General features: G+C 61.5%; 100 protein-coding genes and 3 pseudogenes (1 of these 103 running past the window's edge). 56 read left to right on the plus strand and 47 right to left on the minus strand.

All coding sequences use genetic code 11. The features are described from left to right. Positions 1-99 precede the first annotated feature (99 nt). Positions 100-1530, plus strand: a complete 1431-nt coding sequence (locus NTD89_RS20895) for a lipase (protein WP_262209441.1) — start codon at positions 100-102, stop codon at positions 1528-1530. 16 nt (positions 1531-1546) lie between these two features. Here the strand turns inward: NTD89_RS20895 and NTD89_RS20900 are convergent, their stop codons facing one another. After that, a complete protein-coding gene (locus NTD89_RS20900) occupies positions 1547-1816 on the minus strand; it encodes a hypothetical protein (RefSeq protein ID WP_262209443.1) in 270 nt (89 codons plus the stop codon). A 190-nt stretch (positions 1817-2006) separates the two neighbouring features. Here NTD89_RS20900 and NTD89_RS20905 point away from each other — a divergent pair, with 190 nt between their 5' ends. Further along, the gene (locus NTD89_RS20905) at positions 2007-2171 is read left to right on the plus strand and encodes a hypothetical protein (RefSeq protein ID WP_164487936.1); all 165 of its coding nucleotides are present in this window, start codon (positions 2007-2009) and stop codon (positions 2169-2171) included. A gap of 40 nt (positions 2172-2211) precedes the next feature. On the opposite strand, the gene NTD89_RS20910 is transcribed toward NTD89_RS20905, so the two are convergent. Next, positions 2212-2436, minus strand: a complete 225-nt coding sequence (locus tag NTD89_RS20910; protein WP_145160571.1) for a YgdI/YgdR family lipoprotein — start codon at positions 2434-2436, stop codon at positions 2212-2214. A 188-nt stretch (positions 2437-2624) separates the two neighbouring features. On the opposite strand from NTD89_RS20910, the gene NTD89_RS20915 reads away from it, so the two are divergent. Together NTD89_RS20915 and NTD89_RS20920 are read left to right on the plus strand one after the other, a co-directional pair. Continuing rightward, on the plus strand, positions 2625-4271 hold the full coding sequence (locus NTD89_RS20915; RefSeq protein WP_262209444.1) for a VRR-NUC domain-containing protein: 1647 nt from the start codon (positions 2625-2627) through the stop codon (positions 4269-4271). Beyond that, the gene (locus tag NTD89_RS20920; protein ID WP_262209445.1) at positions 4268-6532 is read left to right on the plus strand and encodes an ATP-dependent DNA helicase; all 2265 of its coding nucleotides are present in this window, start codon (positions 4268-4270) and stop codon (positions 6530-6532) included. The genes NTD89_RS20915 and NTD89_RS20920 overlap by 4 nt, the downstream gene beginning before the upstream one ends. Before the next feature lie 18 nt (positions 6533-6550). Here the strand turns inward: NTD89_RS20920 and NTD89_RS20925 are convergent, their stop codons facing one another. Next, entirely contained in the window at positions 6551-7078 is a 528-nt protein-coding gene (locus tag NTD89_RS20925) for an SDR family NAD(P)-dependent oxidoreductase (protein ID WP_315975616.1), read from the minus strand. Positions 7079-7180: 102 nt separating this feature from the next. Here NTD89_RS20925 and NTD89_RS20930 point away from each other — a divergent pair, with 102 nt between their 5' ends. Together NTD89_RS20930 and NTD89_RS20935 are read left to right on the plus strand one after the other, a co-directional pair. Then, complete coding sequence (locus NTD89_RS20930) at positions 7181-8140, plus strand: AraC family transcriptional regulator (protein ID WP_262209447.1); 960 nt, start codon at positions 7181-7183, stop codon at positions 8138-8140. Next, complete coding sequence (locus tag NTD89_RS20935) at positions 8121-9062, plus strand: alpha/beta fold hydrolase (protein WP_262209449.1); 942 nt, start codon at positions 8121-8123, stop codon at positions 9060-9062. The genes NTD89_RS20930 and NTD89_RS20935 overlap by 20 nt, the downstream gene beginning before the upstream one ends. On the opposite strand, the gene NTD89_RS20940 is transcribed toward NTD89_RS20935, so the two are convergent. After that, on the minus strand, positions 9025-10491 hold the full coding sequence (locus tag NTD89_RS20940; RefSeq protein ID WP_262209450.1) for a sensor histidine kinase: 1467 nt from the start codon (positions 10489-10491) through the stop codon (positions 9025-9027). The two genes, NTD89_RS20935 and NTD89_RS20940, sit on opposite strands and share 38 nt — an antisense overlap. Next, positions 10488-11198 (minus strand): response regulator transcription factor, encoded by a 711-nt coding sequence (locus NTD89_RS20945; RefSeq protein ID WP_145160585.1) that lies wholly within the window; start codon positions 11196-11198, stop codon positions 10488-10490. The genes NTD89_RS20940 and NTD89_RS20945 overlap by 4 nt, the downstream gene beginning before the upstream one ends. 327 nt (positions 11199-11525) lie before the next feature. Here NTD89_RS20945 and msrB point away from each other — a divergent pair, with 327 nt between their 5' ends. From msrB to msrA, 3 genes are all read left to right on the plus strand, one after another. Continuing rightward, positions 11526-12026: a peptide-methionine (R)-S-oxide reductase MsrB gene (gene msrB / locus NTD89_RS20950; RefSeq protein ID WP_119740560.1), complete on the plus strand. Its 501-nt coding sequence runs from the start codon at positions 11526-11528 to the stop codon at positions 12024-12026. Positions 12027-12061: 35 nt separating this feature from the next. After that, entirely contained in the window at positions 12062-13822 is a 1761-nt protein-coding gene (locus tag NTD89_RS20955; RefSeq protein ID WP_262209453.1) for a cytochrome c biogenesis protein DipZ, read from the plus strand. Between the two features lie 85 nt (positions 13823-13907). Continuing rightward, positions 13908-14603 carry a peptide-methionine (S)-S-oxide reductase MsrA gene (msrA, locus tag NTD89_RS20960; protein WP_262209455.1) on the plus strand — a complete coding sequence of 232 codons (696 nt, stop codon included), beginning with the start codon at positions 13908-13910 and terminating at the stop codon, positions 14601-14603. Positions 14604-14710: 107 nt separating this feature from the next. Here msrA and NTD89_RS20965 read toward each other — a convergent pair whose 3' ends face one another. The 3 genes from NTD89_RS20965 to NTD89_RS20975 form a co-directional block, all read right to left on the minus strand. Beyond that, positions 14711-15139, minus strand: coding sequence for a nuclear transport factor 2 family protein (locus NTD89_RS20965; protein ID WP_262209457.1), 429 nt, complete (start codon positions 15137-15139; stop codon positions 14711-14713). Between the two features lie 104 nt (positions 15140-15243). Beyond that, complete coding sequence (locus NTD89_RS20970; RefSeq protein WP_145160593.1) at positions 15244-16194, minus strand: alpha-E domain-containing protein; 951 nt, start codon at positions 16192-16194, stop codon at positions 15244-15246. A gap of 2 nt (positions 16195-16196) precedes the next feature. Next, complete coding sequence (locus tag NTD89_RS20975; protein ID WP_242196845.1) at positions 16197-17606, minus strand: circularly permuted type 2 ATP-grasp protein; 1410 nt, start codon at positions 17604-17606, stop codon at positions 16197-16199. Between the two features lie 452 nt (positions 17607-18058). On the opposite strand from NTD89_RS20975, the gene NTD89_RS20980 reads away from it, so the two are divergent. The 3 genes from NTD89_RS20980 (at position 18059) to NTD89_RS20990 (ending at position 19056) form a co-directional block, all read left to right on the plus strand. Continuing rightward, positions 18059-18604, plus strand: a complete 546-nt coding sequence (locus tag NTD89_RS20980) for a hypothetical protein (RefSeq protein WP_145160597.1) — start codon at positions 18059-18061, stop codon at positions 18602-18604. A 93-nt stretch (positions 18605-18697) separates the two neighbouring features. Further along, entirely contained in the window at positions 18698-18910 is a 213-nt protein-coding gene (locus NTD89_RS20985) for a hypothetical protein (RefSeq protein ID WP_145160599.1), read from the plus strand. 11 nt (positions 18911-18921) lie between these two features. After that, entirely contained in the window at positions 18922-19056 is a 135-nt protein-coding gene (locus tag NTD89_RS20990; RefSeq protein WP_256676416.1) for a hypothetical protein, read from the plus strand. Here NTD89_RS20990 and NTD89_RS20995 read toward each other — a convergent pair. Beyond that, a complete protein-coding gene (locus tag NTD89_RS20995) occupies positions 19047-20414 on the minus strand; it encodes a cation:proton antiporter (RefSeq protein WP_262209460.1) in 1368 nt (455 codons plus the stop codon). The two genes, NTD89_RS20990 and NTD89_RS20995, sit on opposite strands and share 10 nt — an antisense overlap. Before the next feature lie 72 nt (positions 20415-20486). Continuing rightward, positions 20487-25511, minus strand: coding sequence for a glycosyltransferase family 32 protein (locus NTD89_RS21000; protein WP_262209462.1), 5025 nt, complete (start codon positions 25509-25511; stop codon positions 20487-20489). 179 nt (positions 25512-25690) lie between these two features. Between NTD89_RS21000 and NTD89_RS21005 the strand changes: the two are divergent. Beyond that, positions 25691-25921, plus strand: a pseudogene (locus NTD89_RS21005) (succinylglutamate desuccinylase); the annotation flags it as partial. Positions 25922-26120: 199 nt separating this feature from the next. Here NTD89_RS21005 and NTD89_RS21010 read toward each other — a convergent pair. The 4 genes and pseudogenes from NTD89_RS21010 to NTD89_RS21025 all read right to left on the minus strand — a co-directional run. Further along, positions 26121-26315 (minus strand): annotated as a pseudogene (locus NTD89_RS21010) (haloacid dehalogenase type II); the annotation flags it as partial. A gap of 202 nt (positions 26316-26517) precedes the next feature. Then, positions 26518-27771 carry an EAL domain-containing protein gene (locus tag NTD89_RS21015; protein ID WP_242196836.1) on the minus strand — a complete coding sequence of 418 codons (1254 nt, stop codon included), beginning with the start codon at positions 27769-27771 and terminating at the stop codon, positions 26518-26520. 9 nt (positions 27772-27780) lie between these two features. Further along, positions 27781-28164: a response regulator gene (locus tag NTD89_RS21020; protein WP_145160607.1), complete on the minus strand. Its 384-nt coding sequence runs from the start codon at positions 28162-28164 to the stop codon at positions 27781-27783. Beyond that, complete coding sequence (locus NTD89_RS21025) at positions 28149-29498, minus strand: sensor histidine kinase (protein ID WP_242196832.1); 1350 nt, start codon at positions 29496-29498, stop codon at positions 28149-28151. Before NTD89_RS21025 ends, NTD89_RS21020 begins: the two co-directional genes overlap by 16 nt. Positions 29499-30514: 1016 nt before the next feature. Here NTD89_RS21025 and NTD89_RS21030 point away from each other — a divergent pair. From NTD89_RS21030 to xylB, 5 genes are read left to right on the plus strand one after another with little or no spacing between them, the layout of a single operon-like run. After that, complete coding sequence (locus tag NTD89_RS21030) at positions 30515-32047, plus strand: sugar ABC transporter ATP-binding protein (protein WP_262209465.1); 1533 nt, start codon at positions 30515-30517, stop codon at positions 32045-32047. Then, positions 32040-33032, plus strand: coding sequence for an ABC transporter permease subunit (locus NTD89_RS21035; RefSeq protein WP_262209466.1), 993 nt, complete (start codon positions 32040-32042; stop codon positions 33030-33032). The genes NTD89_RS21030 and NTD89_RS21035 overlap by 8 nt, the downstream gene beginning before the upstream one ends. Positions 33033-33066: 34 nt before the next feature. After that, positions 33067-33999, plus strand: coding sequence for an ABC transporter substrate-binding protein (locus tag NTD89_RS21040; protein WP_145160615.1), 933 nt, complete (start codon positions 33067-33069; stop codon positions 33997-33999). 25 nt (positions 34000-34024) lie between these two features. Further along, on the plus strand, positions 34025-35017 hold the full coding sequence (locus NTD89_RS21045; protein WP_262209468.1) for a LacI family DNA-binding transcriptional regulator: 993 nt from the start codon (positions 34025-34027) through the stop codon (positions 35015-35017). Between the two features lie 16 nt (positions 35018-35033). Then, positions 35034-36494: a xylulokinase gene (gene xylB / locus NTD89_RS21050; RefSeq protein WP_262209470.1), complete on the plus strand. Its 1461-nt coding sequence runs from the start codon at positions 35034-35036 to the stop codon at positions 36492-36494. A gap of 231 nt (positions 36495-36725) precedes the next feature. Here the strand turns inward: xylB and NTD89_RS21055 are convergent, their stop codons facing one another. From NTD89_RS21055 to NTD89_RS21070, 4 genes are all read right to left on the minus strand, one after another. Then, positions 36726-37184 (minus strand): REP-associated tyrosine transposase, encoded by a 459-nt coding sequence (locus NTD89_RS21055; RefSeq protein ID WP_262209472.1) that lies wholly within the window; start codon positions 37182-37184, stop codon positions 36726-36728. A gap of 322 nt (positions 37185-37506) precedes the next feature. Continuing rightward, the gene (locus tag NTD89_RS21060; protein WP_262209474.1) at positions 37507-38304 is read right to left on the minus strand and encodes an aldo/keto reductase; all 798 of its coding nucleotides are present in this window, start codon (positions 38302-38304) and stop codon (positions 37507-37509) included. Then, the gene (locus NTD89_RS21065) at positions 38304-39173 is read right to left on the minus strand and encodes an NmrA family NAD(P)-binding protein (RefSeq protein ID WP_262209476.1); all 870 of its coding nucleotides are present in this window, start codon (positions 39171-39173) and stop codon (positions 38304-38306) included. The genes NTD89_RS21060 and NTD89_RS21065 overlap by 1 nt, the downstream gene beginning before the upstream one ends. 98 nt (positions 39174-39271) lie before the next feature. Then, the gene (locus NTD89_RS21070) at positions 39272-39715 is read right to left on the minus strand and encodes an Lrp/AsnC family transcriptional regulator (protein ID WP_145160627.1); all 444 of its coding nucleotides are present in this window, start codon (positions 39713-39715) and stop codon (positions 39272-39274) included. A gap of 108 nt (positions 39716-39823) precedes the next feature. Between NTD89_RS21070 and NTD89_RS21075 the strand changes: the two genes are divergently transcribed. After that, positions 39824-40729 carry a DMT family transporter gene (locus tag NTD89_RS21075; protein ID WP_262209479.1) on the plus strand — a complete coding sequence of 302 codons (906 nt, stop codon included), beginning with the start codon at positions 39824-39826 and terminating at the stop codon, positions 40727-40729. Here the strand turns inward: NTD89_RS21075 and NTD89_RS21080 are convergent. The 3 genes from NTD89_RS21080 to fabF all read right to left on the minus strand — a co-directional run bounded on the left by NTD89_RS21080 (position 40707) and on the right by fabF (position 44896). Further along, positions 40707-42686, minus strand: coding sequence for a peptidase U32 family protein (locus tag NTD89_RS21080; RefSeq protein ID WP_262209481.1), 1980 nt, complete (start codon positions 42684-42686; stop codon positions 40707-40709). The genes NTD89_RS21075 and NTD89_RS21080 overlap by 23 nt on opposite strands. Positions 42687-43175: 489 nt before the next feature. Continuing rightward, the gene (locus tag NTD89_RS21085) at positions 43176-43556 is read right to left on the minus strand and encodes a RidA family protein (RefSeq protein WP_262209483.1); all 381 of its coding nucleotides are present in this window, start codon (positions 43554-43556) and stop codon (positions 43176-43178) included. 71 nt (positions 43557-43627) lie between these two features. After that, positions 43628-44896 carry a beta-ketoacyl-ACP synthase II gene (fabF, locus tag NTD89_RS21090; protein ID WP_262209486.1) on the minus strand — a complete coding sequence of 423 codons (1269 nt, stop codon included), beginning with the start codon at positions 44894-44896 and terminating at the stop codon, positions 43628-43630. A gap of 107 nt (positions 44897-45003) precedes the next feature. On the opposite strand from fabF, the gene NTD89_RS21095 reads away from it, so the two are divergent. Next, the gene (locus tag NTD89_RS21095; RefSeq protein ID WP_262209488.1) at positions 45004-45495 is read left to right on the plus strand and encodes a winged helix-turn-helix transcriptional regulator; all 492 of its coding nucleotides are present in this window, start codon (positions 45004-45006) and stop codon (positions 45493-45495) included. On the opposite strand, the gene NTD89_RS21100 is transcribed toward NTD89_RS21095, so the two are convergent. After that, positions 45482-46804, minus strand: coding sequence for an OprD family porin (locus NTD89_RS21100; protein WP_145160640.1), 1323 nt, complete (start codon positions 46802-46804; stop codon positions 45482-45484). The genes NTD89_RS21095 and NTD89_RS21100 overlap by 14 nt on opposite strands. A 464-nt stretch (positions 46805-47268) precedes the next feature. On the opposite strand from NTD89_RS21100, the gene NTD89_RS21105 reads away from it, so the two are divergent. After that, positions 47269-49887, plus strand: a complete 2619-nt coding sequence (locus NTD89_RS21105; RefSeq protein ID WP_262209491.1) for a hypothetical protein — start codon at positions 47269-47271, stop codon at positions 49885-49887. A 45-nt stretch (positions 49888-49932) separates the two neighbouring features. Here NTD89_RS21105 and NTD89_RS21110 read toward each other — a convergent pair whose 3' ends face one another. Beyond that, on the minus strand, positions 49933-50802 hold the full coding sequence (locus NTD89_RS21110) for an oxaloacetate decarboxylase (RefSeq protein ID WP_262209493.1): 870 nt from the start codon (positions 50800-50802) through the stop codon (positions 49933-49935). A 279-nt stretch (positions 50803-51081) separates the two neighbouring features. Here NTD89_RS21110 and NTD89_RS21115 point away from each other — a divergent pair, with 279 nt between their 5' ends. Then, positions 51082-52023, plus strand: coding sequence for a cupin (locus NTD89_RS21115; RefSeq protein WP_262209495.1), 942 nt, complete (start codon positions 51082-51084; stop codon positions 52021-52023). Positions 52024-52052: 29 nt separating this feature from the next. Here NTD89_RS21115 and NTD89_RS21120 read toward each other — a convergent pair whose 3' ends face one another. The 4 genes from NTD89_RS21120 to NTD89_RS21135 all read right to left on the minus strand — a co-directional run bounded on the left by NTD89_RS21120 (position 52053) and on the right by NTD89_RS21135 (position 58900). Beyond that, positions 52053-52991, minus strand: a complete 939-nt coding sequence (locus NTD89_RS21120) for a LysR family transcriptional regulator (protein ID WP_262209497.1) — start codon at positions 52989-52991, stop codon at positions 52053-52055. Positions 52992-53013: 22 nt separating this feature from the next. Continuing rightward, complete coding sequence (locus tag NTD89_RS21125) at positions 53014-56079, minus strand: efflux RND transporter permease subunit (protein ID WP_262209499.1); 3066 nt, start codon at positions 56077-56079, stop codon at positions 53014-53016. A gap of 9 nt (positions 56080-56088) precedes the next feature. After that, a complete protein-coding gene (locus NTD89_RS21130; RefSeq protein WP_410017224.1) occupies positions 56089-57201 on the minus strand; it encodes an efflux RND transporter periplasmic adaptor subunit in 1113 nt (370 codons plus the stop codon). Between the two features lie 91 nt (positions 57202-57292). Continuing rightward, entirely contained in the window at positions 57293-58900 is a 1608-nt protein-coding gene (locus NTD89_RS21135) for an efflux transporter outer membrane subunit (RefSeq protein WP_262209502.1), read from the minus strand. A 317-nt stretch (positions 58901-59217) separates the two neighbouring features. Between NTD89_RS21135 and NTD89_RS21140 the strand changes: the two genes are divergently transcribed. The 7 genes from NTD89_RS21140 to NTD89_RS21170 all read left to right on the plus strand — a co-directional run bounded on the left by NTD89_RS21140 (position 59218) and on the right by NTD89_RS21170 (position 66833). After that, the gene (locus tag NTD89_RS21140) at positions 59218-60174 is read left to right on the plus strand and encodes an ABC transporter substrate-binding protein (RefSeq protein WP_262209503.1); all 957 of its coding nucleotides are present in this window, start codon (positions 59218-59220) and stop codon (positions 60172-60174) included. 23 nt (positions 60175-60197) lie between these two features. Then, positions 60198-61523 carry an LLM class flavin-dependent oxidoreductase gene (locus tag NTD89_RS21145; protein ID WP_145160657.1) on the plus strand — a complete coding sequence of 442 codons (1326 nt, stop codon included), beginning with the start codon at positions 60198-60200 and terminating at the stop codon, positions 61521-61523. A 308-nt stretch (positions 61524-61831) separates the two neighbouring features. Further along, positions 61832-62230: a cytidine deaminase gene (locus tag NTD89_RS21150; protein WP_256587063.1), complete on the plus strand. Its 399-nt coding sequence runs from the start codon at positions 61832-61834 to the stop codon at positions 62228-62230. Positions 62231-62284: 54 nt separating this feature from the next. Continuing rightward, positions 62285-63550: a NupC/NupG family nucleoside CNT transporter gene (locus NTD89_RS21155; protein ID WP_262209505.1), complete on the plus strand. Its 1266-nt coding sequence runs from the start codon at positions 62285-62287 to the stop codon at positions 63548-63550. 10 nt (positions 63551-63560) lie between these two features. Next, positions 63561-64868 (plus strand): thymidine phosphorylase, encoded by a 1308-nt coding sequence (gene deoA / locus NTD89_RS21160; RefSeq protein ID WP_262209506.1) that lies wholly within the window; start codon positions 63561-63563, stop codon positions 64866-64868. Further along, complete coding sequence (locus NTD89_RS21165; protein WP_262209507.1) at positions 64865-66097, plus strand: phosphopentomutase; 1233 nt, start codon at positions 64865-64867, stop codon at positions 66095-66097. Before deoA ends, NTD89_RS21165 begins: the two co-directional genes overlap by 4 nt. 118 nt (positions 66098-66215) lie before the next feature. Continuing rightward, a complete protein-coding gene (locus NTD89_RS21170; RefSeq protein ID WP_145160671.1) occupies positions 66216-66833 on the plus strand; it encodes a dTMP kinase in 618 nt (205 codons plus the stop codon). 10 nt (positions 66834-66843) lie between these two features. Here the strand turns inward: NTD89_RS21170 and phzG are convergent, their stop codons facing one another. The 7 genes from phzG to NTD89_RS21205 are packed head-to-tail and all read right to left on the minus strand — an operon-like array spanning position 66844 to position 73131. Then, positions 66844-67512 (minus strand): phenazine biosynthesis FMN-dependent oxidase PhzG, encoded by a 669-nt coding sequence (gene phzG / locus NTD89_RS21175; protein ID WP_262209508.1) that lies wholly within the window; start codon positions 67510-67512, stop codon positions 66844-66846. Further along, positions 67509-68345, minus strand: coding sequence for a PhzF family phenazine biosynthesis protein (locus NTD89_RS21180; RefSeq protein ID WP_262209509.1), 837 nt, complete (start codon positions 68343-68345; stop codon positions 67509-67511). The genes phzG and NTD89_RS21180 overlap by 4 nt, the downstream gene beginning before the upstream one ends. 2 nt (positions 68346-68347) lie before the next feature. Further along, the gene (locus NTD89_RS21185) at positions 68348-70237 is read right to left on the minus strand and encodes an anthranilate synthase family protein (protein WP_410017225.1); all 1890 of its coding nucleotides are present in this window, start codon (positions 70235-70237) and stop codon (positions 68348-68350) included. 20 nt (positions 70238-70257) lie between these two features. After that, the gene (locus NTD89_RS21190) at positions 70258-70881 is read right to left on the minus strand and encodes an isochorismatase family protein (RefSeq protein ID WP_242196738.1); all 624 of its coding nucleotides are present in this window, start codon (positions 70879-70881) and stop codon (positions 70258-70260) included. A gap of 15 nt (positions 70882-70896) precedes the next feature. Beyond that, positions 70897-72099, minus strand: coding sequence for a 3-deoxy-7-phosphoheptulonate synthase (locus NTD89_RS21195; protein ID WP_262209511.1), 1203 nt, complete (start codon positions 72097-72099; stop codon positions 70897-70899). Positions 72100-72122: 23 nt separating this feature from the next. After that, positions 72123-72614 (minus strand): PhzA/PhzB family protein, encoded by a 492-nt coding sequence (locus tag NTD89_RS21200; RefSeq protein ID WP_242196730.1) that lies wholly within the window; start codon positions 72612-72614, stop codon positions 72123-72125. Between the two features lie 25 nt (positions 72615-72639). After that, positions 72640-73131 (minus strand): phenazine biosynthesis protein, encoded by a 492-nt coding sequence (locus NTD89_RS21205; protein WP_262209512.1) that lies wholly within the window; start codon positions 73129-73131, stop codon positions 72640-72642. 490 nt (positions 73132-73621) lie between these two features. Between NTD89_RS21205 and NTD89_RS21210 the strand changes: the two genes are divergently transcribed. Next, on the plus strand, positions 73622-74287 hold the full coding sequence (locus NTD89_RS21210; RefSeq protein WP_262209513.1) for an autoinducer binding domain-containing protein: 666 nt from the start codon (positions 73622-73624) through the stop codon (positions 74285-74287). Positions 74288-74336: 49 nt separating this feature from the next. Here the strand turns inward: NTD89_RS21210 and NTD89_RS21215 are convergent, their stop codons facing one another. After that, positions 74337-74927 carry an acyl-homoserine-lactone synthase gene (locus tag NTD89_RS21215; RefSeq protein WP_262209514.1) on the minus strand — a complete coding sequence of 197 codons (591 nt, stop codon included), beginning with the start codon at positions 74925-74927 and terminating at the stop codon, positions 74337-74339. A gap of 296 nt (positions 74928-75223) precedes the next feature. Here NTD89_RS21215 and NTD89_RS21220 point away from each other — a divergent pair, with 296 nt between their 5' ends. The 5 genes and pseudogenes from NTD89_RS21220 to NTD89_RS21240 form a co-directional block, all read left to right on the plus strand. After that, a complete protein-coding gene (locus NTD89_RS21220; protein ID WP_262209515.1) occupies positions 75224-78055 on the plus strand; it encodes a xanthine dehydrogenase family protein molybdopterin-binding subunit in 2832 nt (943 codons plus the stop codon). Next, positions 78048-78587, plus strand: a complete 540-nt coding sequence (locus NTD89_RS21225; RefSeq protein ID WP_262209517.1) for a (2Fe-2S)-binding protein — start codon at positions 78048-78050, stop codon at positions 78585-78587. The genes NTD89_RS21220 and NTD89_RS21225 overlap by 8 nt, the downstream gene beginning before the upstream one ends. A 2-nt stretch (positions 78588-78589) precedes the next feature. Further along, complete coding sequence (locus tag NTD89_RS21230) at positions 78590-79825, plus strand: c-type cytochrome (protein WP_262209519.1); 1236 nt, start codon at positions 78590-78592, stop codon at positions 79823-79825. 1 nt (position 79826) lies between these two features. Continuing rightward, entirely contained in the window at positions 79827-80798 is a 972-nt protein-coding gene (locus tag NTD89_RS21235) for an XdhC family protein (protein WP_262209521.1), read from the plus strand. Continuing rightward, positions 80795-80917 (plus strand): annotated as a pseudogene (locus NTD89_RS21240) (SDR family NAD(P)-dependent oxidoreductase); the annotation flags it as partial. The gene NTD89_RS21235 and the pseudogene NTD89_RS21240, both read left to right, overlap by 4 nt. A gap of 3 nt (positions 80918-80920) precedes the next feature. On the opposite strand, the gene NTD89_RS21245 reads toward NTD89_RS21240, so the two are convergent. Then, positions 80921-81373: a PAS domain-containing protein gene (locus NTD89_RS21245; RefSeq protein WP_262209523.1), complete on the minus strand. Its 453-nt coding sequence runs from the start codon at positions 81371-81373 to the stop codon at positions 80921-80923. A 218-nt stretch (positions 81374-81591) separates the two neighbouring features. Here NTD89_RS21245 and NTD89_RS21250 point away from each other — a divergent pair, with 218 nt between their 5' ends. Together NTD89_RS21250 and NTD89_RS21255 are read left to right on the plus strand one after the other, a co-directional pair. Beyond that, positions 81592-81840 (plus strand): CsbD family protein, encoded by a 249-nt coding sequence (locus tag NTD89_RS21250; RefSeq protein ID WP_145160703.1) that lies wholly within the window; start codon positions 81592-81594, stop codon positions 81838-81840. Between the two features lie 357 nt (positions 81841-82197). Then, entirely contained in the window at positions 82198-82779 is a 582-nt protein-coding gene (locus NTD89_RS21255; RefSeq protein ID WP_262209525.1) for a DedA family protein, read from the plus strand. 307 nt (positions 82780-83086) lie between these two features. Here NTD89_RS21255 and uraH read toward each other — a convergent pair whose 3' ends face one another. Then, a complete protein-coding gene (gene uraH / locus NTD89_RS21260) occupies positions 83087-83497 on the minus strand; it encodes a hydroxyisourate hydrolase (protein ID WP_262209528.1) in 411 nt (136 codons plus the stop codon). 10 nt (positions 83498-83507) lie between these two features. After that, on the minus strand, positions 83508-84011 hold the full coding sequence (locus NTD89_RS21265) for a GlcG/HbpS family heme-binding protein (RefSeq protein ID WP_262209703.1): 504 nt from the start codon (positions 84009-84011) through the stop codon (positions 83508-83510). A 146-nt stretch (positions 84012-84157) separates the two neighbouring features. On the opposite strand from NTD89_RS21265, the gene NTD89_RS21270 reads away from it, so the two are divergent. Both NTD89_RS21270 and NTD89_RS21275 read left to right on the plus strand, forming a co-directional pair. Beyond that, positions 84158-84829, plus strand: coding sequence for a heavy metal response regulator transcription factor (locus tag NTD89_RS21270; protein WP_262209530.1), 672 nt, complete (start codon positions 84158-84160; stop codon positions 84827-84829). Beyond that, a complete protein-coding gene (locus NTD89_RS21275) occupies positions 84826-86196 on the plus strand; it encodes a heavy metal sensor histidine kinase (RefSeq protein WP_262209704.1) in 1371 nt (456 codons plus the stop codon). Before NTD89_RS21270 ends, NTD89_RS21275 begins: the two co-directional genes overlap by 4 nt. A 35-nt stretch (positions 86197-86231) precedes the next feature. Here NTD89_RS21275 and NTD89_RS21280 read toward each other — a convergent pair whose 3' ends face one another. Next, entirely contained in the window at positions 86232-87293 is a 1062-nt protein-coding gene (locus tag NTD89_RS21280; RefSeq protein ID WP_262209532.1) for an SDR family oxidoreductase, read from the minus strand. A gap of 199 nt (positions 87294-87492) precedes the next feature. Here NTD89_RS21280 and NTD89_RS21285 point away from each other — a divergent pair, with 199 nt between their 5' ends. Next, the gene (locus NTD89_RS21285) at positions 87493-88335 is read left to right on the plus strand and encodes an SDR family oxidoreductase (RefSeq protein WP_262209534.1); all 843 of its coding nucleotides are present in this window, start codon (positions 87493-87495) and stop codon (positions 88333-88335) included. 347 nt (positions 88336-88682) lie between these two features. Here NTD89_RS21285 and NTD89_RS21290 read toward each other — a convergent pair whose 3' ends face one another. Continuing rightward, the gene (locus tag NTD89_RS21290; protein WP_262209535.1) at positions 88683-89366 is read right to left on the minus strand and encodes a GntR family transcriptional regulator; all 684 of its coding nucleotides are present in this window, start codon (positions 89364-89366) and stop codon (positions 88683-88685) included. Between the two features lie 286 nt (positions 89367-89652). Here NTD89_RS21290 and NTD89_RS21295 point away from each other — a divergent pair, with 286 nt between their 5' ends. The 4 genes from NTD89_RS21295 (at position 89653) to NTD89_RS21310 (ending at position 94344) form a co-directional block, all read left to right on the plus strand. Then, positions 89653-90738 carry a phosphotransferase gene (locus NTD89_RS21295; RefSeq protein ID WP_145161226.1) on the plus strand — a complete coding sequence of 362 codons (1086 nt, stop codon included), beginning with the start codon at positions 89653-89655 and terminating at the stop codon, positions 90736-90738. Between the two features lie 25 nt (positions 90739-90763). Next, entirely contained in the window at positions 90764-92119 is a 1356-nt protein-coding gene (locus NTD89_RS21300; RefSeq protein ID WP_145160718.1) for an aspartate aminotransferase family protein, read from the plus strand. 190 nt (positions 92120-92309) lie between these two features. Continuing rightward, positions 92310-92978 carry a haloacid dehalogenase type II gene (locus NTD89_RS21305; protein WP_145160721.1) on the plus strand — a complete coding sequence of 223 codons (669 nt, stop codon included), beginning with the start codon at positions 92310-92312 and terminating at the stop codon, positions 92976-92978. Between the two features lie 40 nt (positions 92979-93018). Then, complete coding sequence (locus tag NTD89_RS21310) at positions 93019-94344, plus strand: NAD(P)/FAD-dependent oxidoreductase (RefSeq protein ID WP_145160723.1); 1326 nt, start codon at positions 93019-93021, stop codon at positions 94342-94344. A 167-nt stretch (positions 94345-94511) separates the two neighbouring features. Here NTD89_RS21310 and NTD89_RS21315 read toward each other — a convergent pair whose 3' ends face one another. The 5 genes from NTD89_RS21315 to NTD89_RS21335 all read right to left on the minus strand — a co-directional run bounded on the left by NTD89_RS21315 (position 94512) and on the right by NTD89_RS21335 (position 99919). Continuing rightward, the gene (locus NTD89_RS21315) at positions 94512-94904 is read right to left on the minus strand and encodes a helix-turn-helix domain-containing protein (protein ID WP_262209538.1); all 393 of its coding nucleotides are present in this window, start codon (positions 94902-94904) and stop codon (positions 94512-94514) included. Positions 94905-95174: 270 nt separating this feature from the next. After that, the gene (locus NTD89_RS21320) at positions 95175-96620 is read right to left on the minus strand and encodes an aldehyde dehydrogenase family protein (protein WP_262209540.1); all 1446 of its coding nucleotides are present in this window, start codon (positions 96618-96620) and stop codon (positions 95175-95177) included. 146 nt (positions 96621-96766) lie between these two features. Next, positions 96767-97612: a GNAT family N-acetyltransferase gene (locus NTD89_RS21325; RefSeq protein ID WP_145160727.1), complete on the minus strand. Its 846-nt coding sequence runs from the start codon at positions 97610-97612 to the stop codon at positions 96767-96769. Continuing rightward, a complete protein-coding gene (locus NTD89_RS21330) occupies positions 97609-98793 on the minus strand; it encodes an NAD(P)/FAD-dependent oxidoreductase (protein WP_262209543.1) in 1185 nt (394 codons plus the stop codon). Before NTD89_RS21330 ends, NTD89_RS21325 begins: the two co-directional genes overlap by 4 nt. Further along, positions 98783-99919, minus strand: coding sequence for a DSD1 family PLP-dependent enzyme (locus NTD89_RS21335; RefSeq protein WP_262209545.1), 1137 nt, complete (start codon positions 99917-99919; stop codon positions 98783-98785). The genes NTD89_RS21330 and NTD89_RS21335 overlap by 11 nt, the downstream gene beginning before the upstream one ends. Positions 99920-100014: 95 nt before the next feature. Here NTD89_RS21335 and NTD89_RS21340 point away from each other — a divergent pair, with 95 nt between their 5' ends. Continuing rightward, entirely contained in the window at positions 100015-100899 is an 885-nt protein-coding gene (locus NTD89_RS21340; protein WP_262209547.1) for a LysR family transcriptional regulator, read from the plus strand. 8 nt (positions 100900-100907) lie between these two features. On the opposite strand, the gene NTD89_RS21345 is transcribed toward NTD89_RS21340, so the two are convergent. Next, the gene (locus NTD89_RS21345) at positions 100908-101621 is read right to left on the minus strand and encodes a cupin domain-containing protein (protein ID WP_242196673.1); all 714 of its coding nucleotides are present in this window, start codon (positions 101619-101621) and stop codon (positions 100908-100910) included. A gap of 22 nt (positions 101622-101643) precedes the next feature. Then, on the minus strand, positions 101644-102495 hold the full coding sequence (locus NTD89_RS21350) for a GNAT family N-acetyltransferase (RefSeq protein ID WP_262209548.1): 852 nt from the start codon (positions 102493-102495) through the stop codon (positions 101644-101646). Between the two features lie 499 nt (positions 102496-102994). Here NTD89_RS21350 and NTD89_RS21355 point away from each other — a divergent pair, with 499 nt between their 5' ends. The 11 genes from NTD89_RS21355 to NTD89_RS21405 all read left to right on the plus strand — a co-directional run. Beyond that, on the plus strand, positions 102995-103663 hold the full coding sequence (locus NTD89_RS21355) for a haloacid dehalogenase type II (protein ID WP_242196667.1): 669 nt from the start codon (positions 102995-102997) through the stop codon (positions 103661-103663). A 21-nt stretch (positions 103664-103684) separates the two neighbouring features. Next, positions 103685-104959 (plus strand): NAD(P)/FAD-dependent oxidoreductase, encoded by a 1275-nt coding sequence (locus NTD89_RS21360; protein WP_262209550.1) that lies wholly within the window; start codon positions 103685-103687, stop codon positions 104957-104959. A 95-nt stretch (positions 104960-105054) separates the two neighbouring features. Beyond that, on the plus strand, positions 105055-106692 hold the full coding sequence (locus NTD89_RS21365; RefSeq protein ID WP_262209551.1) for an ABC transporter substrate-binding protein: 1638 nt from the start codon (positions 105055-105057) through the stop codon (positions 106690-106692). 13 nt (positions 106693-106705) lie between these two features. Continuing rightward, positions 106706-107662, plus strand: coding sequence for an ABC transporter permease (locus tag NTD89_RS21370; protein ID WP_242196658.1), 957 nt, complete (start codon positions 106706-106708; stop codon positions 107660-107662). Then, positions 107659-108534: an ABC transporter permease gene (locus NTD89_RS21375; RefSeq protein ID WP_145160744.1), complete on the plus strand. Its 876-nt coding sequence runs from the start codon at positions 107659-107661 to the stop codon at positions 108532-108534. Before NTD89_RS21370 ends, NTD89_RS21375 begins: the two co-directional genes overlap by 4 nt. 1 nt (position 108535) lies before the next feature. After that, positions 108536-110377: an ABC transporter ATP-binding protein gene (locus NTD89_RS21380; protein ID WP_262209554.1), complete on the plus strand. Its 1842-nt coding sequence runs from the start codon at positions 108536-108538 to the stop codon at positions 110375-110377. Further along, on the plus strand, positions 110374-110682 hold the full coding sequence (locus tag NTD89_RS21385) for a (2Fe-2S)-binding protein (protein WP_076014590.1): 309 nt from the start codon (positions 110374-110376) through the stop codon (positions 110680-110682). The genes NTD89_RS21380 and NTD89_RS21385 overlap by 4 nt, the downstream gene beginning before the upstream one ends. After that, a complete protein-coding gene (locus NTD89_RS21390) occupies positions 110664-112043 on the plus strand; it encodes an NAD(P)/FAD-dependent oxidoreductase (protein ID WP_017478863.1) in 1380 nt (459 codons plus the stop codon). Before NTD89_RS21385 ends, NTD89_RS21390 begins: the two co-directional genes overlap by 19 nt. After that, positions 112040-113194, plus strand: a complete 1155-nt coding sequence (locus NTD89_RS21395; protein WP_262209557.1) for an NAD(P)/FAD-dependent oxidoreductase — start codon at positions 112040-112042, stop codon at positions 113192-113194. Before NTD89_RS21390 ends, NTD89_RS21395 begins: the two co-directional genes overlap by 4 nt. Next, positions 113191-114348, plus strand: a complete 1158-nt coding sequence (argE, locus tag NTD89_RS21400) for an acetylornithine deacetylase (protein ID WP_262209559.1) — start codon at positions 113191-113193, stop codon at positions 114346-114348. Before NTD89_RS21395 ends, argE begins: the two co-directional genes overlap by 4 nt. Before the next feature lie 117 nt (positions 114349-114465). Continuing rightward, positions 114466-115343, plus strand: partial view of an NAD-dependent succinate-semialdehyde dehydrogenase gene (locus tag NTD89_RS21405; protein WP_262209561.1) — the 5' portion only. Its footprint extends 583 nt past the window's final position; 878 of the gene's 1461 nt are visible here — the first part of the coding sequence; its start codon is at positions 114466-114468; its stop codon lies off the right edge, out of view.

Here is a 115343-nt window from a genome sequence, read left to right on the forward strand (position 1 = left end):
GGGGGGGCGCCCCCCCCCCCCCCCCCCCCCCCCCCCCCCCCCCACCGCTGAAAAGTGTTTTCGCTTTCTCTACAAATCCAACAACAGAGAGGCACTACCATGGGTATCTTTGACTATAAAAACCTTGGCACCGAGGGTTCCAAAACGTTGTTCGCCGATGCCATGGCGATCACGTTGTATTCCTATCACAACCTGGATAACGGCTTTGCCGTGGGCTACCAGCACAACGGGTTAGGCTTGGGGCTACCGGCCACGCTGGTGGGTGCGCTGCTCGGCAGCACGGACTCCCAGGGCGTGATCCCTGGCATCCCGTGGAACCCGGATTCGGAAAAAGCCGCCCTTGAGGCGGTGCAGAAAGCCGGTTGGACACCGATCAGCGCCAGTGCCCTGGGCTACGCCGGCAAGGTCGATGCGCGTGGCACCTTCTTTGGGGAAAAAGCCGGCTACACCACGGCCCAGGTCGAGGTACTCGGCAAATACGATGACGCCGGCAAGCTGCTCGAAATCGGTATCGGTTTTCGTGGCACCTCGGGGCCACGGGAAACCCTGATCAGCGACTCGATCGGCGACTTGATCAGCGATCTGCTCGCGGCCCTGGGGCCCAAGGATTACGCGAAAAACTACGCCGGCGAAGCGTTCGGCGGCTTGCTCAAGAATGTTGCCGACTACGCCGGTGCCCATGGCCTGACCGGCAAGGACGTGGTGGTCAGCGGCCACAGCCTGGGCGGGCTGGCGGTCAACAGCATGGCGGACTTGAGCAACAACAAATGGGCGGGTTTCTACAAGGACGCCAACTATGTCGCCTATGCCTCGCCGACCCAGAGTGCCGGCGACAAGGTGCTCAATATCGGTTACGAAAACGACCCGGTGTTCCGCGCGCTGGACGGCTCGTCCTTCAACCTGTCGTCACTGGGCGTGCACGACAAACCCCACGAGTCCACCACCGATAACATTGTCAGCTTCAACGACCACTACGCCTCGACGCTGTGGAATGTGATGCCGTTTTCCATCGTCAACCTGCCCACCTGGGTCTCGCATTTGCCGACGGCGTACGGCGATGGCATGACGCGCATCCTCGAGTCCGGCTTCTACGACCAGATGACCCGTGACTCCACGGTGATTGTTGCCAACCTGTCCGACCCGGCGCGGGCCAATACCTGGGTGCAGGACCTCAACCGCAATGCCGAGCCGCACAAGGGCAACACGTTCATCATCGGCAGCGATGGCAACGACCTGATCCAGGGCGGCAAGGGGGCGGACTTTATCGAGGGTGGCAAAGGCAACGACACGATCCGCGACGACAGCGGGCATAACACCTTTTTGTTCAGCGGCCACTTTGGCAATGACCGCGTGATTGGCTACCAGCCCACCGACAAACTGGTGTTCAAGGACGTGGAAGGGAGCACCGACCTGCGTGACCACGCGAAAGTGGTCGGCGCCGATACGGTGCTCACGTTTGGTGCCGACTCGGTGACGCTGGTCGGCGTGGGGCATGGCGGGTTGTGGACGGATGGCGTAGTGATCGGCTGATTACTCGCGCAACCGATCAGTGCCAGTGCTGCCCCCGCCAGCCACCGCCCCAATAGGGCCGGTGGGGGTAGCCATAGCCATAGCCGTAATAGTGATGTGGGTAGTAGTAAGGGCGTGGCGCATAGCCCCAATGCCCGTAATAGACCGGTGGAGGTGGTTGCACCACGATCACCCGCGGTGGCTGGCGAATGATGATGGTGTCGGCAAACGCTGGCGCGCAGGCCAAGGCCGCCAGGGTCAGGGGAATCAGCAAAAGAGCGCGTACCGTGCGGGACATGAGTGCCATGGCCGTCGTTCCTCCGTTGTGCCGCGTTTGAAAATAAAAGCGGCTTATCGGTTAAACGCCCAGGCGGGGAAAATCCTTCGGTAAATAAATCTTCATTGATCAGCGGCGCAGCCTTGCGACGGATTACGCGCGCCTCACGCGTTTAATCAGCACCTGCGAGATGTTTCGCGCGTCATATGAGGAGCTGAGCATGTCCCGACTTCGATTGCTGCTATGCGCCTTGGTATTGCTGGGGTTGGGCGGGTGTGCGGTGTACCCGGCCTATCCGGGCCCATGCTGCTACCGGCCGTACTACCACTCGTACTATTACCATCCCTACTATCACCCGTATTACCACCCGTACTATCGGTACTGAACCTGCAACAAAAAGCCCCGCATCTGCGGGGCTTTTTTTATCAGTTTTCCTTGCGTACCGTCGCTACGTCATCGGCCTTGACGCGCACATGCTTGCCAGCGATGTCGGTGAACTCGTAGAAGCCGTCGGCCGTCTTGGTTTTAGGACTGTCCTTGGTCAAATACTGCGTACCATTTTGCAATGTCACCACGGTTTGCGTTGAGCAACCGGCCAATAGCAGAAAAGTGAGTGCAACCAGCGGCAGACCCAAATTCTTCATGTTCATAACCCTTACCTTTAACCCTGAAAAGTCCCGCAGCCTATGGGGGCGGGCCGTAAATGTTACGCCATCAACTGAGCTATCTGATCCTTTTTATTAGAAAAGTTGCGTGCGCCATTTATCTATTACCGATTGCAACAACGGGTTCGCGACGGCACTCTGTATGCATAACCAGTATTTGATCAGCGCTCGACATGGCCAACCCCCTCGAAAATCCCTTGTATTACCTGCATAACTTCCGCCAAGTCCTGCAGTGGCTGGTGCAGCGCTATGCGGATTTGCTTGATGCGGACGAACAGTATTTCATTCAGCAATTTGACAGGTTGCCGCAAGCGTCACAGGCGCTGTTGGTGCGCATGGTCATGCGCAAGGGCGTGCATTTTCGCGCAAGCAAGCTCAATTACCTCGAGATTGGTTGCACACGCTCGGCCGCCCTGGCGTTGATTGAGCAGGGTTGGGTCGATGATCAAGGCGCGCTGTGCGTTGAAGAGCTGTTCGCCGTGCTGCAAAAAGGCGAAGTCCTCGCTGCCTTCAAACCCTGGATTGATCAACCCAAAGCCAAGAAAACCGACTGGCTGGCGCCACTGACGCAGCATTTTACGCAGCAGCGCAGCTTTGCCCAGTGGTGCCCCGACCTGAGCGATGCACTGTACAGCCTCACCGTGATGGACCTGTGCGACCGCTTGCGTCTGATGTTCTTTGGCAATCTGCACCAGGACTGGTCAGAGTTCGTGCTGGCCGACCTTGGCATCTACACCTACGAAAAAGTCGAGTTCTGCGCCGAGTCCCGCGGCCTGCGCACCCGTGACGACGTCGTCGGCTTTCTATTTCTGCATCAATGCCAGCAGGCCTTTGAAGCGGGGGAGGCACTGGACGGCGTACTCGCGCAAATCGCTACGCTGTGCACCGACAACCCATGGCTGGAAAAGCGTCGCGCCAAGCTGTTGTTCCAGATCGGCCAGTATTGCGAACGCAGCGCCGAACTCGACCTGGCGCAACGCATTTACCGCCAATGCGCCTATCCCGGCGCCCGGTCACGCCTGATTCGCGTGCTGGAGCGCCAGGAGGATTACCCGCAAGCCATGGCCCTGGCGTGCGCCGCGCAACAGGCTCCGGAAAGCGCCGCCGAACAGCAACACCTGGTGCGCGTGCTGCCACGCCTGCGCCGCAAGCTGGGGGAGCCGGCGCTGCCCAAGGCCAAGCCGCGGCCCGTCACGCGTCTGGACCTGGCGCTGGAGGTGCCGCAGCCGCTGATGTCGGTGGAGTACTGCGTGCAGGCACACCTCAGCGAGCCCGATGCGCCGGTGCATTACGTCGAGAATGGGCTGATCAACTCCCTGTTCGGTCTGTTGTGCTGGGAGGCGATTTTTGCACCATTACCCGGCTCGTTTTTCCACCCGTTCCAGCGCGGGCCGGTGGACTTGCACAGTGAAGACTTCCATCAGCGCCGCGCGCCGTTGTTCGCGGCGTGTTTCGAGCAGCTTGGCGATGAGCGTTACAAGGCCACCATCCGCCAGCGTTACGTCGAAAAATGGGGCATCCAGTCGCCCTTCGTGTTCTGGAACCTGCTCAGTGAAGACCTGCTGCAGCAAGCACTGGACTGCTTGCCCGCCGAACACCTGCGCTACTGGTTTGAACGCTTGCTGCTGGACATCCGCGCCAACCGCGCCGGCATGCCGGACCTGATCCAGTTCTGGCCCGCCCAGAAGACTTACCGCATGATCGAGGTCAAGGGCCCCGGCGACCGGCTGCAGGATAACCAGCTGCGCTGGCTGGAGTTCTGTGGCGAGTATCAGATGCCGGTGACTGTCTGTTATGTGCGCTGGGCGCAGTCGGCTTGAGCTACAGCGTCGCGGTGCGCGCGCTGTGTGAGTTCACGGCCAAGGTCGGCGACCTCGACCTGCGCTTCACGCCGTCGCCCAGTGCCCAGGAAGGTATCGTCGGCCACCGCACCGTGGCGTCGCGGCGCAGCGCGCACTACCAGAACGAAGTCGCGCTGGAAGGCGAATACCAACAGCTCAAAGTACGGGGCAGGGCGGACGGCTATGACCCGGACAGCAATCGCCTGGAAGAAGTGAAAACCTATCGCGGCGACCTCGACGCCCAGCCCGCCAACCACCGCCAACTGCATTGGGCGCAGGTCAAGGTGTACGGCTGGTTGATGTGCCAGAAGCTTGGCCTTGGTGAAATCGACCTGGCACTGGTGTACTTCGATATCGTCGACGAGGGCGAAACCCTGCTCAACCAGCGCTTTGCAGCGGCCGACCTCGAACTGTTCTTCAACCAGCAGTGCGCGTTGTTCCTGGGCTGGGCCCAACAGGAAATGCAGCACCGCGACGCGCGCAACAGCGCCGCCCAGCGCCTGGCGTTCCCCCATGCTGACTTTCGCCCCGGCCAGCGCGCCCTGGCGGAATCGGTCTACAAAGCCGTGAGTACCGGGCGTTGCCTGATGGCGCAAGCGCCCACTGGCATCGGCAAAACCGTCGGCACGATCTTTCCGCTGCTCAAGGCCCTGGCGCCGCAGCAGCTGGACAAGGTGTTCTTCCTCACCGCCAAGACGCCGGGCCGCAAGCTGGCCCTGGACGCCGCCCAAGTCCTCTACGACAGCAGCCCCGATCTGCCGCTGCGCGTGCTCGAACTGGTGGCGCGGGACAAGGCCTGCGAACACCTGGACAAAGCCTGCCATGGCGATTCCTGCCCCTTGGCCAAAGGCTTTTACGATCGCCTGCCGGCCGCGCGCACGGCCGCGTCCAAGGTGCGCCTGCTGGACCAGCGCAACCTGCGCGACGTGGCGCTGGCTCATGATGTTTGCCCGTATTACCTGAGCCAGGAAATGGCGCGCTGGACCGACCTGGTGGTGGCTGACTACAGCTACTATTTCGACTTTGGCGCCATGCTGTTCGGCCTGGCCCAGTTGAACCAATGGCGCGCCGCCGTGCTGGTGGACGAAGCCCACAACCTGGTGGAGCGTGCGCGTTCGATGTACAGCGCCAGCCTCGACCAATACAGCCTCAAGACCCTGCGCGACAGTGCACCCGAGCCGCTGAAGAAACCCTTGCAACGCCTGAACCGCGAATGGAACGCCCTGCATAAGGACCAGCTCGCGCCATACCAGGCCTACGCCACCAAACCCGAAAAACTGCTGCAGGCCCTGAGCCTCTGCACCAGCGCCATGGGCGACTACTTCAACGATCACCCCGAGGCCCTCAGCGGCGAGCTGCAGGCGTTTTATTTCGAAGCGCTGCAATTTGCCAAAGTCGCCGAACTGTTCAACGAACACTTCATCTTTGATATCAGCAAACGTCAGTTCGGTGGCAAGCGCAGTGCTTCAACCCTGTGCCTGCGCAATGTGGTGCCGGCCGAATTCATTCGGCCCAGGCTGACCGCCGCGCGCAGCAGCGTATTGTTTTCCGCGACCCTGAGCCCACGCCACTATTACGCCGACTTGCTCGGCCTGCCGGCGGATACTGCGTGGATCGACGTGGAATCGCCGTTCAAGGCCGAGCAATTGCAGGTGCGTATCGTCGATGCGATTTCCACGCGGTTTGTGCACCGCCAAGCCTCGCTGGCACCGATCGTGGAGCTCATCGCCGGGCAATTCGCGCAACGGCCCGGCAACTACCTGGCGTTTTTCTCAAGCTTCGATTACCTGCAACAGGTGGCGCAGTTAATGGCCGAGCGCCACCCGCAGGTGGCGCTGTGGTTGCAGTCACGCGGCATGGCCGAGGCCGAACGGCAGGGTTTTCTCAACCAGTTTACCCAGCACAGCCAGGGCATCGGCTTTGCCGTGCTGGGCGGTGCGTTTGGCGAAGGCATTGATTTGCCCGGCGCACGCTTGATTGGCGCCTTCATCGCCACCTTGGGTTTGCCGCAACTGAACCCGATCAACGAACAGATGAAAGCGCGCATGGCGTCGATTTTCGGCTCCGGTTACGACTACACCTACCTGTACCCCGGCATTCAGAAAGTGGTGCAGGCGGCGGGGCGCGTGATTCGCAGCCAGCAGGATGAGGGCGTGGTGATGTTGATTGACGACCGCTTTGGCGAAGCGCGCGTTCGCCAATTATTGCCGCGCTGGTGGGCGCCCGTCACTCAAGCGTGATGCCACTCAGCTGTTCACTCAGCGTCCAGAGTTTTTCGGCTTGCTCCGGGTCGATCGCCCAGGCGTGAATGCCGCTGCGCTGGGTGTGATCTTCAGTGGGGGTGGCAACTTCACAGTCCTCGCAATACAGGTCGCCCATTCCTTCAAGTTGCGGGCTGAAGCCACACCACACCAGCGTGGCGGCGCCTTGTGCGGGGCTTTTGCAATGGCTGGCCGCGCGCGCAGCGCCGTGTTCATCCAGCGCGCCGACGAACGCCAAGTCCTTGTTGTCCAGATGCCGAACCAGGTCAGTAAGGATTCGCCGGGGTGCACCGATTCATCGCCTTGTATGCCGTGCAGATTGCGCTGCGCCTTTTGCGCGTCACGCGCAGTGACGATCACCCGTGCTCCGGCACTTGCAAGTGCGCGAGTGGTTTCCAGACCAATTCCGGAGTAACCGCCGGTGACGATGGCGGTCATACCGCGCAAGTCTTTAGCGGCCAACGCTTGCAGCGCGGTGGTACTGGCACCAAAACCACTGTTGATGGGGGCTTGTTTGCGCGTCATAGCCGTTCTCCATTTGGGGTAGGGCTATGTTCTTCTTCGGCGGTCGGACGCGGAATGCCCTAAAGTCGGTGTTTCTATCGCGATCGTCCGGAGATTTTTATTATGGATACTCTCTCCGAGGTATTGGCCCGCTTGAAAAGCCACCGCACGTTGTTCGCGGGCTTGAAGGCCGGCGGCACGTGGGCGGTGAATTTTCCGGCGCCGCAGGGCATCAAGTTCAATGCCGTGGTAGAAGGCAATTGTTGGCTGGAAGTGGAGGGCGAGCCGGTGCCCATCGCCTTGAGCGAGGGCGATTGTTTTTTACTGACACACAACCGCCCGTGGAGATTGTCCAGCAACCTTGCACGAGAGGGCGTTGACGCGCGCGACGTTTACCGCGAGGCGGTGGGCGGCATCGCCAGCGTGGGCGACGCGCAGGATTTGTTTCTGATTGGCGGGCGGTTCACCTACGGCGATGAGGCGCGTTTGTTGCTCGATGGGTTGCCGCCAGTGGTGCGTATCAGCGCCAGGTCCGAACAGGCCGGTGTGTTGCGCTGGTGCCTGGAGCGGCTGGCCCTGGAATATGCCGGCCCAAGACTCGGCGCGGCATTGATGACCGAGCATTTGGCGCAAATGATGCTGGTGCAAATCCTGCGGCTCTATCAATCTTCCCTGGGTGCCAGCACTCAAGGCTGGTTGGCGGCATTGACCGACCCACGGCTGGCACCGGTACTTGCGCAAGTGCACGCCGAACCGGCGCGGCGTTGGACCTTGAGCGACATGGCCCGCATCGCCAATCAGTCCCGTTCGACGTTTGCGTTGCGCTTCAAGCAGCAGGTGGGGCTCGCCCCTCAGGAGTACCTGACCCGCTGGCGCATGCACTTGGCGATAAAGGCCTTGAACACCTCCGGCAGCAGTGTGTCCAGCATCGGCCAGGCGTTGGGGTACCAGTCGGACAGCGCCTTCAGCAGCGTATTCAAACGTCAGATGAAGTGCACCCCACGCGAATACCGCGAGCGCTCCCTTCATAACCTTCACACCATCGATCACAAGGAAGCCAGTGATGAGCGATATCCAGCATGACAAGGTTCAGGTCAACGGTATTGAGTTGAGCGTCCACATCGCCGGGCCCGAGCACGGCCAGCCGATCTGGCTGCTGCACGGGTTTCCGGAGTGCTGGCACTCCTGGCGCGAGCAGATTCGCGCGCTGGCGGGCGCCGGGTATCGAGTGTTCGCGCCCGAAATGCGCGGCTACGGCGAATCGAGTTCGCCTGCCGAGGTCGCCGATTACGAGTTACTGACCTTGTGTGCCGATATTCAGCAGGCCATGGACCATTTCGGCCATCAACAGGTGGTGATGGTCGGCCACGACTGGGGCGCTGTGGTGGCCTGGCATCTGGCGTTACTGGAGCCTGCGCGGGTCGCCCGCTTGATCACGATGTCCGTGCCGTTTGCCGGACGTGCGCGGCGCCCGGTGATCGAGATCATGCGCGAGCTGTACGCCGAGCGCTTCAACTACATCCTGTATTTCCAGGCACCGGGCGTAGCCGAGCGGGAACTGGATGCCGACATCGAGCGCACGTTGCGGCTGTTCATGCAGGATCAGGACGTGTTCCTGCAGAAAAAGCCAGCCAACGCCACCCTGTTCGACGGCGTCTCGGCCCCCGGCGCATTGCCGACGTGGTGTACCCAAGCGGACTTGGACGTTTACGTGCAAACCTTCAGCAAGCGCGGTTTTCGTGGCCCGCTGAACTGGTATCGCAACTTTGAGCGCAACTGGCAGCGCACCGAGTTCCTCGCCGGCCAGCCCGTGCTGCAACCCACATTATTCCTGATTGGCGACCGTGATCCGGTCGGCGTGTTTGAAGCCCACACCCTCAAGCGCATGCCCGACGCAGTGCCCAACCTGCACCAGCAGGTGTTGGCCAACTGCGGTCACTGGATCCAGAACGAACAGGCCGAGCGGGTCAACGCGCTGATGCTCGCGTTTCTAGGGAGAACCTGAAGGTCGCCCCATGGCCTGGGCGCTCCACCAGTTGGATGCTGCGCCCGTGCAATTGCAGGATACGGTGCACGATGCGCAGGCCCAGGCCGCCATCGCGGCGTGCGCCGCCGATGGTGAACGCGCGCAGGAACAATCCTTCGCGCAGCTGCGCGTCGATGCCCGGGCCGCTGTCGCTGACGGTCACCGCCACACAAGTAGCCTCGGGTGCCAGGATCACTTCGACTTCACCGTTTACCGGCGTGTGCCGCAAGGCGTTGTCGAGCAGGTTGGTCAGCACACGTTCGATCAGGCCCAGGTCGGCCAGCACCGTTGGCACCTGTGGCGGCAGCGTGGCGGTGAGGGTAATGGAGCGGGCTTCGGCGGTGAGTGCGAATTTCTGGAAGATGTCTTGCACCAGGTCCGGCAGGGAAAAGCCTTCGATCACCGGCTGCACAAAACCATGTTCCAGGCGCACCAGCTCCAGCAGTGACTGGGCCAACCCGCCCACCTTGCGGCTTTGGTCGAGGGCGATGCCCAGGTAGCGGCGGCGCTCGTCGGGGCTGAGGCTGGCGTCCTTGAGGGACAGGGTTTCCAGATAGCCGTGCAGCGACGCCAACGGCGTGCGCAGGTCATGGGAGATGTTCGCGACCATTTCGCGGCGTTCCTGGTCCTGATGGGTGATGGCGCGCCATTGTTCGCCCAAGCGGTTTTCCATTTGCACGAAGGCATGGTCGAGTACTGCGATTTCATCGCCGCTGTCGAGTTCGGGGGTGTTGATTTGCGCAGGTTTAGGCGCGCCGTTGATGTCGAATCGGCCCACCTTGTCGGTGAGTTGGCGCAGCGGTCGGGTGATCCAGGCAAAGGCGATCAAGCCGGCCAACAGGCAGAGCAGGGCGACCAGGCCGATGGACCACAAGGCAATCTTCAGCGCCATGCCGGTCGCGTCTTTGGCGTCGTACACATCATGGGCCTCGCCCAACAGCACCACGTACAGAAAGCCGGTTTGCTGGCCGTTGGCCTTGAGCGGCGCCGCGCTGAATACCTTGCGCCCATCGACACTGCGCGGGTCATCGCCGAGGATCGGCAGCATCGCGCCGCTGAGGAATCGGCGCACCGGTGCGAGGTCGACCTTGTCGCGCAGCAAATGCCCGCTGGGCGCGGCATTCCCGACCACACGCCCGTCATTATCGAGCAAGTACACCTCGACACTCGGGTTGACCAGCATCAACTGGCTGAACAGGTTGCGCACCGCCTCGGGCTTGAGGCCGTCGGCGTCCATCAGTTGAGTGTCGCGGGCAATATGCGCCGCCAGGTCGCGCGACAGGCCTTGCACCACTTCCAGTTCATGCATGCGGTTGGAGCGCACCTGCAGCCATGCCGAGGTGCCGCTGCAAATCACCAGCAGCACGGCGAACACCACCGACAGGCGCTGGGTCAGGGTCAGTTTCATGACGCACTCTCGGCAAACTTGTAGCCCCGGCCCCATACCGTGAGGATGAGCACCGGGTTGGCCGGGTCGGCTTCGACTTTGGCGCGCAGGCGGTTGATGTGCGTGTTCACGGTGTGTTCATAGCCTTCGTGGCTGTAGCCCCACACCGCGTTGAGCAGGTCCATGCGCGAAAATACCTTGCCCGGCTGGCGGGCGAAGAAATACAGCAGGTCGAACTCGCGCGGCGTGAGGTCCAGGCGCTGGCCTTGCAGGGTCGCATCGCGGGTCAGCGGGTTGATGAACAGCTGGCCGAGGTCAAGGCTGCCGGCGTCCATCTTCAAGTTGCGCGCCATTGCATCCACGCGGCGCAGTAGTGCCTTGACCCGTGCGACCAGCTCGGGCATCGAAAACGGCTTGGCCAGGTAATCGTCGGCGCCCAGCTCCAGCCCAAGGATGCGGTGCAACTCGCTGGAGCGCGCGCTGGTGATGATGATCGGGGTGTAGCGCGTCATGGCGCGGGCACGCCGGCAGATTTCCAGGCCGTCGACGCCGGGCAGCATCAAGTCGAGGATCAACGCATCCCAGCCGCCTTGCTCGAGCAGGCGCAGGCCTTCGTTGCCATCGGCGCTGTGCACCACCTCAAACTGCTCGTCGCGCAGGTGCAGGCAGATCAAGTCGGCGATATGGGCATCGTCCTCGACCACCAGGACACGTTTGGGCTGATCCATGTTGGAAACCTTCAGAAACCTTCACTTGTAGTCCGCGCATTGTGCGGGTTTTGCAACAGTGTAGTTATCACGAATTGTTTAACTCTGCGTGAGGATTTCGCGACCGCCCATGGCCCAGGATCACCTCAATGCAAAGGCGCCGGTTACGACAAGACAAGCTTTTATGGCGAGCCAGATCCCCGTGGCGAGCGGGCTTGCCCCGCGTCGGCCTGCGCAGCGGCCCCAAAAAAACCGGGAGCGCCACGCACTCCAACGCGGGACAAGCCCGCTCGCCACACCAACCCACCAGCCACACGACCAGCGCCAGCCATCAATAAGGAAAATCCCATGTATTCACGCCGACAAATACTCCTGGCCACCGGCGGCCTGGGTGTCGCCGTCCTGGCCGGCGGCCTGCTCAAACAGCTCAACCTGGTCACCGACGCCGAAGCCGCCGAAACCTTCGAGGTCAACCACACCGAGGCTCAGTGGCGCAGCCTGCTCAGCGCCGAGCAATTCGACATTCTGCGCGAGGAGGGCACCGAACGGCCTTACACCAGCCCGCTCAACGACGAGCACCGCACGGGCACTTTCGCCTGCGCCGGCTGCGCGCTGCCGCTGTTCTCCTCGGCCACCAAATTCGACAGCCACACCGGCTGGCCAAGCTTCTGGCAGCCACTGGACAACGCGGTCGCCAGCCACGTCGACACCTCCTTCGGCGTGGTGCGCAAGGAAATTCACTGCCGCCGCTGTGGTGGCCACCAAGGGCACGTATTCGACGATGGCCCTGCACCCACCGGCCTGCGCTATTGCATGAATGGCGCGGCCATGACGTTCACGGCGGCTTAAGCCGATGCTTATCAATACTTATAAGGGACGAACCCATGTGGCTTCTGGTTCTCGCGTATCTGGGCGGCGTGCTGACCATTGTCAGCCCGTGCATCCTGCCTGTTCTGCCTTTTGTCTTCGCTCGCACCGGGCAGCCGTTTATGCGCAGTGGCTTGCCGCTGTTAGCGGGGATGGCGGTGACGTTCGCCCTGGTGGCCTCGCTGGCGGCAGTGGGCGGCGGCTGGGTGGTGCAAGTCAATCAATACGGGCGCTGGCTCGCGTTGCTGTGCGTTGCCCTGTTCGGACTCACGCTGTTGCTGCCGCAACTGTCGGAACGCCTGACGCGGCCACTGGTAGCCGCCGGCAGTCGCCTGTCCGAAGCCGCTGGGGCCGACGCCAAACCGCGTCCGGGCGCCTCGTTCCTGATCGGCGTGGCCACCGGTTTGCTCTGGGCACCCTGCGCCGGGCCCATCCTCGGGTTGGTACTGACCGGCGCGGCGCTGCAGGGCGCCAGCATCGGGACGACCTTGCTGTTGCTGGCCTACGCCGCCGGTGCTGCGACGTCACTGGCACTGGCGCTGCTGGTCGGCGGTAAAGTCTTTGGCTTGATGAAAAAGTCGCTCGGCGCCGGCGAATGGTTGCGCCGCGGTCTGGGCGCGCTGATGTTGGCCGGGGTGGCCGCCATCGCGCTGGGCCTGGACACCGGCGTGCTGTCGCGTTTGTCGACAGCCTCCACCGGCGGCCTGGAACAACGCCTGGTGGACACGCTCAGCGCCAAGCCCGAACAGAAGAGCGGCGCGATGATGGCTGGCGGAGCCATGATGGCGGCGGCCAACCACAGCGATTCGCTGCCCATCGAAGGGGCATTGCCGGCGCTGGACGGCGCGGTGCAATGGCTCAACAGCCCGCCACTGAGCGCCGAAGCGCTCAAAGGCAAAGTGGTGCTGGTGGATTTCTGGACTTACTCCTGCATCAACTGCCTGCGCAGCTTGCCCTACGTCAAAGCCTGGGCTGCGAAATACCACGACCAGGGCCTGGTAGTGATTGGCGTGCACGCCCCGGAATTCGCCTTTGAACGCGACGTGAGCAACGTCACCAAGGCCATGACGGATCTGGGCATCACCTACCCGGTGGCGATCGACAACAACTATAAAATCTGGCGCGCCTTCAACAACCAGTACTGGCCGGCGCACTATTTTGCCGATGCCAAGGGCCAGATTCGCTATCACCACTTTGGCGAAGGCGATTACGCCGAGTCCGAACGCGTCATTCAGCAACTGCTGCAGGAGGCCGGCGCGACCAATGTCGCCGGTGGCTTGATCGAAGCCGACGCCAAGGGCGTGGAGCAAGCGCCGGACATGAACGAGGTGCAATCGCCGGAAACCTACCTGGGCTTCCAGCGGGCGGAAAACTTCGTGACCACCGGCACCTTGGGCACCGACACAGTGGTGAATTACCCGGCAGCCGGCACCCTGGCGCTGAACAACTGGACCCTGGAAGGCCCATGGAATGTCGGCGGCCAGCAAGCCACCCTCGACCAGGCTGGCGGGCGCATCGTCTACCGCTTCCATGCCCGTGACCTGCACCTGGTGCTGGGCCCGGGTGCCGATGGCAAGCCGGTGCGTTTCAAGGTGACGATTGACGGCCAAGCGCCGGGCGATGCCCACGGCACGGATGTGGCACCGGACGGCAGCGGCACGGTGACCGAGCAACGCCTGTATCAGCTAGTACGCCAGCCCGGCGCCGTTCAGGACCGCACCTTCAGCATCGAATTTCTCGACCCGCACGTGGCGGCATATGCCTTCACCTTCGGCTGACCCATCAATCTTCAAGTGAAACCCCAATCAATGTGGGAGCAGGCAAGCCAGCTCCCACACTCGACCGCGCTCTGGAGTGAGTTTTATGAGGCTTCTCAACATTTTACCCGCACTGGCCTTCGCCACCTTCGTCGGCCAAAGCTCGGCCTTTTCTTTCGGCGCCGCCGATGACGCGGTGACGATCGCGCCGCCCGCGCTCGATCTGCCGGCCGAGTCCGGCAACCTGCAAACCGCGGTGTTCGCCGGTGGCTGCTTCTGGGGCGTACAAGGCGTGTTCCAGCATGTACAAGGCGTGAAAAACGCGGTGTCCGGCTATGACGGCGGCGCCGCCAACACCGCTCAGTACGAGTCGGTCAGCGAGGGCGACACCGGCCACGCAGAGTCGGTGTCGGTGACCTACGATCCGAGCAAGGTCAGCTACGGCAAGCTGCTGCAGATCTACTTCTCGGTGGCCCACAACCCCACCGAACTCAACCGCCAGGGCCCGGACAGTGGCACCCAGTACCGCTCGGAGATTTTCGCGCAGAATGCCGAGCAGCAAAAAGTCGCCCAGGCCTACATCGCACAGCTCGACGCCGCCAAGGCCTTCGACAAGCCGATCGTGACCAAAGTGGAGATGGGCAAGGCGTTTTACCCGGCCGAGTCCTATCACCAGGACTTCCTCACCGAGAACCCGTCGTACCCCTACATCGTGATCAATGACCTGCCGAAAGTGGCGCAGCTGAAAAAGCTGTTCCCGGACCAATACCGCGCAGAACCCGTACTGGTAAAAAACCAATAACCAACACAAAACCCATGTGGGAGCGGGCTTGCCCGCGATGGCGTCCGTTCAGTCACCACCGATGCAACTGAACCACCGCTATCGCGGGCAAGCCCGCTCCCACAGTTTTAACCTTTGGCGTTTGCCAGATAAGGCGCCAACCGCCGCCCCATTTCTTCCCCCAACGCCTGCAACCCGCTCAGCGGCCGCACCATCACTTCAAATTCAACGATCTGCCCCAACTCATTAAAACGAATCAGGTCAATCCCCTTGAGTTGCTTGTCGCCCACCCGCGCGCTGAACTCCAGCACCACACTGAGCCCGTCGGCCGTGGCCAGTTCACGGTGGTATTTAAAGTCTTCAAACACCGTGATTACGGTGTTGAGAATCATCGACACCACAGACGCGCCAGGGTAGGGCGTGTGGGCCATGGGTGAGCGGAAGACGGCATCAGGCGCCAGCAGCTCGGGCAGCGATTGCAGATCGCGCCCGGCCAGCATCGCGTGCCAGCGTTGCAACGTCTGAGCGGCGGCGGGGGTCAGTGTCAGTTCGGACATGCGCTGTACCTGTTCTTGGGATGGGAAGGCCTTTCACCTGCCCAACATAAGAGCGGTACCTGAGCAGGGTCAATCACCCGAACTGACAGTTAAGTGACTGCAACTCACACCACTTCCAGGTACGAGCTATGAATCGCCCGTGCCAACTCGCGCACCGTGTCGATAAAGTCTGTCAGGCGGCTGTGCAAGCCGTCCTCCAGAATCTCGTCGATCCCGGTATAGCGCAGGCGCGCCTCGAATTCGGCCGCCAGGCGCTGCGCTGTGCGCCCATAACTGCCGGGCAAGTCGGCGAGGATATGGCTCAACTCCTCGATACACGCATGCAGCGAACGCGGCACATCACTGCGCAGCAGCAGCAACTCCGACACCGAGCGCGCATTCAACGCGTTCGGGTACAGCTCGGTGTAGGCCTCAAACGACGACAACGCCCGCAGCAGGGCGCTCCACTGGTAGTAGCCGCGCGCCGACAAGTCGCTGACTTCTTCCGACTCCTCGCCAAACATTTCATAGCGCGCGTCCAGCAGCCGCAAGGTGTTGTCCGCGCGCTCGACGAAGGTGCCCAGGCGAATAAATCGGTACGCGTCATTGCGCATGATGGTGCCGGACGTCGCGCCGCGGAACAGGTGTGAACGCTGCTTGACCCAGTCACAGAAGTGGCTGATGCCGTGCCGCGCCAGGCCACCGGCGGCGATGCTGCGCATTTCCAGCCAGGTGGCGTTGAGGTTTTCCCACATGTCGGCGGTAATGCGCCCGCGTACCGCGTGAGCGTTGCCCCGCGCGGCACGCAGGCAGTTGTAGATGCTCGCGGGGTTTTCTTCGTCGAGGGCGAAAAAGTGCAGCATAAGCGTCGCGTCCAGTTGTTTGTGACGCTCCAGGTAACTTTCCAGGGTGCCACTGCTGAGCAACGCCATCGCCAGTTCGTCCAGCCCATCGCTGCGCCCGGCCTGGGGCATCAGCGACAGCGAGTAACTGACTTCGAGCATGCGCGCCAGGTTCTCGGCACGCTCCAGGTAACGCGACATCCAGTACAGATCTGCGGCGGTTCTACTCAACATACTCAGCCCTCCACCACCCAGGTGTCCTTGGTTCCGCCGCCTTGCGACGAGTTGACGATCAACGAGCCTTCCTTCAATGCCACGCGGGTCAGGCCGCCGGGCACCAGGCGGGTTTCCTTGCCCGAGAGCACGAACGGGCGCAGGTCGATATGCCGCGGCGCAATGCCGTTTTCGACGAAGGTGGGGCAGGTGGACAGGCTCAGGGTCGGTTGGGCGATGTAGGCGTGGGGGCGTGCCTTGATGCGTTGGCGGAAATCCTCGATTTCGGCGGCGGTGGAGGCCGGGCCGACCAGCATGCCGTAGCCGCCCGAGCCCTGGGTTTCCTTGACCACCAGTTCCGGCAAGTGGGCGAGCACGTGGGACAGTTCATCCGGCTTGCGGCACTGGAAGGTCGGCACGTTTTGCAGGATCGGCTCTTCATCCAGATAAAAGCGGATCATCTCCGGCACGTACGGGTAAACCGACTTGTCATCGGCTACGCCGGTGCCAATCGCATTGGCCAGCACCACATTGCCGGCGCAATAGGCGGCGACCAGCCCCGGCACGCCGAGCATCGAATCGGGGTTGAAGGCCTTGGGGTCGAGGAAGGCGTCGTCGATACGCCGGTAAATCACATCCACCGGCTTGGGCCCGTCGGTGGTGCGCATGAACACTTTGAGGTCGTGCACGAACAGGTCGGCGCCTTCGACCAGTTCCACGCCCATTTCTCGGGCGAGGAAGGCGTGTTCGAAAAAGGCGCTGTTGAAGCGCCCAGGCGTCAATACCACCACGTTGGGGTTGTCGAGGCGGCTGGAACTTTTCAGGGTCTTGAGCAGCAGGTTGGGGTAGTGGTCCACCGGCGCGATGCGCTGCTTGGCGAACACTTCCGGGAACAGGCGCATCATCATCTTGCGGTCTTCGAGCATGTAGCTCACGCCGCTGGGGGTGCGCAGGTTGTCTTCGAGCACGTAATAGGTGCCGTCGCCGTCGCGCACCAGGTCAACCCCGGAAATATGCGAATAGATGTCGCGGTGCAGGTCCAGCCCGACCATCGCCTTCTGATAACCCTCGTTGCCCAGCACCTGCTCGGCGGGAATGATCCCGGCCTTGATGATGCGTTGGTCGTGATAGATGTCAGCCAGGAACATGTTCAGCGCATTGACCCGCTGGATACAGCCGCGTTCGATCACGCTCCATTCAGTGGCGGGGATGCTGCGCGGAATGATATCGAAGGGGATCAGGCGCTCGGTGTCCTGCTCGTCGCCGTAGAGGGTGAAGGTGATGCCGGCGCGGTGGAACAGCAAATCGGCTTCGCGGCGCCTTTGCGCCAGCAGTTCAGGCGGCGTGTTGGCCAGCCAGCGGGAGAAATCCTGATAATGCGCACGGCACACGCCCTGTGCGTCATTCATTTCATCAAAGAAAGATCGAGCCATTCCAGTACCTTGTCAGTGCCCAGGGATGCTTGGGTGGCACTGCCGCTTTAAAAAACGCATTTTTTTATGAGCCCGTGGCTGATCGTGCCAACAGGCCTGGTCCTTACTTTCTTATGGGGTCGGCTCTGGGTCGGGGGGTAACGAATGCTCCTGAATCCGGGCAGATGAATGGATAAAGCAATGCGTGTGCCGGAACTGGGCCTGGTGTCGATTTAATCCTGCGACGAGCCGGCTGATGGTGACAGCGGAGCGCATTGTGGCGAGCGGGCTTGCCCCGCGTCGGGCTGCGCAGCGGCCCCCAGGAAAACGCAGCAGCGCTGCGCACTGCAACGCGGGGCAAGCCCGCTCACTACAAGGGTGCAGGGCGTGTTCCACAATGGTGCATGAACAAACTTGAACTTCACTGCTCCCCGATTCTTCTAACGAGACTCGCAACCTTGTGGAGCACCGTCGTGCCCAGAATCATCTCCCCGAACACTCCGGAAGCAGCGCTGGACGATCACAGTGAACACAACGCCAAGATTTTTGGTTCGCCCAAGGACCGCCTTGACTTCTATCGCCGCGAAATCCAGTACGAAACCTCCATCCTGGCCAACCGCACCGACGCCTACCTGACGGCGCAGTCGTTCCTGGTCATCGCCTTTGTCTCCGGCATGGGCAACCTGAACCCGGAATGGGGCAAGTTTTTCACCTTGATCGTGCCGGTGTTCCTGGCCTCCCTGGGGGTGCTCAGTTCCCTGAATGCCTGGCCGGGGATCCGCGCCGCGTACGAAATCATCGACCACTGGCACTACAAACAAAGTGAATTGCTGCGCAGCGAGCCGGTGATGGGCTTGGCCTATGACGATTCGCCGCTGTTTTGTGAAACCGAGTCGTCGCACAAGGGCTATCGCAAGTCGCTGCTGTTCTCCATGCGCGCGCCGTGGCTGTTCATGGTGTTCTGGCTATTGCTGGGCGTCTACGCGTTCTACATCCAGATCGATAACCCTGTGTCTTGAGCACGCTGGTTAAATCGTCGGAACTTCATCGTCCTGCGCGGGACCTTACCTTTACGCAGGATGTGTTTTCCGAAACTGCGAAGAGGTGACCCCATGAACACAAGCAATGATCCGCAAGTCAGCAACCGCAACGACCCGGCCATCGATGGTGGAGAGCCGGCCCCCGGCACTGCCGCCGACGCGCCGAAAGACCCAAAACCTGCCAGCGACCCAAAAGCCAAGGAAAACGACTACAGCCCCGACTTCAAGCCTGAGCCCGAAGCCAAGCCTGAGACGGATGCCGATATCGATACCCAAGGCGGTTAGAGGAGACGGTCATGTCAGATCCAGACGACGAAGAACTCAATGACCCGGGCAACGAAGACCCGGGTTCACTGATGGATGATGCAGAAGTGCCGCTGAACGACCTGGATGACGCGGCCGATGTCGGTCATACCGAAAATCAGGACTGAGCTGCAATTTTTTGAGCTTTCACCTTGGCACGTCGTTCATACCAGACCAGCATCGGCTGGGTACTCAGGCCATGAACGACGATGCTTAAGGCGATCACCGACACCGTAAGGTTCACCGCCACCGCACTGCTGGTGCCGATCAAGCCGTGGTTGAGCGCATAAAACAGGTAGTAGATGCTGCCGATCCCGCGGATACCGAACCAGCCCATCAAACCGCGCTGCCGATAGTCGATCAGGCTGCCCCAAGGCACTGCCAGCACACTCGCCGGCCGGATCACGCAAAACAACAGCGCCGCCACCGGCAACGCGCGCCAGTCCCAATGACTGACCAGAATGATCCCCAGCAACGTCACCAGGAAAACCTCCATCGAGCGCTCCACCAGGCTGCCGAACGACAACATGTCGCCCATCATCACACCGGCGGCGATCTGCGTGTCTTGCAGTTCACTGACATCACCTTGGAGCGCGCGCGCAGGTTCGACTTCCAGATGGCCCACCACCGGCAATGCCAAGTGCTCGGAGGGCGTCTTCGAATTGCCCGTGGACCTGAACTCTGCCTGGCGCAAGCCGAGCCCGGCGGCGAACACCGACAAAAAGCCGTAGCCGCCCACGGCCTCGGCTGCCACGTAGGCCAGGGCGATCAACGCCAGCGTCAGGTAATCGTTGGGTGACAAGGTGCTGTCTTCGTTAGTGATGCGCATCCACAAGGTCACGCGGCCGATGCCTCGGCCCATCCAGTAGCCGATCAGCAACCCGGCCGGTACGGCCCACAGCAGGTTTTTCAGCGCCCAACCGCCCAGCCAGTCACCGTCAAAGCCGCCGTGCTGCATGAATAACAGCGCAAAGATCACAAACGGAAACGCCGTGCCATCGTTCAGGCCGGCCTCGCCCGACAGACCAAAACGCAGCGCGTCATAGTCCTGCGCATTATTGACCTGAACCAGGCCGGCCAGTACCGGGTCGGTCGGCGCGAGAATGGCACCGACCAACAGCGAAACGCCCCAGGAAAGGTCGAACAGATAATGCAGCGCGAGGCCGCTGCCCAGGATAGTCAGCAACATCACCGGGCCGGCCATGCCAAACGCAATGCGCCAGGTGCGATGCCGCAAGGGCAGGCGCAGCTTCAGGCCGCTGACGAACAGCGAAAACAGCACCGCCACTTCCGTTAAGTGTTCCATCCAGCGTGCGGAGGCCTTGATGTCCATCTGCAGCAGGTCCATGCCCAGCGGGCCGATGGCGATGCCCAGCAACAGGCAGACTGCCGAGGTTGTCACCGGCATCCAGCGCAGGTAGGAGGAGGTGAGGGCGAGGGTCAGCAATACCGCGCCGAGTACGGCCAACCAAAGAATAAAAGTCATCGAACGTGCACCGTGGCCGTGGTTTGTAGCCGTTGGAGGACCACGACCCGGTACTGGTTCAAAGTTGTTGGGTCAGGTGTTGATCCACGAGTGATCGGCGCCGATGCTGACGTGGAACCGGTAGCGAAGCGGGTAGTAGTGGTGTTTGATTTTTTGTATCTGCTCTCGCAGATGCTCCGGTGGCGCAAGCCCTTTGCTGGCGTAGACGCCAAGCACGTCGTTTTCAATGTCGACGATAGGCCCGGACGAGACGAGGCTGCCGTCGACCAGCTTGGACTCTTTGGCTAATCCATCCAAACCCAGGTCGTACAGGTCGGGCCGGTTCGATTTGAGGATGTCATTGAATAGATTCGGGCCAGCGGTCTCGAATATCTTGCGTTCATACGCGGTGAATTCGGGCGTGTAGTGCACCCGGCCATCGGCGGTTTTCGTGGCAGTGGGGCGGTTGGCCGCGAAGTACGCCTTGTTGGCCTTAAAGCGTTGGTTCATCTGCGTGATCATCGCTTCGATGACCGGGTTGCCAGGGCGTGTCGCGAAGTTACTGGTGTTATAGAACGGCGTGTAGTCGGTCAGGCTATGCACGACCGGCGCGCCGAGCAAAACATCGTCAGCGCCGGCGAGCAATGCGTCGGTGCCGATGTTTTTTTGAATGACGTCATCGGTGTCCAGATACACGCCGCCGTGCTTGTTCATGATGGGATAACGCGCAACGTCCGAGGCGGCCGCCAGGTTTTTGCCTTGCCCCTGCCGAAAGTAGTCGTACATTTCGCCGCGCCTGAGCGGCTTGAAGACTTCGTCCTCATGCAGGTTCACCACCTTCACGCCGGGAGCCTTGCTCTGCAGCGTGGTTTTTATGCGTTGAAACACCGCCGGGCTGTCGGCATCGACGTGAAGGATGGAGGTGTAGCCGGGCGCTTGAGTGGCGTTCCTGGCAATGTTGTCGGCCAGGTGCGACGGTATTGCCTGGCCGGCCCAAAAATAGTGCAGCGCCTTGGGCAGCGGTTTCACCTCGTTTGGCACCTTCAGCACCGACGGCGGGGAGACATCAATAAAGGTGTACTGATGCGCGTCGGCTTTTTTAGCTTTGCTGAACTCATCAAGCGTTCCCCGTTGCCACTTGCCCTTGGCACTTCGCCAGAAATACCTCGCGGGCGTGTCATCGATACCCGTGGCGAGCGTGGTCTCTTTCCACGCACCGGCCGAGCTGTCGAAGATGACGCTGTGTTCGGCGCCTTTGTGATTGAGCCTGAACGGCGTGGCTGCATGTTCGACGACTTGAATGTCATCCATCGGGACCACGTAAGTGCTGTCGCCAAACTTCCAGGGCGTGGGTGTGTCATGGGTGCCACCCAGCAGCCGGGCGGACCTGGAGGTGGGTTCCCAGCCGGACGCGCCGAGGTCCCTGATAGCGATCTCTGGCCCCGTGCCATTGGGCTGCCGGATGACTCGCTGGCCGTCCTTCAACCGTGACTCATAAAGTGTTCCGTCGACCTTTACATATTCTTTTTTACTGCGGCCTACGTACACGTTGCCCTGCAAGCCCTTGGTCGAAAGCGCGTCGGGGGCTATGTGTCTGGCTTCATAACCGCGCAGGTTGGCATCCAGTGTGCGGGTCTCGCCACTGGCCGCCAGGCGCTTGGGCGTGAAGTCTTTCAGCGGGGGGCCAAAGGGGTATTTTTTCACCGCGTCGTATTGATGCCAGTGACCCTGGAACAGCACGGCATGACCTTCGACGGTCTGTTGCCCGACCTTGAACGTGCCGTTTGCCGCCAGGCCCTGTTGCCGTTCGGCGATCTTCACCAGGTCATCGCCGCCGAGGGCGTGCAGGCTGCTGGCGTCGTTTGAGTTGGAGCTGTCGATGACAAAGTTGTCCAGCGCTTTGCCGTACGCCTGTTTCGTGCGCGGATCAAAGGCGTACCAGTTTTTGGTTGCCTCATCGAATGTCGCCAGCGCTGGGGTGCTCTGCGCACGGTGAGAGGCCCTGAAGGTGCCTTGCGCGAGATCGGGCTTTTTCGCCAACTCGAGCAGGTTGACACTGCGGTAAGACCCGCGCAGGTGCTTGAGGCCTTTATAGGCGGTGCCGGTCCAGCTGCGTACGCCATTGGCGACGCCGCGAGCCAGGTCATCCACTCCGCTCAGGGGGTTGAGCGAGCCGACCGCCGCACGCCCGACGATCTTGAACGTCTGGCCGAGTTTGGAAATGGCCGAAGCGCCGGCCAGTGCGCCTTTCGCGCCCTTGGCCGCAGCACCCAGGCCCACCGCGAAACCAAAGATATCGAAGGCCAGATCGACGGCGCCGTCCTTCACGTTGCCGTCGATGAAATGCTTGATGGCTGACCTGAACGGGATCAGATTCAGCGCTACTTCCTCAACCACCTTATAGGTCGGCACTTCAGTGTCGAAGGTCGTCACGCCTTTGGCGCTGCGGTGCACCGCAGGCAGGTTGATGTCTTCGATCAGCGCATCGGCGATGTACCGGGTTCGGTCACTGGCGAAGCTATCAGGCACGGTCTGCGCACCTTGGCGCTCATCCAGCAGCGCCGATGAGTATTCACCCGCAGGCTTTACGGCATCGTAGCGTTTGCCGGGTGACGGATACCAACCGCCAGCCGGTGGGTACTCTTTGTAGGTCTGGCCCGGCCGCCGGGTCACCGTGCCCTTGAGACGGTCGACTTCATAGGTCATGGTCGTGCCATTGCGCTGGGTCTCGACCAGCAGCACTCCTTCTGCAACGCGGCGATCATCTCGGCTGTATTCAATTTCCTTGCGCACGCTTATTTTGCCGAATTCCAGGTTTTGTCGGTCTTGCAGCGGCAGCCTGGCTATCAAGTGCTTGAGCTGCGCAGCGGTGGTCTTTTTTACGCGGCTGGCGTAGGACGCAAACGCTTGATCAAACGCATCCTGCGGACGCGGCAGGTCTTTAAGCGTTGCCAGAGCGGCGTTGATGTTGATCGCATTCGATGACGTTACCCAAGCCCCCGGCGCGCCATCGGTGGGCAAAGAGACGTTGCCCAACGTCACCGCGCTGACCACAGCGCGACCAGCCCGGCCCCAATCGTCGGACGAGTCGGGAGCGCCGAGCAGGGCTCTGCCGTCGATAAACAGATCCAGCAGCGAGTAAGGTCCCGGAAAGTGCCGGCTGGCGGGCTGCGAGGTGATGCATTTTTCTTCAAACAGGTTCGGGGCCATTGCCGGCAAGGCGAGTTTCAGTTGCGCCAGCGCCAGGGCTTTTGTGGTCGGCATCTCGCCGATTTGCGTCTCGGCGGCCTCTCTCAACTCACTGACCTGGGCACTGAATCGCTGACGCACCTGAGCCATGGCCGCATCGGTGGTCGGGTAATGCATGCCATTGCCAACGGCCCAGTCCTTGATCGCTTCATGCTGGGCGGCATATTCAATGCGGCGCTCGTCATCGGTCACAGGTGCAACGCTGGCCTCCAGCATGACGCGCGCATAGCTCATCGCCGCTGTTGCCCCTGGCGCTTTTGCCTCGATGCGCGCGACCGCCGTGGCAAAGCTGACCCAGCTGTGGGTGCCCACGGCCACCTGATCGGGGATGTCCTTGACCAAAAGCGCCGGCGCCCGACTGGCAAGCAAAAGTTGAGTCAGCACTGAGGCGGTGGCCGGGGAGGACGCTCGGCCGGTGGTCACCAGGTGGTCTTCCAACTCCCTGATGATGGTAGACGCGGACTTGCCGGCGTTTTCGGCGCAGAACAGCGTGTAACCCTCAATGCTCAGTGGCGTGTCTGGCCGCGCAGTGCCAAACGGATCGGTCACGCTGACACGCTCCACGTTCAATGCCGCCAGCAGCCAATCGGTGGCACTGCCCTTGATCGACCGTGCCTCGAAGCTGGCCTGGATTGCCTCGCCCAGTGCCTTGCCTCTGGGCGTATTGAGCAACTCGTCGAGTAAGTGTCGCGGCTGGCTCAGCGTTGAGGGCGTGAGAGGCCTGTTGTCGAGCAGGTACTCCAGGACATTGTTAAACGGGCGCACATCAATGTCGCCCAAGCCGCCTGCGTACAAGCCGGTACTCAACAGTCGCTGGTTACGCTGATCCAGGGGTTGCGGCCAGCTCAGCGCACCGCCAAGGTTCCCGTGCGTCGGAGCAAGGGGCGGTGGTGTGGTGATTGCGTGGGCAAGGTTGTCGATGTCTTCGCGGCAGGTCGGTACATCCCAGCCGTTATCTTCCAGGAACTGCTTGAGGCTGACCTCGGCCCACGTCTGCGTGTGATCGCTGCGGTAAGTGCTGTCGGTGCCCAGTTGAAGGGTGTTTGCCTGTAACTCATCGGCGATGTCGGCATTTGATCGCATGCCGTCTTTCAACTGCGCTGACAAGTACCGCAACGACGCCGCGGCCTGGTGCTGTGCATGCGTATCGTCGACTACGGATTTCTGGCTTTGCAGGGCACTTTCGCTGCGCGATTCGATCAAGCCGGGAAAGGCCACAGGGTCGAGCCCGGCGAAGCGGCGCTCGCGGCTGAGTGCGTCGGCACGCTGCTTTAGGGCTGTGCCCGAAAGGTGGGACGGTTCTTGATAAAAATTGCCCACCAGTGCCAAGGGCGCGATGTGCTCGTTTGTAACGCCCGGCAGGGTGAAGGTCGCATCCGCCTGGCCGGCTGCAATGATACGTGCCGCCTGCAGAACCGGGCCGCTGATGGCGCCCCAGTGTCTGTCGTCCAGCCCCAGCGTGTGCAGCGTCTGCGCGGGATCCAGGCGGCGCTTGAGCGTGAAGCAAATCTGCCCGGACGTCGGGTTCAGGCTGATCGAGTGGCTGTCTATGCCCTGGTCATGGACCCACTGGGCCACATCCGGTGATCGCAAGGCGTTGGCCAGCTGCGCCCACCACTGGCCGAAGGTCGAATGCGGGGGAATGGGCCAGATTTTCTGGTCAGCATCGCGGGCGGCTACGCCGGTTATGCCGCGCAGTGCGGCGCCGTACTGAGCCGCCAGCTCGCGATCACCGTGGGCCCGGGTGCCTTCAATGGCTGGCTGAATGGGCGCGCCGGGCTCAGCGGTGAGCCTGGGCGGTGCAACGTTGCTGTCAGGAACCTGCGTTGGCTGCACGTGCGCAGCGTGGGGGGTGGAAATACGCGTCATAAAGTCTGTCACCTGGGCAGGGGAATACGCCACGGCACAGTGGCGTGGCATCCCCTTGTGGCAGTATTGCGTGCAGCGATTCCGGCGCCTGGCGGCGATAATCTTTACCCCTCATTTCAACCTTCGTGCTCAGTTGCCAGGGGTGTCCGTTCGGCTACATCGACGGCTGACACCCCTTACAGGCTCAAGGGCGGCTGCGCGGCACCGTTACTGCTGTGCCGCAGGCGAATCCGTTCGGCATCGGCCAATTTCGTCAGGGTCGACTGCTGGGGCGCTTTCACGACGCCACCGGGCAGAACTTCAACCGCGCTTTCGACCACTCACTGGCCATGGAGCGCCCGGCGAGCAACCTGGCGCAGTGGCAAAAGAGCCTGGTGCAGTCAGCCGCCGACGCCGGCCTGGTGCTGGACCCCTGAAATGCTGCCTGTACACGCCCCCCCATGTGGGAGCGGGCTTGCCCGCGAAGAGGGCGTATCAGCCGACCTCTTCAGTGAATGACACTGCGCATTCGCGGGCAAGCCCGCTCCCACAGTGGGATCGCGGCGCGTCAGGTGATTTCGATAGGCCTCACCAACCCACGGACTTGAACAGCTCAGGCACGCGGTCCAGGTGCGGGCTGGCGCAGATATGCGTGTGTTCGTGATGATCGTAGGCGCTGAGCAAGGTATCCCGGTCGACCTGATGATCACCTTTTTCGTCGAGGATTTTATCGATCGCGGCGCGCAGGCCTTCGTCCCACTGGATCAGCGTGCCGTAGCAATCAAAGGTCAACCAGAGTGGGCGAGGGGTGTTCTCAAGGGGCATGCGGCACCTGTACGGAAAGTGAGTGACCCTCGCAGCATAGGAAACGTGGCCGTCAGTTGGAAATTAAATCAGCCTCTGCCACACGGTTGAATAGTCGATATGAAGGTCGCCACCCTGTTTGATCTCGAATTCGCTGGTCAGCGGCGCGGGGCGATAGAGTTCGACACACCGCGGGCTGATCGAGTGTTTGCGCGAAGAGATTTCAGATCCGCGGCATTCGCTCCAGTAGCAGGCGTTCCAGCGTGGCTGCGGGCAATGGCCGGCTGAACAAGTACCCTTGGATCTGATCACACCCGGCGGCCTTCAGAAACGCCAGCTGATCCTGGGTTTCGACACCTTCGGCAACCACTTGCAGGCTCAGGCTATGGGCCAGTTCAATGATCGTGCGGGTAATGGCCGCGTCTTGCGGGTTGGTGGTGACTTCGCGAATAAACGCGATGTCGATCTTCAACGTGTCGATGGGAAACCGGCGCAGATACGCCAGGCTTGAATAGCCGGTGCCGAAGTCATCGATGGAGATTTTCACGCCCATCGTGCGCAGCCGTTGCAGGCTGGCAATGGTGTGCTGGGTGTTTTCCATCAATGAGCCTTCGGTCAGTTCGACCTCCAGCCAGTGCGGCGCAACCCCGGTTTGCCTCAAGGTGCGTTCGATATCGGCAATCAGGTCGCCCTCGATCAACTGATGACCGGAAACGTTGACTGAAACCTCTACGGCGCCAATCAGACCGCGTTGCCACACGGCGATTTGCTGGCAAACCGTGTCAATCACCCAGCGCCCGACCGGCACGATCAGGCCCAGGCTCTCGAGTATCGGCACAAATACCGCCGGTGAAACCGCGCCATAGCCTGGCCGCTCCCAGCGCAGCAGGGCTTCGAGTGCGCATATCTGGCCGCCGGCCAGCTCGACCTTGGGTTGGTAATGCACGCTGAATGCATTGGTTTCGACCGCCAGGCGCAGGGCGTTTTCCAGATCCTGGCGCGCCAGGTCGTGCACGCTCATGCCCGCCGGCTCTCCCGTTCGCTGCTGCAGTTGCTGCTCGAGCATCAGGTTGTGGACTTTCAAATGATCGCCGCGCGCCTTGAGCCGCAGCAGGTTGCGCACCCGCAGCCACAACTCGACACGCTCCACCGGTTTGCTGATGAACTCCTCGGCGCCGGTTTCCAGCCCGGTGACGCGCGCGCTGGGCTCACTGAGGGCCGACAACATGATGATCGGGATACTCGCCGTGGCTTCGTCGCCCTTCAAGTGGCTGGCCACCTCGTAGCCGTCCATGCCCGGCATCATGATGTCCAGCAGGATCAGGTCGGGCGGTTGCTGCGCCACCAACTGCAAGGCTTCTTCACCGCTGCTGGCACTCAGGGTCTGGTAGCCCTCGTGCTGCAGCAGGGTTTCCAGCAGCTTGCGAACCTGGGGTTCATCATCAACGATCAATAGCGTTGCGGGTTGGCTGGCCATGGAGAGGACTCATAGGAGTGGGCTGATATGTTGTTGCAGCAAGGTGTCGATGGTCTGGTAAAGCTCTTTGTAGCGCAGCGGCTTGATGATGTAGGCGTCGCAGCCGGCCAGTCGGGTCTTTTCGCGGTCTTCCTTCATGGCCATGGCGGTCAGGGCGATCACCGGAATGTGCGCGGTGCCGGGGTCTTGCTTGAGCAGTCGGGTGGCGGCAAGGCCGTCCATGCCCGGCAACTGGATATCCATCAGGATCAGCGCCGGCTGTTTTTCCCGCGCCAGCGTCAGCCCGGTTTCTGCATCCGCCGCCCACAACACGCTGTGACCGGCATTGACCAGCAACAACCGAGCCAGGCGCATGTTCGCCTCGTTGTCTTCGACGATCAGGATTTCGGCCATGCGGCCTCCGAGGCACGGTGCAGTGGCAGCCACACCACAAAGCGGGTGCCCAGGCCCACGCGGCTGGCGACGGCGACGCTGCCGCCATGCAGGTCGGTCAATTGCTTGACCATCGCCAGCCCCAAACCCGTGCCTTCAAATTTACGCGCCAGGCTGCTGTCGATCTGGCTGAACGCCTTGAAGAGCTTGCTCATGTCGTCCTTGGCAATGCCGATGCCGGTGTCGCTGACGCTCAGTTCGAGGAACTGCGCGTGGGGGCTGGGCTGCAGGGCGAAGCCATGGGTCGGCCAGTCGCCAGGGATCTGCCCGACCTGGGCGCGACTGACCTCGCGCACCGCCAGGGTCACGGAGGCGCCGTGTTCGCTGAACTTCACCGCATTGGCCAGCAGGTTGTAGATGATCTGCTTGGTTTTGCGCAGGTCCAGTTCCAGGGTGCCGAAATCGCCGTCGCTTTCCAGTTTCAACTGGATGCGTTGCAGGGCGGCTTTTTCGCGCACGATCAACAGACTGTTGGCCAGCAAGCCGGCGAGCTCCACGGCCTCAAGCTCCAGGTCCATCATCCCGGCCTCGACCTTGGACAGGTCGAGAATGTCGTTGATCAGCGACAGCAGGTGCTGGCCGCTGGTGAAGATATCGCCGATGTATTCACGCTGCACCTCACTCATGTCGCCGACCAGGCCATCCTTGAGCGCCTCGGAAAAGCCGATCACCGCGTTCAACGGCGTGCGCAACTCGTGGGACATGGTGGCGAGGAACTCGGACTTCATGCGGTTGGCGTGTTCCAGTTCCAGGTTCTTTTCTTCCAGGGCGCGTTCGAAGCCTTTGCGCTCGGCTTCTTCCTGCTTGCGCGCGGTGTTGTCGGTGCCGATCAGCAAGTAGCCGATGATGGTGTCGTGGCGGTTGCGCAGGGCCGTCACCGAGACCATGGCCGACAGGCGACTGCCGTCCTTGCGGATGTAGGTCAGCTCGTAAATGTCTTCGATGCCGCGCGAGGCTTTGAACACCAGAGCTTCAAAGCCCGGCGTGATCGGTGTGTCGAGCTCCAGGCTGAGGGCGGCGGCGCGGGTGATGAGTTCGGCGGGGTCGGAAATGTCGGCGGGGGTAATGCGGTTCAGCACGTCGTCGGCGGCGTAGCCGAGCATGCGTTCGGCGCCGACGTTGAAGATCTGGATCACGCCTTTTTCGTCGGTGGCGATGCTTGAAAAATACGCGCTGTTGAAGATCGCGTCTTGCAGGGCGCCGGTCTTGAGCAGGGTTTTCTGGCGTTTGAATTCGACGATTTTTTCGGCCCGCGATTGCGGTTCGAGGGGTCGTTCGGTTGGGTTTTTATCCATCGCGGTGGCGTTCCATGAACTTCAGGCCCGCCATCATTGACAGCCGATGGCGCAGAGCATGCTCACTGAGATCGCACGAGGGCGACGAGGAGGAGATGAGGTCTTTGGACGATAGCAGAGATTATGGCGTTTTGATGCTTGGCAGCTTTGACTTGGCGGGTTTTGGAGGGATTGGTGGGCGGGGGCATATCCGTTGCTGCGCTCAGGGCGGCTGGCGGTTGCGCTCTTACAGCGGGTCACTTTTGGCAAATTCCCGAAATGCCGGAGCACAGCAACACACGCCTATCTGATGCACAAAGCTCCAAATGTGGGAGCGAGTTCAGCTGCCAGCACATCACTGCTTTGCTTTTTTGTGGGAGCTGGCTTGCCTGCGATGCAGGCACCTCGGTCTATCAGTGACACACAGTAGATGCCATCGCAGGCAAGCCAGCTCCCACCTTTAACCGAGTACAAACGAAGCCCATCTACCTGATGCACAGAGATCCAAATGTGGGCGCGGGCTTGCCTGCGAATGCGGTGGGTCAGCCAGCTCATGTGTCACTGGCACACCGCCTTCGCGGGCAAGCCCGCTCCCACAAGTTGACCGCGTTCAGCCCGCCAGTACCGCAGCGCTTTGCTTTTCTGTGGGAGCTGGCTTGCCTGCGAATGCGGTGGGCCAGTCAGCTCATGTATCACTGGCACACCGCCTTCGCGGGCAAGCCCGCTCCCACAAGTTGACCGCGTTCAGCCGCCATTGGGAATACCAGATGTAAACGACAACGCTTGCGTTGGAGGTCATGACGCATCCTGATTTCTTCCAATGACTGCTGGCAGAACGGACGGGCACAGGGTTTCATTCCGCTGGTGTATAAATTTCATTTCATGCACCCGACGGTGTGCAGGTTTTGCGCTTGTGGGCTTGGTGAAACGTTTAATCAATCGATAAACGGCGCGCGCAAGCGCTTGCGTAAGGAAATGTAACTGGACTAGAGTCGGCAGCACTCGACTACAAAAATAATAATTCCAGGAGCTCATCCATGAGCCTTGAACCCTTGCTTCAGATGCAGGGCATCAGCAAAACCTTCAACGGTTTGCGCGTGCTCAAGAATGTCGGCCTGAAGGTCTACCCCGGTGAAATCCACGCGTTGATGGGGGAGAACGGCGCCGGCAAATCCACCCTGATGAAAATCCTCTCCGGCGCCTACCAGGCCGATCCCGGCGGTGAAATCCGCATCGACGGCCAGCCCGTCGCCACCTTCGACCCCGCCACTGCCAAGACCCTCGGCATCGCCGTGATTTACCAGGAACTGAGCCTGTGCCCCAACCTGAGCGTGGCCGAGAATATCTACCTGGGCCGCGAACTGCGGCGCGGCTGGACCATCGACCGCAAGGGCATGCAAGCCGGCTGCGTCGAGGTGCTGCAACGCCTGGGCGCTGGGTTCAAACCCACCACGCCGGTGAGCAGCTTGTCGATTGCCGAGCGCCAGCTGGTGGAAATCGCCCGTGCGCTGCATGCCCACGCCAGGATCCTGGTGATGGACGAGCCGACCACGCCGCTGTCATCGCGTGAGACCGACCGCCTGTTTGCCTTGATCAAACAGCTGCGCAGCCAGGGCCTGGCGATTATCTACATCAGCCACCGCATGGCCGAGATCTATGAGTTGTCGGACCGGGTTTCGGTGCTGCGCGACGGCCAGTACATCGGCGAGCTGACGCGCGAGGCGCTGTCGGCCGAGGTGTTGGTGAAAATGATGGTCGGCCGCGATCTTTCCGGGTTCTACAAGAAGGAACACGCCGCCTATAACCCCGGCAACGTGGTGATGCGCGTGCGTGACATGGCCGATGGCAAGCGCGTGCGCCAGTGCAGTTTCGACCTGCACGCCGGCGAAGTATTGGGCATTGCCGGGCTGGTCGGGGCAGGGCGCACGGAGCTGGCGCGGCTGATCTTCGCGGCCGACCCGCGCACCAGCGGCACACTTGAAGTGGTGGGCAAGACCGTCACCCAACTGCGTAACCCGGCTGACGCGATCCGCGCCGGCGTGGTGTACCTCACCGAGGACCGCAAGGCCCAGGGCCTGTTCCTCGACATGAGCGTGGCCGACAACATCAACGTCTGCGCCTGTGTGCCGGACGCGCATGCCGGTGGCGTGCTGGATCGCGGCCATGCTAACCAGCGTTCAAATGACGCGATCAAGTCGCTGTCGATCCGGGTGGCATCGGGCAAGGTCAATGTCGGCGCCTTGAGCGGCGGCAATCAGCAGAAAGTGCTGCTGGCGCGGCTGCTGGAGGTCAAGCCGCATGTGCTGATCCTCGACGAACCGACGCGGGGCGTGGACATCGGCTCCAAGTCCGAGATCTACCGCATCATCAATCAACTGGCGCTGGCCGGTGTTGGCATTGTGGTGATCTCCAGTGAGTTGCCGGAAATCATCGGCACGTGCGACCGCGTGTTGATCATGCGCGAAGGCCAGTTGGTGGCCGAAGTCGGCGGGGCATCCGGCCACGTCATTTCCCAGGAACGTATTATTGACCTCGCCACCGGTGGCGATCAGGTGGCTGCCCATGGCTGATTCAAACAACCACACACTTGCCCTTGCGCCCGTCGGTAAAGCGGAACGCGTTCGCGAGCTGATGCGCACGGTCGGCATGCTGCCGGTGCTGATATTGCTGCTGGTCGGGTTTGCCCTGGCCAGTGAAAACTTCCTCACCGTGCAGAACCTGTCGATCATCACCCAGCAGGCTTCGGTGAATGTGGTGCTGGCGGCGGGCATGACCTTTGTGATTCTGACGGCGGGCATCGACTTGTCCGTCGGCGCAATTCTCGCGGCGTCCGCTGTGGTCGCGTTGCAGGCCTCAATGTCGCCACAGTTCGGCATGTTCGGGATTGCTGCCGGCATCGGTTTCGGTCTGTTGCTGGGCCTGGTCAATGGCGGGCTGATCGCCTTCATGCGCCTGCCGCCGTTTATCGTCACCCTCGGCGCACTGACCGCCATGCGCGGCCTGGCGCGGTTGCTGGCAGATGACAAAACCGTGTTCAACCCCGACCTGCCGTTTGCGTTTATCGGCAATGACTCGGTGCTGGGCGTGCCGTGGCTGGTGATCATTGCCGTCGCGGTGGTGGCGCTGTCGTGGTTCATCCTGCGCCGCACCGTCATGGGCGTGCAGATCTACTCCGTCGGCGGCAACCCGGAAGCGGCGCGCTTGTCGGGGATCAAGGTGTGGAAAGTGCTGCTGTTCGTCTACGCCATGTCCGGTGCACTGGCCGGGCTGGGCGCGGTGATGAACGCCTCGCGCCTGTTCGCCGCCAATGGCCTGCAACTGGGGCAATCCTATGAGCTGGACGCGATTGCTGCGGTGATTCTCGGCGGCACCAGTTTTACCGGCGGCGTCGGCACCATCGGCGGCACGCTGATCGGGGCGCTGATTATCGCGGTGCTCACCAACGGCCTGGTGCTGCTGGGTGTGTCGGATATCTGGCAGTACATCATCAAGGGCATTGTGATCATCGGCGCGGTGGCGCTGGATCGCTATCGCCAGTCCGGCGCACGGACCTGATTTCACTCCAACAACAATCACAAGAGAGTCCCGCATGAACTTCAAACGCCTCTTTCCTGTTATGGCCTTGGCTGCCCTGATCTCCCACACCGTAGAAGCCCGCGAACTCAAGGCCCTCGGCATCAGCATGGGCTCGCTCGGCAACCCGTATTTTGTGACCCTGGCCGATGGCGCCACGGCGCGGGCCAAAGAGCTGAACCCCAACGTCAAAGTGACGTCGGTGTCGGCCGACTATGACCTGAGCAAGCAGTTCTCGCAGATCGACAACTTCATTTCGTCCAAGGTCGACCTGATCCTGCTCAACGCCGTCGACCCATCGGCCATGGCCTCGGCCATCAAAAAAGCCCGGGATGCCGGCATTGTCGTGGTGGCGGTGGATGTGGACGCCAAGGGCGTGAACGCCACCGTGCAAACCGACAACGTCGAAGCCGGCAAACTGGCGTGCCAGTTCCTGGTGGACAAGCTTGCGGGCAAGGGCAATGTGATCATCCAGAATGGCCCGCAAGTCACCGCCGTGACCGACCGCGTCAAAGGCTGCAAGGCTGCATTGGCCGGTGCGCCGGACATCAAGGTGCTGTCCGATGACCAGGACGGCAAAGGCTCGCGCGAAGGCGGCCTGAACGTGATGCAGGGTTACCTCACGCGCTTCCCGAAAATCGACGGCCTGTTCGCGATCAACGACCCGCAAGCCATTGGCAGTGACCTGGCGGCCAAACAGCTGAAACGCAGCGGCATCCTCATCACCTCGGTGGACGGTGCGCCAGACATCGAAAATGCGCTGAAGACCGACACGCAAATCCAGGCCTCGGCCAGCCAGGACCCTTGGGCCATGGCGCAAACAGCGGTGAATGTGGGCAACGACATTCTCAATGACAAGGCCCCGGCCGAAGCGGTTACCCTGCTCACGCCAAAACTGATCACCCGCGACAACGTGGCTACGTACAGCGGTTGGTCGAGTAAACATTGAGTCATTGAGCAAAGGGGAGCGCGTCGTGGTCACCATGGATGACGTGGCAAGCAGGGCGGGGGTGTCGACGTCGACCGTGTCCCACGTGTTGAACGGCACCCGCAAAGTCAGCGAGGCCACGGTGCAAGCGGTGCAGCGCGCAATTCAGGACTTGGGCTACATCCCCAATACCCTGGCGCGCTCGCTGGCCCGTTCCAGCACCAGCACGATTGGCGTGGCGATCTCGGCGCTGTCCAACCATTACTTCAGTGAAACCGTGCACGCGATTGAAACCGAGTGCGCCAAGCACGGCTACATGATGCTGTTTGTCGACCCCCACGACGACCCGGAGCAGGAGCTGCGGGTGGTCACCGCGTTGCATCATCGGCGGGTTGACGGAATTTTGCTGGCCCCGTCCACCGATTCCAGGGCCCTTAAGTATTTGCAGGCAAATGAAATGCCCACGGTGCTGGTGGACCGCATGATGAGTACGCAGTTTGACCAGATCGGGGTGGAGAATACCCAGTCCACCCAGGCCCTGGTCGCGCATTTGATTGAACACGGGCACCGCCGTATCGGCTTTATTGCCGGGCGCGCGGGGCTGGGCACTACCGATGAGCGCGTGGCGGGTTACCGGGCTGCGTTGCAGGCGGCAGGCGTGGCGTTTGATCCGCAGTTGCTGGTCAACGGTGGCTCGAACAGTCAGCCGGCGCGCGCCGCGACTGCGCAGTTGCTGGCCCTGAGCGCGCCGCCTACGGCGATCATGGCGGGCAATAACCTGATGACACTGGGCGCCATGCATGCCCTGCGTGACGCGCAGATTGAAGTGCCAGGGCAGATCGCGCTGGTGGGTTTTGATGATTTTGACTGGGCGGATTTTTTCGTGCCGCGCCTGACCTTGATTGCCCAGCCGGTCAAGGAGCTGGGCGTACGCGCGGTGCAGATGCTGCTGCAACGCATGGCCGCGCCGGCCGCGCCGGTACAAAGCGTACGCCTGGCGCCGAGCCTGCAATACCGTAATTCATGTGGCTGTATTTGATTGGAATGACCCACGTATGAGCAGTCCTGTTTCCCTCGGTATTGATCTGGGCACCTCCGAACTCAAGGCGATCCTGATGGACGTCGACGGCGCCGTGCTGGCCCACGCCGGTGTGCGCTTGAGTGTTTCGCGACGTCACAGCGGCTGGTCCGAACAGGCCCCGCAAGACTGGTGGCAGGCCTGTTTGCAGGCGCTTGAGCAGTTGCGTGCGCATGCGGCTTTCAGTCGCGTGGTGTGCATCGGGTTGTCGGGGCAGATGCACGGCGCAGTGTTGCTCGGGGATGACGACCGCGTGTTGTACCCGGCGATCCTGTGGGACGACTCGCGTGCTGTCGCCGACGCTGAGCAACTCGGGCCCGACTTCGCCGAAGTCACCGGCAGCCTGCCGATGGCCGGGCTGACCGCGCCGAAACTGCTGTGGCTGCAACAGCATGAACCCGAGGTGTTCAAGGCCATTGACTGCGTGCTCTCGCCCAAGGATTACCTGCGTTTACGCCTGAGTGGCGAGCGCATCAGCGAGATGTCCGATGCGGCCGGCACACTGTGGCTGGACGTGGCGCAGCGCGAATGGTTCGCGCCGATGCTGGGTGCCACGGGGCTTGCGCCTGCGCAGATGCCCAGGTTGGTGGAAGGCGGTGCGCCGGCGGGTTACGTGACGGCAAGCGGGCTGGGTTTGTCGCCCGGCGTGGTGATTGCCGGTGGCGGCGGCGATAACCCGATGGCGGCCGTCGGCATCGGTGCAATCAATGCCGGCGACGGTTTCATCACCCTGGGCACCAGCGCGGCCATCGTCGCTATCACCGATCACGCCGCCGGCAACCCGGCCAGCGCCGTGCACAGCTTCTGCCACGCGCTGCCTGATCGCTGGTACACGATGGGCGCCATGCTGGCCGGTGCCAGTTGCTTGCGCTGGGTGACGCGCTTGACCGGTATGCCAGACGAACAAACGCTGCTGGACCAGGTGCAGGCGCAGTTGCCGATGGGGCAGCCGGTACCGTTAGACACACCCTTGTTTTTGCCCTATCTGGCCGGTGAACGCACGCCGCATAACGACCCGTTGCTGCGCGGCGGCTTCATGAACCTGGGCCACGATTGCACCCCGGCGATGCTCGGTTACGCCGTGATGGAAGGCGTGGGGTTTGGCTTGTTCGACGCCTTGCGCGCCGTGCAATCGGCCGGCGCCAGCGTCGGCGCCTGCGCTCTGGTGGGCGGCGGCGCGCGCAGCGAGTACTGGGCGCAGTTGTTGGCGAACATCCTGCAGCGCGAGATCTTTACCTTGCAGGGCAGCGAATTGAGCGCGTGTATTGGGGCGGCGAAGCTGGGGTTTGTGGCGATCGGGCAGGGCGCGTCGCTGTTGCAAGCGGGCCTGCCGGTCAAGGCGCGGTATTGGCCGGACGTGATGCAACAGCCGGTGTTGGAAGCGCGTTATCGCAAGTTCCAAGGGTTGCTGGTGGCGGCGAAGGCGCTGCACGACTGATCATGCGCCTTGTGTTGAGCAGGCCTTTTTTGTGGCGAGCGGGCTTGTTGTGGCGAGCGGGCTTGCCCCGCGTTGGGCTGCGCAGCAGCCCCAAACCCGTCACCGCGTTTTTCCAGATAGATTGAGTCGTCAGGTTTCGGGGCCGCTTCGCGCCCCAACGCGGGGCAAGCCCGCTCGCCACAGGAATCCCGTCCACCACAGAAAGCCCGCTTGCCAAGCGAATCTGCAGCGTCACAACCACGCCACGTCCCACAACGGATAATCGCCAATATGCTCGACCAGCCCGGCTCGTAGAGGGTTGGCGATCACGTAGCGCGCTATTTTCCGTACGTCTTCCTCGGCCCGAACAGCATGGTCGTGATAGCCGCGCTGCCAGAATCTTTCCCGGCTGCCTCGGGCTCGATTGATACTCAGCGTACTGCGCGACTTGGTCTGGCGCATCACATCGGGCAGGGTCGAGTTATGCAGGTCGAACAACCAATGAAAGTGATCCGGCATGATCACCCACGCCAGTGAGTTGACCTGGCCCGCGTCGTGGGTTCGTTTGAATTCTGCTACCAATAATCGTCCCAGCTCAAAACTGTTGAACAAGGGTTGGCGCTGATGCACCACGACGGTAACCAAATAAGCACGCCCTGATTCTGAGTAGCGACCGCGGCGTAACCGGTGAGAGTTGGGCTGACGAGACAATCCGTTGCTCCTTGCATGGATAAGAAGCTGTGACGCTAGCAGCGCCAGTGGATTGACCGTGTTGAGTTCGGTGTCTCCATATTTCCAGTGGGCACGGGCTTGTTGTGGATAGCGGGGCTGTTGTGGCGAACGGGCTTACTGTGGCGAGCGGGCTTGCCCCGCGTTGGGCTGCGCAGCAGCCCCAAACCCGTCACCGCGCTTTTCCAGATTAATTGAGTCGGCAGGTTTCAGGGCCGCTTCGCGCCCCAACGCGGGGCAAGCCCGCTCGCCACAACCAGACCGCTCGCCACAGAAAGCCCACTGACGACAACAGTCCATCGGCTTACAGCGCATCCCATTGCGGTGCAAACGGCGGCTGCACAAAGCGTTGGTCTTTGGGCAGGCGCGCGATGGCTTGCATATCCTGCTCATCGAGTGCGACGTGCAGCGAATCGAGGTTGGCTTGCTGGCTTTGCGGGCGCTGGGCCTTGGGAATCGCCGCCACGCCTTGTTGGCGTAACCAGGCCAGGGCGACTTGCGCTGCGCTGGCGCCGTGCTTGGCGCCGATCTGTGTCAATACCGGGTCAGTGGCCGCGCGACCCTGTGCCAACGGTGCATATGCAACCATCGGGATGCGTTTGCCGCGCAGGTAATTGAGCAGGCGGCTCTGGTCGAGGAACGGGTGGTATTCCACCTGTACCGCGGCAATCGGCGTGCCCAGCACATCGATCGCCTCGCGCAGCATCGGCATGTTGAAGTTGCACACACCGATGTGCTTCACGCGGCCACTGTCGCGCAGGGCCAACAAAGCGTTCATCACGCCGGGCAGGTCCATGTTGGCAGCCGGCCAATGCACCATGAACAGATCGACGTAGTCCACCGCCAGCTTGCCGAGGCTCAGCTCAAAGGCTTTTTGCAGCGCGGCCGGCGCCAACTGGTCATGCCAGACCTTGGTGGTCAGGAACACCTCGTCGCGGGGGATGCCCGAGTGTTTGATCGCCTGGCCCACAGCGGCTTCGTTGTCGTACATAGCGGCGGTGTCGATATGCCGGTAACCCAGCGCCAGGGCACTTTCGACCACTGCCCGGCAGTCATCGCCGGGCATACGGAAGGTACCGAAACCCAATTCAGGCAGGTTCATCAGGCATTCGCCTCCGCGGTTTTATCTGCCAGCTCGCGCAACACCGTGAGCAGGGAAGTTGTGCCCTTGAGCACCTGATCGTGCTCGAAACAGATCCAGCCTTCGTTGAAGCCATCGACCATGCGCATGCGCGGCAGCGGGTTGTGTGCGCCTTGGGCACGCAGCAACGGTTCCCAGGTATCGCGCTCAACCACCTCGGCGCGCACGTCACGGCCGAGCACTTGCGCCAGGGTCTGGGCGATGTCGTTCGGGCTGACCCACTGGCTTTCCAGTTCGACTACGCGGTGGCCGGCCCAGTCTTGCTGCAACAGTTGCGCGGCAAGTGTGCCGATGTCGGCCGTGGCAACCATCGGCACGGGTTTGTCGAGCGGTTGCAGGAAGCTGTGGATCACGCCGGTGTCACGCGCACTGCTGACGTCATAGGCGGCGTTTTCCATGAACCAGCCTGGGCGCAGGAAGGTTACGGGGATGTCCAGGGCGCTCAACGCCTGTTCCATCAGCGTGCGCTGTGTCAGCAGGTTGAGCTCCTTGGCTTGCGCGCCGATGGTCGACAGGCACAAGACTTTTTGTGGCGCGGCGGCCTTGAGGGCCTGGCTGACAGCCGCTATCACGGCACGCGCTTCAGGAAACCCAGGCAGCGGATCGAAGCCCGGTGGCGGCAGGATGAACACAGCGGTCGCGCCCTTGAACGCTTCGGTCAGCGCCTGTGCATCTTCCATCGCGGCAAACGCGATTTCGCAGCCTTGGTCGGCCCAATAGGCCGCTTTGCCGGCGTCGCGAATGACGGCGCGAACCGGCAGGCCTGCCTTGAGGAGGTTATGCGCCAGGGCGCCGCCGACTTTGCCTGTGATGCCAGTGATTACGTACATGCGCTTTATTCCTGTGGGTTCCAATGTGTGGAGCCCAGCATAAAGTTCGGCCGGCGATGACAGAATAGCGATTACGTCACTGCGTTAGTGACGCAAAATCACGAATCGGCCAGTGGCGGCAAACGCCGTTTGACTGGGGTTTTCTTGACGATGGCGGTGTTGGTTTCGGCATAGGCGTTAAGCCGGTCGAGCAGGGTGTCGAGCTGGTCCATGGTGCGCACGTGCAGGCGCGCGATAAAGCAGTCCTCACCGGTGACCTTGTCGCACTCGGTGAACTCGGGAATCGCCTGGATCTGGCGCTCCACCTCCTGCAATTTGCCGGGCAACGGGCGGATACGCACGATGGCTTGCAGCAAATAGCCGAAGTGCTTGGGGTCGATGTCGACGGTGTAATGGGTCAGCACGCCGCGCTCCTCCAAACGGCGCAGACGTTCGCCCACGCTGGGCGAAGACAGCCCGGTAATACCCGCCAACGCCTTGAGCGACAGGCGCGAGTCGTCCATCAAGGCGGCGATCAGTTGCTGGTCGATAGAGTCAATCATGCTGCCTGCCTAATTTAAAAAGGTAATTGAGGGTTTTTGCCTACTTTAGTCGCTGGAGGCGCCGATCAGCAGATTGCCATAATTGAGCCTCACTTGAGGAGCGCCATCGTGGACACATCTATTCGTCGCGGATCGTGGGAAATGGTCGCCGCCATGCTGATTTCGGGCACCATCGGCTGGTTTGTGCTGGTGTCTGGCGTGTCGGTGATCGAAGTGGTGTTCTGGCGCTGCCTGATTGGCGCGCTGACGCTGTTGCTGGTGTGCGCGTGGTTGGGCTATTTGCGCCGAGACCTGCTGACGTGGGCCAAGCTCGGCCTGGCGATGCTCAGCGGTGTGGCCATCGTCGGCAACTGGTTGCTGTTGTTCGAATCCTATTCACGTGCGTCGATTGCCATCAGCACCGCGGTGTATAACGTGCAGCCGTTCATGTTGGTGATGCTGGCGGCGCTGTTTCTGGGTGAGAAGATCACCGTGCAGAAGCTCGCATGGTTGAGCGTGGCGTTCCTCGGCATGCTGGCGATTGTCACCGCCCATGGCGAACAGCAAAGCGCTGGCGGGGATTATCTGACCGGTATTGCCCTGGCGTTGGGCGCAGCGTTTTTGTATGCGATTGCCGCCTTGATCATCAAGCGCTTGAAGGACGTTCCACCCCACTTGATGGCGTTGATCCAGGTGATTACCGGCGCACTGTTGCTGGCGCCGTTAGTGCCTTGGCACAGCTTGCCTGCCGCGACCCAGGCCTGGGCTGCGCTGATCACGCTGGGCATGGTGCACACCGGTTTGATGTATGTGTTGCTGTACGGGGCGATCCAGAAACTGCCGACCGCGATTACCGGGGCGCTGTCGTTCATCTACCCGATCGCGGCGATCTTTGTCGATTGGATCGCCTTTGGGCATCGCCTGGGTTGGCTGCAATGGCTGGGGGTTGTTGCGATTCTGCTGGCGGCAGCGGGGTTGCAGCGGGGCTGGTGGTGGCCCCGCTCCCCAAGGGTCAGTGCGTGCCCTGAAAGATGATGTTTTCCGGGTTGAAATGGCCCACGCCGCTGCCCGGCTGTGGCAAGCCAAGGATGTGGCCCTTGATCTTGCCCACCACGTGCATCTCGCACGGTTTGCAGTCGAACTTCAGGGTCAGCACTTCATCACCGTGGATCAGTTGCATCGGCGCCACTTTGGTCTTCACTCCCGTCACGCCCTTGGCCTGTTTAGGGCACAGGTTGAACGAGAACCGCAGGCAGTGCTTGGTGATCATCACCGGCACTTCGCCGGTTTCTTCGTGGGCTTCGAAGGCGGCGTCGATCAGCTTCACGCCGTGACGGTGGTAGAAGTCCCGGGCTTTCTGGTTGTAGACGTTGGCCAGGAACGACAAATGCGCTTCCGGGTACACCGGCGGCGGCGACGTCTCAGCCTTGCGTCCACCTCGTGGGTGAGCGGCAACGCGGGCGGCGGTCAGCGCCTCGATCACTTCACGGCGCAAGGCCTTGAGCTGCGAGTTGGGGATGAAGAATGCCTGCGGCGCATCCAGTTCGATGTGCGTGGCGTGGTACTCGGTGGTGCCGAGTTGGCCAAGCAGGTCGCGCAGGGTGTCGAGCGCCTGTTCCGGCTTGTTGGCCACGCCGAACGGGCCGGGCAGGGTGACGCTGGCGCTGATGCCTTCTTCGCTGGTCGCGGTCACGTCCAACTGGTTTTCACGCAGGCGCGCGACCCACTGCAGGCCAATACGGCGTTCGGCCGAGGTCTTGAGCAGGGCTTGTTGCCAGTTGTGGTCGAGGTTGCGGTTCAGCGGATGGTTGGGGCGCAACTGGTGCAGGCCGGCCGGCATTTCATTGGGTTCGACGCGGTAGCGGTAGCGTTTCTCGCCGTCTTCTTCGAACTCGCCTTTGGGTTCGGCGATGTTGGCGCGAAAACCCACGACTTCGCGCTTGATCAGCACATTGAGGCCGTCGCCGTTGGACAACGGCTCATGGGTGACTACCTGCAAGTCGCGCTTGCCGGCTTTTTCCACCACACCCACCGGCAGGCCGGTGAAGGTGGGCGTGTCGAAGGCGCCGATGTCGATTTTGCGGTCGGTGACGAAGTAGTCGGTGCTGCCCCGGTGGAAGGTTTTTTCTGGGTCGGGCAGGAAGAAATGCGCAGTACGGCCGCTGGAAGCGCGCGCCAGGTCAGGGCGGTCTTCGAGGACGTCGTCGAGGCGTTGGCGGTAATAGGCGGTGATGTTTTTCACATAACCCATGTCCTTGTAACGGCCTTCGATCTTGAACGAACGCACACCGGCTTCGACCAGCGCGCGGATGTTGGCGCTCTGGTTGTTGTCTTTCATCGACAGCAGGTGTTTTTCAAAGGCCACCACGCGGCCTTGGTCATCTTTCAAGGTGTACGGCAGGCGGCAGGCCTGGGAGCAATCGCCACGGTTGGCGCTGCGGCCATTCTGAGCGTGGGAGATATTGCATTGCCCGGAGAACGCCACGCACAGGGCGCCGTGGATGAAGAACTCGATGGCGGCATCGGTTTCATCGGCGATCGCGCGGATTTCCTGCAGGTTCAGCTCGCGGGCCAACACCAGCTGCGAGAAACCTGCCTGGTCGAGAAACTTGGCGCGGCCCAGGGTGCGGATGTCGGTCTGGGTGCTGGCGTGCAGCTCGATGGGCGGAATATCCAGCTCCATCACGCCCAGGTCCTGCACGATCAACGCATCGACACCGGCGTCGTACAGCTGATGGATCAGCTTGCGCGCGGGTTCCAGTTCGTTGTCGTGCAGGATGGTGTTGATAGTGGTGAACACGCGGGCGTGGTAACGGCGGGCGAATTCGACCAGTTGAGCGATGTCGCTCACCTCGTTACACGCGTTATGGCGTGCGCCGAAGCTTGGTCCACCGATGTAGATGGCGTCGGCGCCATGCAAGATAGCCTCGCGCGCGATGGCGACATCGCGGGCCGGGCTGAGCAATTCCAGGTGATGCTTGGGCAAGGACATAGTTTTTTTAGTCAGGCTTGTCACGGTTGAGGCGGGCATTGTAGCTGTGAAATGCTGGGTGGGCACCTACCGCAGGGCTGGCTGGGCGAATGGGGTAGGTAGATTGGGAGCATATCCGTTGCTGCGGTAACGGCGGCTGGCGGTTCCGCTCTTGCAGCGGGTTACTTTTGGCAAACGCCCGGAATGCCGGCCCAGCCAAAAGTAACCAAAAGGTCTTTGCCCCACCAGTCGGTGCCTCGCCTAGGTTCGGCCAGCGTGGTTGACGGGGCCTGTCAGATCAAAATCAAAAGCAAAGCAACACACTTCTATCTGATGCACAGAGATCCAAATGTGGGAGTGGGCTTGCCCGCTCCCACAAGTTGACCGCGTTCAGCCGCCACCACCGCACTGCTTTTGCTTTTCTGTGGGAGCTGGCTTGCCTGCGATGCAGGCACCTCGGTCTATCTGACGCTATCGAGGCAACCCTTGATGTGTATTGCCAGCGATAACTCAGGCCTTGGCTGCCATCGCGGTGACTTCCACGCGCATGCCTTCAACGGCCAATGCGGCCACGCCAACGGCAGCGCGAACCGGCCACGGTTTGGCGAAAAAGCGTTTGTAGACTTCATTGAACGCGGCGCGATCAGCCATGTCGGTGAGGTAGATGGTCAGGTGCATCACCCGGGCCATGGAACTGCCGGCTTTTTCCAGCGCGACTTTCAGCGCTTGCAGGGTGCACTCGCTTTGCAGGGTGATGTCGCCGAGTTCGAGGCTGCCATCGGCGCGGGTCGGGATCTGGGTGGAGACCAGGATGCCGTTGAAACCGACGACGTCGGAGGAAATCGAGTCGGCATCCGGATCGGGGGTGTAGCTCAGGTCGTGGTTGGCCATGGGCGCCTCTGGTTGGCTTTAGCAGAAGGCGCACATGGTCCCCGAAAATCACAACAGGGGCAAACCGAGGGTTATGCCCAGCGGCGGAATAGCACGCTGGCATTCACGCCACCAAAGCCGAAGCCGTTGGACAGCGCATATTCAATCGGCATGTGCCGCGCTTCACCGCGCACCATGTCCAGGCCGTCGGCCAGCGCGTCCGGGTTGTCCAGGTTCAGCGTCACCGGGGCGATCTGGTCGCGCAGGGCAAGCACGCTGAAGATCGCTTCGATGCCGCCTGCGGCGCCCAATAAGTGGCCGGTGGCAGACTTGGTTGAGCTGATGGCCGGGCCGCCATGGGCGCCGAACACGGTCTTGATGGCGGCCAGTTCGCCTTTGTCACCCACCGGCGTCGAGGTTGCATGGGCGTTCAAGTACTGGACCTGGGCCGCCTCGATGCCTGCCTGACGCAGTGCCTGGGTCATCGCCCGCCGCGCGCCATCACCGTCTTCCGGCCCGGCCGTCATGTGGTAGGCATCGGCACTGGTGCCATAACCCACCAGTTCGGCGATGGGCTGCGCGCCGCGTGCCAGGGCATGCTCCAGTTCTTCGATGACCAGGATGCCGGCACCTTCGCCCATCACGAAGCCATCACGTGCCTGATCGAAGGGCCGCGAAGCCCGTTCTGGCGTGTCATTGAACTCGCTGGATAACGCCCGCGCCGCCGCAAAACCGGCCAGGCTGACCCGGTGAATCGCCGCTTCCGCACCGCCACACACCGCCACATCGATTTCCCCGGCACGAATCATCCGCGCCGCGTCCCCAATTGCTTGCACACCGGCTGCGCAGGCCGTCACCGGCGCTCCCAGCGGGCCTTTCAAGCCGTAGTTGATCGACACATGCCCGGCCGCCATGTTGCTCAGGAACGAGGGAATGGTGAAGGGCGACAAACGTCGCGGGCCTTTGCTGTCGGTGGTGCGCACGGCATCGGCAATCGCGGGAAAGCCACCCACGCCAGAGGCGATGATGGTCGCCGTGCGTTCCTGTGCCTGCGGCGTTTGAGGCGCCCAGCCGGCTTGCTTCAAGGCTTCATCGGCCGCCGCGAGGGCGAACAGGATAAAGCGGTCCATCTTGCGCTGTTCCTTGGCGGCCAGCAGCCGATCAGGGTCAAACCCGGCCTCAGGGTCTTGCAGCACGCTTTGCACTTGGCCACCGATGCTGATGGCGAGGTCACCGATCAATGCTTCAGGCAGACGGCGTATGCCCGACTGCCCGTTCAACAGGCGTTGCCAGGTGGATTCCACGCTGGCGCCCAGCGGCGTCAGTGCGCCCATGCCTGTCACGACGATACGTTTACTCATGATCAATCGACTCCGGTTGCGTTGAGGGTACAGACCCTGTGGACGTCACTATCATGATGAAAGTAACATGGCGTTACACAACTTTGTACCGGCACCTGGGAACCCTTATGCAACGCAAGTCTCTTGTCAGCGACGAATGCCCCATCGCCCGCAGCCTTGAACGGATAGGGGAGTGGTGGAGCATGTTGATCATGCGCGATGCATTGCATGGCTTGCGTCGCTTCGATGAGTTTTCACGCAGCCTGGACATCGCGCCGAACATGTTGACGCGCCGCTTGAATGGCCTGGTGGACGCCGGGATGCTTGAGCGCCGCGCCTACAGCGAGCGGCCGCCACGGTATGAATACGTGCCGACGGCCAAGGGCGAGGATTTGCGCATGGTGCTGATGGCACTGGTGGCGTGGGGCAATCGGCATTATGCCGAAGAGGGCACCAGTGTCGAGGTGGTGGAGCGCGAGACGGGCAAGCCGGTGCAACCGATGATGGCAACGGCCGAAGGCACACTCGTGCCGTTGGATGCGTGCGTGGTGCAGGCCGGTCCAGCCGCCAGCGCAGGCATGCGCCAACGGCTGGAGCCTGGGGTGGTTACAGCAGAGTGAACGGGTAGTCGACGATCACCCGCAGCTCGTTCAATTTGCCGTCGCGCTGATCCGCGTTTGACGAAACCATCGCATCGCGCACGCGCAGCGACAGGTTTTTCGCCGGGCCGCTTTGCAGCACGTATTTGGCCTCCACATCCGTCTCGTGATGGTCGCCGTCGGCACCGTAGTCGCCGACGTAGGCGCTGTTGGCCGGCGTGTGCGTGCCGTTGATGTCGGAGCCGTTGACGTAGCGGGTCATGAAGCTCAAGCCTGGCACGCCGTAGCTGGCCATGTTCAGGTCATAACGCACGCCCCAGGACTGCTCGCCCGGGCCGTTGAAGTCGCCCCACTGAATCGAGTTGGCCAGGAACACTGAATCGCCGCCTTCACCCGCGCCGTTGTTGCCGGTGCCGATGTAGTCGAACGGCGTGTCGCCGTGCACCTTCTGGAACGACAGCGTCAGCGTGTGGGCCGCCAGGAACGAGTAGGCCGCCGCCACCGAATACGTGGTGTTGTTGATGGCCCCGGCCTTGGCGCTGCCGGTGTCGAGGGTGCGGTACAGGTTGCCGTCCAACGCCAGCGACTGGTCATGGCCCAACGGCAATACGTAGTTGAGGTTGGTGTAGTACTGGCGCCAGATATCTTCCAGTTCACCGGCGTACACGGTTGCACTCAGCGAGGGCGTGAAGGTGTATTTGCCGCCGACGAAACTCGCACTGTTGGCCGCGACGTTGGCGTAGGTGGCATAGATATCGTGGTCATGGTTGCTGGTCATGCCGCTGTTGGTGCTGGTGAAATGCCCGGCTTCCAGGTCCAGCCCGGCGATTTCGCTGCTGGTCAGGTCAAACCCGGTGGCGGTCTGCGGCAGAATCCGCGTGCCGCCGGTGGCAAAGACCGGCGCCGTGGGTTGCATGTCACCGAACTTCAGTTGGGTCTTGGACACCTTGATTTTCACCGCGGCGCCGACGGAGCCATAGCCGTTTTCCGGGTCGCCATGGCGGTCGGTCGGCAGGTCACCGGTGCCGGCATCCGCGTGGGTGGCATCGAGTTTCATCGCGCCATAGGCGTAGGCGTCTACGCCAAAACCAATGGTGCCTTGGGTAAAGCCCGAGGCGTAGTTGAGCATTGCGCCTTGGGTCCAGTCGCGGTTGTCTGCCTTGCCACTTTGGCGATCGCGGTCGAAATAATAGTTGCGCAACAGGCCCGTGATGCTGCTGCCGTCAATAAAACCCTTGGAATCGGCCTGGTCGCTGACAGACTCGGCAAAGGCCACTTGGCTGACACTCGCGCACACTGCCAGTGTGAGCAGGCTGCATTGTCTAATCATGGGTTTGATCATGGTATTTACTTCCCCGGAATAAGTAACGCGCGCGCAGAAACATCGCAATTGTTATGGCGCATACAGTGTTGTGGGCAGATGTTTTCAGGTGAGCGTAGTGACGGTTTTTATTGTGTTCGACAGGGTTGCCGAAGCCGATTTTTATCATATTTTTCGCGGCTTGCAGCGGTGTGGCGGATTAAACTCGATTAATTAAACTTCACGTCTTTTAATCACCAGCGGGTGTAGCGTTGATAGGGTCTTAGCCGCTCTGCTTCGACAAAAACCTTTGGTTTGCCGCCGCAGGCTCTGCGGCGGATTTTTTAATGCTTAGTTATATAAAAGTTCATGTGCGCCGCCGTCGTTCAGTGGTGGCTATATGATTGCGCTTGATTCAATTTCGCCCATGTAACAAGACTGTTGCACTTGCCCTTTAATAATCCTTTCTCCCACGCCAGATCAGGAGACAGGCCATGCAAGTCAATCAGCTTCGTCAGGTTGATAGCACCCCCAACGCGGGCGACAACCCCAACTGGAATAAAGCGGTGTCGAAAGCGCTAGGCAATCAGCCCGACGACAACCGCCTCGGCCCCGATACAAAGCGGCCCCAAGGTGACTTTCGCACTGCGCAGCAGATCATCGACGACAACCCGCTGCTCAAGAATCTCGGCAACCAGAGCGGCGTGAAAGACAAATTGCGTGAATGCGTCGGCGACTTTGAGCACGATCCAGACGCCGCTTACCGCGCGAGCCGGGTGCTGGAGCACATCGAAAAACTCGACGAAAACGGCAAGCCCACCGTCAAGCGGCCAGAACTCAATGAAGCCGGCAACGGCAAGGTCGACGGTTTTACCAAAGGCGGTGACGCCCGCCACGGCACCGAAGCCGGGCGCCTGCAGGATTTCGGCAAGTACGGCTGGGAGACCCTTAAAGGCGAGCTACCGCAGAGCTCACCCAGCACGCCGCCCAAGGGCGATGCGCCGTCCAACCATCTGCCGTTGCCGGGTGAAGGCCGGCCGATGGGCGACAACCGCAGTGCCGAGCAAATCATTGAAGACAACCCGTTGCTGAAAAACCTCGGCAACCAGAGCGGGGTCAAGGACGCTCTGCGCGAGCGTGTCGGCGACTTTGAACACGACGCCGATGCGGCCTGGCGTGCCGCGCAGGTGCTCAACTATGTCGAGAACTACGACGAGACCGGCAAGCACATCGAAGGCGGCAACGTGGGCAATGGCCGCATCGACGGCTTCACCAAGGATGGCGAAGCGCGCCACGGTACGGAAGCGGGGCGCCTGCAGGACTTCGGCAAATACGGCTACGACAACCTCAAGGGCCTGGACGGCAACAGCGCGGATGACCAGATCAAGGACTTGAATGCCAAGGCCACCGAAGACGCCGTGAAGGCGGCCGGTGGTGACGCCTCCAAGGTGGGCGCTGACTATTTCGCCACGGGCAACAGCAGCGCCAGCGGTGCGGACAAGACTGCAGCGATCATCCAGCTGTCCACGGGCCTGGCCAACTACAAGGCGGGTGCCGATGCGTTTGCGCACCAGGGGCCGGATGCGGCCAATGAGTGGTCAGGCGACGGCCCGTCACCGGGCCAGCAACGCGAAGACTTTATCAAGGATGTGCAAGGGCGCATCGACACGCTCAGCAAAGACCCGGACGTGCAGCAGTTCCTCAACACCCAGGGCACCGAACAGCTGCAGAAAATGGTCGCCGCCGACCCAGCCTTGAAAGCCGAGATGGAGCGGCGCCTGGACGCTTCATCCAGTTGCGACGCGCTGCAAAGCGCGTTTGCCGCCAAGGGCGCCAGCACCACCGATGCGCTGTCGAGTTTTATCAAGTACCCGGACTTCTACGCCCAGGCCCTGGGCAAACAGCCGGACTACAAGAAAGCCCTGGAAAACGCCCCGCAAGCCATCAAGGACAAGGTCAACGCGGAGTACGCAGATATCACCTCCGGCAAGCAGATCAACGACCTGATCGCCAGCGGTGTGCCGGCAGACAAGGCGGTGATTCAGTCCGGTGTGAACAAGGCAATCTTTGACGCGGTACTCGACGACAAGACTGTGCAGGCGGGCAGTTCGAGCTTCAACGACGTCGCCGCCAAACTGGGGCGCGAAGACCTGCTTAAAGGCCAGTCGATTGACGACTTCTACCGCGGCCTGGGCGTTACCGGCGCCAATGACCCGCGCCTTGAGCAAGTGATCAACGACAACATCGCTGCATTCACGCCACCGGGCGAGGCCCCACCGAAAACCGCCGATATCATCAGTGGCATTCGGGCGGTGGACGACGCCATGCGCGGTGGCGCCAAGTTCGACGATGCGATCAAAAAAGTCCAAAGCACCTGGGGCGGCAAGCTGCCGGCCGGAGTCAGCGCGACGTACAAGGCCGGGGTGATGCACGGCGTGTCGGGCGTGTTGTTGGCGGGCGCCATCGGTACGCGCATCGCCAGCGGCAAGGGCGGCAGCACCGCGCAGACAGTGGGGCAGTCGTTTCAGGCGGCCGGACTGTTCCTGGAAGGTGGCGCCAAGTTTGTCCAGGACCAGTTCGATCGCACCCAACAGGGCACTTACAAGTTCGACGCGCCCAAGTACGTGAAAGACGTGGAAAACGTCGGCAAGAGCCTGGGCGGCGTGGCGGGGAACGTACTGGGCTTGGTCACCGGGGCCATTTCCGCGAAGAACTCGGCCCAGAGCGGCGACAAGGTCGGCGCCGGCTTCCAGGGCACCTTCGCGGGGCTTAATGGCCTGTCGGCCGTGGCCGGCATGGTGGAGGTCGCCACCTATGTGGTGCCGCGCATAACCACGGTGGCAGCCGGCGTTGCAGAAGCGGCCGGCGTGATTGGCGGCGCGGCCGGCGCCCTGGCGGGTGCCGTGGGCGGCATCGCGGCGGTCGGTGGCTTGATCTACGCGATCATTGCCGACATCAAGGCCGACAATGCGCGCAAGAAACAGCAGGAAGAGTGGTACACCGGGCTCAAGGATCAGCTCGATGACTTCGGCGTTACGCCGCCGCCATTGGATGTGATCATTGCGCCCAAAAATGGCTACGTGGACGTGGGTAATCCCAACGCCAATTACTGACCGAAGTCGGCGGCCAGTCGGAACTGGCCGCCGATTGACTGAGGCTTACTCTTTCACGTCCATGAATTCTTCCGCCCACGCCACGTAGCTTTCCGGCAGCGTGTAGGTATGCGTCAGTTCAGTCGCGCTGAGGTTCGAGGTGCTGCTGGTCAACTTGCGTTGCGCACGCAGGCTGTCGTAAGTCGCCTTGATCGACGCAAAGTAGGCGCCGTGGCCGGCCACCACAATGCGCACACCCAGCGCGGCCAGGCGTTCGCTGTCATTGAGCTGCGGGTTGCCGTAAGTCACCAGCATCAACGGCACGCTGAGGTTTTCTGCGATCTTCTCAAGGTGGTCGAAGTCTTTGACGCCCACCATGCAGATGCCGTCGGCGCCGGCTTTTTCATAAGCTTTGGTGCGGGCGATGACGTCTTCGGTCGGCAACACGCCAGCGTTGGTGCGGGCGACGATCGACAGCTCTGGATCGACCCGCGCTTCAAGGGCGGCCTTGACCTTGCCGATGCCTTCCTCAACCGAAATCAGGTCGGTGGATTTGCGCCCGAACTGCGCGGGCAACAGCGTGTCTTCAATCGTCAGTGCCGCAACCCCGGCGCGCTCGAGCTCTTCGACGGTGCGCATCACGTTCAGGGCATTGCCGTAACCGTGGTCGGCGTCGGCGATGAACGGCAGTTGGGCCACACGGCCAATGCGGGTGGCCTGTTCGACGAACTCACTCAGTGTGATCAACGCAAAATCGGGTGCCGCGAGGACCTGCAACGATGCGACCGAACCGCCGAGGATACCGACTTCGAAACCCAGGTCGGCGGCGATGCGCGCAGACATGGGGTCAAAGACGGAGGCGGTTTCAACGCAGATTTGTTTGGCAAGCAGTTCACGGAAGTTGCGGCGCAGTGCTGAGTGAGAAATCTTTGGCATGTTCTTTCCTGGCTCTGGTCATCGTCAAGTGACGATCAATGTCTATTCATGGTGGCGCCAGATTACCACGCAGACGAACGGGGGATTATGACGTTTGAGCATGAGACAGATGCCTGACACATGGATCATCGGTTCACGCTTTGGCGATGGACAGGCCTTTCGCACCATCCAGGAGCATAGCTGCCCCATCTTGCACAACTGCTGTGCCAACCGAGTGCTTAATCGCGGTGGGCGCAATGCCTATAGTTGTTTCAAACCAGCCCAAGACTGAGGTGGACCATGAACAGCGAATTCAAGCCCGACCTGAGCGTTGATGCCCCACGCGAACAAGTGGATGCCGAGTATTTTGAATACAGCAAGGCAGCCAACCCGATCAGCGCCAATCTGATTACCCGAATTCCTTACCACAGCTTCCCGGCCTCGCTGTATGACAGTGGCCCGTCGCGGGTGGTCGCGCTGGACCTCAGCGCTGCGCTGGGCTGTGAGGGCCCGGCAACCGGGCCTGGGCTGTGTGCCAACTTCATCCGCCTGAACGCCGACGACACCTTGGAGCTGCACCCCAATGCCACCTCTCAAGTGTTTTATGTGATCACCGGAGAGGGCTGCGTCGTTCAGGGCGAACACCAGATCGAATGGTCGGCCGGTTGTTTTATCGCGCTGCCAGGCTTGCTGCCAGCCCGGTTCCGCGCCTCGCAGGATGCGCGCCTGTACTACGTGCACGATGAGCCGCTGTTGCGCTACCTGGGGGTTACGCGCAGCACCGACCGTTTCGCGCCGACGCTGTATCCGGCCGCACTGGCCAACTTGAAGCTGCGTGAAGCCGCCGATGATCCGCGTGCCCAGGACCGCAGCCGTATCAGCATTCTGCTGGGTAACCGCAACTTTCCACAGACCCGAACCGTCACGCATGTGCTGTGGGCCATGTACGGCATCCTGCCGCCCGGCTCGATCCAGAAGCCGCACCGGCACCAGTCGATTGCACTGGACTTCATCATCGACTGCCCCACGGGCTGCTACTCGCTGGTAGGCACCGAACTGGACGCCGACGGGCAGATTCGCAACCCGGTACGCGTCGACTGGTCGCCGGGTTTGGCGTTTGTCACACCGCCGGGGTACTGGCACGCGCACTTCAATGAGTCCGATCAGGAGGCATTCCTGATCCCTATCCAGGACGCCGGGTTGCAAACGTACTTGCGCGCGCTGGATATTCGCTTTAGCTGATGTGATGAGACCCTAATGTGGGAGCGAGTTTAACAGCCACCCTTTAGGTCGGCTGGGCACGGACAGCCCTGGCGCTTCCAATCAGGTGTGTCGCCCAACTGCTCAACGATGAAGTCGATAAAGCACCTGACCTTCGACGACACGATCTTCTTGGGTGGATAGACGAACCACACAGAAAATGCCTGCTCGGCACCGAGGATGTTCCATTCTGGCAGCCACACCTGTAACGCGCCCGCGTCAATACTGGTCGCCACCAACCAGTCGGGTAACAGGGCAAATCCCAGGCCCTGGCGCGCCGCGATCAGCTGCGCATCCAGGTCGTTGATACGGATACAGTCGTGAGGCACCAGCGGCACGACTTCATCAGCGGATGCAAACGCAAAATCATGCTGACTCAGTACCGCCGGCAGGCGGGCCAGCTCTGCCGGCGTTGAAGGGGCAGGGTGCGCAGCGCAAAAGCTCGGACTGGCCACCAGCAGGTAGTTGCCCGCGCAGATCCTGCGCGCCTTGAGCGTGGAATCAGCCAGCGCGCCAATGCGAATCGCCAGGTCAACGCCGGTATGAATCAGGTTGACTTGGGCGTTATCCAATACCAGTTCCAGCTTGATCTGCGGGTAGCGAGCCACAAATGTATTCAACAGCGGCAGGATATGGTGACGGGCAAACGCTGGCGGCAAGTTGAGCTTGAGCAGCCCACGAGGCTCCTGGTTCAGCGCCGACGTCGCCGCCTTGGCCTGTTCAAGCTCATCCAGCACCCTGCGCGCATGCAGCAGAAACGTCTGGCCGCCCTCGGTCAGGTGCAGCGTGCGCGTCGAGCGGTTGAACAGGGCGATGCCCAGGTCCTGTTCAAGGTCCTTCACGTAGCGAGAAACGGTTGACGCCTTGATGCCGAGCCGCTCGGCGGCGCGCGAGAAGTTGTTGCCTTCGGCGGCTTCGACGAAGGCGGTCAGCGCGGTGAAATAATCCAAGTGTGACCTGCCGGGCTTGGGTTTATGTTGTCCTCAAGTCTGAGCCTGGGAGTGTCTGCGGTGTTTGCTGATGGTGCGTTTCCCCAATAAACATATACATCGCCGGCACCATGAACAACGTCAGCAGCGTACCAATCGACAACCCGGCGAAAATCACCAGCCCCATGTCGTGCCGCCCCGCAGCACCGGCACCGGAGGCCCACACCAGCGGCACCACGCCCAGCACCATCGCGGCCGTGGTCATCAGGATCGGGCGCAGACGCACGCCGGCGGCCTCTTCTATGGCTTCGCGCTTGCTGTGACCTGCGCGTTGCAGTTCGTTGGCGAACTGCACGATCAGGATCCCGTGCTTGGTGATCAAGCCCAGCAGCGTCACCAGGCCCACCTGGGTGTACACGTTGATCGACGCGTAGCCCATGGTGATGAAGGCCAGTGCGCCAAACAGTGCAGGCGGCACCGAGAACAGGATCACCACCGGGTCGCGAAAGCTCTCGAACTGGAAGGCCAGGGCGAGGTAGACGATCAGAATCGAGAACATCAGCAAACCAAAGAACCCACCAGACTCCTGCATGAATTGGCGCGACTCGCCGGCAAAGTCCGAGGTGTAACCCGAGGGCGCCACGTTGGTCAGGATCGTGTTGAGTTTGCCCAGCAGCTCACCTTGGGCCACGCCGCTGACGCCTGACAGGGTGGCCGAGTTGAGTTGCTGGAAGTGGTTGATCGATTCGGGCTGCGTCGAGGTCTCGATATGCGCGACGGTGCGGGCCTGGATCATCGAGCCGGACGGGGTGCGAATGTAGTAATCGAGAATTTGCTCCGGGTTGAGGCGGTTGACCTGCAGCACTTGGGGAATGACTTTGTAGGAGCGGCCGGCGGTCGAGAAGTAGTTCACGTAGTTACCGCCCAACGCCGCCGACAGCGCCGCGCCGACGTCGGCCTGAGTCAGGCCCAATGCGGCGATCTTCTCCCGGTCCACCACCAGCCGGGCTTGCGGCTTGTCGAGTTTCAAGTCCATGTCGGCAAACCAGAACAACTGCTGTTTCTGCGCCTCGGCCATCACGGCCTGCGCGACCTCGTTGAGGTTTTCCACGGAGTCGGTGGTGGTGATCACAAATTGCACCGGCAAACCCTGGGCGCCCGGCAGCGACGGCAGCGGAAAGGCCGCGATGGTGGCGCCCGGCACCTGATTCCACTTTTGCTGCAGATCGAGTATCAGCTGGGCCTGGGAGCGCGTGCGGTCGCCCCAGGTTTTCAGCAGCACGCCGCCCAGGCCTTGATTGAGGATGGGCAGCCCGGTCAGCTGGAACATCTGCGCGTATTCCGTCTCTTTACTGGCGATCTGGAAGGCCTGGTCGGCAATACGCTCCATCTGCTGGGGCGAGGCCGTCGGCGGGCCTTTGATCTGCATGAACACCAGCCCCTGGTCTTCGGTGGGCGACAGTTCACTTTTGGCGGTCATGCCACTGGCGGCCACCAGCAGGAACAGCACAAACCCAAAGGTCACCAGCACCGGCCAGATGTTCAGCCCGCCAGACAACACACGGTGGTAACGCCCGCGCAGCCAGTCAAAATACTGGTCGAGCTTACGCGCAAAACGACCTTCTTCCTGCCCGGACTTGAACAGCTTGGACGTCATCATTGGCGAGAGGGTCAACGCCACCACGGCCGACACTGTCACGGCGCCCGCCAGCGAGAAACAGAACTCCTTGAACAGCGCACCAGTGAGCCCGCTGCGCAGGCCGATGGGCACGTACGCGGCGATCAACACCACGGTCATCGCGACGATCGGGCCACCCAGTTCCCGCGCCGCGATCAGCGCGGCCTCCAGCACGCCTTTGCCTTCTTCCTTGATATGCCGGTCGACGTTTTCCACCACGATGATCGCGTCGTCCACCACCAGGCCAATCGCCAGAACCAGCGCGAGCAGGGTCAGCAGGTTAATCGAGTACCCCAGCAGGTACATGATGAAGAAGGTCCCGACCAGCGACAGCGGGATCGCCACCAGCGGCACGATCACCGCGCGGAACGAGCCGAGGAACAGGTAGATGACCACCGAGACAATGATCATCGCCTCGACCAGGGTCTTCACCACCTCGTAAATCGAGGTATTGATGAACTCGGTTGAGTCGTACACGATCTCGCCGCGCACGCCAGTGGGCAGTTGCGATTGCAGCTCGGGGAAGGCCTCACGCACGCTGTCGGCGACGGTCAGGATATTCGCGGTCGGCGCCGCCTTGATGCCGATGAACACCGAGCGCTTGCCGGAAAACGCCACGCTGCTGTCGTAGCTTTCGGCGCCAAGGGTGACGGTGGCCACGTCCTCCAGATACACCAAGGCGTCGCCTTTCTGCTTGATCACCAGTCGTTTGAATTCATCCACCGTGTGCAGATCGGTGCCGGCCGTGAGGTCGACCGTTACCGTTTGCCCGCGCGTCGAGCCCACGGCAGACAAGTAGTTGTTGTTGGCCAGGGCCGTGGAAACGTCCTGCGCCGTGACGTTATGCGCGGCCAGCTTGTCCGGGTCCAGCCAGGCGCGCAGGGCGAATTGGCGCCCGCCGAGAATCTCTGCGGTCTGCACGCCCTGGATCGAATCCAGTTTGGGCTTGACCACCCGCACCAGGTAATCGGTGATGTTGTTGGTGGGCAGCGTGTCGCTGTAGAACCCCAGGTACATGGCGTCGGTGGTCTGCCCGACGGCAATGGTGAGTACCGGTTCCTGGGACTGCGCGGGCAGTTGGTTCTTCACCGAATTGACCTGGGTATTGATCTCGGTGAGGGCCTTGCTGGCGTCGTAGTTCAAACGCAACGTCGCGGTAATGGTGGAGACACCGGTGATGCTGGTCGAGGACAAATAGTCGATGCCCTGGGCTTGGGCGATGGCCGACTCAAGCGGCTGGGTGATAAAGCCGGCGACTGTGGACGCGTCCGCGCCGTAGTAGGCGGTGGTAATGGTGACCACGGTGTTTTCGGTGCGCGGCCATTGGTTCACTGGCAACTCGAAGATCGAGCGCAGCCCCAGGATCAGAATGAACAGCGAAACCACCACTGCCCACACCGGTCGCTGAATAAAGGTATCGGTAAGCTTCATGGGACACCTTTACTGTTCTTGGGGCGTTGGCGCCGGGTCGTTCAACGGCGCGGCACTGTTATCGACCTTCACCGGCGAGCCATTCTTGAGCTTCATCTGGCCGCTGGTGATCAACAGATCGCCTTCCTTCACGCCCGACAGGATCGCGACCTGATCGCCGCGGGTCGGCCCGGTCTTGATGAAGGTTTGTTGCGCGGTGAGTACTTCATCGCCCTTGTCGTTTTTGCTCGACGTGGCGATGAACACCGTGGTGCCGTAAGGGTTGTAGGTCACTGACGTCTGCGGCACGGTGAGGTAGCGCTGGGTGGTCCCCGAGTTGACTACCGCACGGGCGAACATGCCGGGCACCAGGCTTTGCTTGGGGTTCTCGACGGTCGCCTCGACGGTGACGTTGCGCGTGGTTGAGTCGAACTGGGTGTCGATGGTGCTGATCCGGCCGGTGAAGGTCTGCTTTGACAGGCCGTCAGCCGTCACCGAAACCACCTGGCCGATGGCAATGGCCTCCAGTTGGGTCTGCGGCACCGAGAAATCGATGTAGATGGGATCAAAGGTCTGCAACGTAGCGATCTTGTCGCCGGGGTTGAGGTATTGGCCGGGGTTGACGCTGGTAATGCCGATGCGCCCGGCAAAGGGGGCGCGAATGGTTTTTTTCGCCACCAGCGCGCGCTGTTGTTCGGCAGCCGCGAGTTTGGCCTTGAGGTCGGCGGTGTCGGTGTCCACCTGGGCTTGGGAAATGGCGTTGACCGCCAGTTGCGCCTTGTCGCGCTTGAGCACGATGCCGGCCAGGTCCGCAGTTGCCTCCAGGGAGTGCAATTGGGCGATGTCCGAGTCGGCGTTCAACTGCACCAGCAGCGCCTGGGCCGCCAGCTCTTGCCCGGGCGTGAAGCCCAGGGTGCGCACGATGCCGCCGACTTCAGTGGTCACATCCACACCGCGCACCGCCTTCATCGAGCCCACGGCGGAGACGCTCGGTTGCCAGTCACTGAACGGCACCCGCAGGGCCGTCACCACGGCGGCCGGCAAGGGCGCTTTGGATTGGGCGATCAGCGCTGAAATCTGCACGAATTTCACCCCGGCAATGATCGCGACAATCACCAGCACCACCACGATCATGATCAGCATCGGCCGCCGCAGGCGACGCTTGCGCGGTACTCCGGGCTCGGGGGGCAGGGCAGAGGCAGTCTGAACGTCAGCCATGGGGGTTCTCACTGTTTCAATGATTCAAGTCGGGAGCGGCTTTACTGTGAGCCGGCATGATCTCTTGCCACGACGGCAGGCCGAAGCGGTCCGGCGTGCCCTGGGTGGCGGGGTCCACATCCGTGCGGTTCCACCAGCCGCCACCCAATGCCTGGAACAGCGCCGTGGTGTCGCTGTAGCGCGCGGCCTGGGCTTTGACGCGGGCGAGCACAGTGTTTTGGTAGGTTTGCTGGGCCGTGAGCAAGTTGATGTACGCCACCGCGCCTAGGCGGAACTGGGCTTGCACCAGGTTAAGGTTGGCTTGTGCGGAGTGTTCGGCCACGACCTGCTGATTCAGCGCATCGGCATCCGCCTCCAGCGCCCGCAGCGCGTTGGCGACATCCTGGAATGCGGTAATCACTGTGCCGCGATAGCGCGCGGCGGACTCGTCGTAAGCGGCCACGGCCGCACGTTTGCGGTGTTCGAGTGCGCCGGCGTCAAAGATCGGCTGGGTAATCGAACCCGCCAGGCTCCAGACACCGCTGCCCGCCGAAAACAGCTTGGTGCCGCTTGCCACCGTGGAACCCAACGACCCGGTAATGCTGAATTGCGGCAACTGATTGGCGACGGCCACGCCAATGTTGGCGCTGGCTTGATGCAGTTGCGCCTGCGCCGAACGCACATCCGGGCGCTGGCCGACGATGGCCGAGGGCAGGCTGACCGGCAGCGCTTCTGGCAGATGCAACGAGGCCAGATTGAAGCGTTCGCCTTGATCCTGGTTTGGAAAGCGCCCCAGGTACGCCATCAATTGGTTGCGGGTCTGTGCCAATTGCTTTTGCAGCGGCGGCAAGGTCGCGCGGGTTTGCGCCAGTGCGGTTTGCTGCGTGAGCACATCGCTGTCGCCGATGGCGCCCAGTCGGCGCTGAGCTTGCAGCAGGTCGAGCTGACCGCCCTGCAGTGTGATGATTTCTTCGGTGGCGGCCACCTGATCACGCAACGACGCCAGGCTGACCGCGGTGTTGACCACATTGGAGGTCAGGGTCAGGTAAGTCGCCTCCAGCTGAAAGCGCTCGTACTCGGCTTGCGCGGTGGTGGATTCGATTTGCCGGCGCGTGCCGCCAAACACGTCCGGCGCATAGGAAACGCTCAGCGACGCCGAACTCACTGTGAGAATCGGCGACTCCGGGATGCCCGAGGTGACGCCGGAGACTTTCTCGCGGGCTTTTTGCACATTGGCGCTCACCGACGGAAACAGCGACGCCTGGTCGGCGTACACCAGCTCGTTGGCCTGGCGCAGTGCCGCTTGCGCGGCGCTGACGTCCGGGTTGGCGCGCAGGGCTTCTTCGACCAGCGCATTGAGGGAAGGCGAGCGGAACAGCGTCCACCATTGCCCGGGAATATCCATCCCGGCGATCAGCCGCTGCGCCGCGCCACCGGCGTCAATGTCCGCCTGGGCGGTGGTCGTCAGTGGGTCCTTTGCAAAGCCTGCATTGGCCGGTACATCGGGCCGTGCAAAGTCGGGCCCCACGGTACAGCCGGCGAGGGCGAGGCACAGCAGGCTCAGCGGCGCCAGCAAACAGGCATGTCGAAACGGGGTGCGGATTGGCACCACTGCGGGTGCACGCTGGCGAAGCTGCTCTTTCATATCTACTCGGATTAATCAGTTGGCCAACGGCTGTAATGGTTGAGCGATGCGTGCGGGTACGTCCGGCCGGGCGGCTTGAAAAGGCCGCGGGGTGTCGGGGTTTCAACCAGTGTAGGTGGCGTAGGGCACTGTGCAATGTGCGGGTGCAACGCGTGCGGCCTGAAAATGCCTAAGTTGCATTATTTGTGAATTAGGTTATGCGTTATCAGTATTTTACAAGCGGTATTTATAACCGCATCGTATGAACCCCTACGAACACTGCCGAGACCGCACGCGCGGATCGACTTGCATGCCTGACCAGGCATCTGGAGACGAACGTGCGTTACCTGACAACACTGGCGGCCGGGTTGGCCGCCACCTTGCTGTGCCTGACCGCGAACGCGCAAACGCTGGTGGTGGGCGACCAAAGCTACAACGCCCAAGCCGTGATGGAGGCGGCGGGCGTGCTGGAAAACCTGCCGTACACGCTTGAGTGGAAGCAGTTCACTGCAGGCTCGCCGGTCGCCGAAGCGCTGAATGCCAACAGCCTGGATATCGGCTTGCTGGGGGACGCGCCGGTGCTGTTCCTGGGCGCATTGGGTGCGCCGATCAAGGTGATTGCCGTCAGCCGGCAAAACCTCGACGGCGTGGCCATCCTGGTCAGAAAGGATTCGTCGATCCACACACTGGCCGACCTTGCCGGCAAACGTGCGGCGCTCTGGAAGGGCTCCTGGAGCCAGCAATTGCTGCTCACCGCGCTGGACAACGCCGGCGTCCCGCGCGACTCACTCGAGCTGCGCTACCTCAGCGCACTCGACGCTTCCCATGCGCTGGAAGGTGGCTCGGTTGACGTCATCGCCACCTGGGAACCCTACGTCACGCAACAGGAACGCCAAGGCGCGCGGGTACTCGCAACCGCTGAAGGCTTGATCCCGGCCCAGAGCTTTATTGCCGCCAATGCCAAGGCTGTCGAGGCCAAACGCGCGCAAATCAGTGACTTCCTCCAGCGCCTGAAAAAAGCCCGCGACTGGACGCGCCAAAGCCCGGCCAACGCTGACGCGTATGCCGATGCGTGGGCCAAGCGCACCCGCGCCGACGCCGACATCGCCCGCGCCTGGTTTGCGCGTGCGCGCACTACGGTCGAACCGCTCACGGCCCAGTCGCCGGTAGAAGCGCAAAAGACCGTGGACTTCTTCGCCAGCCTTGGCCTGGTCAAGTCTTACTCCGCAGCGAGCCTGTTCGATGATTCCTTCTCGGCCTCGCTGCAACCCGCCGTCGCCCAGACCCAGCCGTGAACGTTTCAAGGAACTCTTCTGATATGACCCAACGACAGCTCAAACTCGGCGCCCTGACCATGGGTTGCGGCGGGCCGGGCCGCCACAATCTATGGCTGGACCCGCACTTGCCGGCCGACGCCAGCGTCAACGTCGACTGGTACATCGACATTGCCCGCCAGGCCGAGGCGGCGCTGTTCGACCTGATGTTTATCGTCGACAGCCAATTCATCACACCGGGCTCGCCGTCCCACTACCTGAACCGCCTGGAACCGCTGACACTGCTCTCTGCGCTGGCCGTCAGCACGCGGCATCTGGGCTTGGTCGGTACGCTGACCACCTCTTACAACTCGCCCTATAACGTCGCCCGGCGCCTGGCCTCACTCGACCTGATCAGCAAAGGCCGCGCCGGCTGGAACGTGGTCACCAGCGGTGACGCCGGCACTGCCGGCAACTACAGCCGCGACGAACATTACGATTACGACACGCGCTACAGCCGCGCCGCCGAGCACGTCCACGTGGTGCAAGGCCTGTGGAACTCCTACGAGGAAGACGCTTTCGTGCGTGACCGTGCCACCGGCCAGTTCCTCGACCCCAGCAAACTGCACAGCCTGAACCACAAGGGCGAGCACTTTTCGGTGGTCGGCCCGCTGAACATCCAACGCTCGCCGCAAGGTCAGCCGGTGATCTTCCAGGCCGGCGACTCAGAGCAAGGCCGCGACCTGGGCGCCGCCACGGCGGACGTGATCTTCACCCACGCGGCCAGCATCGAGCAGGGCCAGGCGTTTTACCGCGATATAAAGGGCAGGGCGGCGCAACACGGTCGCGACCCGGAGCAATTGCTGGTCATGCCCGGCGCCGAGATCTATGTGGGCGACACCGATGAGCACGCCCGTGAAATCGAGCAGCACTACCATCACGCCGATCACAGTTTCGAGCTGGCGCTCAAGGAGTTCGGGCGTAATTTCGGCTGGCATGATTTCAGCCAGTACGACCTCGATGCGCCGTTTCCGCAGGAGAGCCTGGAAGCGGCGCGCAGCAGCTTTTTCACCAATGCCAAACGCATTGCCGACCAGGCGCGGGACAAAGGTTTCACGCTGCGCCAAGCAGTGGAGTTTGGTCGCCAACTGCGGCCGGGCGCGTTTGTGGGCACGGCGGACACGGTTGCGCGCAAGATGGAGGAGTGGCTCCAGGCGCGGGCGGTGGATGGGTTCAATATCTATATTGGCCATCCGCAGCAGTTCGCGCGGTTTACGCAGGAAGTCATACCGTTGCTGCAGGCGCGTGGGGTGTATCGCACGGCGTATGAAGGGACGACGTTGCGGGAGAGTTTGGGGCTGGGGATTTCCCGGTTCAAGCACCACGGTTAGCTGCCCTGGCTGGGAGCAAAGGTGGGCGCGGGCTTGCTCGCGAAGGCGCCGGACCAGCAAGCAGTATTCAGGCTGTGCTCCCGGAAAACAAAGGGTTTTAGGCTTGCATCCTTGTGAGCCAACAACGCTACAACACCTGTCTACGTCATAGACGCGTGCACGTGAGGCAGCCAGGGACTTCGGCGCGTAACTTTGTTCGCGAGCATAAAAAAAGATTGAATATTCACATCAATTGTTATTTAAATAACACCATAATAGCGTCATGACCGCCCTGGACGTGCTCGCAATAAGATGGGATGACCCTGTGCATGACAATTGAAGAGCGTTTGATGGAACAGGCAAAGCGTGCCGCCCAGAGCACGTACTCGCCTTATTCCCACTTCCCCGTGGGCGCGGCATTGCTGACCGCCGACGGTGAGGTGGTACAGGGTTGCAACGTGGAGAATATCTCCTACGGGCTGACCAACTGTGCCGAGCGCAGCGCGTTGTTCAGCGCCATCAGCCAGGGCCATGCCCCGCGCAGTTTCAAAGCCATGGCTGTTTATGCACCCAATGTTTCACTGATAAGCCCTTGCGGTGCCTGCCGCCAGGTGATGCTGGAGTTGATGGCCAAGGATGCAGTGGTGATTTGTCAGGGCAGTGACCCGGCCGCCACGCGCACCTGGACCCTGGAGCAATTGCTGCCGGGCGCCTTCGACGCTTTCTAATCCTGGGCAGGCCTTCGGGTCTGCATTCGCGTGGTCCATTGTTGAGACGCCTGCATGATCAGTCTTGTCGGAATAGCGACCCTTATTCTCATTGCCATTGCTTTATCTCATCAACGACGCTCGATCAACTGGCGCACCGTTTCGGTCGCGTTTTTGATCCAGGTCTTGATCGGCGCCTTTGCGCTTTACGTGCCGTGGGGCCAGACGGCGCTCGCCTCGCTGTCAGGGGCGGTGGCATCGCTGCAGCTTTACGCTAACAAAGGCATCGAGTTTCTGTTCGGCGGCCTGAGTTCGCCGCACATGTTTGAAGTGTTCGGCAGTGGCGGGTTTGTGTTTGCCATCCGGGTTTTGCCGATGATCGTGTTCTTCGGCAGCTTTATCTCTGTGCTGTATTACATCGGTGTGATGGGCTGGATCATTCGGCTGGTGGGCGGCACCTTGCGCCTGTTGCTGGGCACCAGCCGCATCGAGTCGATGGTGGTGACCTCGGCGATCTTCATCGGCCAGTCGGAAGTGCCGCTGGTGGTACGGCCCTTCATTGCCAAGCTGACGCGCTCTGAGTTGTTTGCGGTGATGGTCGGTGGTTTCGCCGCAGTGGCCGGCTCGGTGCTGCTGGGCTATGCCGGGCTGGGCGTGGAGCTCAAGTACCTGATTGCGGCGTGTTTCATGTCGGCGCCGGGGGCCCTGTTGATGGCCAAACTCATGGAGCCGGAAACCGAAGCCGCCTGCACCGAACAGGTGATCGAGGAGCTGGGCCAGGCCGAGAATCGCCCCACCAATATCATCGACGCCGCCGCCGATGGTGCCCAGGTTGGCTTGCGCCTGGCCTTGGCGGTGGGTGCCATGCTGCTGGCGTTTATCGCGTTGATTGCGCTGCTCAACGGGCTACTGGGCTGGGCGGGCAACTGGTTTGGCTACCCGCAATTGACCTTGCAACTGGTTCTCGGGTACGTGCTGGCGCCCATCGCGTTTCTGCTCGGGGTGCCGTGGCATGAAGCAGTGATGGCCGGCGGTTTTATCGGCGAAAAACTGGTGCTCAACGAGTTTGTCGCCTACGCCGACCTGGCTAACTACCTGACCCCGGCCAAGGCTGCCGAAGCCGGCGTGCCGCTGTTGTCGGTTCACACCCAGGTGATCGTGACTTTCGCCCTGTGCGGCTTTGCCAATCTGTCTTCGATTGCCATTCAACTGGGCGGCCTCACGGGTATCGCCCCGCAACGCCGTGAGGAACTCGCGCGGCTGGGCTTGCGGGCCATGATCGGCGGCACGCTTTCCAACCTGATGAGCGCGGCGATTGTCGGCTTTTTCATTTCGCTGTAAGGAGCACAGTATGTGGTTGCCACAAGAAGTGATTCGGCGCAAACGCGACGGGCACGCCCTGGCCGCGATGGACATTCAACGCTTTGTCGCCGGCATTGCCGACGCCAGCCTCAGCGATGGGCAGGTGGCGGCGTTCGCCATGGCAGTGTTCATCAAAGGCATGGACGTGAGTGAACGTCTGGCCTTGACGGAGGCGATGCGCGACTCCGGCCAAGTGCTGAAGTGGGACCTGCCGGGGCCGATCGTGGACAAGCATTCCACCGGCGGTGTCGGCGACATGATCAGCTTGCTGCTCGCGCCGTTACTGGCGGCCTGCGGTTGTTACGTGCCGATGATTTCCGGGCGTGGCCTGGGGCATACCGGCGGCACCCTGGACAAGCTCGAGAGCATTCCCGGCTACGACTGCCAACCCAGCCCCGAACGCCTGCACGCGGTGGTGGCCGACGTCGGTTGCGCGATCATCGGCCAGACTGCCAACCTTGCGCCGGCGGACAAGCGCTTGTATGTGATCCGCGACGTGACCGGGTCGGTGGAGTCGATTGACCTGATCACCGCGTCGATCCTCGGCAAAAAACTCGCCGCCGGCCTCGACGTACTGATCATGGATGTGAAAACCGGCAACGGCGCCTTCATGGCCGAGCCGCAACAGGCGCGCGAGCTGGCCGCCAGCATCGTCGCGGTGGCCAACGGTGCCGGGGTCAACACCCGCGCGCTGATCACCGACATGAACCAACCGCTGGCCCGCAGTGCCGGCAACGCGCTGGAGGTTGGCGAAGCAGTCGCTTTGCTCAAGGGCGAGGTGCGCAGTGAGCGCTTGTGGGCGGTGACCTTGGCGCTGGCCACCCAAGCATTGACGATGGCCGGTTTGGCGCGGGATGACGCCCAGGCCCGTGATCAATTACTCCAGGCCTGGCAGAGCGGTGCAGCCTTGCAGCGCTTCGAGCAAATGGTCGTCGCTCTGGGCGGCCCGCCGGGCTTTACGGCAGACCCTGAAGCATATTTACCCAAGGCCGCCGTGTCGGTGCCGGTGTGGGCCGAGGAAGAGGGCTGCGTTACCGACATCGACACCCGGGCGGTGGGCTTGGCGGTGGTGGCATTGGGCGGCGGACGCAGTCATCCCGACGACGTGCTGGACTTGTCCGTGGGCTTCAGCGAGTTGGCCTTTGTGGGTGAACAGGTGAACGCGCAACGGCCTCTGGGCTGGGTGCACGCACGCAACCCAGAGCAGGCCGGGCAGGGCGCATCCGCTTTGCGCGCAGCCTATCGGTTAGGCGGCTCGAGCCTGGCCGCACGTGATTTGATCCAGGACATCCTATGAGCAAAGCCATCGTATTGGTGCTGGACTCGTTGGGCATCGGCGCCAGTGCCGACGCTGCTGTTTTTGGCGATGCCGGCGCCGACACCTTGCGCCATATCGCCGAGGCGTGCGCCCTTGGAGAGGCCGATGGGCCATTGCGCCGGGGGCCTCTGTGGCTGCCAAATCTGGGTCGTCTGGGCCTGGGCGCCGCTGCGGCAGCCAGCGGTGACGGACCGTTGCCGGGCCACTGGGGCGACGCTGCACCGGTCGGCGCCTACGGCCATGCGCGCGAGCAATCCTCAGGCAAGGACACACCGTCCGGGCATTGGGAAATGATGGGCGTGCCGGTGTTGTTCGACTGGGGTTATTTCGAGCGGCCGGTCGAGTCCTTTCCGCCCAAGTTGCTGGCCGACCTGATTGAGCGGGCAGGGTTGTCGGGTGTTCTGGGCAACTGCCATGCCTCTGGCACTACGGTGCTGGACGACTTGGGCGAAGCACACATCCGCAGCCAGCAGCCAATTTGCTACACGTCGGCCGACAGCGTGATGCAGATCGCCGCCCATGAAAGCCATTTCGGGCTCGATGAGCTGTACCGGGTGTGTGAAATCGCGCGCGATTTGTGTGATCAATACACGGTCGGCAGGGTCATTGCCCGGCCGTTCACCGGCGAGCACGCGGGCGAGTTTAGCCGCACTGGCAATCGCCGCGACTACACCGTGCCACCGCCGTCGCCGACGCTGCTGGATCATCTGTGCGAAGCCGGCGGCAGCGTGCATGCGGTGGGCAAGATTGGCGATATCTTCACGCACCGCGGCATCAGCCGGTTGTACAAGGCAGACGGCAACGACGCGCTCTTCGATGCCACGCTCAAGGCTTACCAGCAAGCGCCAGACAACAGCCTGGTGTTCGCCAATTTCGTCGACTTCGACATGCTTTACGGGCACCGCCGCGACCTGGCCGGCTACGCTGCCGCACTGGAAGCCTTCGACCGCAGGCTGCCGGAATTATTGGCGTTGATGGACCCGCAGACGTTGCTGATCATCAGCGCCGACCACGGTTGCGACCCATCGCGTCCGGGCAGCGATCATACCCGTGAGCATGTGCCGGTCCTGGCTTACGGGGCAGGCGTGGCGGCCGGCTGGCTGGGCGAGCGCGGCAGCTTTGCCGATATCGGCCAGACGCTGGCCACGCATTTGGGCGTGGCGCCGTTGGCGTGGGGAAGTTCTTTTCTGCTCAGGGAGCATCATTGATCGACGCCTTCAGTAATGTCTGTTCCTATGGGCGCTGCACTCGATTCGCATCGTCGCGCCAGGCGACTCCAGCGAACGAGCAGAGCCCAATGAACCGCTACCAATCATGATGTGAAGTATGAGTCGTCCACTCTTTGTATCTCTCGATGGCCCCAAGGGAACGGGCAAAACCACGCTTTTGGAGGCCGTGACCCAAGTGCTGAGGGCAGACAAGCAAAAGGTGATCCGGCTCAGCGAGCAAAAAAGCGATCCCCATAGGGCTGAAACAATGGCCCTCGTTAACACTCTCGTCAGAAACCCCAGCCGGGAGTTGGAGTTGAGGGTGTGTGAGCGCTTTGCTGATAGCCGCGCCTGGATTTCCCGGCACGTACTGGCCAAACAGCCAGCCGGTAGCATCATCTTGATTGATCGCTGGTACCCCTCTGATGCAGCGTTTCGCCGGATCGTCGGGTTTGCAGACATTCTGCAGTTAAACATTGATCGAGACGTGCAAGTGCCCGACCTGCATGTCGGCGTGGTCACCGCCCCTGATATTTCATGGGCGAGGGCAGCCGAACGACGGCGTGGGCTGAGCAGTACGGTGATGCATAAGCTGGAAGAACATGTCGCGTGTACTCAGGCGTTCGAGCGCGCGATTAGCGATCACGGCTGGGTTTTATGCCGCAATGAAACAACGATCGAGGACGCCACGGCGCAGGTGGTTTCTGAGATCTACAGCGTCCTTCGATGTGCGTAGCTTTGTACGATCAGGGCTGCAAACGCCGCACCCTCCAGCCCGTATCGCTGCGGTCATAGCGCAACCGCTCATGCAGCCGCTCGTGCCCATTCCCCCAGAACTCCAGCGATTCAAGGCGCAACTCAAACACACAATAGCCCTCGGGACGCGGCAGCGGACCTTGGCCTTCGGCCAGTTCGCGAGCGGCGTTGCGCATGGCCTGAACATCCTGCAGTTCTTCGCTCTGGCGAGACACCGATGACATCGGATGCGTGGCATACGGGCGCTTGAGCCACGCCTCATCCGCCTTGGCGTCCGGCAAGCGCACGGCCTGGCCATTGAGGATGATCTGCTGACTGGTTTCGCGCCAATACAGCACGCCCGACGCCCACGGGTTTTGGCTCAGCTCACGGCCTTTCTGGCTGCCGGCATGGGTGCTGAACAACAGTCCGGCGTCGCTGATCTCACTGATCACCACGATGCGCGTCGAGGGCCGGCCCTGGCCGTCGGCGGTGGCCAGTGCCAATGCCCTGGGTTCGCGGATGCCCACGCGCCGTGCACGCTCCAGCCAGTTGCGCAGCACGCTCATGGGGTCGGCGGGCAGTGTCTGGTACTCGGGGAACGGTGCATCCAGTGTGCCGGTGAGCGATTCGGACATGCCTTTACCCAGCAGCGGCTTGCCTTGTACTGAAAGGTTCATAGCACGATGGTCCCCCGCCCGAAGGTGACGCCATTGCCGGAGACTTCGACGCGCGTCAGTTGATCGGCGCGGCCCTCAGCTCTGGCGAACATCAGTGAAAGGCGGCCGATTTCCACGCCCTGCAGAATCTCCACCTGCTGGCCGAACTCGATTTGGCCATGGCGCGCCAGATGAATCGCCAACGGCCCGGCAGCCGAGCCGGTGGCTGCATCCTCGACCACGCCGTAGGCCGGTGAGAACATGCGGCTGCGCCAGCGCCGCCCGGCGCCGGCGAAACAGTTGATCGCCATGTCGTGGAAGTTCGACAGCGCACGGTGGTCAGGGTGCAGGGCCGACAAGGCGGCGATGCTCGGCAGGCCGACAAACACATGCCGTGGGCCGTTGTGATAGATCTCGATGGCAAAGGTCGAGTCGCTGATGCCCAGGGCCTTGAGCAATTCGGCATCGCGGCCCAGGGCCGTCCAGGTCGGTATCGGCTGGTCCATGCTGGCGGCGATCACGCTGCCGTTCTGGCGTTCCAGTTCAAAGGCGATGGTGCCCATCTGGGTTTCCAGGTACAGCCGGTGATTGTCGGTGTGCGCCCCCAGCGCGATGGCCGTCCCCAGCAACGGGTGGCCGGCAAAGGGCAGTTCGTTGACCGGGGTGAAAATCCGGATCAGCGCATCACCGCCGTTGCGTGGCTTGAGCACGAAGGTGGTTTCCGACAGGTTCATCTCGCGGGCGATGCGTTGCATTTGCGGCGCCGGCAAATCATCGGCGTCGAAGAACACCGCAACCGGGTTGCCTTCCAGCGGGACGCTGGCGAAGGCGTCGATGATCACGTAGTTGTGCATGGTTATCTCCCCGCCGCCGACACGTTGCTGTCGACCGGTGTGTGGATGAGGGCGTGGCGCAGCAGGTCGGCGATGATGCGCGGGCCTTCCTGGGTGAGCAGCGACTCGGCATGAAACTGCATCGAGGCGAACGACGGTCCACGCAGGGCATGCACCTCGCCGGTCTCGCTGTCGCGACTGATCTCGACGGTGCCGATGCCGTTGATATCCAGGCGGTCACTGGCACTCTGGGCGGCAAAGGTGTTGTAGAAACCTACCCGCTCGGCGCTGCCGAACAGGTCGATCTGTTTTTGCACGCCCTGATTGGGAATGGCCTTGCGTTGCAGCTCCAGGCCCAGGCACAGGCTCAACACCTGATGGCTCAGGCACACCGCGAGGAATGGCCGTTGCTGGCTGAGCAAGGAACGGATGGCCACGTGCAGATGGTCGATTTTCGGCAGCTGGACATCGCTCGGGTTGCCGGGGCCAGGGCCCATGATCACCAGGTCGTAACCGTCGAAACTGTATTCATCGCTGAAGCTGCACACCGTGACTATCAGGCCCAGGGCCCGCAGCTGCTTGGCGATCATCGAGGTGAAGGTATCTTCGGCATCGACGATCAGCACCTGGCGCCCGCTGAAATCGGCCTGGGTCTGCTGGCGTTGCTGGCTGTCCATCAACCAGAAGTCCGAGACGTAGGCGTTGCGGCTGGCCAGCGCTGCGCGTACCTGCAGGTGGCTGCCAAAGCGCGAGGGCGCCTGGTTTTTCAAGGCAGCAATCAGGCCGGCGGCCTTGGCGCGGCTTTCGGCGGCTTCGGTCATGGGCTCGGAATGACGCACGATGGTCGAGCCCACGCTGATGCGTACCTGGCCGCCATTATCGATGTCGGCGGTGCGAATCAGGATGGCCGAGTCCAGGGAGCGTCCACCTTTGCCATCGCTGCCGATCAGCGCCGCCATGCCGCTGTAGTACGCGCGGCCTTGCGGCTCATAGCGCTGGATGACCCGGCAGGCGCTTTCCAGCGGGCTGCCGGTGACGGTCGGGGCGAACAGGGTTTCGCGCAGGATGTCGCGCACGTCGCGACGGGTCTTGCCCTCAATGAAGTACTCGGTGTGGGCCAGATGCGTCATTTCCTTGAGGTAAGGGCCGAGGACGTGGCCGCCGTCTTCACAAATGCGCGCCATCATTTTCAGCTCTTCATCAACCACCATGTACAGCTCATCGGCTTCCTTGCGGTCGGCCAAAAAGGCCATGACGTCCGTCAGACAGGGGCCAGCCGGCGGGTAGCGGTAGGTGCCACTGATGGGGTTCATCACCGCGAGCCCATCCTTGACGCTGATGTGCCGCTCGGGCGAGGCACCCACGAAGGTGCGGCTGCCGGTGTGAATGATGAAGGTCCAGTAAACACCTTTCTCGCGCTCCAGCAGATGGCGAAAGAAGGACAGCGCGCTGGCGGGGCCGTACTCGCTGATTTCCGCCATAAAGGTGCGTTTGATCACGAAGTTGGCGCCTTCCCCAGAGCCGATTTCGTTGGCGATCACCTGGCTGACGATCTCGGCATAGCGGGCGTCGCTGAGGTCGAAGCGTTCGCCGTTGAGCTGGATCGGCACGTTTGGCAGCAACCCCAGCAACTGTTCAATGCCGATGGATTGTTGCTCGGTAATGTTCATCGCCAGCAGCGGCGACTCATCGTCCACCGCCTCGAAGCCGCGTTCGGCAATCTGGCGGTAGGGAATCAGCGTGAGTACATCCAGGCGCGGGGCACCGATTGAGGGGGCAGGCAAGTCGATATCGGCCAGGACCTGCGGCTGCGACATCTGCCCAATCAGCACATCCAGCAGCCCCGGGCCGCTGGATTCCGGACGATACAACAGGGCAAACGGCTCGGGCACCGGTTGCAGAATGCGTTCCATAAGGCGGGCGGCAGCTTGGCTCATAGCACCACCTCGTCGGTGGTGACGACCATGGCGCAACGGCTGGCGGCGTATTCGATCGCCATCCAGTGGTGCGCCTTGCTGAAGTCAGCAATCGCGTCGGCAACCAGGAAGGGCTGGATATCGTTGGAGTAGGCATCCACGGTAGAAATCAGTACCCCGACATGGGCATACACCCCGCACAGGATCAACTGATCGCGCCCGTTGGCGTGCATGCGCTCCAGCAGGTCGGAGTTGAAGAACGCACTGTAGCGCCACTTGGTCAGCAGCCAGTCACCCGGCTTGGGCGTCAGCGCGTCGACCACCTCGCGGTCGGCGGGGCTGGCCTTCATGCCAGGGCCCCAGAAGTCCTTGAGCAGCCCGCGCTGTGCCTCGCTCATGCTGCCTGGCTGGGCGGTGTAAGCCACCGGCACGTCGTGGTCGACAGCCCACTGGCGAATGCGCGCGGAATTAGCCACGACGGCTTCACGCAGGGCATCGGGCAAGGGCCGCAGGAAGTAGCGCTGCATGTCATGCACCAACAGCACGGCGCGCTCGGGGTCGACGCGCCACTGCGCGAGGTTGACGGGCAGGTCGCGGGCTGTAGGCAGGGCGTACGGGGCAATCGATGGAATGCCAGTCATGACGACAAACTCCAGTCAAAGGTAAGCAAGGGTGGAGGAGGGCAGGTTTTTCCAGGCCATCACTGCAGTGATGGCTTGCCAAGGGGTCAGGCGCGGGTCGCACAGGCTTTTGTAGTGGCTGGCCACCTGACTCAGGCCGGCGGCGTCGGAGGCGCACTCGCTGACGTCATCGGGGGTGGTTTCCAGGTGCAGGCCGGCAGCCACGCCACCGGCCGAGGTCACGGCATGTTTGAAGGCGGTGATTTCCTCGGTGATGGTCTGCACCATGCGGGTCTTGTTGCCGCAGGGCGCGATGATGGTGTTGCCGTGCATCGGGTCGCTGAGCCAGATGATCTTGTGGCCGGCATGGCGCACCGCTTCAACCAGCGGTGGCAGGCGATCAGCGACTTTGTGGGCGCCCATGCGCGCAATCAGGGTCAGTCGGCCGGGCTCGCGTCGTGGGTCCAGGCGCTCGCACAGGCTCAATAACTGGTCTTGGGTGATGTCCGGGCCGACCTTGCAGGCCACCGGGTTGAGCACTTCGCTGAGCAGTGCCACGTGAGCGCCCGTCAACTGGCGGGTACGCTCGCCGATCCACGGCCAGTGGGTTGAGCCGAGAAACACCCGGCCCTGTTCGTCCTTGCGCACTTGCGGCAGTTCGTAGTCGAGCACCAGCATTTCGTGGCTGGTCCAGGCGGGAGAACCGCTGAGCTGTTCCTTGCTGGCCGGTTCCTTCCAGCCCAGGTGGTGCAAGATTTCCTGGGCGGCGCGATAGCCTCGTACCAGGCGTTGTGCGTCATGCTGGCGATGGTTGCAGACCGCTTCGCGGCCGTTGACCATGTCGCCGCGGTACACCGGCAACTCGACATCGCCGATGCGTTCGCTGTTGTTGGAACGCGGCTTGGCGAACTGCCCGGCAATCCGCCCGACGCGCACCACCGGTTGCTGGGTCACCAGCCGGAATGCACCGGCGAGGATGTCCAGCACCGCGGCCTTGCGGGCCACGTGGCTGGGAGCACTTTCATCCATGTCCTCGGCGCAGTCGCCGGACTGGATGATCATCGCTTCGCCCGCCGCCACCCTGGCCAAGGTGGCACGCAGGACCAGGATGTCTTCGACGCGAATCAGCGATGCGCTGTCCCTGAGGTAGGCCTGCGCGTCATGCAATTGTGAGGGCTCGCTCCATTGAGGCTGCTGGAACGCTTCACAACTTAGAACCCGTTTCAGTAAGTCTTCCATGATGCGATTACTCTCCCTAAGGATTAAGTAGGAATGCCTTCACGCTTGATCTGCGGCACGGGAATGCCCAGGGCGCGCAGTTGTTGAAAGACGTTCATGAACTCGCGATTGCGTTTTACTTTGCCGTCTTGCAGCTCGAAGGAGTGCAGGAAGTGGTTCTCGTAATACCCTTCCGGGTAACCTGGAAAGAGGATCTTGCCGTGGCCATCGCACTCGACCCAAAAATGGTTGGGGTCGTCGGTTTCAAATACGTTGACGTTGTACCATTCCCAATCCGGGAAGCACTTGAGTGACCAAACAGCATGTTCGGCCAACTTGGCTTTGCCACTGATTACAATGGGTGCGCCGGTGTCTGTGGTCCACAAGCCACCCGAACCGTCCTCGGTAAACAGTTCATGGCGGCGCAGGCGATCCTGGCCTTTGGTGCGCATATATTGCTCGACCGTGGCGCGGTTCTTGCGGCGAAGTTCGCTGCTGTCGTCAGCGGTTAGTTGTCGGGCTGCATGAGTAGGCATGTTCACTCTCCAATAATGAAAGGGCTTATGAGGCGGGAATACCTTCACGCTTGATGCGTGGCACCGGAATGCCCAAGGCGCGCAGTTGTTCGAAGGGGTTCATGAATTCACGGTTTTGCTTGATCTTGCCGTTGTCCAATTCGAAGGAATGGATGTAATGGTTTTCGCAATACCCTTCCGGGTAACCGGGGACCAGGGTCTTGCCACGGCCATCACTTTCGACCCAGAAGTGGTTGGGGTTGTCGGTTTCAAACACCCGCACGTTATGAAACTGCCAGTCTGGAAAGCACTGTTCCAGCCACACGCCAAGGGCGGCAAGTTTCGCGTGGCCTTTGAATACCAGGGGTTCACCGGTTTCGGTGTTCCACGAACCGCCGCTGCCATCCGGGGTGAACAGTTCATGCCGACGCAGGCGGTCTTTGCCATGGGTGCGCATGTACTGTTCGACGGTGGCGCGGTTTTTACGGCGAAGTTCAAGCTGATCATTAAAGCCGCTGGCGCAAAGCGAAACCGACATAAGCCGTAACCTTCTTAGTTGAATTAAGGTTTTTCGAAAATCAAGTAAATATTTAGTTAATCAGGCGCGCCAGCACTTACAGGTTTAACTTTGTATATTGAGAGCGTGCTGAGGCGTGTTGTTTATACACCTGCACTTCTCGCGGCAGGAACTACCAGATCTTGTAGCGGCTCGGGCATGGAGGGGGCGGATACGGTCCGTAGGGTAGTGTGTTGCACTATTATGAATCAGCAGGTTCATTCGTCGGCCAGGCCGCAACGATGGCCCGCCAACATCGCCTGGCTATCAATGGCCTATGGCTAGTTAGTTGGTTAGGCACAATAAAGCCTTCGCTATTGCGAAGTGGTCTATAACCGTTGAATTTTGTGTATTGACATGAGTTCAGGTTGGTCTAGTCTCACGACTCGTTTCCAACTCTAGTGGTGTTCAAATGGAATTAGGACAGCTGTTGGGATGGGATGCTTATTTTTACAGTATCTTTGCGCAAACTATGAACATGCAGGAGTTTACTGCTGTTGCATTGAGGGCTTTACGTGAACTGCAGTTTGATTTTTTCGCCTACGGCATGTGCAGCGCGACGCCGTTCATGCGACCGAAAACCTATATGTACAGCAATTATCCCAAGGACTGGATAGCGCGATATCAGGCAGCGAACTACGCGGCGATCGACCCCACGGTGAAACACAGCAAAGTCTCGTCCGCCCCCATTTTGTGGAGCAATGAGCTGTTCAAGGGGTGCCCGGCCCTGTGGTCCGAGGCCAACGATTCGAATCTGTGCCATGGCCTGGCGCAGCCTTCATTCAACGTCCAGGGCCGGGTAGGGGTGTTGAGCATCGCACGCAAGGACAAGGTCATCAGCCTTCAGGAGTTCGAAGCCTTGAAGCCGGTGACCAAAGCGTTTGCCGCGGCGGCCCACCAGAAAATTTCTGAGCTGGAGAGTGACGCGCGTGTGTTCAATACGGATGTCGAGCTCAGCGAACGGGAGTGTGATGTGCTGCGCTGGACCGCAGACGGCAAAACCTCCGAGGAAATTGGCGTGATCATGGGCGTGTGCACCGACACCGTGAATTACCATCACCGCAACATCCAACGCAAAATCGGCGCCAGCAACCGTGTGCAGGCGGTGTCTTACGCGGTTGCGCTGGGGTATATCTGAGGTTCATCGACTGCCGCCGAGCCTTCCCAAAAGGATGACTCGGCCGGTATCAAGCGGTGTCTTTCAACAATGCGGCGGGCATGAAAGCTGAAGGCGGGCGGGCGCCTCGATGGTGTTCACGGTGAGCCGAGAGCTTGATCGCAAGGATTTTTTCGTCCTGGTGCACGGTGACCGGTCCCAATCGCTCGTAGTTGACCCCGTTGATTTTGTAATAGCGCTCCATCGTGCTGTTGACGATGCCGACAATGAAACCGGCGCCTGCCAGGCTGGCGGTCTTCAGGCTTTTCCAGAACAACGGCATGGCCAATTGCGGTTCACGGGTGGTGAAGCGTGTCATTTCCCAGATGGCAGGATCCTTGGGCGGCGTGCCAGCGCAGGTATGGCTGAAAACACCTTCCAGCAGGTTTGGCAATGTGGTGGGTATCAGACGCGCGCAGCCAACGATGTCGCAGTACTCGTTGAACGCCAAGAGGTAGCGCGCATGCTCGGTGTCGTATTGATCCCATTCACAACCCGCCGGGTGCGGATGGCCAGGCAGCCGCCAGCCGAGTTTCTCGACAAATTGCTCGTGCCGAAAGCGGCCTAGCCTGAGTTTGAGCTCGTCGCTCATTGCGCTCAGCGTGTGCTCTTCCATCTGCATGGCTGGGAGTTCCTGGGGGATGGGGGAAGTGCGGGGTTTTATAGAGGACTTGTTCAGGCTTGGCACCTACAAGATCTTGTAGGCCGCGTTGGCACGCGGTTCGCTGGTTTGATTCCTCGGTCAGTTTTTTGTAACAGCTTGTTTGCGGCTGACGCATAAACCTATAAAGTTAACCTTTCGGTCAGCTTTGCACTGCCACATACAGCCTTTTGTTCCGGCAAGAGCGCTTCTGCCAGACCCGAGATCCCCAGAACATAACCATAAGGGCGGACCTATAACCGCCCAGAGGATGATCCATGTCCAACCGTGATATCTCCCGGCGCTCGTTCCTTCAGGGCGGACTGGTGGCGGGTGTGAGCGTGACGCTTACACCGCTCAGCACCCAGGCGCTGGCTGCGTTGATGGAAAACAGCGTGACCGTGCCGTCCGAGCAATGGCTCGGCAACAATGGCAAGGCGCGCTCGCGTAACGACGCCTTGTCCAAGGTGTGCGGCAGCAAAGTCTTTGCCCGCGACATCCGTTCCAAAGACATGCCGGGCTGGCCGCAGCAACAGGGTCACGCCATGTTGCTGAAAGTCACCAGGGCCGACCGCATCTACGCCGGCTACGATCTGTCGTGGCTTGGCGCCGACCTGCAACCTGACCGCATCGTGACGGCTGCCGACCTGGACAAAGACGGCATCGTCTTCCCTGAAGAGCACGCGCCGGATCCGCTGTTGCCGCAAGGCCAGGTGCCGATGTTCATCGGTCACCCCGTGGCGATCCTGATCTGGAATGACTTCGAGCGGTTCCGCCAGGCCAAGGCCAAACTCAAATTCAATGACAAAGCGATCCGTTACGGCGCCCCAGCGCCGTACTACGAGCGTGATCCATATGGCAGCTTCCGCTATGTACGCGTCGGCGGTGCGACCTCGGCGGACGAAGATGAATTCGCCAGCCTCAAGGATTCGATTCTGTTTCCGATGCTGAAAAACCGTCGCCCGGTGTGGAATTCCCAGCCGGACCTGCACGGCAATCTGACCGAGCGCGGGCTGTTTTACGCCGACCGGATGAAGCAGCAGATCGACGCGCCGCCCGACCACTGGCTGGTGTTCGACGAGCGCTATAAAACCCCGTCGATTGAGCCGGCCGCGATGGAACCGGACAACGGCAACGGCTGGTACGACCCGGCCACCAAGACCTTGCACTTTGTTGTCGCGACCCAGTGCCCGCTGGAAGCCGCCACCGAAACCGCGAAGATGATCGCGCCATCACGCTTCGGCCTGGCGAATCTGAACATGCACCCAGGCTATACCGTCGGTTACGGCTCCAAGGACCACAACATTTTTGTCTACTACGCAGCCCTTGCTGCGTTGTACGGCGCGGGTGTGCCGGTGCGCCTGGCCAACGACCGCTATGAGCAGTTTCAAAGCGGCATCAAGCGTCACCCGTTCGATATCCGCTACCAATTGGCGGTGGACAAAAACGATCACAGTTTCCAGATTTTCCGCGCCGAGATGAACGTCGATGGCGGCGGGCGCATCAACTACAGCCCTTCGGTGGCGGCGGTTGGCGCCACGGCAGCGCAGTCGATCTACTACATGCCGCAGAACGATCTGCAGGTCACGGCCTACCATTCGCGCGCGGTTGAAGCGGGCTCGATGCGCGGTTACGGCACCCTGCAAAGCATGGCGTCGACCGAGATGATGGTCGACGAAATCGCTGATCGTCTGGGTATCGACGCTATCGACCTGCGCAAGAAAAACGCGATGCTGTCGGGCATGAAAAACACCCAGGGCGCGGTACCGGCCGGTGCATTGCGCTTGCACGAGATTCTCGACAAGGCGGCTGTCCATGATGTCTGGAAAAACCGCGACCAGATCAAAAAGACGCGCGAAGCCGCTGACCCGGATAACTGGTATGGCGTCGGTTTTGCCATCTGCCAAAAAGACTTCGGCACCGGTTCCGAGGCACCGATGGCCAGCATCGAATTCACCGCCGAAGGGCACGTGACGTTGCGCCATATCGGCATTGAAATCGGCACCGGCATGTCCACCTCGCAAGCCCTGGTGGTGGCGGATTTCATCGGCATACCGGCCACGCAAGTGAAGACCGGCGAAACCGAATGGAAAGAGTTGCAACTGACCACGGGCGGCAACCCGTACACCATGAGCCAGGCCGAACAGGATGGTTTTCTGCGCAACCCGCGTTGGGTCGGCAAACTGGCGTCGGCCTCGTCGGCGACCAACTCCGCGTACTACTTCAGCCACGCCACCCGTGAAGCCTCCCGAGTGCTGTTCAACCACGGCTTGTGGCCGGCGGCGTTGCAGATCTGGGGCCAGGGCCCTTACGGCGGCCAGGCCAACCCGTACGTGGTGCGTCGCGAAGATGCGCACTGGGTCGACGGCAAACTCACCGCCAACGGCATGCAGCCGCTGAGTTTTGAGCAATTGGCCAGGCACGCGCACGAAAAGGGCCTGGTGACCGGCGCTACCGTGCACGGCTTCAACCGCTGGAGCTGGGCCGAGGCCGAGTACAGCATCGACGGCGTGCGCGAGCGTCTGCCCCTGGATGGTCTGGCGGTGAAGTACGGCGACGGCGCGCCGCAGGCGAAACGGGCACAGATGACCAGCAACGGTTTCCACCTGCTGGATCGCCAGAACGTCCACTACCCGGACACCCAGTTGAACAACGCGGCGGTGACTTACTACAGCCCGGTTGCGACGCTGGTGGAGTTGAAAGTGAACAAGGGCTCCGCCCAAGTGCAAGTGCTCAACCACCACTCGTGGGTCGAGTGCGGTCGGGTGCTGGTGGAAGAGCTGGTCAAGGGGCAGCTCGAAGGCGGGATCGCCATGGGCATCGGCCATGCGTTGATGGAAGAGATGCCGCTGTACGAAGGCGGGCCGGGGGAGGGTGACTGGAACTTCAACCGTTACCGCTTGCCGATGGCCCGACACGTTGCCGTGTGGAACCAGACGGCTGAAATCCTGCCGCCGTTGTCGCCGAGCGACCCGTCCAAGGGCATCGCAGAAGTGGTGATGATCCCGATCGTCGGCGCTATCGGTAACGCCGTGGCCCACGCCATCGGCAAACGTGTCCGCGACCTGCCTATCACTTCTGCGCGCATCAAGGAGGCCCTCAATGGCTAACCGTCCGTTTCAACTGACCCTCAACGGTCAATCCGTCGGCCCGGTGGACATCCCTGATGACCTGCCGATGATCGACTACTTGCACGAATACAAAAACCTCACCGGCTCGCGGCTCGGCTGCGGCCAGGGCATTTGCCACGCCTGTGTGGTGATCGTCGACAACCCGGACGGCACCAGCGAAGAAGTGCGCACCTGCATCACCGGCGCCCACTATTTTGAAGGCAAAAAAGTGCGGACCATCGAAGGCCACGCGACCCGCGACGAGCAGGGCAACGTCACTGAGCTGAACCCGATCCAGCAGCGTTTCGTCGATGAATTCGCCTTCCAGTGCAGCTACTGCGCACCGGGTTTCGTCAATGCCGCGACCGTGCTGGTCGAGAAGCTGCAGCGTCAGCCCATCGTCAACAGTCAGCTGGAAAAAGTCATCGAGGACAGCCTCGGTCACCACATCTGCCGTTGCACAGGCTACGTGCGTTACTACAACGCGACCCGTAACGTGCTCACCGATCTCGGCCTGGTCAGGGAGGGTTAAGCATGAAGCCTCTACTGTCCCGCCTGGCATTGGCGGTTGGTCTGGCTGCGCCGGTGTTGTTGGCGCACGCGGATGATCAAGTCAAGCGCGGCGAATACCTTGCCCGCGCCGCTGACTGCATGGCCTGCCACACCGCACCGGGCGGCGCGCCGTTTGCGGGCGGCCTGCCGATTGTGTCGCCGTTTGGCACCATCTATGGCACCAACATCACCCCGAGCAAAGCGCACGGCATTGGTTTGTACAACGATGACGAATTCTTCGCCGCGCTCACCGAAGGCAAACGCCGCGATGGTGCGAACCTGTACCCGGCGATGCCGTACACCTCCTATCACCTGATGCCGCGCGCAGATTCGGACGCGATCCATGCGTACCTGAAAACCGTCGAGCCGATTGAACGTGCAGCGCCGGTCACTCGCCTGAGTTTCCCGTTCAACGTGCGCCTGGGCCTGATGGGCTGGAACCTGCTCTACGGCAAAGACGTGAAACTCGCGCCGGCCGAGGGCAAAAGCGAAACCTTCAAGCGTGGTGAATACATGGTCGAAGTGCTCGGGCACTGCGGCGAATGCCACACCCCACGCGGCTTGCCTGGCGCCATGCAGCAGGATAAACGCCTGACCGGCGGCCTGCTCAACGGCTATTTGGCGCCGAGCCTGTTGGCCACTGACCTGGCCGCTCGCGGCTGGAATCAACAGGACCTGAGCACCTTCCTCAAGCACGGCATGAGCGCCCAGGGCACGATGTTCAACGAGATGTTCCCGGTGTTCCACAACAGCACCCAGGGCCTGAGTGACCCGGACCTGGCGGCGATGGCCACCTACCTGCTCGGCGATCCCGCCCCAACCGCCGCAGTGTTGACCGAAGTGCCGCTCGACAAAATGAGCCCAAGCGCCCAACGCGGTCGTCAGGGTTACCTGAACGTGTGCGCCGGTTGCCACGCGCCGAACGGCGAGGGCAAACCGCACATCGCCGTGGCCATGCGCGGCAACACCACGCTGCGCCTGGACGATCCGCGCAACTTGTTGCGGGTCATCGAGGACGGCATCGGCGAGCAGACATTCACCGGGTTCGAACGCATGCAACCGATGCCTGGCTTTGCCGACAAGCTCAATCAGGCACAGCTGACCGATCTGCTCAACTATCTGCGCCAGGGTTGGGGCGGTCAGTCGAGTGAGCTGGCGGTCAGCGACGTGCAGAAGCTTCAGTCCGATGCACCACCAGCCGAGCACAAGGCGCACTGACATGCAGCATCTGGATCTGCAAGTCATTCGCCGTGCGCTGCAATGGTCGACGGCCGGCCAGCCGGTTTGGCTGTGCACGGTGCTCGCCACCTACGGCTCGGCGCCCCGTGCGCCGGGTTCGTTGCTGGCAGTGAACGTGAGCGGGCAATGGATCGGCTCGCTGTCGGGGGGCTGCGTTGAGGAAGACTTTCTTGAGCGGGTAGCCGAAGGCGCGTTCGAACAGGCAGTCAACGTCGTTCGTTACGGCGAAGGCGAGGACCCGCGCTCGCGAGTCAGCCTGCCCTGTGGCGGCGTGCTTGATGTGTTGGTGGAAAAGCTTGCGCCGGACTGCGCGGTTCAGGCCCATCTGCGCGAGCTGGAGTGCGCGTTGCTGGGCCAGCGCCGATTGATCCGCGAAGTCGAGCTGGCCAGCGGTGCGCGCCGCGTGTGTGCAGACAGCGAGCAGGGCGCGCGCATCGAGCGCGAGATCGACCGGGTCCGTGTGCGGGTCGGCGCGGCGCAGCGTTTGTTGCTGGCGGGCTATTCCAGTGTTGCCCAGGCTTGCGCCGAGTTTGCCGTGGGCCTGGGGTTTGAGGTGATTTTGTGCGATCCCCGCGACGAGGTGCTCGAAGGCGTGGTGCTGCACAACGTCGAGATCCGACGTCAGCTGCCGTCGGTGTTCATCGCTGACGGCGGCTGCCACAGCGACACGGCGGTGGTCGCGTTGACTCATGATCCGCGTATTGATGATCTGGCAATGATGGAGGCGGTGCGCACCGACGCGTTTTACATCGGCGTAATGGGTTCGATGCGCACCTCACAAAAGCGCTTCGAGCGCCTGCGACGCATTGGCGGGTTGGGCGAGGCCGAATTGGCGCGCATCCACGCGCCTATCGGTTTGAACCTGGGCAGCAAGACCCCGGCGGAAATCGCGTTGGCGGTGCTGGCCGATATTCTTCGCACGCGTAGCGGCATCGCGCGGGATCGACTCTGACCGGCGCTTCCAAGGGTATCGGCGCGGCGATTGCCGAGCAATTGGCCCAGGACGGCGCCAGCGTGATCGTCAACTACGCCAGCAGACGTGAGGATGCCGACCGCGCATTACCTCGGCTTGCCCTATGACAGTCTATGCGATTGATCCAGTTGAGCTTTCAAGCTGGCGACTTGCGCTTCAAGTTCGCGCACGCGTTCGCTGGCCGCAACTTCGACGCTGACATCCTTCTGGATGCCGATGTAATAGGTGAGCTGGTCTGCCTTGTTAAACACGGGAGTAATCGATAGCTCATTCCAGAAGGCACTGCCGTCCTTACGGTAGTTGCGAATGATTTGCCGGCACGGCTGATGCGACTTGATCGCCTCGCGGATCGCAACCAGGCCCGCCTGGTCTCGGTCGTCACCCTGCAGGAAGCGGCAGTCCTGGTACAGCGTTTCGTCAGCGCTATACCCCGTAAGGCGCATAAAGGCGGGGTTAGCGTAGATCAGGATATGCTCATCGCCTTCCTGCTCCGCAATGACAATGCCATCGTCCGAGGTTTCAACCATCAGTTTCAGCAGTTCTGCATCGATCATTTTTAGCGCCTCGGCGAAATTCAGATCATTCTAGGACAACTTGGGGGTTGAGCGCGTTCGGGGCGTCACTGACGAGCGGTGGTCATTAAAAGTGGAACTCCGACTCTTCACCACCGGTCAACTTTTCTGTCCACATCCCTTGGCTGCGATGGTGTTGAACGTGGCGCCATCGCAGTGGGTTTTTTTTGAGCGTCCCACTGACACGAAGGTTTATGAATATGAAGAGTGAACAGGTTGAAGGTGTTGCAGAGAAGCTGGCCGGCAAGGCGCAGAGCGCGGTCGGAAAGCTGATGGGTGATTCGAAGCTGCAAGCTGAAGGCGCTGGACGTCAAGCTTCTGGTCAGCTGACCCAAACCTATGGCGATGCACTCGACAGCGTGTCTACGTTCGTTAAGGAAAAACCGGTTGCTGCACTGGCCATCGGCGCAATAGCCCTGCTTGTGCTAGACCGTCTCTTGCGCCGCTAAGCCGCAAGGAGAGGGCTTCTACAGCTTTCCCTCGCACTGCCCAGGGCGTTTGCTTTGGCTGTGCGAGGACCTGATACTCCCAAGTGCTTATAGGCCTGCAAGCCTGCCCATATCTATTTATTGGTAAGGCGCAGCGCAATGGATAAGACAATCACTCGGATCAACTGGCCACCGACCTTAGGTCAATCACCGAGGTATGGCTCGGCGGGGCGCATACCCGGCTCGCCAAGGCGTTGAACGTGCCTACAAAAGCATTGGCGTGAATCGATCGAGGAACAGATCTGTTTATGCCCATTAATGCTGGGTCAAACAAATGCAATGATGCCGCCATTGCCTCCACCGCATCCAGGAATGCCCATGTTCGAACATTTCGACCTCAACGCTCTGATTGCCGTCTACGGCTACTGGGTCATCTTCGTGGGCTGCCTGCTGGAAGGCGAAACAGTTTTGCTCCTCGGCGGTATGGCTGCACACCAGGGCACTCTGCAATGGCTGCATGTGATCGGCTGGGCCACCCTGGGAGGCATACTCGGCGATCAGTTACTGTTCTGGACCGGACGTTATTCCGGGAGTCGCCTGCTGCCCAAACTGAAGCGTCACCAGTCTGCCATTCAACGGGTGGAGCGCCTTATCCATCGCTACCCCATGACGTCTGTATTCGCTGTGCGCTTTCTCTACGGAATGCGCTTGGTGGGGCCTATGGTGATCGGTGCAAGCGGTCTGGCGCCCTGGCGTTTCGCCCTGATCAATGTTTTGAGTGCGGCGATCTGGGCCACCCTGTTCGTCAGCGCCGGCTATTGGGCTGGCGAAGCATTGCAGCATTTCTTTGGCGACCTGAGACCGTATCGCCTGCCAATCTTCATCGGGGTGGTAGCACTTGTAGCCCTTGCGGCGCTGGCGCGGTATTTGCGCCGCCGGACCAAGGCGTTGCACCGCTGAGGGAGTGGTCATCCAGACTCTTCGTCGGCCCATGACCAGGCAAAGCGTTCCAGGTGTGCTTTTTTTTCGATGTGGGCTGCTCGTCTGAGTCGGGGTTGGAAGCAGGCACCGCGCAACGGCTATCGACACAGCGGCGGCCACTGTCTGGGCGAGGTAACTTTTTTGCTGTGCTGCGCACGGTCATGCCTGCTGCCATGAACGGATCGCCTGCGCCTTCGATATCAAGGTGGGTGGTGATGCAAAATAATCAAACAGAAAGGCCGCCCATGAGATCAGGGGCGGCCTTGTTGCTCTGTCGGGTCGACGCTCAATTGCCTCTGTAGGTAGAGAAACCGTAGGGGCTGAGCAGTAATGGGATGTGGTAGTGCGAAAGTGTCCCGTCTACCTCAAAAATGACCGGTACCTCCGGAAAGAAACTTGCAACTTTGTGCGCTTTGAACCACTCCCCGGTTTTGAAGGTGACACGGTAGGTGCCTTTCTCCAGCGCCTGACCATCGGGGTACAACCCGGGAATACGCCCTTGCTCATTTGTCGCGGCGCTGTTGAGCATTTTCCAGCTTTCGCCGTCCTGTTTTTCCAGCGTGACATTGACGCCAGGGGAGGGCAGACCATCTTGTAAGTTGAGTACATGCACGCTGAGCGGGTTTCCTGCCGCTAACGCCAGTGACGATACGACACTCAATACAAGGCCCGCGAAGAACGTTTTTAATCCAGTCATGATGATGTCCTTAGTTTTTGACGGTAGGTAAGATTTTGTTGATAGCGGCCAATGCGCAACCTTCATCGTTTGCTGCACCACCGGCACCGGCCACGCCGATCGCGCCAATGACTTGCCCTTCAAACAGCAACGGCACGCCGCCGCCCAGCAGCAATAGCTCATGCAGGGTGTTGAGGTTTTGCGCATCGGGGGTGCTGCGGGCACGCTCTGCCAATAGTCGTGTTGGCGTCTTGGTCGATAGGGCGGTATAGGCCTTGCGTTGGGCGGCTAATGTGTTGTGTGGGCCCACGTTATCGTCACGCTGCAGGGCGACCAGATTGCCCCCACGGTCGACAATGGCAGCAACACCTGTACGGCCATCGGCATGACAGGCTGTCAGCGCGGCGTTCAGCAAATCATTGGCCATTGCCATTGACACGTCGTTGCGCTGCAGCACTTGATCCGGGGCTGCAACGGCGAGCGCTGAGTTCATTGCGAGTGACATCAGCAATGAGGTCGATAGGCGTATACGCATGCTTTGTCCTTTGATTGGTCTGGCTGAGTCATAGCCAGGCATGATGCCCCGTGCACTCCGTCAGAATGATTGCCTGATGATTACCAAGATGTAATGTGCCAAAACGCACGGGCGCGCTAGCCTATGCGCCAGTTCCGGAGGAAAAGATGCGTATCCTGGTTGTAGAAGATGAAGCGAAAACAGCGGATTACCTGCACAAAGCCCTGACTGAATCGGGTTACGTGGTGGAAGTCGCCCTGGATGGCCTGGAGGGCCAGTATCTGGCGCAGGAAAGTGAGTTCGACCTGATCATCCTGGACGTCATGCTGCCGGGCCTGAACGGATGGCAATTGCTGCAGATTATTCGACGCAAGTGGCAAACCCCGGTGCTTTTTCTGACTGCCAGGGACTCTGTGGAGGATCGGGTCAAGGGGCTTGAGTCAGGGGCCGATGATTACCTGGTCAAACCTTTTTCCTATGCCGAGTTGTTGGCGCGCGTACGCACCCTGTTGCGCAGGGGGCCGCCCCGTGAGGTCGAGCAGTTCCTGGTTGCAGACCTGAGCCTGGATCTGTTGCGGCGTAAAGTTACGCGCGGGGGAGAGCGCCTCACCTTGACCAACAAGGAGTTTGCCCTGTTGCACCTGCTGGTCAGCCGTGAAGGGGAGGTGCTATCGCGCTCGTTGATTGCTTCGCAGATCTGGCAGATGAACTTTGACAGTGATACCAATGTGGTCGACGTCGCCATCCGGCGACTGCGCGCCAAGGTTGACGATCCTTACCCGCTCAAGTTGATACTGACAGTGCGTGGCATCGGCTACATGCTTGAGGTGCAATCCTGAAACTGTTTCCGCGCGCCCTGAGCTTGCGCCTGGCGGTCATGTTCGCGTTGGTCAGCGCGCTGCTGCTGGGCTCCATTGGTTTTTATCTTTATCAGTCGTTACAGCGAGAAATCGCCTGGCGCGATGACCAGGCCCTGCTCGGGCGCCTGGAGCGCATGCAGGCGTTGATCAACGACAGTGTCAGCGTCGAGCAACTCAGAAATCGGCCCAAGCTATACGAAAACATGCTGGGCAATCGCGACAACCTGCTGTGGATCATCGATGACACAGGCCAGGTGCTGATCGAAATCAACCCCGTCAGCATGAGCTTGCCCAGGTTACCGGCTGCAGCCCAGGCTCAGGTGGGTGACGGTGACACTTCGGTGCCGGTGCGGCTTGCCTGGCAGCATGTCATGCAGGGTGATCGCGGCTTGACCCTGATTGCTGGCAAGTTGTTGAGCGAGCGCGAGCAGATGCTGGGGGCTTACCGACTCAAGCTCTGGCTCGCGATGTCGGTCGGCGCATTGCTGGCTTTTGTACTCGGCGGGTGGGTCAGTCAGCGAGGCTTACGACCTGTGCGCCTGCTGGCCAAGCGCGCTGCCGCCATTGATGCACACCATCTGCATCTGCGGCTGGATGAGTTCAACGAATTCAGTGAACTGCAAGTGCTCAGCCAGGCGCTTAATCAAATGCTCGCACGCCTCGAAGAGGGCTTCGCCCAGCTCTCACGATTCTCAGAGGATCTCGCCCATGAGATGCGTACTCCGCTCACTAACCTGATGGGGCATACCCAACAATCGCTCAGGCATGGTCGTTCAATTGAGGACTACCAGAACCTGCTGGTTTCCAATCAGGAAGAATATGAGCGTCTGGCGCGAATGATCGACAGCATGCTGTTTCTCGCTCGTAACGAGCAGTCGCATGCATCGGTGAGTAATGAGCTCATCAACCTGCACGATCTAGTCGAGCAACTGTGTGAGTATTTTGAAGGCGTGGCGCAAGAGCGTGATGTCACGCTGATCAATCAGGCCCATGACCACGTGCGTGCTGATCCGGCCCTGGTCCGTCGAGCATTGGCTAACCTGCTGTCCAACGCGCTGCGTTATGGCGCTACTGCTAGCGCAGTGACGATTAGCAGTGTGGTGTGGGAGGACAGGATCGAAGTCACTGTGCACAACCAAGGCCCGCCGATTTCGGCGCAACATCTACCTCGGTTGTTTGAGCGCTTCTACCGGTGCGACCCGTCACGCAATCAGCCGGACGATTCTGGTGGCTTGGGGTTAGCAATCGTCCGTTCAATTATGCAATTGCATGGCGGGCGGGTAACCGTTGAGAGCACTGGAGCAGGTACACGCTTTTGCTTGGTGTTTGTGCAACAGAAGGCTTAAGCGAATGCCCTTAAGCCTATCCGTTGTGGCACGACCTAGGGGATCAAGCGCATCTCGCGGAGTTTGTCGAACACATCGAAAAATGCTTGATCGCTCGCCTGGTAGGCGGTGAAGCCCATTGCACGGCTTTTCGACATATCAGTGACGACTTCGATGGGTCGACCAAGGTCTGCATCGGTATGCCATGGGGATATCAGGCGACCAATATCAGCTTCCTTCAAACCGTGCTCCGCGACTATTTGCGTCCACGCGGCTTGGTCGTCAGCCATTTGCTGCTCAAGCGGTGAGAGTGAGGCGGGATAATCGACAGCAGGCACGTCGAAGTATTCGGCAATTCGGCCCCACATCCATTTCCAGCGAAACACATCGCCATTAGTCACGTTGAATGCCTGGTTGGCCGCCGCTGGCGTGGTGGCCGCCCACAGTTGTTGCTTCGCCAACTGCCGTGCATCCGTCATGTCGGTGAGGCTGTCCCACTGCACTCTTGATCCCGGAAATACAAAAGGGCGATTCGTTTGTTTGCAAACCGAGGCGTAGACGGCGAGGGTGGTCGCCATATTCATCGCGTTGCCTACGGCAACCCCGGTGACGGTATGCGGGCGATGAACGCTCCAGGTGAAGCCGTCCTTTTCAGCCGCGGCGAAAAGTTCGTCCTCCTGGGCGTAATAGAAATTCTCGACATTCAGACGATCCTGCTCTTCGCGAAACGGTGTTTGCGGAAGGCTGCCTTTACCATAGGCTTCGAACGGGCCGAGGTAGTGTTTCAGGCCAGTAACCAGTGCTACGTGCTCAACGCTCTTGGCGGGTCGAACGGCGGCCAGCACGTTGCGAACCATGGCGGCATTGACGCGAATGTTTTCGGCCTCCGTGGCTTGCCGCGACCATGTGGTGATGAACACATGAGTAGGTTTCAGATCCGCAAGCGCATGTTCCAGCGAGGCAGGATCCTGGAGGTCTGCCGCGATGGGGATCACGCCTTGCGATTGCGACGGGTGCCTCGATAGCGCGGCGACCTGCCACTTGTTGTCGATCAGTAATTGAGTGATGGCGCTGCCGACGATGCCGCTGGCGCCGACGACTAAAGCTGTTTGGCTCATGAGTTCCTCCTAGATTTAGAGTTGGGAGTCCACCTGAGCAACGGAGGTTCAATCTAAACTGGAGTGCGCGCAAGTAATCGTCGAATGGCGGCAAGCTCAAGACCAATATATAAGCCCTTTGCGGGTCGCCTCCGTTAATGGTGGTCCCTGCGGCTCAGTGTTTGGGGCTCGCGACGCCCTCTGAGGCCCGTGCCAGCGCTTGGGTGTCAACATATTCCCGGATGTTCGTCAGCTTTTGAAGAGCGTGCCGGGTTCTCGCATTATCGCGGCGGTCCGCAATCCTGCGAAGGCACAAGACCTGGCTGAACGCGGAGTGATTGTGCGCGAGGCAGACTACGCAAGGCCTGAAACATTAGCCCGCGCGTTTGAGGGAGTGGAAAAGCTTATTTTGATTTCCTCTAGCGAAGTAAACGGGCGGCTGCCTTTACACCGTGCCGTCATTGATGCGGCGAAACAGGCGGGCGTTTCACTGCTGGCTTACACCAGTATGTTACACGCCGATTCATCGACCGCTCAGCTCGCGATAGAACACCGACAAACTGAAGAAGCGATCGCTGCGTCCGGGCTTCCAGCCGTCATCCTGCGCAACGGTTGGTACACTGAAAACCACTTATACGCGTTGTCTGCTGCACTTGAGCATGGTGCGTTCGTAGGCTCTGCAAAGTGCGGACGCTTTTCCTCGGCGGCGCGTAAAGATTACGCAGCGGCGGCAGCGGCGGCAGCGGCGGTCCTGACTAAAGGCAGCCATGCAGGCGAAATATATGAGCTGGCAGCCGATCAGGCCTTCACCTTGGCCGAACTGGCGGCTGAGGTCTCCCGCCAGTCCGGCAAGCCTGTGGTCTACAACGATCTTCCTGAGCAGGACTACGCAAAATTGCTGGTTGATTTTGGGCTTCCTGCTGATCTTGCCGCCCTGCTGGCTGACGCAGATGCCGCGGCGTCCCGCGGAGCGCTGTTTGATGATGGAGGTGTTTTATCAACGTTGATTGGCCGTCCATCGATACCGATGAAGGAATTGGTCGCGTTGGCTCTTCGCGCTTAATTATTAGTAGATCGTTCGCGCCGCCACCACATTTTAAGGGGGTGGCGCCTGTTGAAGGTTGGCTCACAGAGCCATGGTCCAGTCGTGGATGGGCATGGCCTGGTTGCCGTAATGAGCTGCTCAATGGAGGTGGTTGTTGCAGGAGCTCTCAGTCGGTTAGCAGGGTAAGGGGCTCGCGAGGAAGCTGCTCGGGCGAAGCGGACTGTTCGATAGCAAAGAGGGTTCCATTCCCTTGAAGACAAGCGCGCTTGGTTGACCAGCTCTGCACGCAGAACTCCTCCTTCAGCAGTATCATCACTGAGTACTGCATCAAGCCTTCCAGCCACATTCTGCACTTTTATTGTTGTTCAAAGCGATTGTCGTCGCTCGAACTGTGCACGTAATAGCTTGGCGCTCAAATCCTCCCAATGCTCGACAAACGCTGTACGGGCTGTTTCGAAGTCGCGACTGCGAAGGCAGGCTATCAAGTGCTCATGGTCCTCGACGATTTGCTTGGGGTCCTCATAACAGGGCTGTTGCAGTACTAGCAGCAGCTCAATCTCGCTCTCCAGCATGGCATAGCTGCGCTGCAGGCGTGCGCTGCCACTGGCGCGGATGATGGCTCGGTGGAAGTCACCATCGGCGGTGACAATGTCTGAGCGTGGGGTGTCGGGTGCGGCATTGCGCAATCTTTCAACGGCGTCCAGCGCGTCAGCTGGAACCGTGCCATTAAGGATAATCATGCGCACCGCTTCAGTTTCCAGTACCCCGCGCAGCCGAGCAATATCGACGATGTCATCCGGGCCGAACTCGGGTATGCAGAACCCGCGATGAGGTACTTTCAGCAACAAGCCGAATGACACCAGCAGCTGTGCTGCGCTGCGAAACGTGTTGCGCGCCACTTCGTACTCATCCGCCATCTTGACGTCTCGCAGGAATTCGCCTGGCTCGAAGTCACCGTTCAGGATCCTGGCCTTGAGCTTTGCAGCCAGTGCTTCGACCGCTGAGGGCTTGACTGGGGATGTTTCAATGTTCGTGCTGGAAAAAATCATGTTAACCACGACGAGGGTTGGGGCTCGGTAGAGCGAGCGATTCTAATACGCCCGCGGTGACGCTCGCCAGCGAGGTCGCTGGTCCTCTTATAAATTGTGCAACAACTATATTTTTTTTGAGCTTTTAAATCAATTATAACCTATTGATTATTATTGTTTTTTTAATTTCTTATCTGAAATCCAGTTAGAAGCTCGAAATATTTCCTTCCAATTAAAATAATTGTAGCACAATATATTTGCATCGATGTCGTGCCATGCATGGCTTTCCACGCCCAGGAGTCCGGCAATGCAAGTAATTGGGAAAGATGAGTCCAGCGAAAGCCTTGTCGCCTTACAGGGAGATTTGGCGGCGCCTTTCACGCCAGTGTCGCTTGAGGAAGGCCGGCGTATTGTGCTGGAGCAGTTTGGTATCAGCGCGCAGTTGACGCGATTTGCCACGGAAAAAGACGATACGTTTCGCTGCGATTGTTCAAGCGGCCAATCCTACGTGCTCAAGATCGCCAACCCGCAGGAAGCGCCCGTTGAGCTCTCGCTGCAAATCGAAGTGATGCAGCATATTGGGCGCAGGGCGCCTCAGTTACCGATCCCCAGGGTTTACCCCGCACTGGACGACAGGTACCTGACCACCGTAGTAACTGAAAGTGGTGAGTCAAGGCAGGTGAGGCTTCTGAGCTTTATGCCAGGCACACCATTGGATAAAACCACCCTCAACTCCCTGGGGCGCGAGCAGATCGGCCAATTGCTTGCGCACCTGAGGCTGGCCACTGCCGACTTTACCCACCCGGCAGAATCGCGCAAGGTCTGCTGGGATGTGCAGCACCTGCGGATGCTTGAGCCAATGCTCAACGGTGTCGTCGAGCCCGCGCGCCGGCACTCGCTGGAGCGGGCACTCGAACGCTTTGGCGAGGTGGAGGGCTTGATCGCTGGGTGCCGACAACAAGTGCTGCATAACGACTTCAATACCTCGAACATCGTCATCGATGCGCATCGCCCGCAATGTGTCGGAGCGATCATCGATTTCGGCGACACGGTCAAGACTGCTATTGCCATCGATGTGTCTACAGCCATGATGAACCAGTTGCTCGCGGTGCAACCCGGCCAGGACCTCGATATTTTTGCCCCCGCCAAGGATCTGCTCAGAGGTTACCTGCGGGTCGCCGACCTGACGCCAGAGGAGCTGGCCCTTATCCCGCACCTGGCCATGGCACGCCTGGTTGCCAGAGCGTTGATTACCACCTGGCGCTCGCAGCTTTTCCCGCAGAACAGCGCCTACATTTTAAGGAATGCCGCGCCGGGATGGGGCCAGTTGGATTGGATGCTTAACCGGTCACCGTCACAGATGTCAGCGCTTTTGATGCACTTCGCCGACTGATTCATCCATTGCTTAGGGGGTTTAAATGAGCAACTCAAATATCCGGGCTGTCCGTGGTGACATGCCTAACGGCTTCAACCCTGCCAACGCCGATCGCCTGGACCCTGCTGCACGTGAACATATTCAGCGTCGGATCGATTTGCTGGGGCCCGCCTATCGGTTGTTCTACAACGAGCCGGTGGGGGTTGTGCGTGGCGAAGGGGCTTACCTGTACGATAAGGACGGCAACGAGTACCTGGACGCCTACAACAACGTGGTGTCGTTGGGGCATTGCCATCCGCGCGTTATCGCTGCGGTCACTGAACAGATGAATAAGCTGTGCAGCCACACTCGGTACATGCAGGACGGCATTCTTGACTACGCCGAACAGCTGCGCGCCACGGCGGACGGAGAGATGGCCGCCGAAGGGCACTTGATGTTCACCTGCAGTGGTTCGGAAGCCAACGATCTTGCCATCCGCATTGCACGGCATCACACCGGCAATACGGGCGTCATCGTCACCGCCGAGGCCTACCACGGCAACTCGGCGACCGTGGCAGCTTTTTCGCCGTCGCTGGGTATCAATGCCAAGCTCGACCCGTTCGTGCGCCGGGTGCCTGCTCCGGACTCCTATCGCATCCCACGTGAAGCACTGGGCCGCTATATGGCCGACCAAGTGGCGGCGCAGATCCGCGATATCCAACGCCATGGGGGGGGAGTCGCGGCGTTCATTGCCGACTGCCTGTTTTCGTCCGATGGCCTGTTCTGTGATCCGGTCGATGTATTCGGGCCGATCGCCGAGGTGGTGCGCAAGGCGGGAGGCCTGTTCATCGCTGATGAGGTCCAGTCGGGGTTTGGTCGCAGCGGCACGCATTTCTGGGGGCATCAACGCCACGCGGTGGTGCCGGACATCATCACCATGGGCAAACCCATGGGCAACGGCTACCCAGTGGCGGGATTGATGGTGCGCCCGGAAGTGGTCGCGAGCTTCGGTCGCGACATGCGCTATTTCAATACGTTTGGCGGCAACAGCGTCGCGATTGCGGCCGCTCAGGCGACGCTGGATGTCATTACCGAAGAGCAGTTGATGGCCAACGCCAACCGTGTGGGCAGCCTGATCATGGCGGGTCTCAACGACCTGGCTGCCCGGTACGAGCAGATTGGCGACGTGCGAGGCACCGGCATGTACTTCGCGGTCGAGCTGGTAAAGGACCGGGCCAGCAAAACGCCGGACATGCAGACCGCTTTGCGCCTGGTCAACCATCTGCGGGAAAAACGCGTGCTCATTTCTGCGACCGGACCCGATGCGAGCATTCTGAAAATTCGCCCGCCCTTGATCTGGACAGCAAGGGAGGCGGGTCGGCTGCTGGACGCCTTGGAAAGCGCTTTTGCCGAGTTGTAAAGCCCACCCCGGCGCCTCGATAAAGCTGCTGGGGCGTGCCTTTAAAACGGTAGTTTGTACCAAGTAACCCCGCGTTTAAGCGCTTATGCACGGCCTCATGGTGATGTAATAAATTCATGAGGGCCGGATGCTCGGCACCCCACAGCGGCTTGCGCCGTAATGACCTCAGCACTGATTAAGGACCGCATTCATGAGCGTTCTTCGCCCCAAGTACATTACCTTCGACTGCTACGGCACATTGACCAACTTCAAAACCGCAGCCCTGACGCGCGATCTGTTTGCCGATCGCATCCCGGCTGAGCGAATGGACCAGTTCATCAAGGACTACGCGGCCTATCGCTTGGACCAGGTCATGGGTGACTGGCTGCCTTATGACCAGATTCTCAAGATAGCCTTGGCGCGCACGTGCAAGCGTTGGGGCATCGAATACCGCGACGAAGGCCAGGTGTACTACGACGCCGTGCCGACCTGGGGACCGCATCCCGACGTGCCGGCGGGTCTGGCGAAAATCGCCGGCAAGATTCCCCTGGTGATTTTTTCCAACGCCATGGACGAACAAATCATGTCCAACGTCGACAAGCTCGGCGCACCGTTTCACAAGGTCTTCACCGCCCAGCAGGCCCAGGCCTACAAACCACGTCTGGCGGCTTTCGAGTTCATGCTCGATAACCTGGGCTGCAGGCCGGAGGATGTGCTGCATGTTTCATCGAGCTTTCGCTATGACCTGATGTCGGCCCACGACATGAAGATCAAGCACAAAGCCTTCGTGGCCCGGGGGCATGAACAGCCGGCCAATGCTGCCTTCGGCTACCACCAGATCCCGGATATCGGCGGGCTGGCCGGACTGGTCGGGCTTTAGCAACAGGTCACTCTTCTGACCCCATTTGGATAACTAGAACATGCCAGCACCCTTAATTCCCGTGCATACCTCTGCCGATCTGCCGGCAGAGGCTGATGTGGTCGTGATCGGCGGCGGTATCATCGGCGCCTTTACCGCCTATTATCTTGCCAGACGCGGCATGAAGGTCGCCCTGGTCGAAAAGGGCCGCATAGGCGCCGAGCAATCAAGCCGTAACTGGGGCTGGTGCCGTCAGCAGAATCGCGATGCGCGTGAGTTGCCGATGGCCACCAAAAGCCTTGAACTGTGGGAGCAATTCGCCGCGCAAACCGGTGAGCAGACCGGTTTTACGCGGTGCGGCTTACTTTACCTAAGCAACAACGACGAGGAGCTGGAAGGGTGGGCGCGCTGGGGCGAGTTTGCGCGTACGGTCAACGTGCAAACCCAGATGCTCACCGCCGAGCAGGCCGCAGAGCGTGGCAGGGCGACTGGCACGTCTTGGAGGGGAGGGGTGTTTGCGCCCACCGATGGCATAGCCGACCCTTCCCGCGCAGCCCCCGCGGTCGCATGCGCGATCATGGCACTGGGCAGTAGCGTGCACCAGGATTGCGCCGTGCGGGGCGTCGAGACCGAAGGCGGTCGATTGTCGGCGGTGATCACCGAAAAAGGCACCATACGCACCCGGCTCGCGGTGCTTGCCGCCGGCGCCTGGGCTTCGTCGTTCTGCCGCCAATACGGTATTCGGTTCCCGCAGGCGACGATTCGTCAGACCGTTCTTTCGGTCACCGCTCCGAGCCAGGAAATTCCCAGTGCGCTGCATACCGCTGGCGCGTCCATGACCCGCCGCTTCGATGGCGGTTACACGCTGGCGATCAGCGGACGAGGTCGAGTCGACATCACTCCACAGTTGCTGGGGTTCTCTACGCAATTCTTGCCGATGTTTCAGCGCCGCTGGCGCAACCTTGCGCTTGGGGGGCTGGAAGGCTGGCACGCAGGCCACGAAAGCTTGAAGCGCTGGCGCCTGGACCAGCCCACGCCGATGGAGAGAATGCGCATTCTCGATCCAAGCGCTGATGCCTCGACAGTTGCGTTGACTTACAAGCGCGCGGTGCAATTGGTGCCGGCTTTGCAAGGAACGTCGATCAAGGCGTCCTGGGCCGGCTATGTGGACAGTACGCCGGACGGTGTTCCCGGTATCGGCGAAATGGCCAGCCTGCCAGGGTTGGTGATCGCGGCAGGGTTCAGCGGGCATGGTTTTGGTATTGGTCCGGGCGCGGGTCATCTGATTGCCGATATCGTCAGCGGTATGACCCCCATTGTTGATCCGCGTCCTTATCACCCAGACCGTTTTCAGACGTCCGCCTGGGGTAAGGTGGCGGACTTTTGAGTTGAAGCCGTTGTGTTGAAATGTATTGAGAACGCGCCTTCGCGTTTCAAGTACCCGCTGGAACCGTTTCTTGTGCGAAATGAACACCACCCGTCGACCGCCATTGACCGCGTTCTTTTTTATTGCAGGCTGAATTCGGCTTGTTGGCCAGGCTGTTCAGCCCGTGATTAGCGTCCGTCGCGATCGAAGAAACTGGCTCGAATTTTGTCAGCCAGCGCCGTCAATGGTTTGGCATATTGAGCGATCACTGCTTCAATCGACTTAGGGGTCGATACGCTGATATTCAATATGTGGCCCTGGTAATTACGTATGCCAAGTGGCGTGGAAATGGTCACAACTTCGGCCTGCCAGGAAGCAGCGCAATACCCTCGAAGTCGCACGCTTTCGCAGGCGTCAGCAATCTCCGTTTCCTCGTACACCAGCATGCCGCTGCGGATAAGCGTCTGGGTCAGGCGACTGGTCGTGGACTTGGACAAACCTGTACGTTCGCTAATGTCGCCATTCCCCAAGTACTCCGGGCTTTCAACAATGACGCCGGCATGAGCGGCGAGGTGCAACAAGCCTAATCGGAGTTGGTCGGTTTCGGCCCCTATGCGATAACTGCGTGCGAAGCACAGGAATTTGGCAACCTGGGCCGCACCAAGGATCTCAACTCTTAGAGTATCGCCGCCTTGGCCACGTGCATATCTGCCTACACCATGTATGGGGTGCTAGGGGTCGAGTGTTCGAATCACTCCGTCCCGACCCTATAACTCAATGACTTAGCCCAAACGGTAACGCTTGGGCTTTTCCATGCCTGCAAAATTAAGCCCTCGCCACAGGCCCATGACTCATTCACCAAATCCAATAATAGCCTTGGTTTCCAAATACTCCTCAAACCCCTGCACGCCATACTCCCGACCATTCCCTGAGCGCTTGTAGCCACCAAACGGCGCCATCGGATTCCACGCGGGGTAGTTCAGGTGCACTTGGCCCGCACGAATACGCGACGCCACGGCACGTGCCTGCGTCAAGTCGTGGCCCTGAACGTGGGCGCCCAAACCGTATACCGTGTCGTTGGCGATGGCGACGGCTTCATCCACCGTCTCATACGCAATGATGCACAGCACCGGGCCGAAGATTTCTTCCTGGGCAATGCGCATGGCGCTGTTCACGTCGGAGAAAACCGTGGGGCGGGTATAAAAACCCTTGTCAAAACCCAGCACACGCCCAGGCCCACCGCACACCAGTTTCGCACCCTCGTCCAGGCCTGCCTGGATCATCGCCTGGACGCGATTGAACTGGGCTTCGTTGGCGATGGGCCCCAATTGCGTGTCTTCCGATTGCGGGTCGCCAACGATGAGCGCATTTGCAGTCGCCGCCGCCAGGGCTTCGACCTCGGCCAAACGGTTTTTTGGCACGATCATCCGGGTCGGAGCGCTGCACGATTGCCCGACGTTGCGAAACGCGGACATCACCCCCAGCGGTACGGCCTTGGCGAAGTCGGCGTCGGGCAGCAACACATTCGGCGACTTGCCCCCCAGTTCCTGGGTGACACGTTTCACCGTAGGGGCTGCCGCTTGGGCAACCAGCGCGCCTGCGCGGTTGGAGCCGGTGATTGAGATCATATCGATATCCGGATGTGCCGCCATGGCTGCGCCAACCTGGGCACCGCTTCCATTGACGAGGTTGAACACCCCGGGCGGCAGGCCTGCGTCATGCACCAGTTGTGCAAACAGCAGGGCACTCAGCGGCGACAGTTCGCTGGGTTTCAAGACCACGGTGCAGCCTGCGGCGATGGCCGGGGCGACTTTGGCGGTGATCTGATACAACGGCCAGTTCCACGGCGTGATAAGACCGCAGACGCCTATGGGCTCGCGCTGGATGGCGGTACCGCCTTCCACCGTCTGGAAGCGATAGCTGGACAGCAAATCACGAGCGACCCGAACGTGTTCGGCCGCCAACGGCACTTGCATTGCCCGAGCGAAGCCGATGGCGGCGCCCATTTCCAAGGAGAGCGCCTGTGCAAGCTGCTCTTTGCGCTCAAGGATAAGCTCGTGGATTTTCCCAAGCACCAACGCCCTAGATGCCGCGGGCGTTGCAGACCAACCGGCGAACGCCGCACGTGCTGCCGCAACGGCACGATCCACATCCTCGGCAGACCCGCTTGCGACCTGTGCAACCACCTCCTCATTGGCCGGGTTGACCACCGGCAAACTGGCGGCAATGGTCGGGGAAACCCAGCAGCCGTCGATATAAAGCTGCTGAGACGTTTTGTTCGACGCGTGTATGGTCATCCAACTGGCTCCCTGGAGCGGCAATAGGCCCTGCGAACAGCAAGGCCCGGTGTCTCGCTAAGCTAGCAAAAGGTTTCAGCCCGAAGATGCCGTTATTCAACGCTGCAAGGGATAATCTGCTGAATCTGGCAGGCTGGCTTTGCGACCTAGCCGATTGCTTGCGTCACCAGCGCAAACTGGTTGATGCCGCCGCTTGATTGCGGGGGCACACCCCGTACCATTCGCGGCGCTTTGTCGACGCATGGCAGCCCCAGGCTCTCCAGCCAGTCGGCCAACCCGCAGGCGGTGGGAATGTCGAAGCGCACGAACTGACCCGGGATCAACCGCAGCAGGTGAGTGATCAACTGTTGGGCCTGTTCCTGATTGTGTGCAACGACAGGACCCACGATATGGCCCCGACCAAATCGGCGGAGCAGGGCGCAACCATTGAGTTGCCCTTCGACCTCAATGCCGACCACGTGCTCGGCCGTAGACAGCAGGTCGTTGAGTACCTGGGTGCGGTCCAGGCCGCTGCCGGCATTGGCCAGTTCGATCACCGTGGGGTAATCAGCCAGGCTCAATACGCGACAGTGCGCATGCCGGGTCAACGGCATTGGTGCCGGAGCGTGCGGTACGCCCTGATGTTGCTGAATGTGCGCAAAGTCGACGAAGCCCAGGCTGGTGTACAGCGGCGCCCCTGATTCGGTTGCGTTGAGGATCGGCGTACGCGGGCCCGTAGCGTCCAGGCACAGGTTCATCAGCTGGCGCCCGATGCCTTTGCCTTGGTGTTGATCACTCACAATCACCAGACCGATGGAGGAATAAGCCCCCTGATGGCAGGCGAACGCCACGCCCACCAGCTTACCCTCATGTTCGGCGACAAAGCCTTCGGACGTGCGCTGCACCATCGCCCAGTCTTCCTCGCGGTGAGGCCATTTCAGGTGCACGGACAGTGCGTGGGCGGCGGGCATGTCGGCGGCGGTGACTGTGCGATAAACGTAGGAGTGGCTCATATCAGTTTTCCTGTAGTGGGGGCGTTTGCAGGCACCGTAGAAGGTTGGGTAAACCGCCGGATATCGAAGGGGCTGATCAAGGTGCTGGTGCTGCCGGTGCTGATCAGCTCGGCCATTACATCCCCCACGCCCGGGCCGAGCTGGAAGCCGTGCCCACAGAAGCCGAAGGCATAAAACAACCCGTCCACGCTGCCGCTCGGGCCCATCACCGGTAGGGAGTCCGGGGTGTAGCTCTCGATACCGCTCCACACACGAATGATGTTCAGCTTCTCGACCCCCGGTAACAGTCGCCGCATTTGGCGCATCTGGTTGAGCAGGCTTTCGGGTTTGAAAAACGCCCGTCGGTTGATCATGTCCGGCGTACAGCGGTTGCCGCCGCCGATGATGATGTTGCCGCGCGGGATCTGGCGGAAGTAGATCACCTCTTCCTTGATTTTGGTGAACACACCGATCACGGTCGGCAAGGCGTAGGGCACCGGTTCCGTGACCGACATCTGCGGGCCGTTGGGCTCCAGCGGTACCGGCTCACCAAAGCGCTCGGACAAGCGGGCAGCCCAGGCACCGGCTGTAATCAACAGCTGCTCGGCGACGAACAACTGCCCGTCGGTGGTGGTGACCTGGAATAAACCATTGACCTTTTCCACGTCGGCGACTTCGGTCTTTTCCTCGATTCGTGCCCCGAGACGCCGGGCTGCACGGGCAAACGCCGGCGCTGCGAGGCGCGGGTTGGCGTGACCATCGTGAGGCGCATAGGAGCCGCCTTTCACCTCCGGGCCGAGGAAACCAAAGCGCCGGTGCAGCTCGGCGCCGCGATAGATTTTCAAGTCCAGTTGCGCGGCTTCCGGCGCGGCGGCGTAGGCCTCAAGTTCAGCGATTTCATCTTCGCGATAGCACACGCGCATGTGGCCACTGGGGATGAACTCCAGGTCGTCATCGATCAGCTCGGGCAGGCGCTTCCACAGCGCCCAAGAACGATTGGCCAGCTCCAGTTGCCCCAGGTAGCGGCCCTGGCGGCGCACGTTGCCGAAGTTCACACCGCTGGCGTACTGACCGATCTGGTCGCGTTCCAGCAGCGTGACCGAGCAGCCGCGCCGCCGCAGGAAAAACGCCGACGAGGCGCCCATGATGCCGCCACCGATAATCAGCACCTGGCTTTTCGAACCTGATTGATTACCAGCCATGGAGGCGGCTCCAGACGTGTACGCCGCCTTTGGCGTCCACGGCGTGATAGTCCGGGAACTGCGCGCCGGTGGCGCAGGCATGGTTGGGGAGGATGCGCAGCCGGCTGCCGATGGGGAAGCGCGTAACAAGGTCGTCAATGGCGGCGGTGCCCAGGGTGACGATGCCATGTTCCTGGTTGGCGCCCGTGACCAGCGCACCGTCGATCCAGTCGCCGGCTTCGGTACACACTTGGCCATAACCGAAGTCCTGGCGCTGGCGCTGTGTGCCACGGTCACGGCTCATGGCCATCCAGCCGGCGTCAGTAATGATCCAGCCTTTGTCCGGCTGATGGCCGATCACCGTGGTCAGTACGCTGAGTGCCAACTCGTCGGCCTGACACACGCCAATGTTACGCATCACCAGGTCAAAGAACACATACACGCCCGCCCTCACTTCGGTGACACCGTCCAGGTTCAGGGCCGAGAGGGCCGTGGGGGTTGAGCCGATACTGACCTCGGCGCACGCCAGCCCGGCTTCGCGGAGGGTGCAGGCGGCGCTGACGCAGAGGGCACGTTCCTGTTCGGCCAGCGCCTGCAGGGCTTCGAGGGTGTCCAGCTCGTAACTGGAGCCCGCGTGGGTCATCACCCCCCGCAGGCGCATACCGCCGTCGTTGAGGAGGTGCGCCACCTCAATCAGCACAGGGTCTTGCGCGGCCAGGCCTGAGCGATGGCCGTCGCAATCGATCTCGATCCATACGTCGAAGCGTTCGTCATGTTGCTGTGCGAACGCGACGATGGCGCGAGCGCCTGAGACGCTGTCGGTGAGCAGACTCAAGTTGCAGCCTCTGCGCCGCAGGGCCAGGGCCTGAGGCAGTTTGCCCGGCGCTATGGCAACGGCGTAGAACACATCGCTGATGCCTGCGGCGAAACAACGCTCGGCCTCTTTGAGGGTGGAAACCGTGACGCCGCTGGCGCCTGCGTCAATCTGTGCCTGGATCACCGGCAAGCACTTGCTGGTTTTGATGTGCGGGCGCAAACGTACGCCAAGGGTGCCCATGCGCTCTTGCATACGCTGGATGTTGTGCTGCATTCGCGTAAGGTCGATGAGTGCGACAGGTGTGTCTAGGGAGGCAATCTGCATGGACATGGCGGAACTCGAGTGACTGGGTACAGGCGGCACTCTACTCAGCTGTCCTTAAGTTGTGGTTCAATCATGACTAATCAATCATTAAGTAAAATTGAATGATTTCTATCGAAGACCTGCGTCTGGCCGTCACCCTTGCGCGCTCTGAATCACTGAGCGCTGCGGCCCGAGCCCTGAACGTCACTCCGCCGGCGCTCTCCATGCGCCTGCGTAAACTGGAGACCTTGCTGGGGCTGACCCTGGCCAATCGCGACGCCCGACGCCTCAGCCTTACGGCAGATGGCGAGCGGTTCTCGCGAGAAAGTGCGCTGCTGCTGGAGCAGCTCGAAGCGCTGCCGGAGTCCTTCAGGCAAAAGGACGAAACGCTGGTGGGCACCTTGAGGTTGGCGGCGCCATTTGGCTATGGTCGGCAGCGAATCGCACCGCTGTTGGCGCGTTTTGCCAGGATGCACCCCCAGCTGTGCCTGCACCTGGATCTGCGCGAGACCCCCTGGCCTGATCGTCATGACAGCGATGCGGTGATTCACATCGGCCATCTCAATGACAGCCTGTGGACGGCGCGGTCGCTCACGCCAAACGAGCGTTGGCTATGCGCGAGCCCAGCCTACCTGCAAGCCCACGGTGTACCGTCATCACCGGACGAACTGGCGTCCCATCGCTGCATTTGCATTCGTGAAAATGATGAGGACGTTACGCTCTGGCACCTGCGCAAGGGGCAGGGCCGCAAGACGCTGCGCGTGGAGCCGGCGTTGCTGAGCAATGATGGAAGCGTTGCCCGGCGATGGGCCGAGCAAGGCTTGGGGTTGGTGTTGCGTTCGCAGTGGGATGTCAGCGACGCCGTTGCCAGCGGCAGCCTGGTGCGCGTGCTGGCGGACTGGAGTTTTGACAGTGCGCCGATCATCCTCCTGGTGCCGTCGCGAAAGCTTCGCAGCCCGCGCGTCCACGCATTGGTGGCGTTTATGGAGGAGGCGCTGAAAGCCTGATTTGCGCCTTACTTCACGGCGTAGACCTTGCGTACATACACCGTGCTGTTCCAGGCACACGGCGCACCTTTGGCCACGAATACCGTGTCGCCACGGTTGACCGTCACCGCAACTCCCTCGTCGTCTTGCAGCGTGACGCTGCCTTCGAGCAGGTGCATCAATTCATGCAGTTTGTGCGGGCGGCCGTGGCGGGCGTAGGGCGTCGAGTCCCAGATGCCGATGCGCAGCTCAGTGACCTCATCATCGAACAGGTTGAACGCGCGGCACTGCGGGGTAGGGCCGATCAGGATCTGTGGTTCGGGCGCGGCGGAGGGATTGAGCAGGGTATGCGGGGCAAGCAAGGTCAGGCCCGGACGCGCCGGAGCATCGGCTTGGTCGACGGCGCAGAACGCCCATTGGCTGCCTGCGCTCGCCTGCACTGTAAGGCGTGTGCCACGACCGATCACGGCGCTGCTGCCGACCCCCAGCTCCAGTGTCTGGTCTGCGCTGCCGAGCAGCACATGGCCTGCGTGTACCACCAGTGTTTCGCTGTGGGGGAAGCCTTCGATCACGGCTTCGCCGCTGAATGTCACCAGCCCTGCGGACACGCCATCATCGCCCAGCCAGGCGAGTTGGCGGGTGTCGCCGAAGGGGTCCAGCGCGCTCAAGGCGCCGGTATTGAAAGACGTGGCAACGCGGCTGCCGTCGGCGCGAGCCAACAGCAGGATACGGGGAGATGACATGGGGAATGCTCCGGGAGGAAAGTCAGCCGATCGCCTGAGTGATCAGGGCAAAGGGGTGTACGCCGTGGCTGGCCCGGGGCGGCGTGCCCAGAGCCATCTGCGCGACGGTGTCGATGTTCTTCAGCCCGGCGTATTCGAGCCAGTCGCTGAGGCCGCAGGCGACGGGAATGTCGATGCGGACAAAGGCATCCGGCACCTGGGCCAGCAGTACCGCGATCAAGTGCTTGGCCTGATCGATGTTTTCGGCAACCACCGGGCCGATGCAGCGCCCACGACCAAACGGCCGCAGCAGGGCGAAGCCGCGTAGCTGGCCATCGCGCTCGATGCCCACCGCGTGCTCCACCTGCAGGTCGCGCAGTACTTCGCGGCGGTCCAGGCCACTGGCGGCTTTGGCCAGCGCGAGCAGGCTGGGGTGGTCGTCGGCGTGCAGGGCGCGGCAGGTTTCGCCATCGGCCAGTCCCGGCAGGGCGGGCACCAACGCCTGGCCCTGATGCTGTTGCACTCGCCCAAATTCGACGAACCCCTGGCTGGTATACAGCGGGGCGCCGGCGAGGGTGGCGTTGAGGACCGGCGTGCGCGCATCGCAGGCGGCGAGGGCTTTTTCCATCAAACGACGGCCGATGCCCTGGCCTTGGTAGTCATTGCTCACGATCACCAAACCGATGGTGGCGTAGTCGCCCTGGGGGCAGGTGAAGGCGCTGCCGATCAGGCGCTCGCCATCCATCACCACGAAACCGTCGCTGACACGTTGCAACATGGCCCAGTCTTCCAGGCGGTGCGGCCATTTGAGTTGCACCGACAAGGTATGGGCGGCCGGCAGGTCGGCCGCGGTCATGGGGCGGTATACATAAGCAGGGTGTGGCAGGGCGGACATGGCGAGCCTCCATAGAGCGTATTGTTCAGCACGAGGATGCTTGTATCCCACCTGTTTTAGAGGCTGGCAAGTGGGTCGGGAATATTCGGCAGATTCCTTGGGCTGTGTGTTGCGCGGCCACAGTTACTACTTAATTGGGGTAGGGGGGCAGCAGCAAATGCCAAGGGTGTTTTCCGGGTACATCTCCATAGCGCGGTCACGGCCACGCAAGCAATCCCGGCCAGCCACACTTTCTGCCGCCCCCACCCCCGTCCTTAAGCCTTTCTGCCCCTCAAAGCCCCCAAAAAGCGCACAAACACAGGCCCTGCCCAAGCCTGGCGCGCACCGCAAAGTCTGCTGAGCCCGGCCACCAAAACGGTGGTTTGTATTGAGCGAAGGTCTTTTTAGACGGCATATGCTGATTTCACAGTGGTGTAATGAACCTGTGCTGCAACGAGGCGGAGCCGCCGCCAGGGCAGTGAACGCTTGTCACACTCAACGAACTTCAGGACCGCACTCCATGAGCTTTCTTCGTCCCAAATTCATTACGTTCGACTGCTACGGTACGCTGACCAACTTTCATATGGGCACCATGACCCGCGAGCTCTTCGCCGATCGTGTCACCCCTGAGCAGATGGACCAATTCGTCAAGGACTTCTCGGCCTACCGCCTCGACCAGGTCATGGGCGACTGGCGCCCCTACGACGAAATTCTCAAGACCGCCCTGGCCCGTACCTGCAAGCGCTGGGGTATCGAGTATCGCGAGGAAGGCCAGCTGTATTACGACGCCGTGCCGACCTGGGGCCCCCACGCGGACGTGCCGGCCGGCCTGTCGAAGATTGCCGACAAGATTCCCCTGGTTATCTTCTCCAATGCCAGCGACAGCCAGATCATGTCCAACGTCGACAAGCTCGGCGCGCCATTCCACAAAGTATTCACTGCCGAACAGGCCCAGGCCTACAAGCCGCGCCTGGCCGCCTTCGAATTCATGCTCGATAACCTGGGTTGCGGTCCGGACGACATCTTGCATGTGTCTTCCAGCTTCCGTTATGACCTGATGCCGGCCCATGACATGAAGATCAAAAACAAAGCGTTCGTTGCCCGTGGCCACGAAGTGCCAGGCAATGCGTTTTACGGTTACCAGCAGATCACCGATATCGGTGGGCTGCCAGCGTTGGTCGGTCTGTAACAGCACACCAAGGGGTAAAGCATGGGCAGTGAATCCTATTGGCTCGACACCGCACCGGCGTTCACCGGTGCCCAACTGGGCAGCTTGCCCGGGCAGGTCGATGTGGCTGTGGTAGGTGGTGGCTTCACTGGCCTGGCGGCGGCGCGTGCGTTGGCGAGCAAAGGGGCGAGTGTGGTGGTGCTCGACGCCGGCCGTGTGATCGGCGAGGCCTCTGGGCGCAACGGTGGCCAATGCAACACCGGCGTGGCCCAGGATTATGCCGGGCTGCACGCCAGCCTCGGTGCCGCCAAGGCGCGCGCCTATTACCAGGCCTATGAAAGCGCGGTGCAGACCGTCGTTTCGTTGGTCGAGCAGGAAGGGATTGCCTGCGACCTGGTGCGCAACGGCAAGCTCAAGCTGGCGGCCAAGCCCCTGCATTACGAAGGCCTGGCCCGCACCTGTGAGCTGATCCGCCAGGAGGTGGATGCCGATGTCGCGTTGCTCAGTGCCGAACAGACCCGTGCAGAAGTCAACTCGACCCAGTTCCACGGCGGCTTGCTGCAGCGCAACGGCGTGCAGATGCATGTCGGTCGCTTCGGGGTTGGCCTGGCCGAGGCGGCCGCGCGGCGCGGCGCGATGATCTACGAGCACACTACCGTCAAGGATTGGAAGGCCCAGGCCGGTGGCTATCAGGTCAACACCGCCAAAGGCTCGCTGCACGCCGGGCAAGTGCTGCTGGCCACCGGCGCCTGCCAGCATGGCGACCTCGGTTGGTACCGTCGGCGCATTGTGCCGGTGGGCAGTTTTGTCATCGTCACCGAAGTCTTGTCCCAAGCGTTGATCGATCAGTTGCTGCCGCTGCGCCGCGCCTACGTGACCAGCCGCATGATCGGCAACTATTTTCGCCTGACCCCGGACAACCGCCTGCTGTTTGGCGGGCGTGCCCGGTTTGCCATGTCTGACAGCGTCTCCGACGCCAAGAGCGGCAAGGTGCTGCAGGCGGCGATGCTGAACATGTTCCCGCAGTTGGCGCACGTGAAGATCGACTACTGCTGGGGCGGCCTGGTGGACATGACGTCCGACCGCCTGCCCCGCGCCGGCCAGCACGGCGGCGTGTTCCATTCCATGGGCTATAGCGGCCATGGCGTGCAGATGTCCGTGCACATGGGCCAGGTCATGGCTGACGTCATGGCGGGCAACGCGGCGGCCAACCCGTGGGGTGAACTGGAATGGCCGGCGATTCCCGGGCATTTCGGCAAACCCTGGTTCCTGCCGTTCGTGGGCGCCTATTACCGTTTCCAGGACTATTTGCACTGAGTTGCCGTTGTTGCGTGACCGTCGTTTGCGTTTCCAGGACGCTCCGGACATCCGTGAGCACTCGATTCTTCCGATTATCGACAGGTAGCCTTGCTATGACTGACAACAAAAACACACCCGAGCTCATCTCCGGCCAGGAAAGCCTGCGGGTGTTCGAAAGTCTCAACCGTGGCATGTCGCGCCGCAATGCCCTGCAAATGCTCGGCGTTGCGGGCGTCGCCGCCGCTGGTGCGGGCAGCCTGTTCGGCGCCGCCGGCAAATTGTTCGCCGATGAAGCGGCCACCGAGGGCAAAGGCAAGCCGGGCGGCAAGATCCGCGTGGCCGGCATGTCCAGCTCCACCGCCGACACCCTCGACCCGGCCAAGGGCGCGCTGTCCACCGACTATGCACGCCAGTACATGTTCTACAACGGCCTGACCCGTTTCGATAAGCACCTGGTGCCGCAACTGGAACTGGCTGAGCGCATCGACAATACCGACGCCACGGTGTGGACCATCACCCTGCGCAAAGACGTGACCTTTCACAATGGCAAGGCCCTGACCGCCGCCGACGTGGTGTTCTCCCTGAACCGCCACAAAGACCCGCTTACCGGCTCCAAAGTCATGCCGCTGATGGAGCAGTTCGCCGAGATCAAGGCCAGCGGGCCGAACGAGGTGCAAATTCGCCTTAGCGCGCCCAACGCCGAGTTGCCTTCGATCCTCGCCGTGTCGCACTTGTTGATCGTTCCCGAGGGCACCACCGACTTCAACAAAGGCATCGGCACCGGCCCGTTCACTGTCGGTGAGTTCAAGCCGGGTGTGCGCTCGATTGCCGTGCGCAACAAGAACTACTGGAAACCGGGCTTGCCGTACCTCGACGAGATCGAGTTCATTGCCATCGCCGACGAGCCATCGCGGGTCAACGCGTTGCTGTCGGGCGACGTGCACATGATCAACGAGGTTAACCCGCGTTCCACCACGCGCATCGCCGCGAGTACCAAGCACCGAGTCGTGGATGCGCCGTCGGGCAACTACACTGACTTGATCATTCGCCAGGACCAGTTACCCGGCAAAAGCCCGGAATTCACCCAGGCCATGAAGCTGCTGCTCGACCGTGAGCAGGTCAAGTCTGCGGTGTTCCGTGGGTTTGCCGTGGTGGGCAACGACCACCCGATCGCGCCGGGTTCGCGTTACTTCAACGCCGATCTGCCGCAGACAGTCTACGACCCGGAAAAAGCCAGGTTCTTGCTGAAGAAAGCCGGCATGGAAAGCATCACCATGCCGGTCATGGCATCGCCTGCCGCCACCGGTTCGGTGGACATCGCCGTGCTGTTGCAGCAATCGGCGAAACAGGCCGGGCTCAAGCTGGACGTGAACCGCCTGCCGAGCGACGGCTACTGGTCCAACCACTGGATGAAGCACCCGTTGAGCTTCGGCAACATCAACCCTCGGCCGAATGCCGACGTGATGTTCTCGCAGTTCTTCCAGTCCAAGGCGCCGTGGAACGAATCCGGCTGGCAGAACGATCAGTTCGACCAGCTGTTGATGCTGGCCCGTGGCGAAAACGATGACGCCAAGCGCGCCAAAATGTATGGCGACATGCAGGCCCTGGTGCACGACCACTGCGGTATCGGCGTGCCGGTGTTCATCAGCAACATTGACGGCGTGGACCAGCGCGTCAAGGGGTACGGCACCAACCCGCTGGGCGGTTTCATGGGCTACATGTTTGCCGAGCAGGTGTGGTTGGACGCGTGAGGAGGGCAGTGCGATGAATGGCAATACACTGTGGTTGATCGCCCGGCGTTTCGGCGCCGGGGCCGTGACCTTGTTGATTGTGTCCATGGTCGTGTTTGCGATCACGGCGGTGCTGCCAGGGGACGCGGCGCAGCAATCCCTCGGCCAGTTCGCGACCCCTGAGCAGGTGGCGGCACTGCGCCTGAAGCTGGGGCTGGACCAGCCCGGTGTATTGCGTTATTTGCACTGGTTGATGAGCCTGCTCACCGGCGACCTGGGCGTGTCAGTGTCCAACGCCATGCCGGTGGGTGAACTGATGGCGGGCCGGGTGCCCAACACCCTGATGCTGGCGGGCGCCACGGCGCTGGTCTCGGTGCCGGTGGCACTGGTACTGGGTATCGGCTCGGCGATGGGCCGTGGCGGGCGCATCGACAGCTGCCTGAGCTTTATTACGCTGGCGATGGTCGCGGTGCCGGAGTTTCTGGTGGCAACCCTGGCGGTGCTGATTTTCGCGGTCAACCTCGGCTGGTTGTCGGCACTGTCTTACGCCAGCGACATCACCTCACCGCTGCAATTCATGCGTACCTATGCCTTGCCGGTGATGACGCTGTGCTGCGTGATCGTCGCGCAAATGGCCCGCATGACCCGCGCCGCGGTGATCGACCAGCTCGACAGCGCCTACGTGGAAATGGCCCGACTCAAAGGCGTCAGCCCCATTCGCATTGTGCTGCGCCATGCCCTGCCCAATGCGATCGGGCCGATCGCAAATGCCATCGCCCTCAGCCTGTCGTACCTGCTGGGCGGGGTGGTGATCGTCGAAACCATCTTCAATTATCCCGGCATTGCCAGCTTGATGGTCGATGCCGTGACCAACCGTGACATGGCGCTGGTACAAGCGTGCACCATGTTGTTCTGCGCGGCCTACCTGGGGTTGGTGCTGATCGCCGACCTGTGCGCAATCCTGTCCAATCCGAGGCTGAGAAACCAATGAACCCGGTCATTGCGAAATCCAAGCCTGTGTCTTCCGCGCTGGCCCTTGCCAAGGTTTCCAGCGGCCCGTCCTGGTTGGGGCTGGTGGGCGCCGTTGTGTGCGTCGTCTGGTTGCTGGTGGCGCTGTTCGGCCCCTGGCTGGCACCCCACCCGGTGGGTGAAGTGGTGTCCGATAACATCTTCGAAGGCTTCAGCCTCACTCATCCGTTCGGCACCGACTACCTGGGGCGTGACATGCTCAGCCGGGTATTGGTAGGCGCGCGATTCACCGTCGGGCTGGCGCTGGTGGCGGCGCTGTTGGCCAGCACCTTCGGCACCGGGTGTGCGCTGCTGTCAGTGGTCTCGCCCAAGTGGCTGGACGAGATCATCAGCCGCATCATGGATGCCTTTATCTCGATCCCAAGCAAAATGCTTGCGCTGATCATGGTCTCGGCGTTTGGCTCGTCAGTGACGCTGCTGATCTGCACGGCGGTTATCAGTTATATCCCAGGCTCGTTCCGCGTCGCCCGCAGCATGGCGGTCAATATCGAGGCCCTGGAGTACGTGCAGGTTGCGCGCACTCGCGGCGAAGGCCGTTTGTACGTGGCGTGCATGGAAATCCTGCCGAATATACTCAACCCGGTATTGACCGACCTGGGCCTGCGGTTCGGCTACATCGTGCTGTTGCTCAGCGGCATGAGTTTTCTCGGCCTCGGCGTACAACCGCCAGACGCCGACCTCGGCTCGCTGGTGCGCGAAAACATCGGCGGCCTCAATCAGGGTGCGCTGGCCATCATCATTCCGGCGTTGGCCATTGGCACGCTGACCATCGGTGTGAATCTGCTGATTGATTACTTGTCATCACGACGCAGTCGACGCACGGGAGGCCATTGAAATGACCCAATTGATTCGCGTCGAAGACCTGCGTGTCGTTGCTGGAGACGCGCGCGGCGAGGTGGAAATCGTCAAAGGCGTGAGCTTTTCCCTTGAAAAAGGTGAAGTGCTGGCGCTGATTGGCGAGTCCGGCTCGGGCAAGACCACCATCGCCCTGGCGTTGCTCGGCTATGCACGGCGCGGCTGTCGCCTGTCCGGCGGGGTGGTGCAGGTCGGTGAACACGACATGCTCGCCTTGAGCGAAAAACAGCTGCAGGGCCTGCGCGGCAATCGCGTGTCCTATATCGCCCAAAGCGCCGCAGCGGCTTTCAACCCGGCCAAGAAACTCATCGACCAAGTGGTGGAAGGCGCGTTGATTCATGGCCTGGGCACCCGGGTCGAGCTGGAAGCCAAGGCCATCGGCTTGTTTCGCGACCTGGCCCTGCCCAATCCCGAACGCATTGGCCGGCGTTACCCGCATCAAGTCTCCGGCGGGCAACTGCAGCGGGTGATGGCGGCGATGGCGCTGATCAGCGACCCGGTGCTGGTCGTACTCGACGAGCCGACCACGGCCCTGGACGTGACCACCCAGATCGATGTGTTGCGCGCGTTCAAACGCGTGGTGCGCGAGCGTGGCGCCACGGCGGTGTATGTGTCCCACGACCTGGCGGTGGTTGCGCAAATGGCCGACCAGATCGTGGTGCTCAACGCTGGGCAAATCCTCGAACAGAGCGCCACCGCGCCGCTGCTCAAGACCCCTGCCCACGAATACACCCGCAGTTTGCTGGCCGCCGCGCGGCCCGACACGACCATCCGCCCGCCCAGCGGGATTGCCGAAGACGTGCCGCTGCTGACTATCAGCGGCCTCACCGCCGGCTACGGCAACAAGAACATGCAAGGCATGCCGGCGATTCGGGTGCTGGAAGATATCGACCTGACCGTGCGTCGTGGCCAGGCCATCGGTGTGATCGGTGAGTCGGGCTCCGGCAAGTCCACCTTGGCGCGTGTGGTCGCGGGGCTGTTGACCCCGGCCCTGGGGGGGCTGACGTTCGATGGCCAGCCGCTGGGCGGCCACCTGTCTGAGCGCACGCCGGAGCAGTTCCGGCGGATCCAGATGGTGTTCCAGAACGCCGACACCGCGCTTAACCCGATGCACAGCGTGGCGACCATCCTCAGCCGCCCGCTGAAGATGTATTTCGGTCTCAAGGGCGCTGCCTTGAAGGCGCGCGTCGGTGAGTTGCTGGACCTGGTGCGCCTGCCGCGCACCCTGGCTGAACGTCGTCCCAACGAGCTGTCCGGCGGGCAAAAGCAGCGGGTCAATCTGGCCCGCGCGCTGGCGGCCAAGCCCGACCTGATCCTGTGTGATGAAGTGACCTCGGCCCTCGACACGGTGGTGGGCGCGGCGATCCTCGAACTGCTGCGGGACCTGCGCCAGCAACTGGGGGTGTCGTACCTGTTTATCAGCCATGACATCTCCACCGTGCGTGCGTTGTGCGATGACATTGTGGTGATGTACAGCGGCCACAAGGTGCAGGCCGGCAACCGCCAGTCGTTTGCCGAGCCACCGTTCCACCCCTACACCGACCTGCTGATTCACTCGGTGCCCGAGTTGCGCCAGGGCTGGCTGGAAACCTGCGGCACCACGTGCGAAACGCTGCCAGCGATTGGCGAGCGGGCCAATGTGCCGGAGCTGTGCACCTTCCTCAATCGCTGCCCGGTACGCGTCGACGGCCTGTGCAACCGCACTGCGCCGAGTCGCCGAGCCCTCGACAACGGCGGTGAAATCCTTTGCCACCACGACAGCGCCCAGTTGCTGAATACCCAGCGGGGCGTCACCACCACCAGCTTGGGAGCCTATGCATGAAGGGGCGTTTTGTGAGGTTGGCCGAACAGGGCCGGCCGACGGTCAGCCTGACCGTGGATGGTGCAGCCATCGAGGCCTTGCAGGGCGACACCTTGATGGTGGCGCTGCTGACCCAGGGCAATGCGCTGCGCCAGTCGGAATTCGACAGCGGGCGCCGCGCCGGTTTCTGCCTGATGGGCGCGTGCCAGGACTGCTGGGTATGGACCCGCAGCGGTGAACGCCTGCGTGCCTGCTCCAATGAAGTCCGTGACGGGCTGGACATCGTTACCACACAACCGGAGGCGACATGGCCACTGCACGGGTAGTTATTGTGGGCGCCGGACCTGCCGGGGTGCGCTGCGCCGAAACCCTGTTGGCGGCGGGTATCAAGCCGATCCTGATTGATGAAAATCGCCGTGACGGTGGCCAGATCTACCGCCGCCAGCCCGACGGGTTCACCCGCGACTACACCACCTTGTACGGCAGCGAGGCTGCCAAGGCCCAGGACCTGCACCAGAGTTTCGATCGCCTGCGCGGCGCCATTGACTACCGCCCCGACACCCTGGTGTGGAACCTCACGCCGGGGCAACTGTGCTGCGTGAGCCAGGGCCGCCATACCACCGTGGAGTATGACGCGCTGATCCTGTGCACCGGCGCCACCGACCGCTTGATGCCTGTCGAGGGTTGGCAGCTGGCGGGTACCTATAGCTTGGGCGGGGCGCAGATCGCCTTGAAAAACCAGGCCGTGTCCATCGGTCATCGCGTGGTGTTCATGGGCAGCGGGCCGTTGCTGTACCTGGTTGCCAGCCAATACGTGAAGGCCGGCGCCGAGGTGGCGGCCGTGCTTGATACCTCGCCACTGAGCCTGCGCCTGAAAGCCATGCCCAAACTGTTGGCGCGGCCTGGCGTGCTGTTCACCGGGATCAAGCTGCTGGCGCAACTGTACCGTGCCAAGGTGGCGGTGCACCTGGGGATCAAGCCGCTGCAAGTCATGGGCGACGCCGCCAAGGGTGTAATGGGCGTGCGGTTCACCACGGGCAGTGGGCGGGTGGTCACGGTGCAGGCGGACGCCGTTGCGCTGGGTTATCACCTGCGCCCCGAGACGCAATTGGGCGATCTGGCCGGGTGCGCCATGGCGTTTGATCAAGCCTCCAGCCAATGGTGGCTGGCCACCGATGACGCCGGACGCACCTCGGTGAAGGGCGTGTATGCAGCCGGTGACGGTTCGAAGATTCGCGGCGCGGATGCCGCCGAGCACGCCGGGCGCCTGGTGGCGTTGGCACTGCTGGAAGACCAGCAACAACCGGTGGACACCGGCTTGCGTGATGAACAACAACAGGCCTTGGCAGTGATGGACCAGTTCCGCCTCGGCCTGGCCCAGGCGTTCCCTTGGCCCAGTGAACAGGCCAGGGCCCTGCCAGACAGCGCCATCGTGTGCCGCTGCGAGATGATCAGTGCCGGCGAGTTGCGCCGCACGGTGAAGGAGAAGGGCGCCTGCGAGGTCAATCGCGCCAAGGCGTTCAGCCGCGTGGGCATGGGCCGTTGCCAGGGGCGTTATTGCTCCCAGGCCGGGGCTGAAGTGATCGCCGCCGCTGCCGGCGTGCAGGTCCAGGAGGTGGGGCGCCAGCGCGGCCAGGCGCCGGTCAAACCCTTGTCGATGCTGATCACCGAGGAGGTGCCTTCATGAGTGTACAAAAAGCCGATGTAGTGATTGTCGGTGGCGGCGTGATGGGCTCGGCCACCGCGTTTTTTCTGCGGCGTCGCGGGCTGTCGGTGATCCTGCTGGAGCGCGACCAGATCGGCCAGTACGCCAGTGGCGTCAACTTCGGCAACGTGCGCCGGCAAGGGCGCTTCCTTGGTCAACTGGCCCTGGCCAACCGCTCCTGGGCGCTGTGGAAGCGCCTGCCGGAACTGATCGATGATGACCTGGAGTTCATTCCCAGTGGCCACATGCGCGTGTGTTATCGCGAAGATGAAATCGCCGAGCTGGAAGCCTACGCGGCCGCGCCGGAAGCTGAACAGCTGGACCTGAAAATTTATCGTGGCGCCGAGCTGCATCAACGCTTCGGCTTCCTCGGCCCGGACGTCAAGGGCGGCTCCTATGCGCCCCACGATGGCCACGCCAACCCGCGCCTGGCCGCACCAGCCTTTGCCCGGGCTGCACGACGCCTGGGGGCGCAAATTGAAGAACGTACTGAAGTCGCTGAGGTGCAGAAGGTCGGCGCTGACTTTCATGTCTCCACCACCGACGGTCGCCAGTTCCACGCCGCGCAACTGTTGGTCACCGCCGGCGCCTGGGGTCAGAAACTCTCGGCGCAGTTCGGTGAACCGGTACCGCTGGACACCCACGGCCCGCAAATGGCGGTGACCGAGCCGGTGCCCTACGCATTGCCGACAGTGATCGGCGTCTACACCAAGATCCCGGAAGAAGTGATCTACTTCCGTCAGATTCCCCGGGGCAATATCGTCATCGGCGGCGGTTACCGTAGCAAGCCCGACATGCTCAACCGCCGTGCCTATGTGGAACCGCGCAGCATCCTCAACCAGGTCAGCCAGATGCGCCGCCTGCTGCCGGGCGTGGGTAACCTGAATATCATCCGCGTGTGGAGCGGCATCGAAGGCTACCTGCCGGACTCGCTGCCGGTGATGGGCGCCAGCGGCACCGTCGACGGCCTGTTTTATGCCTTCGGTTTTTGCGGCCACGGCTTCCAGCTCGGCCCGGGCGTCGGCGATGTGATGGCCGAACTGCTTGGCACCGGGAGCACCAGTACCCCGATCGAACCGTTCTCCATCACCCGGTTCGCCCCACCTGTCGAGCAACGGAGCCAAGCCTCATGAAACCCCGGGTTCTCGAGATTCTCAAACAGCTGATGGCTTTCGACACCGTGTCGTCGGAATCCAACCTGGCCCTGATCGACTACGTGCGCGACCTGCTGCTGACCAAAGGCATCGAGTCGCTGATCGTCAAAGACCAGAGCGGCAAGAAGGCCAACCTGTTCGCCAGCACCGGGCCCAAGGAGCAGCCAGGAGTGTTGCTGTCCGGGCACACCGACGTGGTACCGGCAGCGGGGCAGGCCTGGACCTTTCCCGCCTTCGCCGCCACCGTGCAGAACGGGCGCATCTATGGGCGCGGCAGTTGCGACATGAAGGGCTTTATCGCCCTGGCCATCGACGCGATGCTGGATGCCGCCGACCACCGCCTGAACCGCCCGCTGCAACTGGCCCTTTCCCATGACGAAGAGATCGGTTGCGTCGGCGTACGGCGCCTGCTCGACGTGCTGCACCTGGCGCCGGTGCGGCCGTTTCTGTGCGTGATCGGAGAACCCACCAACATGCAGTTTGTGCTGGGCCACAAGGGCAAGGGCTCTTACCGTACGTATTGCCGGGGCCAGGAAGCCCATTCGTCCCTGGCGCCACGCTCGGTCAATGCGATTCATGTGGCGTGCGACTTTATCGCTGCCCTGCGCGATAGCCAGCAGCAACTGCAACGCCACGGCGCACAGGACAGCGACTACGACGTGCCCTATAGCACCGTGCACGTAGGGCAGATTGTCGGCGGCAAGGCGCTGAATATCGTGCCTAACCTGTGCACCCTGGATTTCGAAGTGCGTAACCTGCCGGCCGACGATCTGGAGCAATTCCTGGAGCAGATGCGCGAGCGCGCTGAAGTGATCGTGCGCGAGGCACAGAAGTTGTCCAGCGTGGCGGCCATCGAGATCGAAACCGTCAACGTGTATCCCGGCCTCGACACCCACCCCAGTGTAGAAGCCGTGCGTTTTCTCAAGCAATTCGCCGCGCCAGGCACCGGCACTTCCAAGGTCTCGTTCGGTACCGAGGGCGGCCTGTTCAAGCAGCGCCTGGATGTGCCGGTGGTGGTGTGCGGGCCGGGTTCGATCGAGCAGGCGCACAAGCCCGACGAGTTTATCGAGATCAGCCAAATGGACGCCGGCGAGCGCTTTTTGCAAGGTTTGCTGGGTTCGCTTACGGCCTAGCAGAGCCTGCCGTCCTGGGGCCAATTTCAGCACGGGACGCTGCTTAAGCTGCGCTTTCGGCATCCTGATTCGCGGCACCTCCCTAGACTGGAGCGTGTCTCGGATCAGGACTCGACCATGCTCAATAATCGCTTGCAAGACCCCAGCCTCCTGGCTGAACTCGCCTATGTGGATGGCCAGTGGATCGCTGCCGACAGCGGCGCCACCCTGGACATCCGCGACCCTGCCACCGGCCACCTGCTGGCGCGGGTGCCGGCCATGGACGCCGTGGATACCCACCGCGCCATCGCCGCCGCCGAAAGGGCCTGGCCCGCCTGGCGCGCACGCCCGGCAGCAGAGCGTGCGGCACTGCTGGTACGTAGGTTCCAGGCCATGCTCGACAACCTCGATGACCTGGCGCTGATCATGACCTGGGAACAGGGCAAGCCGCTCGCTGAAGCCAAGGGCGAGATTCGCTACGGTGCCGGTTTCGTCAAATGGTTCGCCGAGGAAGCGCGCCGGGTCTATGGCGAAACCATGCCGGCGCCCAGCGGCGACCGACGCCTGCTGACCCTCAAGCAGCCGGTGGGCGTATGCGCTGCCATTACGCCGTGGAACTTCCCCAACGCGATGATCACCCGCAAATGCGCACCGGCGTTAGCCGCTGGTTGCCCGATCATCGTCAAGCCGTCGGACCTTACCCCGTTGTCGGCATTGGCCCTGGCGGTGCTGGCTGAGCGAGTCGGCATTCCGGCCGGGGTGTTCAACGTGATCACCGGGTTGCCTGCCGGCATCGGCGAGGCGCTGACCGGCAACCCGGCGGTGCGCAAAATCTCCTTTACCGGTTCCACCGCCGTTGGCCGCTTGCTGATGCGCCAGAGCGCCGAGCACATCAAGCGCCTGAGCCTGGAGCTGGGCGGCAATGCGCCGTTTGTCGTATTTGACGACGCCGACCTGGAGAAGGCCGTGGCCGGGGTGATGCTCAGCAAGTTCCGCAATGCCGGGCAAACCTGCGT

This window comes from Pseudomonas sp. 14P_5.3_Bac1 (assembly GCF_025466135.1).
Taxonomy (GTDB): Bacteria; Pseudomonadota; Gammaproteobacteria; order Pseudomonadales; family Pseudomonadaceae; genus Aquipseudomonas.

Bases quoted from the DNA above. Each gene is read 5' to 3' on its own strand.
- NTD89_RS20990 (WP_256676416.1), top strand. From the start codon at position 18,922: ATGTCAGATCCAGACGACGAAGAACTCAATGACCCGGGCAACGAAGAC.
- NTD89_RS21350 (WP_262209548.1), bottom strand. From the start codon at position 102,495: ATGTCCGCCCTGCCACACCCTGCTTATGTATACCGCCCCATGACCGCG.
- NTD89_RS21125 (WP_262209499.1), bottom strand. From the start codon at position 56,079: ATGAAGCTTACCGATACCTTTATTCAGCGACCGGTGTGGGCAGTGGTG.
- NTD89_RS21220 (WP_262209515.1), top strand. From the start codon at position 75,224: ATGTCCAACCGTGATATCTCCCGGCGCTCGTTCCTTCAGGGCGGACTG.
- NTD89_RS21280 (WP_262209532.1), bottom strand. From the start codon at position 87,293: ATGAGCCAAACAGCTTTAGTCGTCGGCGCCAGCGGCATCGTCGGCAGC.
- NTD89_RS21245 (WP_262209523.1), bottom strand. From the start codon at position 81,373: ATGATCGATGCAGAACTGCTGAAACTGATGGTTGAAACCTCGGACGAT.
- NTD89_RS21215 (WP_262209514.1), bottom strand. From the start codon at position 74,927: ATGCAGATGGAAGAGCACACGCTGAGCGCAATGAGCGACGAGCTCAAA.
- NTD89_RS20900 (WP_262209443.1), bottom strand. From the start codon at position 1,816: ATGGCACTCATGTCCCGCACGGTACGCGCTCTTTTGCTGATTCCCCTG.
- NTD89_RS21210 (WP_262209513.1), top strand. From the start codon at position 73,622: ATGAACATGCAGGAGTTTACTGCTGTTGCATTGAGGGCTTTACGTGAA.
- xylB (WP_262209470.1), top strand. From the start codon at position 35,034: ATGAGCAGTCCTGTTTCCCTCGGTATTGATCTGGGCACCTCCGAACTC.
- argE (WP_262209559.1), top strand. From the start codon at position 113,191: ATGAAACCCCGGGTTCTCGAGATTCTCAAACAGCTGATGGCTTTCGAC.
- NTD89_RS21365 (WP_262209551.1), top strand. From the start codon at position 105,055: ATGACTGACAACAAAAACACACCCGAGCTCATCTCCGGCCAGGAAAGC.
- NTD89_RS21375 (WP_145160744.1), top strand. From the start codon at position 107,659: ATGAACCCGGTCATTGCGAAATCCAAGCCTGTGTCTTCCGCGCTGGCC.
- NTD89_RS21145 (WP_145160657.1), top strand. From the start codon at position 60,198: ATGACCCAACGACAGCTCAAACTCGGCGCCCTGACCATGGGTTGCGGC.
- NTD89_RS21300 (WP_145160718.1), top strand. From the start codon at position 90,764: ATGAGCAACTCAAATATCCGGGCTGTCCGTGGTGACATGCCTAACGGC.
- fabF (WP_262209486.1), bottom strand. From the start codon at position 44,896: ATGAGTAAACGTATCGTCGTGACAGGCATGGGCGCACTGACGCCGCTG.
- NTD89_RS21200 (WP_242196730.1), bottom strand. From the start codon at position 72,614: ATGCCTACTCATGCAGCCCGACAACTAACCGCTGACGACAGCAGCGAA.
- NTD89_RS20985 (WP_145160599.1), top strand. From the start codon at position 18,698: ATGAACACAAGCAATGATCCGCAAGTCAGCAACCGCAACGACCCGGCC.
- NTD89_RS21185 (WP_410017225.1), bottom strand. From the start codon at position 70,237: ATGGAACGCATTCTGCAACCGGTGCCCGAGCCGTTTGCCCTGTTGTAT.
- NTD89_RS21135 (WP_262209502.1), bottom strand. From the start codon at position 58,900: ATGAAAGAGCAGCTTCGCCAGCGTGCACCCGCAGTGGTGCCAATCCGC.
- NTD89_RS21370 (WP_242196658.1), top strand. From the start codon at position 106,706: ATGAATGGCAATACACTGTGGTTGATCGCCCGGCGTTTCGGCGCCGGG.
- NTD89_RS20955 (WP_262209453.1), top strand. From the start codon at position 12,062: ATGTGGCTTCTGGTTCTCGCGTATCTGGGCGGCGTGCTGACCATTGTC.
- NTD89_RS21155 (WP_262209505.1), top strand. From the start codon at position 62,285: ATGATCAGTCTTGTCGGAATAGCGACCCTTATTCTCATTGCCATTGCT.
- NTD89_RS21085 (WP_262209483.1), bottom strand. From the start codon at position 43,556: ATGGCCAACCACGACCTGAGCTACACCCCCGATCCGGATGCCGACTCG.
- NTD89_RS21390 (WP_017478863.1), top strand. From the start codon at position 110,664: ATGGCCACTGCACGGGTAGTTATTGTGGGCGCCGGACCTGCCGGGGTG.
- NTD89_RS21020 (WP_145160607.1), bottom strand. From the start codon at position 28,164: ATGGCCGAAATCCTGATCGTCGAAGACAACGAGGCGAACATGCGCCTG.
- NTD89_RS21385 (WP_076014590.1), top strand. From the start codon at position 110,374: ATGAAGGGGCGTTTTGTGAGGTTGGCCGAACAGGGCCGGCCGACGGTC.
- NTD89_RS21335 (WP_262209545.1), bottom strand. From the start codon at position 99,919: ATGTCCATGCAGATTGCCTCCCTAGACACACCTGTCGCACTCATCGAC.
- NTD89_RS20995 (WP_262209460.1), bottom strand. From the start codon at position 20,414: ATGACTTTTATTCTTTGGTTGGCCGTACTCGGCGCGGTATTGCTGACC.
- NTD89_RS20915 (WP_262209444.1), top strand. From the start codon at position 2,625: ATGGCCAACCCCCTCGAAAATCCCTTGTATTACCTGCATAACTTCCGC.
- NTD89_RS21395 (WP_262209557.1), top strand. From the start codon at position 112,040: ATGAGTGTACAAAAAGCCGATGTAGTGATTGTCGGTGGCGGCGTGATG.
- NTD89_RS21345 (WP_242196673.1), bottom strand. From the start codon at position 101,621: ATGTCATCTCCCCGTATCCTGCTGTTGGCTCGCGCCGACGGCAGCCGC.
- NTD89_RS21070 (WP_145160627.1), bottom strand. From the start codon at position 39,715: ATGATTGACTCTATCGACCAGCAACTGATCGCCGCCTTGATGGACGAC.
- NTD89_RS21265 (WP_262209703.1), bottom strand. From the start codon at position 84,011: ATGCGTATACGCCTATCGACCTCATTGCTGATGTCACTCGCAATGAAC.
- msrA (WP_262209455.1), top strand. From the start codon at position 13,908: ATGAGGCTTCTCAACATTTTACCCGCACTGGCCTTCGCCACCTTCGTC.
- NTD89_RS21025 (WP_242196832.1), bottom strand. From the start codon at position 29,498: ATGGATAAAAACCCAACCGAACGACCCCTCGAACCGCAATCGCGGGCC.
- NTD89_RS21000 (WP_262209462.1), bottom strand. From the start codon at position 25,511: ATGACGCGTATTTCCACCCCCCACGCTGCGCACGTGCAGCCAACGCAG.
- msrB (WP_119740560.1), top strand. From the start codon at position 11,526: ATGTATTCACGCCGACAAATACTCCTGGCCACCGGCGGCCTGGGTGTC.
- NTD89_RS21290 (WP_262209535.1), bottom strand. From the start codon at position 89,366: ATGATTTTTTCCAGCACGAACATTGAAACATCCCCAGTCAAGCCCTCA.
- NTD89_RS21325 (WP_145160727.1), bottom strand. From the start codon at position 97,612: ATGAGCCACTCCTACGTTTATCGCACAGTCACCGCCGCCGACATGCCC.
- NTD89_RS21110 (WP_262209493.1), bottom strand. From the start codon at position 50,802: ATGCCAAAGATTTCTCACTCAGCACTGCGCCGCAACTTCCGTGAACTG.
- NTD89_RS21040 (WP_145160615.1), top strand. From the start codon at position 33,067: ATGAACTTCAAACGCCTCTTTCCTGTTATGGCCTTGGCTGCCCTGATC.
- NTD89_RS20945 (WP_145160585.1), bottom strand. From the start codon at position 11,198: ATGGATCAGCCCAAACGTGTCCTGGTGGTCGAGGACGATGCCCATATC.
- NTD89_RS21065 (WP_262209476.1), bottom strand. From the start codon at position 39,173: ATGTACGTAATCACTGGCATCACAGGCAAAGTCGGCGGCGCCCTGGCG.
- NTD89_RS21015 (WP_242196836.1), bottom strand. From the start codon at position 27,771: ATGGCCAGCCAACCCGCAACGCTATTGATCGTTGATGATGAACCCCAG.
- NTD89_RS20975 (WP_242196845.1), bottom strand. From the start codon at position 17,606: ATGGCTCGATCTTTCTTTGATGAAATGAATGACGCACAGGGCGTGTGC.
- NTD89_RS21165 (WP_262209507.1), top strand. From the start codon at position 64,865: ATGAGCAAAGCCATCGTATTGGTGCTGGACTCGTTGGGCATCGGCGCC.
- NTD89_RS21060 (WP_262209474.1), bottom strand. From the start codon at position 38,304: ATGAACCTGCCTGAATTGGGTTTCGGTACCTTCCGTATGCCCGGCGAT.
- NTD89_RS21340 (WP_262209547.1), top strand. From the start codon at position 100,015: ATGATTTCTATCGAAGACCTGCGTCTGGCCGTCACCCTTGCGCGCTCT.
- NTD89_RS21320 (WP_262209540.1), bottom strand. From the start codon at position 96,620: ATGACCATACACGCGTCGAACAAAACGTCTCAGCAGCTTTATATCGAC.
- NTD89_RS21035 (WP_262209466.1), top strand. From the start codon at position 32,040: ATGGCTGATTCAAACAACCACACACTTGCCCTTGCGCCCGTCGGTAAA.
- NTD89_RS21030 (WP_262209465.1), top strand. From the start codon at position 30,515: ATGAGCCTTGAACCCTTGCTTCAGATGCAGGGCATCAGCAAAACCTTC.
- NTD89_RS21205 (WP_262209512.1), bottom strand. From the start codon at position 73,131: ATGTCGGTTTCGCTTTGCGCCAGCGGCTTTAATGATCAGCTTGAACTT.
- NTD89_RS21225 (WP_262209517.1), top strand. From the start codon at position 78,048: ATGGCTAACCGTCCGTTTCAACTGACCCTCAACGGTCAATCCGTCGGC.
- uraH (WP_262209528.1), bottom strand. From the start codon at position 83,497: ATGACTGGATTAAAAACGTTCTTCGCGGGCCTTGTATTGAGTGTCGTA.
- NTD89_RS20925 (WP_315975616.1), bottom strand. From the start codon at position 7,078: ATGACGCGCAAACAAGCCCCCATCAACAGTGGTTTTGGTGCCAGTACC.
- NTD89_RS21235 (WP_262209521.1), top strand. From the start codon at position 79,827: ATGCAGCATCTGGATCTGCAAGTCATTCGCCGTGCGCTGCAATGGTCG.
- NTD89_RS21230 (WP_262209519.1), top strand. From the start codon at position 78,590: ATGAAGCCTCTACTGTCCCGCCTGGCATTGGCGGTTGGTCTGGCTGCG.
- NTD89_RS20935 (WP_262209449.1), top strand. From the start codon at position 8,121: ATGAGCGATATCCAGCATGACAAGGTTCAGGTCAACGGTATTGAGTTG.
- NTD89_RS21080 (WP_262209481.1), bottom strand. From the start codon at position 42,686: ATGTCCTTGCCCAAGCATCACCTGGAATTGCTCAGCCCGGCCCGCGAT.
- NTD89_RS21180 (WP_262209509.1), bottom strand. From the start codon at position 68,345: ATGCACAACTACGTGATCATCGACGCCTTCGCCAGCGTCCCGCTGGAA.
- NTD89_RS20940 (WP_262209450.1), bottom strand. From the start codon at position 10,491: ATGAAACTGACCCTGACCCAGCGCCTGTCGGTGGTGTTCGCCGTGCTG.
- NTD89_RS20930 (WP_262209447.1), top strand. From the start codon at position 7,181: ATGGATACTCTCTCCGAGGTATTGGCCCGCTTGAAAAGCCACCGCACG.
- NTD89_RS21250 (WP_145160703.1), top strand. From the start codon at position 81,592: ATGAAGAGTGAACAGGTTGAAGGTGTTGCAGAGAAGCTGGCCGGCAAG.
- NTD89_RS21095 (WP_262209488.1), top strand. From the start codon at position 45,004: ATGCAACGCAAGTCTCTTGTCAGCGACGAATGCCCCATCGCCCGCAGC.
- NTD89_RS21380 (WP_262209554.1), top strand. From the start codon at position 108,536: ATGACCCAATTGATTCGCGTCGAAGACCTGCGTGTCGTTGCTGGAGAC.
- NTD89_RS21190 (WP_242196738.1), bottom strand. From the start codon at position 70,881: ATGACTGGCATTCCATCGATTGCCCCGTACGCCCTGCCTACAGCCCGC.
- NTD89_RS21150 (WP_256587063.1), top strand. From the start codon at position 61,832: ATGACAATTGAAGAGCGTTTGATGGAACAGGCAAAGCGTGCCGCCCAG.
- phzG (WP_262209508.1), bottom strand. From the start codon at position 67,512: ATGAACCTTTCAGTACAAGGCAAGCCGCTGCTGGGTAAAGGCATGTCC.
- NTD89_RS21255 (WP_262209525.1), top strand. From the start codon at position 82,198: ATGTTCGAACATTTCGACCTCAACGCTCTGATTGCCGTCTACGGCTAC.
- NTD89_RS21170 (WP_145160671.1), top strand. From the start codon at position 66,216: ATGAGTCGTCCACTCTTTGTATCTCTCGATGGCCCCAAGGGAACGGGC.
- NTD89_RS20965 (WP_262209457.1), bottom strand. From the start codon at position 15,139: ATGTCCGAACTGACACTGACCCCCGCCGCCGCTCAGACGTTGCAACGC.
- NTD89_RS21360 (WP_262209550.1), top strand. From the start codon at position 103,685: ATGGGCAGTGAATCCTATTGGCTCGACACCGCACCGGCGTTCACCGGT.
- NTD89_RS21305 (WP_145160721.1), top strand. From the start codon at position 92,310: ATGAGCGTTCTTCGCCCCAAGTACATTACCTTCGACTGCTACGGCACA.
- NTD89_RS21330 (WP_262209543.1), bottom strand. From the start codon at position 98,793: ATGGCTGGTAATCAATCAGGTTCGAAAAGCCAGGTGCTGATTATCGGT.
- NTD89_RS21310 (WP_145160723.1), top strand. From the start codon at position 93,019: ATGCCAGCACCCTTAATTCCCGTGCATACCTCTGCCGATCTGCCGGCA.
- NTD89_RS20970 (WP_145160593.1), bottom strand. From the start codon at position 16,194: ATGTTGAGTAGAACCGCCGCAGATCTGTACTGGATGTCGCGTTACCTG.
- NTD89_RS20910 (WP_145160571.1), bottom strand. From the start codon at position 2,436: ATGAACATGAAGAATTTGGGTCTGCCGCTGGTTGCACTCACTTTTCTG.
- NTD89_RS20905 (WP_164487936.1), top strand. From the start codon at position 2,007: ATGTCCCGACTTCGATTGCTGCTATGCGCCTTGGTATTGCTGGGGTTG.
- NTD89_RS21115 (WP_262209495.1), top strand. From the start codon at position 51,082: ATGAACAGCGAATTCAAGCCCGACCTGAGCGTTGATGCCCCACGCGAA.
- NTD89_RS20895 (WP_262209441.1), top strand. From the start codon at position 100: ATGGGTATCTTTGACTATAAAAACCTTGGCACCGAGGGTTCCAAAACG.
- NTD89_RS21100 (WP_145160640.1), bottom strand. From the start codon at position 46,804: ATGATTAGACAATGCAGCCTGCTCACACTGGCAGTGTGCGCGAGTGTC.
- NTD89_RS21130 (WP_410017224.1), bottom strand. From the start codon at position 57,201: ATGCTGATCATGATCGTGGTGGTGCTGGTGATTGTCGCGATCATTGCC.
- NTD89_RS21355 (WP_242196667.1), top strand. From the start codon at position 102,995: ATGAGCTTTCTTCGTCCCAAATTCATTACGTTCGACTGCTACGGTACG.
- deoA (WP_262209506.1), top strand. From the start codon at position 63,561: ATGTGGTTGCCACAAGAAGTGATTCGGCGCAAACGCGACGGGCACGCC.
- NTD89_RS21270 (WP_262209530.1), top strand. From the start codon at position 84,158: ATGCGTATCCTGGTTGTAGAAGATGAAGCGAAAACAGCGGATTACCTG.
- NTD89_RS21195 (WP_262209511.1), bottom strand. From the start codon at position 72,099: ATGGAAGACTTACTGAAACGGGTTCTAAGTTGTGAAGCGTTCCAGCAG.
- NTD89_RS21295 (WP_145161226.1), top strand. From the start codon at position 89,653: ATGCAAGTAATTGGGAAAGATGAGTCCAGCGAAAGCCTTGTCGCCTTA.
- NTD89_RS21105 (WP_262209491.1), top strand. From the start codon at position 47,269: ATGCAAGTCAATCAGCTTCGTCAGGTTGATAGCACCCCCAACGCGGGC.